Annotated in this window: 72 protein-coding genes, 1 tRNA gene and 1 riboswitch (1 of these 74 cut by a window edge); of the genes, 39 read left to right on the top strand and 34 right to left on the bottom strand. The window is 69.5% G+C overall.

All coding sequences use genetic code 11. The annotated features are described in order from the left end of the window. Window positions 1–121 precede the first annotated feature (121 nt). Window positions 122–928, bottom strand: a complete 807-nt coding sequence (locus tag KOI35_RS44225; protein WP_308121432.1) for an SDR family NAD(P)-dependent oxidoreductase — start codon at window positions 926–928, stop codon at window positions 122–124. A 53-nt stretch (window positions 929–981) separates the two neighbouring features. On the opposite strand from KOI35_RS44225, the gene KOI35_RS44220 reads away from it, so the two are divergent. The 3 genes from KOI35_RS44220 (at window position 982) to KOI35_RS44210 (ending at window position 2,892) form a co-directional block, all read left to right on the top strand. After that, on the top strand, window positions 982–1,770 hold the full coding sequence (locus KOI35_RS44220; protein ID WP_215795758.1) for a helix-turn-helix transcriptional regulator: 789 nt from the start codon (window positions 982–984) through the stop codon (window positions 1,768–1,770). Between the two features lie 151 nt (window positions 1,771–1,921). After that, window positions 1,922–2,242, top strand: coding sequence for a DMT family transporter (locus tag KOI35_RS44215; protein WP_215795757.1), 321 nt, complete (start codon window positions 1,922–1,924; stop codon window positions 2,240–2,242). Continuing rightward, on the top strand, window positions 2,239–2,892 hold the full coding sequence (locus KOI35_RS44210) for a TetR/AcrR family transcriptional regulator (protein WP_215795756.1): 654 nt from the start codon (window positions 2,239–2,241) through the stop codon (window positions 2,890–2,892). Before KOI35_RS44215 ends, KOI35_RS44210 begins: the two co-directional genes overlap by 4 nt. Before the next feature lie 48 nt (window positions 2,893–2,940). On the opposite strand, the gene ctaD is transcribed toward KOI35_RS44210, so the two are convergent. Together ctaD and KOI35_RS44200 are read right to left on the bottom strand one after the other, a co-directional pair. Further along, window positions 2,941–4,695 carry an aa3-type cytochrome oxidase subunit I gene (ctaD, locus tag KOI35_RS44205; RefSeq protein ID WP_215795755.1) on the bottom strand — a complete coding sequence of 585 codons (1,755 nt, stop codon included), beginning with the start codon at window positions 4,693–4,695 and terminating at the stop codon, window positions 2,941–2,943. A gap of 138 nt (window positions 4,696–4,833) precedes the next feature. After that, window positions 4,834–5,940, bottom strand: coding sequence for an FAD-dependent monooxygenase (locus tag KOI35_RS44200; RefSeq protein WP_215795754.1), 1,107 nt, complete (start codon window positions 5,938–5,940; stop codon window positions 4,834–4,836). Between the two features lie 179 nt (window positions 5,941–6,119). Here KOI35_RS44200 and KOI35_RS44195 point away from each other — a divergent pair, with 179 nt between their 5' ends. Further along, window positions 6,120–7,187 (top strand): DNA polymerase ligase N-terminal domain-containing protein, encoded by a 1,068-nt coding sequence (locus tag KOI35_RS44195; RefSeq protein ID WP_215795753.1) that lies wholly within the window; start codon window positions 6,120–6,122, stop codon window positions 7,185–7,187. Here the strand turns inward: KOI35_RS44195 and KOI35_RS44190 are convergent. Beyond that, entirely contained in the window at window positions 7,165–8,691 is a 1,527-nt protein-coding gene (locus tag KOI35_RS44190; RefSeq protein ID WP_215795752.1) for a COG1361 family protein, read from the bottom strand. The two genes, KOI35_RS44195 and KOI35_RS44190, sit on opposite strands and share 23 nt — an antisense overlap. A gap of 10 nt (window positions 8,692–8,701) precedes the next feature. Beyond that, window positions 8,702–10,267 carry a hypothetical protein gene (locus KOI35_RS44185; RefSeq protein ID WP_215795751.1) on the bottom strand — a complete coding sequence of 522 codons (1,566 nt, stop codon included), beginning with the start codon at window positions 10,265–10,267 and terminating at the stop codon, window positions 8,702–8,704. 279 nt (window positions 10,268–10,546) lie between these two features. Between KOI35_RS44185 and KOI35_RS44180 the strand changes: the two genes are divergently transcribed. Then, on the top strand, window positions 10,547–11,899 hold the full coding sequence (locus tag KOI35_RS44180) for an MGH1-like glycoside hydrolase domain-containing protein (RefSeq protein WP_215795750.1): 1,353 nt from the start codon (window positions 10,547–10,549) through the stop codon (window positions 11,897–11,899). Here KOI35_RS44180 and KOI35_RS44175 read toward each other — a convergent pair whose 3' ends face one another. The 3 genes from KOI35_RS44175 to KOI35_RS44165 all read right to left on the bottom strand — a co-directional run bounded on the left by KOI35_RS44175 (window position 11,900) and on the right by KOI35_RS44165 (window position 15,404). After that, complete coding sequence (locus KOI35_RS44175; protein ID WP_215795749.1) at window positions 11,900–12,985, bottom strand: S-(hydroxymethyl)mycothiol dehydrogenase; 1,086 nt, start codon at window positions 12,983–12,985, stop codon at window positions 11,900–11,902. A gap of 17 nt (window positions 12,986–13,002) precedes the next feature. Then, window positions 13,003–13,482, bottom strand: coding sequence for a MarR family winged helix-turn-helix transcriptional regulator (locus tag KOI35_RS44170; protein ID WP_215795748.1), 480 nt, complete (start codon window positions 13,480–13,482; stop codon window positions 13,003–13,005). A 239-nt stretch (window positions 13,483–13,721) separates the two neighbouring features. Beyond that, window positions 13,722–15,404 carry an EAL domain-containing protein gene (locus KOI35_RS44165; protein WP_215795747.1) on the bottom strand — a complete coding sequence of 561 codons (1,683 nt, stop codon included), beginning with the start codon at window positions 15,402–15,404 and terminating at the stop codon, window positions 13,722–13,724. A gap of 382 nt (window positions 15,405–15,786) precedes the next feature. On the opposite strand from KOI35_RS44165, the gene KOI35_RS44160 reads away from it, so the two are divergent. Beyond that, the gene (locus KOI35_RS44160) at window positions 15,787–17,385 is read left to right on the top strand and encodes a restriction endonuclease (RefSeq protein WP_215795746.1); all 1,599 of its coding nucleotides are present in this window, start codon (window positions 15,787–15,789) and stop codon (window positions 17,383–17,385) included. Here the strand turns inward: KOI35_RS44160 and KOI35_RS44155 are convergent. Then, complete coding sequence (locus tag KOI35_RS44155) at window positions 17,382–22,298, bottom strand: arginase family protein (protein ID WP_215795745.1); 4,917 nt, start codon at window positions 22,296–22,298, stop codon at window positions 17,382–17,384. The genes KOI35_RS44160 and KOI35_RS44155 overlap by 4 nt on opposite strands. 816 nt (window positions 22,299–23,114) lie before the next feature. Between KOI35_RS44155 and KOI35_RS44150 the strand changes: the two genes are divergently transcribed. Then, a complete protein-coding gene (locus KOI35_RS44150; protein WP_215795744.1) occupies window positions 23,115–23,969 on the top strand; it encodes a hypothetical protein in 855 nt (284 codons plus the stop codon). 65 nt (window positions 23,970–24,034) lie between these two features. Here KOI35_RS44150 and KOI35_RS44145 read toward each other — a convergent pair whose 3' ends face one another. The 7 genes from KOI35_RS44145 to KOI35_RS44115 all read right to left on the bottom strand — a co-directional run bounded on the left by KOI35_RS44145 (window position 24,035) and on the right by KOI35_RS44115 (window position 29,354). Beyond that, window positions 24,035–24,802 carry an SDR family NAD(P)-dependent oxidoreductase gene (locus tag KOI35_RS44145; RefSeq protein ID WP_215795743.1) on the bottom strand — a complete coding sequence of 256 codons (768 nt, stop codon included), beginning with the start codon at window positions 24,800–24,802 and terminating at the stop codon, window positions 24,035–24,037. 266 nt (window positions 24,803–25,068) lie between these two features. Continuing rightward, entirely contained in the window at window positions 25,069–25,422 is a 354-nt protein-coding gene (locus KOI35_RS44140) for a DUF2795 domain-containing protein (protein WP_215795742.1), read from the bottom strand. A 265-nt stretch (window positions 25,423–25,687) separates the two neighbouring features. Further along, window positions 25,688–26,356 (bottom strand): hypothetical protein, encoded by a 669-nt coding sequence (locus tag KOI35_RS44135; protein WP_215795741.1) that lies wholly within the window; start codon window positions 26,354–26,356, stop codon window positions 25,688–25,690. Between the two features lie 848 nt (window positions 26,357–27,204). Continuing rightward, entirely contained in the window at window positions 27,205–27,522 is a 318-nt protein-coding gene (locus tag KOI35_RS44130) for a hypothetical protein (protein ID WP_215795740.1), read from the bottom strand. Next, window positions 27,519–28,673: a WXG100-like domain-containing protein gene (locus KOI35_RS44125; RefSeq protein WP_215795739.1), complete on the bottom strand. Its 1,155-nt coding sequence runs from the start codon at window positions 28,671–28,673 to the stop codon at window positions 27,519–27,521. Before KOI35_RS44125 ends, KOI35_RS44130 begins: the two co-directional genes overlap by 4 nt. Beyond that, on the bottom strand, window positions 28,670–28,984 hold the full coding sequence (locus KOI35_RS44120; RefSeq protein WP_215795738.1) for a type VII secretion target: 315 nt from the start codon (window positions 28,982–28,984) through the stop codon (window positions 28,670–28,672). The genes KOI35_RS44125 and KOI35_RS44120 overlap by 4 nt, the downstream gene beginning before the upstream one ends. Next, window positions 28,977–29,354: a YbaB/EbfC family nucleoid-associated protein gene (locus tag KOI35_RS44115; RefSeq protein ID WP_215795737.1), complete on the bottom strand. Its 378-nt coding sequence runs from the start codon at window positions 29,352–29,354 to the stop codon at window positions 28,977–28,979. Before KOI35_RS44115 ends, KOI35_RS44120 begins: the two co-directional genes overlap by 8 nt. Before the next feature lie 147 nt (window positions 29,355–29,501). Here KOI35_RS44115 and KOI35_RS44110 point away from each other — a divergent pair, with 147 nt between their 5' ends. The 7 genes from KOI35_RS44110 to KOI35_RS44080 all read left to right on the top strand — a co-directional run bounded on the left by KOI35_RS44110 (window position 29,502) and on the right by KOI35_RS44080 (window position 36,714). Beyond that, window positions 29,502–30,836, top strand: coding sequence for an AAA family ATPase (locus KOI35_RS44110; RefSeq protein ID WP_215795736.1), 1,335 nt, complete (start codon window positions 29,502–29,504; stop codon window positions 30,834–30,836). A 4-nt stretch (window positions 30,837–30,840) separates the two neighbouring features. Next, window positions 30,841–31,881 carry a beta family protein gene (locus KOI35_RS44105; protein ID WP_215795735.1) on the top strand — a complete coding sequence of 347 codons (1,041 nt, stop codon included), beginning with the start codon at window positions 30,841–30,843 and terminating at the stop codon, window positions 31,879–31,881. A 23-nt stretch (window positions 31,882–31,904) separates the two neighbouring features. Further along, complete coding sequence (locus KOI35_RS44100) at window positions 31,905–32,777, top strand: bifunctional DNA primase/polymerase (RefSeq protein WP_215795734.1); 873 nt, start codon at window positions 31,905–31,907, stop codon at window positions 32,775–32,777. A gap of 112 nt (window positions 32,778–32,889) precedes the next feature. Beyond that, entirely contained in the window at window positions 32,890–33,564 is a 675-nt protein-coding gene (locus KOI35_RS44095; protein ID WP_215795733.1) for an activator of HSP90 ATPase, read from the top strand. 105 nt (window positions 33,565–33,669) lie between these two features. Further along, window positions 33,670–35,433 carry a SpoIIE family protein phosphatase gene (locus KOI35_RS44090; protein ID WP_246614772.1) on the top strand — a complete coding sequence of 588 codons (1,764 nt, stop codon included), beginning with the start codon at window positions 33,670–33,672 and terminating at the stop codon, window positions 35,431–35,433. A 143-nt stretch (window positions 35,434–35,576) separates the two neighbouring features. Next, window positions 35,577–36,434: a hypothetical protein gene (locus KOI35_RS44085; RefSeq protein ID WP_215795732.1), complete on the top strand. Its 858-nt coding sequence runs from the start codon at window positions 35,577–35,579 to the stop codon at window positions 36,432–36,434. Beyond that, window positions 36,382–36,714 (top strand): nucleoside triphosphate pyrophosphohydrolase family protein, encoded by a 333-nt coding sequence (locus KOI35_RS44080; RefSeq protein WP_215795731.1) that lies wholly within the window; start codon window positions 36,382–36,384, stop codon window positions 36,712–36,714. Before KOI35_RS44085 ends, KOI35_RS44080 begins: the two co-directional genes overlap by 53 nt. A 74-nt stretch (window positions 36,715–36,788) precedes the next feature. Here KOI35_RS44080 and KOI35_RS44075 read toward each other — a convergent pair whose 3' ends face one another. The 3 genes from KOI35_RS44075 to KOI35_RS44065 form a co-directional block, all read right to left on the bottom strand. Beyond that, a complete protein-coding gene (locus KOI35_RS44075; RefSeq protein WP_215795730.1) occupies window positions 36,789–38,228 on the bottom strand; it encodes a hypothetical protein in 1,440 nt (479 codons plus the stop codon). Continuing rightward, window positions 38,225–39,364: a hypothetical protein gene (locus KOI35_RS44070; RefSeq protein ID WP_308121431.1), complete on the bottom strand. Its 1,140-nt coding sequence runs from the start codon at window positions 39,362–39,364 to the stop codon at window positions 38,225–38,227. Before KOI35_RS44070 ends, KOI35_RS44075 begins: the two co-directional genes overlap by 4 nt. Window positions 39,365–39,659: 295 nt before the next feature. Continuing rightward, the gene (locus tag KOI35_RS44065) at window positions 39,660–40,226 is read right to left on the bottom strand and encodes a hypothetical protein (protein ID WP_215795729.1); all 567 of its coding nucleotides are present in this window, start codon (window positions 40,224–40,226) and stop codon (window positions 39,660–39,662) included. Window positions 40,227–40,424: 198 nt separating this feature from the next. Here KOI35_RS44065 and KOI35_RS44060 point away from each other — a divergent pair, with 198 nt between their 5' ends. Further along, the gene (locus KOI35_RS44060) at window positions 40,425–40,709 is read left to right on the top strand and encodes a DUF427 domain-containing protein (RefSeq protein WP_215795728.1); all 285 of its coding nucleotides are present in this window, start codon (window positions 40,425–40,427) and stop codon (window positions 40,707–40,709) included. 28 nt (window positions 40,710–40,737) lie between these two features. Here the strand turns inward: KOI35_RS44060 and KOI35_RS44055 are convergent, their stop codons facing one another. Together KOI35_RS44055 and KOI35_RS44050 are read right to left on the bottom strand one after the other, a co-directional pair. After that, the gene (locus tag KOI35_RS44055; RefSeq protein WP_308121430.1) at window positions 40,738–41,136 is read right to left on the bottom strand and encodes a hypothetical protein; all 399 of its coding nucleotides are present in this window, start codon (window positions 41,134–41,136) and stop codon (window positions 40,738–40,740) included. Continuing rightward, the gene (locus KOI35_RS44050) at window positions 41,117–41,449 is read right to left on the bottom strand and encodes a YbaB/EbfC family nucleoid-associated protein (protein ID WP_215795727.1); all 333 of its coding nucleotides are present in this window, start codon (window positions 41,447–41,449) and stop codon (window positions 41,117–41,119) included. The genes KOI35_RS44055 and KOI35_RS44050 overlap by 20 nt, the downstream gene beginning before the upstream one ends. A gap of 242 nt (window positions 41,450–41,691) precedes the next feature. On the opposite strand from KOI35_RS44050, the gene KOI35_RS44045 reads away from it, so the two are divergent. Continuing rightward, entirely contained in the window at window positions 41,692–43,362 is a 1,671-nt protein-coding gene (locus KOI35_RS44045; RefSeq protein ID WP_308121429.1) for a putative bifunctional diguanylate cyclase/phosphodiesterase, read from the top strand. Here the strand turns inward: KOI35_RS44045 and fxsT are convergent. Continuing rightward, on the bottom strand, window positions 43,348–45,768 hold the full coding sequence (fxsT, locus tag KOI35_RS44040; RefSeq protein WP_215795725.1) for an FxSxx-COOH system tetratricopeptide repeat protein: 2,421 nt from the start codon (window positions 45,766–45,768) through the stop codon (window positions 43,348–43,350). The two genes, KOI35_RS44045 and fxsT, sit on opposite strands and share 15 nt — an antisense overlap. A gap of 74 nt (window positions 45,769–45,842) precedes the next feature. On the opposite strand from fxsT, the gene KOI35_RS44035 reads away from it, so the two are divergent. Then, window positions 45,843–46,160, top strand: coding sequence for an STAS domain-containing protein (locus KOI35_RS44035; RefSeq protein WP_215795724.1), 318 nt, complete (start codon window positions 45,843–45,845; stop codon window positions 46,158–46,160). On the opposite strand, the gene KOI35_RS44030 is transcribed toward KOI35_RS44035, so the two are convergent. After that, window positions 46,150–47,442, bottom strand: a complete 1,293-nt coding sequence (locus KOI35_RS44030) for an MFS transporter (protein WP_215795723.1) — start codon at window positions 47,440–47,442, stop codon at window positions 46,150–46,152. The genes KOI35_RS44035 and KOI35_RS44030 overlap by 11 nt on opposite strands. Window positions 47,443–47,558: 116 nt before the next feature. Between KOI35_RS44030 and KOI35_RS44025 the strand changes: the two genes are divergently transcribed. The 13 genes from KOI35_RS44025 (at window position 47,559) to KOI35_RS43965 (ending at window position 60,305) form a co-directional block, all read left to right on the top strand. Then, window positions 47,559–48,530 (top strand): GlxA family transcriptional regulator, encoded by a 972-nt coding sequence (locus KOI35_RS44025; protein WP_215795722.1) that lies wholly within the window; start codon window positions 47,559–47,561, stop codon window positions 48,528–48,530. 74 nt (window positions 48,531–48,604) lie between these two features. Next, window positions 48,605–50,272 (top strand): GspE/PulE family protein, encoded by a 1,668-nt coding sequence (locus tag KOI35_RS44020; protein WP_215795721.1) that lies wholly within the window; start codon window positions 48,605–48,607, stop codon window positions 50,270–50,272. A gap of 126 nt (window positions 50,273–50,398) precedes the next feature. Beyond that, window positions 50,399–51,535, top strand: coding sequence for a type IV pilus twitching motility protein PilT (locus KOI35_RS44015; protein ID WP_246614792.1), 1,137 nt, complete (start codon window positions 50,399–50,401; stop codon window positions 51,533–51,535). Between the two features lie 4 nt (window positions 51,536–51,539). Then, window positions 51,540–52,772, top strand: coding sequence for a type II secretion system F family protein (locus tag KOI35_RS44010; RefSeq protein ID WP_215795720.1), 1,233 nt, complete (start codon window positions 51,540–51,542; stop codon window positions 52,770–52,772). 63 nt (window positions 52,773–52,835) lie between these two features. Then, window positions 52,836–53,336 carry a prepilin-type N-terminal cleavage/methylation domain-containing protein gene (locus KOI35_RS44005; protein ID WP_215795719.1) on the top strand — a complete coding sequence of 167 codons (501 nt, stop codon included), beginning with the start codon at window positions 52,836–52,838 and terminating at the stop codon, window positions 53,334–53,336. Window positions 53,337–53,407: 71 nt separating this feature from the next. Beyond that, window positions 53,408–54,193, top strand: a complete 786-nt coding sequence (locus KOI35_RS44000) for a prepilin peptidase (RefSeq protein WP_215795718.1) — start codon at window positions 53,408–53,410, stop codon at window positions 54,191–54,193. A 32-nt stretch (window positions 54,194–54,225) separates the two neighbouring features. Next, window positions 54,226–55,251 carry a type IV pilus assembly protein PilM gene (pilM, locus tag KOI35_RS43995; protein ID WP_215795717.1) on the top strand — a complete coding sequence of 342 codons (1,026 nt, stop codon included), beginning with the start codon at window positions 54,226–54,228 and terminating at the stop codon, window positions 55,249–55,251. Then, the gene (locus KOI35_RS43990; RefSeq protein WP_215795716.1) at window positions 55,251–55,946 is read left to right on the top strand and encodes a PilN domain-containing protein; all 696 of its coding nucleotides are present in this window, start codon (window positions 55,251–55,253) and stop codon (window positions 55,944–55,946) included. Before pilM ends, KOI35_RS43990 begins: the two co-directional genes overlap by 1 nt. Window positions 55,947–55,960: 14 nt before the next feature. Then, window positions 55,961–56,575 (top strand): type 4a pilus biogenesis protein PilO, encoded by a 615-nt coding sequence (locus KOI35_RS43985; protein ID WP_215795715.1) that lies wholly within the window; start codon window positions 55,961–55,963, stop codon window positions 56,573–56,575. Between the two features lie 56 nt (window positions 56,576–56,631). Continuing rightward, window positions 56,632–57,285 (top strand): GntR family transcriptional regulator, encoded by a 654-nt coding sequence (locus KOI35_RS43980; protein ID WP_215795714.1) that lies wholly within the window; start codon window positions 56,632–56,634, stop codon window positions 57,283–57,285. A gap of 115 nt (window positions 57,286–57,400) precedes the next feature. After that, the gene (locus KOI35_RS43975) at window positions 57,401–57,790 is read left to right on the top strand and encodes a response regulator transcription factor (protein ID WP_215795713.1); all 390 of its coding nucleotides are present in this window, start codon (window positions 57,401–57,403) and stop codon (window positions 57,788–57,790) included. 47 nt (window positions 57,791–57,837) lie between these two features. Further along, window positions 57,838–58,293 (top strand): response regulator, encoded by a 456-nt coding sequence (locus KOI35_RS43970; protein WP_215795712.1) that lies wholly within the window; start codon window positions 57,838–57,840, stop codon window positions 58,291–58,293. Between the two features lie 44 nt (window positions 58,294–58,337). Beyond that, window positions 58,338–60,305 carry a sensor histidine kinase gene (locus tag KOI35_RS43965; RefSeq protein ID WP_215795711.1) on the top strand — a complete coding sequence of 656 codons (1,968 nt, stop codon included), beginning with the start codon at window positions 58,338–58,340 and terminating at the stop codon, window positions 60,303–60,305. Here the strand turns inward: KOI35_RS43965 and KOI35_RS43960 are convergent. Beyond that, window positions 60,302–60,883, bottom strand: a complete 582-nt coding sequence (locus KOI35_RS43960) for a 3'-5' exonuclease (RefSeq protein WP_215795710.1) — start codon at window positions 60,881–60,883, stop codon at window positions 60,302–60,304. The genes KOI35_RS43965 and KOI35_RS43960 overlap by 4 nt on opposite strands. Window positions 60,884–60,914: 31 nt before the next feature. Then, window positions 60,915–61,646 carry a hypothetical protein gene (locus tag KOI35_RS43955; RefSeq protein ID WP_215795709.1) on the bottom strand — a complete coding sequence of 244 codons (732 nt, stop codon included), beginning with the start codon at window positions 61,644–61,646 and terminating at the stop codon, window positions 60,915–60,917. Window positions 61,647–61,829: 183 nt separating this feature from the next. Between KOI35_RS43955 and KOI35_RS43950 the strand changes: the two genes are divergently transcribed. Continuing rightward, window positions 61,830–62,123, top strand: a complete 294-nt coding sequence (locus KOI35_RS43950) for a hypothetical protein (protein ID WP_215795708.1) — start codon at window positions 61,830–61,832, stop codon at window positions 62,121–62,123. On the opposite strand, the gene KOI35_RS43945 is transcribed toward KOI35_RS43950, so the two are convergent. The 3 genes from KOI35_RS43945 to KOI35_RS43935 all read right to left on the bottom strand — a co-directional run bounded on the left by KOI35_RS43945 (window position 62,096) and on the right by KOI35_RS43935 (window position 64,797). Beyond that, a complete protein-coding gene (locus tag KOI35_RS43945) occupies window positions 62,096–63,256 on the bottom strand; it encodes a hypothetical protein (RefSeq protein ID WP_215795707.1) in 1,161 nt (386 codons plus the stop codon). The two genes, KOI35_RS43950 and KOI35_RS43945, sit on opposite strands and share 28 nt — an antisense overlap. Continuing rightward, window positions 63,253–64,416 carry an FAD-dependent monooxygenase gene (locus KOI35_RS43940; RefSeq protein ID WP_215795706.1) on the bottom strand — a complete coding sequence of 388 codons (1,164 nt, stop codon included), beginning with the start codon at window positions 64,414–64,416 and terminating at the stop codon, window positions 63,253–63,255. The genes KOI35_RS43945 and KOI35_RS43940 overlap by 4 nt, the downstream gene beginning before the upstream one ends. A gap of 63 nt (window positions 64,417–64,479) precedes the next feature. Beyond that, window positions 64,480–64,797, bottom strand: coding sequence for a winged helix-turn-helix transcriptional regulator (locus KOI35_RS43935; protein ID WP_215795705.1), 318 nt, complete (start codon window positions 64,795–64,797; stop codon window positions 64,480–64,482). Between the two features lie 81 nt (window positions 64,798–64,878). Between KOI35_RS43935 and KOI35_RS43930 the strand changes: the two genes are divergently transcribed. From KOI35_RS43930 to KOI35_RS43920, 4 genes are all read left to right on the top strand, one after another. Further along, window positions 64,879–65,724 (top strand): imine reductase family protein, encoded by an 846-nt coding sequence (locus tag KOI35_RS43930; protein ID WP_215795704.1) that lies wholly within the window; start codon window positions 64,879–64,881, stop codon window positions 65,722–65,724. 695 nt (window positions 65,725–66,419) lie between these two features. Continuing rightward, a riboswitch (cyclic di-AMP (ydaO/yuaA leader) is annotated at window positions 66,420–66,594 on the bottom strand. A gap of 743 nt (window positions 66,595–67,337) precedes the next feature. Beyond that, window positions 67,338–67,673 carry a hypothetical protein gene (locus KOI35_RS43925; protein ID WP_215795703.1) on the top strand — a complete coding sequence of 112 codons (336 nt, stop codon included), beginning with the start codon at window positions 67,338–67,340 and terminating at the stop codon, window positions 67,671–67,673. 531 nt (window positions 67,674–68,204) lie between these two features. After that, a complete protein-coding gene (locus tag KOI35_RS49430; RefSeq protein WP_498371310.1) occupies window positions 68,205–68,597 on the top strand; it encodes a DUF8370 family protein in 393 nt (130 codons plus the stop codon). After that, window positions 68,597–69,694, top strand: coding sequence for a DUF8370 family protein (locus tag KOI35_RS43920; RefSeq protein ID WP_498371311.1), 1,098 nt, complete (start codon window positions 68,597–68,599; stop codon window positions 69,692–69,694). Before KOI35_RS49430 ends, KOI35_RS43920 begins: the two co-directional genes overlap by 1 nt. Window positions 69,695–70,569: 875 nt before the next feature. Here KOI35_RS43920 and KOI35_RS43915 read toward each other — a convergent pair. Further along, a tRNA-Ala gene (locus KOI35_RS43915) sits at window positions 70,570–70,642 on the bottom strand. A gap of 71 nt (window positions 70,643–70,713) precedes the next feature. Continuing rightward, a complete protein-coding gene (locus KOI35_RS43910; protein WP_215795701.1) occupies window positions 70,714–71,307 on the bottom strand; it encodes a YqgE/AlgH family protein in 594 nt (197 codons plus the stop codon). Window positions 71,308–71,375: 68 nt separating this feature from the next. Here KOI35_RS43910 and KOI35_RS43905 point away from each other — a divergent pair, with 68 nt between their 5' ends. Both KOI35_RS43905 and KOI35_RS43900 read left to right on the top strand, forming a co-directional pair. Further along, window positions 71,376–72,173: an S-methyl-5'-thioadenosine phosphorylase gene (locus tag KOI35_RS43905; RefSeq protein WP_215795700.1), complete on the top strand. Its 798-nt coding sequence runs from the start codon at window positions 71,376–71,378 to the stop codon at window positions 72,171–72,173. Between the two features lie 86 nt (window positions 72,174–72,259). Next, the gene (locus KOI35_RS43900; RefSeq protein ID WP_215795699.1) at window positions 72,260–73,000 is read left to right on the top strand and encodes a class I SAM-dependent DNA methyltransferase; all 741 of its coding nucleotides are present in this window, start codon (window positions 72,260–72,262) and stop codon (window positions 72,998–73,000) included. Here KOI35_RS43900 and KOI35_RS43895 read toward each other — a convergent pair. Continuing rightward, window positions 72,990–73,547: a TetR/AcrR family transcriptional regulator gene (locus tag KOI35_RS43895; protein ID WP_215795698.1), complete on the bottom strand. Its 558-nt coding sequence runs from the start codon at window positions 73,545–73,547 to the stop codon at window positions 72,990–72,992. The two genes, KOI35_RS43900 and KOI35_RS43895, sit on opposite strands and share 11 nt — an antisense overlap. Window positions 73,548–73,613: 66 nt before the next feature. Here KOI35_RS43895 and KOI35_RS43890 point away from each other — a divergent pair, with 66 nt between their 5' ends. After that, window positions 73,614–74,171, top strand: a complete 558-nt coding sequence (locus KOI35_RS43890; protein ID WP_215795697.1) for a 2TM domain-containing protein — start codon at window positions 73,614–73,616, stop codon at window positions 74,169–74,171. On the opposite strand, the gene KOI35_RS43885 is transcribed toward KOI35_RS43890, so the two are convergent. Then, window positions 74,126–74,605, bottom strand: coding sequence for a VOC family protein (locus tag KOI35_RS43885; RefSeq protein ID WP_215795696.1), 480 nt, complete (start codon window positions 74,603–74,605; stop codon window positions 74,126–74,128). The genes KOI35_RS43890 and KOI35_RS43885 overlap by 46 nt on opposite strands. Window positions 74,606–74,716: 111 nt before the next feature. Between KOI35_RS43885 and KOI35_RS43880 the strand changes: the two genes are divergently transcribed. Continuing rightward, window positions 74,717–75,406, top strand: a complete 690-nt coding sequence (locus KOI35_RS43880) for an aggregation-promoting factor C-terminal-like domain-containing protein (RefSeq protein WP_215795695.1) — start codon at window positions 74,717–74,719, stop codon at window positions 75,404–75,406. A gap of 109 nt (window positions 75,407–75,515) precedes the next feature. Here the strand turns inward: KOI35_RS43880 and KOI35_RS43875 are convergent, their stop codons facing one another. Both KOI35_RS43875 and KOI35_RS49210 read right to left on the bottom strand, forming a co-directional pair. Continuing rightward, entirely contained in the window at window positions 75,516–76,022 is a 507-nt protein-coding gene (locus KOI35_RS43875) for a hypothetical protein (protein ID WP_215795694.1), read from the bottom strand. 25 nt (window positions 76,023–76,047) lie between these two features. After that, window positions 76,048–81,663 carry the 3' portion of an RHS repeat-associated core domain-containing protein gene (locus KOI35_RS49210; RefSeq protein WP_215795693.1) on the bottom strand. 1,188 nt of this gene lie beyond the right edge of the window, so only the last 5,616 of its 6,804 coding nucleotides appear in the window; the start codon falls outside the window, past its right edge — the gene reads right to left on this strand; it ends in the stop codon at window positions 76,048–76,050.

The following is an 81,663-nucleotide window of genomic DNA, read 5'->3' as shown; positions in this document are numbered from 1 at the left end:
CGGGCTGAGCCGGCAGCAAAGGTGCCAGCGCAGCCCACTCATCATTGCTCAGATCACCACGTGCCATACCGATTCAACGACCGTCATCCATGATCGCCACTCATGATCCGCGAGACAGAACCTAGGCGAGCAGCTTCTCGCTCAGGTCCCACAACCGCCGCGCGTCGCCGGGGTCGAGCATCGCCGAGTTGGCGTCCGAGGGGATGCTGCCCGCGGTCAGCGGGCGCACCTCGTCGTCGAGCACGGCGACGTCGCTGTCCTTGAGATAGGCGCCGCCGATCCCGTCGAGCAGCGGGCTCGCGGCCCCGAAGACGATCGTCGCCGCGCCCTGCTCGATGGTCTTCTTGCCCGCCGCCGGGTCGATGATCGTGACCCCGTGCTCGTCGACGAGTCCCTGCGCGCGCAGCGACTCCAGCCGAGCGCCGCTGTGCGGGCCGGGCCCGACGATGACCCCCGGGTGCGCGGCGAAGGCCCGGATGCCCTCGGGCGCGCAGCGGCGATCGAGTTCGACGGTGAACAGAACGTTCGCCCGCTTGGCCTGCCCGTAGGCGACGACCGGGTCGTACCCGGCCGCGAGATCGAGATCGTCCCAGTGGATCTCGCCGAACCGGGCCGCGCCGGAGGTCACCGAGAGCACGCGTGCACCGTGGGCCGCGCGGAGGGCCGGGAGCAGCGCGCGGGTGAGCTGGAAGTGACCGAGGTGCGAGGTCGAGAACGTCAGCTCGTGGCCGCGCCGATCGAGCCGCCTCTCCGGCCCGAACAGCACCCCCGCGTTGTTGACGAGCATGTGCAACGGCTGCCCGGCCCACCGGTCGGCGAACGCCTCGATCGAGGACGGGTCGGTGAGGTCGAGCGCCTCGACCCGGACGCCGGGGATGCTGTCGACCGCCGCGGCCGCCCGCTCGGGGTCACGGGCCGCAACCGTCACCGCGGCGCCGGCGGCCGCAAGCGCGCGGGTGGTCTCGCGACCGAGCCGGCTCGATGCGCCTCAGCGTGGACGGCCCTGGTGGTCCGCAGGGCCCGGTCGAGCTGGCACCGGGCGACGTCGTGCTGCTCAATCAGCGCACCTACCTGGAGGCGTACGGCGGACTGGGAGACGGACCGCCGACCGAGCTCATCCCCGAGACCAGCTTCGACTCGATGGCACTGGACGCGGCCGACCTGGCGACCGACGACGTGTTGATCGGCGGCTGGGTCCAGGTCAACCCGGCCGGGCACGAACTGCTCAGCACCGCTCTGCCCGGCCTGGTCCACGTCCGCGCCCGCACACCGGCGGCGTCCCGGCTGGCCGCTCTCGTGGCTCAGTTGTTCGCCGAGGCCTCGAGCGGGCGGCTCGGGTCCGCGTTCGCCATCCGGCAGAACGGCCAGCTGATCCTGCTCGAGGTGCTCCGCGCCTACCTCGAGCAGGACGAGCCGCCGACCGGGTGGCTGCGGCTGCTCGCCGACGAACCGCTCGCCCCGGCCCTGCGACTCCTGCACGAGCAGCCGGGCCGCACCTGGGAGCTGGTTGAGCTGGCCCGCGCGGCCGGCATGTCGCGGACCAGCTTCGCCGCACGGTTCCGGATGGTCGCGGGCACTCCCCCGCTGGCCTACCTGTCGCGCTGGCGGATGGTGCTCGCACAACGCGCCCTGCGCGATCCCGACGTCCGCGTCGGCGCGCTGGCGGCCGAGCTCGGCTACGGCTCGGAGAGCGCCTTCAGCACCGCGTTCAAACGCGAGATCGGCGAGTCCCCACTGCACTACCGCCGGCGACAGCACGCCGCGGGATAAGCCAAACCGCCGACGGCAGCACGCCGCGGGACAGGCGGGTGGCAGCGCAGCCGCGTTTCTGAGATCACGTGGCACGGATCACCATGGGCAGCTCGGAATGCTTCTTGTACGGTCGTACTAGTACGACCGTACAAGTTGAGAGAAGGTCGCCGTGCCGTACGTGTTCCTCCTGGTCGCCATCACGGCGGAAGTCCTGGCCACGAGCATGCTCAAGTTCACGGACGGCTTCACCCGGCTCTGGCCGACGCTCGGCTGCCTGGCCGGCTACGCGATCTCGTTCGCCGCGCTCTCCGTCGTGGTGAAGGATCTGCCGGTCGGCGTCGTCTACGCGATCTGGTCGGCCCTCGGCACGGCCGCGATCGTGGCCATCGGCGCGGTCTTCCTCGGCGAGCCCCTCACGACCATTAAGGTCGTCGGAGTCAGCCTCATCATCGCCGGAGTAGTGACCGTGAACCTGGGCGGTGCGCATTGAGTGAATCCACGGCCCGGCCCCGCCGCCGGCGCAGCGACCGCGACCCAGCCCACGACGACAGCCCGGCCCCGGGCCGCCCGGCCCGTCGCCAGGCCGACGGGGAACGCCGTCCGCAGCGGGCCCGCGACCCCGAGGCCCGCCGGCGTGATCTCGCCGCGGCCGCGCTCGAGGTGATCTCGGAGTCGGGCCTGGCGCGGACCTCACACCGGGCCGTCGCGGCCAAGGCGGGCCTGCCGCTCGGCGCCACCACCTATTACTTCCCGACGCTGGACGATCTGATCGCCGCCGGCCTGCAGCTCGCCGCGGCCGATCTCCAGTCCGATTTCGAGGTGTGGGCCGAGCGGCTGCGCACCGCCTCGGACGTCCCGGCTGCGGTGGCCGGGCTCATCGTGGAATACCTCACGGACCGTCAGCGCGCCCAGATCGAGTGCGAACTGTACGTGGCCGCCGCCCGCGATCCCGCCCTCCGCCCGCTGGCCATGGCCTGGCTGACCGGCATGCGCGACATCCTCGAGCCGCACCTCGGACGGGACGCCACCCGCGACGTGATGGCCCTGTTCGACGGCGTGACCCTGCAGGCCCTGATCACCGGCCACGACGTCGACCGCGAGGCCCTGACCGCCACGATCCGCCGCCTGACGACCGGATAACGAAAGCGGCCCGCCCCCACGAAGGGAGCGGGCCGTTCACGTGAGATCTCAGTCGCGGTTGGCGCCGGTGTCTTCCGGATAGGTCGCCCCACCGTCGGATTCCCGGGTCAGCGGTCGCGCCCCACCCTCGGGCGGGCCGGCGATGGACTGCTCACCAGCGGCAAGTTCGGGAAACTTGGCATCGAAGGCCGGGCGCTCCGAGCGGATCCGCGGCATGCGGTCGAAGTTGCGCAGCGGCGGCGGGGACGAGGTGGCCCACTCGAGCGAGTTGCCGTGACCCCACGGGTCGTCGACCGTGACGACCTGACCGACCTTGTACGACTTCCAGCAGTTGTAGATGAACGGCAGCGTCGACAGGCCGAGCACGAACGAACCGATGGTCGAGAACGTGTTCAGGAACGTGAACCCGTCGGAGGCCAGGTAGTCGACGTAGCGCCGCGGCATGCCCTTGGTGCCCAGCCAGTGCTGCACCAGGAAGGTGGCGTGGAAGCCGATGAACGTCAGCCAGAAGTGAATCTTGCCGAGACGTTCGTCGAGCATTCGCCCGAACATCTTGGGGAACCAGAAGTAGATGCCCGAGAACACCGCGAACACGATCGTGCCGAACAGCACGTAGTGGAAGTGCGCGATGACGAAGTACGAGTCCGAGACGTGGAAGTCGATCGGCGGGGAGGCCAGCAGCACGCCGGACAGACCACCGAAGAGGAACGTCACGAGGAAGCCGATGGCGAACATCATCGGTGTCTCGAAACTGATCTGGCCGCGCCACATCGTGCCGATCCACACGAAGAACTTCATGCCGGTCGGCACCGCGATGAGGAAGCTCAGGAAGCTGAAGAACGGCAGCAGCACCTGGCCGGTGACGAACATGTGGTGCGCCCACACCGACATCGACAGGGCGGCGATCAGCAGCGTCGCGGCGACCAGGCCCTTGTAGCCGAAGACCGGCTTGCGGCTGAAGACCGGGATGACCTCGGTGATGATGCCGAAGAACGGCAGCGCCACGATGTACACCTCGGGGTGGCCGAAGAACCAGAAGAGGTGCTGCCACAGCATCGGGCCGCCGGTCTCCACGTCGAAGACGTGGGCACCGAGCACACGGTCGGCGGCCAGGGCGAACAACGCGGCCGCGAAGAACGGGAAGACCATGATCACCAGGAGGCTGGTGACCAGGATGTTCCAGGTCATGATCGGCATGCGGAACATCGTCATGCCGGGGGCGCGCAGGGTCAGCACGGTGGTGATGATGTTGACGCCACCGAGGATCGTGCCCAGACCGGAGAGGGCCAGGCCGACCACCCACATGTTGCCGCCGACGCCCGGCGAGTGCAGCCCGTCGCTCAGCGGCGTGTAGGCGAACCAGCCGAAGTCGGCCGCGCCGCCCGGGGTGATGAACCCGCTGATGGTGATCGTGCCGCCGAACAGGTAGAGCCAGTAGGCGAACGCGTTCAGCCGCGGGAACGCCACGTCGGGCGCGCCGATCTGGATCGGCACCACGAAGTTGGCGAACGCGAACACGATCGGCGTCGCGAAGAACAGCAGCATGATCGTGCCGTGCATGGTGAACAGCTGGTTGTACTGCTCGGGCGAGAGCAACTGCATGCCCGGCCGCGCCAGCTCGGTGCGCATCAGCAGCGCCATCAGGCCGCCGAGCATGTAGAACACGAAGGCCGTGATCATGTACATGATCCCGATCTGCTTCGCGTCCGTCGTGCGCAGGATCCGGGCGAGTGCCGAACCCTTGACCTGCCGCCGGACCGGGTATGGCCGGGTCACGATCGGCTTAGGCGCAACGGTCGTCACGAATAGCCTCCGTTGTCTCGTTCGTCCCACTCAGTACGCGCAAGAGGAAAGGCGTACCTCGCAGGCAGAATAGTCCCCCGCCGACCCCCCGCGGGCGGGGGGTGACCAAAGAGGTCAACAACGGATTGTGCTGGGCGCTCAGGCGGGCTGGACCAGCGGACGGTAGTGCTCGGAGAAGATCCGCAGGCCACGCCGGCGCAGCATGGGATCACGCAGCGCGGGCGGCACGTCGCGGGTGCGGTCGCGCTCGCGGGTGCGGTCGCGCATCTCGGCGCAGCGCGGGCGACGGCGTTTCTCGTACGCCTCCAGCGCCGCCCGCACGTCTTGCGGCGCCCGCTTGAGCTCCTCGCCCAGCACCACGGCATCTTCGAACGACATGGCGGCGCCCTGGGCCAGCGTCGGAGCGGTGGCGTGGGCGGCGTCACCGACCAGCACCACCGGACCGCGCGACCACGTGTCGAGCACGACCTCGTCGGTGCGCGCGACCTGCACCTTCTCGATGGCCTTGAGAATCGCCGCCGCGGGACCGCCGAAGCCGCCGAACAGCTCGCGGACCCGGGCGATCGGATCTTCCGGGTTCGGGCTGTCGGGGGCCGTCTCGTCGGCGTGGAAGTAGAGCTTGCGCCCGCCCATCGGCATCGCCACGAACGACGACCGGCGCCCGAGCAGGGCCGTCCAGTCGCTCAGGGGCGGACCGCCGGTGACCACCGAGCGGTAGACGATCTGGCCGGTCGGCGCGGCGTCGCCGCCCAGCCCGGCCTTGGCCCGGATCGTCGAGCGGCGCCCGTCGGCCCCGACGACCAGGTCGTATTCGGCGACCGCGCCGTCGGCGAACTCGACCTTGGCCGCACCGTCGAAGATCTCGAGGTCGCGGACGGCGGTGTCGTAACGCACCTCGCCGCCGACCCCGGTGAGCAGGACCTGCTGGAGGTCGGCCCGGGACAGCGCGCGGGACTCGCCGACGCCGGCCCAGAGAGCGGCCACATCCATCTCGAAGAGCTCGCGACCACGGGCGTCGAGGAAGACCTGCCGGAAGATGAGATCGCCCAGCGGCCGCAGCGGCGCGTCGAGGCCGAGCTGGCGTAGCGCACGCGACGCGTTGCCGGGGAGGTAGATGCCCGCGCCGGGAATCATCGTGGCCGGGAGCTCCTCGACCACGTCGGGCCGGAAGCCCGCGAGGCGCAGGGCTCGCGCCGCGGCCAGCCCGGCGATTCCGGCGCCCACCACCAGGATGCGCAACGTCATCGCAGTCTTGCCTCCCACCCGTCGGACACGCGTCGGAGCCAAGACACTACCCCGAGCCACCGGGAGGGGAAACCCGTGATCATCGAAGAGTCCGAATTGTTCCGATCGTCAGCGTGAGTTCCCGCGCCGGGCGAACTACACCCGTGTATTTCCGCCCGTCCCGGGAGAATATGAGGGGCATGACCGACCGTCTTGCGGACTACCGGCGCAAACGGGACGCGTCCCGCACCCCGGAGCCGGTGCCGGAGAAGACACCCGGCGAGACCGGGAACCGCCGGTTCGTCATCCAGCAGCACCACGCGCGCAGCCTGCACTGGGACGTCCGGCTCGAGCGCGACGGCGTGCTCGTCTCGTTCGCCGTGCCGCGCGGGCTGCCCCGCGACCAGGGCCGCAACAACCTCGCCAAACACACCGAGGACCATCCGCTCGAATACCTCGAGTTCTCGGGCGAGATCCCGGCCGGCGAGTACGGCGGCGGCCGGATGGCGATCTTCGACAGCGGCACCTACGAGACCGGCAAGTGGCGCGACGACGAGATAGGTGTCACATTCCACGGCGACCGGGCGACCGGGCGCTACGTCTTCTTCCAGACCGGCGGCAACGACTGGATGGTCCGCCGGATGGACCCGCCCGAGCCCGGCTGGGAGTCGATGCCCGAGCTGGTGGCCCCGATGCAGGCAGTGCGCGCGACCGAGATCCCGGCTGAGGACGACGAGTGGGGCTACGAGATGGCCTGGGGCGGCCGGCGCACCACGGCGTACGTCGACGGCGGCCGCATACGCCTCCTCGATCCCGACGGTGCCGACGTGACGTCGTGGTATCCGGAGATCCGCCCGCTCGGCCCGGCCCTGGCCCCGATCGAGGCCGTGCTCGACGGCGAGATCGTCACCCTGCCCGACGTCACCCAGCTGGAGAAGCGGAGGCAACCCAAGGATTCGGGCGCGGCCAAGCGGGCGGCCGAGCGGACGCCGGTGCATTTCCTCGCGTACGACCTCCTGTGGCTGGAGGGCCACAGCACGGTCGAGGCGGTGCGCTACGCCGAGCGGCGCGAGCTGCTGGAAGGCCTGGCGATCAACGGCGACCACTGGCAGACCCCGCCGTACTTCCCCGGCGGCGGCGAGTTCGCGCTCGAGGCGGCCGCCGCCCAGGGCCTGACCGGAGTCGTGGCCAAGCGCCTCGACTCCCCCTACCTGCCCGGCCGCCGCAGCCGTCTGTGGCTGACGATCAGGACGTCCGGCGCCGGGTGATCAGCAGAGCAACCGCACCGGCCGCTACGAGCACGAGACCGGCCAGCGCGGACGGCCCGGTGATCGGGAGGCCGCCACCACCGCCGTTCCCGCCTGAGCCGCCGTCCGCGGGTGCGGCCGGGTTGAGCACGATCGTGGCCGAGTTGTTGGCCTGGTTGATCTCGTCGTCGGACGGCGCGACGGCCACCCCGCCACGGGCGCCGGTGATGACCTGGTCGATCCGGAACCCGAAGTCGAACGTCACCGTGCCGCCGACCTTGAGCAGGGAGTAGAAGTCGCAGCTGTAGCGCGCCTGGCCGGGCCGCCCGGGTTGTTCGTCCAGCACCCCGCCGCCGCTGGTCATCGGCTTGCAGTGGCTGGGCACGCGGACCGCGGTGGCGCCCTTGGGCACATAGACCCGGGTGGTCGGCCAGGTCGGCTTGCTCCCGAAGATCCGGGAGTGGTCGATCGAGGCGGGCCCGAGATCGCGCAGGCCGACCGAGACGGAGACGACCGAGCCCTTCCGGCCCGAGGCCCGGCCACCGACCGCGGCCAGGTCGGCCGACTGCTTGCCGGTGACCGTGAGCTTCAGGCCGTGCACGGTGTATTCCGGGAGGGCCTGCGGCGGACCGGCCTTGGCGGTGACCACCGGGGTCAGCCGCAGCACGCCGCCCCGCCCGGGCGTGCCGATCGGCCCGAATCCGCCCTTGAGCGCGTACTGCCGCAGGTCGGCGAACTCCTCGTCGGTCGCCCACTGCCAGCTGCCGTACTGCACGCTCGGCGCATAGGTGTCGGCCCGGACCCGCAGCGGCAGGGTGACCCGGTAGGTCTCACCGGGCGCGAGCGGCTGATCGAACGTGCACCCGCTCAGCGAGTCGGCGGTGTAGAAGCAGTTGCTGTACCGCGTACGGGTGTCGAAGGCGTACTGGCTGCCGGACAGGAGTGCGACGCCCTGGGCGGTCGCGGTGCCGGAGTTGGTGAGCGTGAGCGGGTGGTCGATCGGGGCGCCGGGCGCGGCCGACCGCTCCTGCTCGCCGTCGACCGGAGTGAGAGCGATGGCCTCGCCGACCGTGACCGTGGAGGTGCGGGTGATCGGTGCGTAGCCCTTCACGGTCATCGTCGCGGTGAGCGTGCCCCTTGTGCCGGGCACGGCGTCGGCGGCGATGTCGAGGAAGCCGACCACCCCGGAGTCGACGCCGGCCGGGGTCAGCGCGTCCACGGCCGCCCCGCAGTCGAGCACCAGCCGGTCGGGGATGGCCACGCTGCAGTTGTTCGGGTGGCCCGCCTCGTTCAGCTTGAAGGCCGGGTCCTGCCCGATGAAGCTGTACCGGATCGTCACCGCGTTCCGCGCCAGCGGCAGGTTCCGGTCGGCGAACAGCATCGTGTAGATCGTCGCGCCCGACCCGGGCGCGATCGTGTAGCTCTTCACGAAGAAGCCGACCTTGGGGGCCGCGGCCGAGGCCGGGGCCGCCCAGACGAGGACGAAGGCTAATGCGGCCAGCGCGGCGAGCGCACGACGATGCATCGGAAACCCCTCACGACCGGAAGGTGCGGCGGCGCCGCGTCATCAGGAACGCCGTCGCACCACCGATGACGAGCACCAGGCCGATCGCGCCGATCGAGAGCACGGCCGGCCCGGTGATCGGAAGACCGCCCCCACCGCCGCCCTGCCCACCGGATGCGACAGCCGGATTGATCACGATCGGCGCCGAGTCGTTGGTCTTGGTCAGGTCGTCCGGCGAGAACGACACGGCGGCACCGCGCGCCCCCGTGATGACCTGGTCGATCCGGAGCCCGAAGTCGACGGTGGTCGTCCCGCCCGGCTTGAGCAGCCCGTTGAGTTCGCAGCTGTAGCGGCGCTCACCGGGCGCACCACGCCGGTTCTCGTCGATCCCGGCGCGCTCGGTCATCGGGGAGCAGCTGGTCGGCACCCGGACCGCGGTCGTGCCCTTGGGGATGTAGACCCGGGTGGTGGGCCACTTCAGCTCGGACGTGGCGTGCTCGATGGCGGCCGGCCCGTTGTTGTGCAGCCCGACCGAGACGGTGACGACCGCGCCCTTCCGGCCCGAGGCCCGGTCACCCACGCCGGCCAGGTCGGCGATCTGCTTGCCGGTCACCGTGAGCTTGACGTGCTGCCCCGGAGACTCGGGATTGAGGGCCTGCGGCAGGTCGGCCTTGGCCCGGGCCGCGGCCACCTCGGTCAGGCGCAGCACGCCCCCACGCCCGGGGGTGCCGAGCGGCAGGTAGCCGACGCCGCCCTTGGCCGCGTACTGCTTCAGGTCGGCGAACTCCTCGTCGGTCATCCACGACGTCGAGCCGTACTGCACGCTCGGGGCGTACGTGTTCGCCCGTACGCGCAAAGGCAGTGCCAGCCGATAGCTGGCCCCCGGCGCGATCGTCTGGTCGAAGGTGCACGAGCGCATCACGCCGTCGACGTAGGTGCAGTTGCGATATTGCGTCCGGCTCTCGAACGCGTACTGCGAATTGCCCAGGGCCACCAGCCCGCGGGCCGCGACCGAACCGGAGTTGGTGATCGTCACCGGCAGGTCGAGGTTGCGGCCGGGCGACGACGTGACCTCCCGGTCGACGGCGTCCACGGAGAGCGCGACCGCCTCGCCGATGCGGAGCTTGGCGGTGCGGGTGACCGGGGCGTACCCCTTGATGGTCATCGTCGCGGTGATCGTGCCCGTGCTGCCGGGAACCGCGTCGCGCCCGGCCGAGATCCACCCGTACACGCCGGAGTCGACCCCGGCCGGGGTCAGCACCGGGGCGTCAGCGGCGCAGTCGAGCTCGAGGTTGTTGTCGGGCTGCACGTAGCTGCAGTTGTTCGGGGTGCCCGGCTCGGTGAAGTGGAACCCCGGACCCTGGTTGATGAACCGATATTTGATCTTGATGGCGCCACGGGGCAACGACACCCGCCGATCGGCGAACAGCTGCGTGTAGAGGAACGCACCGGTGCCGGGCGCCAGCGTGTAGCTCCGGACGAACAGGTCGACGCGCGCCTTGGCGGCGGGCGCGGCCGAGACCGGCATCGACCCGGCGAATATGAAAGTCAGAGCGGCCAGCACGGCGAGCACACGATGAAGAACAGATGGACGCATCGGGGCTCCTCGGTCTGACCCGCACATCAAGACGCGCGAAGCATAGAGATTCGGCGATCGGCGCGTGGGCCGGAAACCAAATCGTTATCTCGCGTTAACGTGGAATCAGGTTAGATCCCTCCACGCGGCGCACCGGCAGTCCGTGCTCCGAAGTCGGATTCCGGTTTCCTTCAGCCAGGCCCCGGCTTGGCGATGAGGGGCCTGTCGGCGACCGCAGCGGAAAGGTCCTAGGTTTAAATGCCCCCGGAACAACAGCCCCCCGCAGAACCCGTGATCGAGATGTCTGCTGAACTCTGGAACTCCGCCGCCCGCGTCCTCGAGACCAACTGGCAGGGCGACCACATGGTCCCGTCCCGCCGCCTCTACCCCCATCAGTGGAGCTGGGACGCCGCCTTCATCGCGGTCGGGCTGGCCTACGTGAACCCCACGCGCGCCTGGCGCGACCTGCGCAGCCTGTTCGAGGCCCAGTGGCCGGACGGCCGGGTGCCGCACATCGTCTTCGACCCGGCCACCGCCGAGGCCGACTACTTCCCGGGGCCGGCTTTCTGGAGCGTTCCCGCGTACGCGTCGAGGCCGCGGCACGGAAGCACCGGCATCGTCCAGCCTCCCCTGCATGCCGTGGCCGCCTACGAGGTCTACCGGCGCGCGGCGGCGCACGGGGCGGCCTGCGTCCAACAAGCGTACGGGGAACTCGAATGGCTTTATCCCCGTCTGGTGGCCCAGCAGACCTATCTGACCACCCGCCGCGACCTGGGCGGGAACGGGCTGGCCAGCATCGTGCACCCGTGGGAGTCGGGTCTGGACAACAGCCCGGCCTGGGACGCCGCGATGGCCAACGTGCCCGCCGACATGTCGCTGCTCACCACGTTCCGGCGGCGCGACCTCGACGTCTCGGACGCGTCGCACCGCCCGACCGACCGCGACTACGCGCGCTACGTGGGGCTGGTGCTGAGCTACCGCGCCGAGGACTACTCGGACACCGGCCTGCTGCAGCGGCACGCGTTCGCGGTCGAGTGCCCGTCCTACAACTCCATCCTGGGCGCGGCCGAGCTCTCGCTGGCCCAGATCGCCGCTGTCCTCGGGCTGACCGCCGAGGCCGACGCCCACCGCGACCGCGCCCAGCGGATCACCCAGGCGATCGTGAAGCGGCTGTGGAACCCGGAGACCGGCACGTTCCACGCCCGTGACGTCCGCACCGGCACGCTCAGCCCGGCCCACTGTGTCAGCGGCCTGATGCCGTTGATGCTGCCCGGCCTGCCCGCCGAGCAGGTCGCGGGCATCCTGGCCGAGGCGCGGTCGGAACGCTTCGGGCTGCCCGACGAGACCGGGCTGCCGGTGCCGAGCTACGACCGCACGGCGCCCGACTTCGACACGCAGCGCTACTGGCGTGGTCCGGTCTGGATCAACGTGAACTGGCTGCTGCGCCGGGGCCTGCTGGTGCACGGCCGGCGGGACGAGGCCGAAGACCTGCGAGCTGCCATGGTGCGGCTGGTGCACCGCAACGGGCACTTCGAGTACTTCCACCCGAAGAACGGCGAGGGCCTGGGCGCGCCCACCTTCAGCTGGACCGCCGCCCTGGCCCTCGACCTGCTCGCCGACCGATCGGTGCCGGCCTATGCGAAAGCCGGCTAGCTAGAACAGCACCACCGAACGCAGCACGCCGCCGGTGTGCATCTTCTTGAAGGCCTCCTCGACCTGGCCGAGCGCGATCTCCTCGGTCACGAACGCGTCCAGGTCGAGGCGGCCCTGCAGGTAGAGCTCGGTCAGCATCGGGAAGTCGCGGGTCGGCAGGCAGTCGCCGTACCAGCTCGACTTGAGCGCACCGCCCCGGCCGAAGATCTCCAGCAGCGGCAGCTCGATCTTCATGTCGGGGGTCGGCACCCCGACCAGGACGACCGTCCCGGCCAGGTCACGCATGTAGAAGGCCTGCTCGTACGTCTCGGGCCGGCCGACCGCCTCGACCACCACGTCGGCCCCGAAGCCGCCGGTGAGCTCCTTGACCTTCTCGACCACGTCGACGCCGCGCGCGTTGATCGTGTGGGTGGCGCCGAACCCGCGCGCCCACTCGAGCTTCTGGTCGTCGGTGTCGATCGCGATGATCGTGGTCGCCCCGGCCAGCGCCGCCCCGGCCACCGCACCGTCGCCGACCCCGCCGCAGCCGATCACCGCGACCGAGTCGCCCCGGGTCACGCCGCCGGTGTTGATCGCGGCGCCGATGCCCGCCATCACGCCGCAGCCGAGCAGGCCGACGGCGGCGGCCCGGGCCCGCGGGTCGACCTTGGTGCACTGACCCGCCGCGACCAGCGTCTTCTCGACGAAGGCGCCGATGCCCAGCGCGGGCGAGAGCTCGGTGCCGTCCTCGAGCGTCATCTTCTGCTTGGCGTTGTGGGTGTTGAAGCAGTACCACGGCTTGCCCTTGTTACAGGCCCGGCAGTTGCCGCAGACGGCCCGCCAGTTCAGCACCACGAAATCGCCGGGCGCGACGTCGGTGACACCGGCGCCGACCGACTCGACCACGCCGGCCGCCTCGTGGCCGAGCAGGAACGGGAAGTCGTCGTTGATGCCGCCCTCGCGATAGTGCAGGTCGGTGTGGCACACCCCGCACGCCTGGATCGCGACCACGGCCTCACCGGGCCCCGGGTCGGGCACCACGATGGTGGTGAGCTCGACGGGGGCACCCTTGCTGCGGGCGATAATGCCCTGCACTCGCTGACTCATGCGGCACAGCCTACGTGTCAGCGGAGCTCTAACGGCTGATCGAGGAGGGTCTCGGCCAGCTTGGCCAGCTGGCGCACCTGGGCCGGCGACAACCGGTCGAAGACGAGCTGCTGCACGGCCTCGACATGGCCCGGGGCGGACCCCTTGATCTTGTCGAACCCGGCGTCGGTGAGCACGGCGATCTGGACCCGGCCGTCCTCGGGATCGCGCTCGCGGCGCACCCAGCCGTGGCCCTCGAGCCGGGCCACCACATGCGAGAGGCGGGAGAGCGAGGCGCTGACCGTCTTGGCCAGCTTGCTCATCGAGAGCCGCCGGTCGGGCTGGTCGCTGAGGCGTACGAGAACGATGTAACCCATGTGGGTCAGGCCGGCATCGCGTTGCAACTGAGCCTCGAGCGCCGCGGGCACCTTGATCAGCACTTCGACGAAGCGGCGCCAGGTCTGCTGCTGCTCGTCGGTCAACCACCGGGGTTCGGCCGCGGAGGAGGGCTCGGTCATGCAGGAAGGTTAGTGGCGAGGGCTGCTCAGGTCACGATCCGGGTCCAGGTTGCCCCGGACGGGTGCGCAACCGATCGACGGGCGACATTGTCCCTTGTACGCTGCGCGAGGACTTCGACCGGGGGCCTCTCATGAGCGGCACGACGCCGGCACCGGTTCGGCTGGGGGGCCACGGCCGATGCCGGCGTCGTGCTTCATTCGCGTCTGGCCCGAGACGATGGCCTTGCCGGTCCCGCTACTTACCCGCTGAACGCGTGGACAACCGGGGCCGGGCGGCCGATCAGATAGCCCTGCACGTAGTCGACGCCGAGCTCGCGCAGCAGTCGCAGGGTGGGTTCGTCCTGCACGAACTCGGCCACGGTGTGGATCCCGTACGCCTGGCAGACCTGCACCAGGGCCCGCACGAGCACCTGGTCCTGCGGGCTGTTGACCAGGTCGACCACGTACTCCCCGTCGATCTTGACCAGGTCGATCGGGAAGATCCGCAGGTAGCGGAACGACGCGTAGCCCGACCCGAAGTCGTCCAGGGCCAGCTCGCAGCCGAGGTCGCGGACGCGGTCGGCGAACCGGCGGGCCTCGCTCAGGTTGCCGATCAGCGCGGTCTCGGTGATCTCGAAGGTGAGCTGCTCGGGCTTCACCCGGTACTGCTCGATCAGCCGCTCGACCTCGTCGGTGAGCCGCGGATCGCCGACCGAACGGCCGGACAGGTTGATCTGCAGGCAGGCGCCGGGCTGGTCGGCCGCCAGCTGCATGGCCCGCTCGACCACCCACAGGTCGATGTCGAAGACCGCGTCGAGGCGCTCGGCGATGTCGAGCACCTGGATCGGCGACTGCGGCCCGTCCGCCTCGTCGAGCACCCGCAGCAGCAGCTCGTGCCGGGTGACCTCGTTGGTCTGCAGCTCGAGGATGGGCTGGGCGTAGAGCGTGAACCGGTCGGTGTCGAGGGCGTCGGCGACCCGGCTGCGATAGGAGCCCTGCCGGTCGCGGGCGGGCACCGGGTGCGCGACCAGGGTCAGCGATCCGTCGCCGTCGCGGGACTGCCGCCAGGCGTGCTCGGCGTCGATCAGCAGTTCGTGGCTGCCGGCGTCACCGTCCGGAGTGAATCTGACCAGTCCGCCCCAGGCCCGGGCCCGCAGCCAGGTGTCGGGCAGCACGAACGTCTGCGCCCGCAGCGCCTCGACCAGCAGGTCGGCCTCGCGCCGGGCCATCGGCCAGGACGTGCCGGGCAGCAGGATGCCGATCTCGTTAGGTCCGACCCGGCCGAGCAGCGCCCCCTGCTGCATCACGCCCTCGAGCACCCGCGCGGCCCGGTGCAGCAGGTCGGCGTTGCGCTCGAGGCGCAGGTCGTCGAGGTCGGGACCGGCCGGTGCGGGCTGCACCCGGATGACCAGCACCGCTCCCCCGCCACGGCGCTGGGCCCGGTCGATCTCGTCGGCGAACCGGGCCCGGGTGAGCAGGCCGGTCGCCGGGTCGGGCTCGATCAGCGACGCCCGTACGGTCTCGCCCCGGCGGACGAGCCGGTCCATCTCGCGGCGGGCGCGTTCGCGGGCCGAGACATCGGTCACTGTGCCGCGGATGCCGCGCACCGTGCCGTCCGGACTCTTCATCGGGTCGAGGCGGCAGTCCACGTCGAACCATCCGCCGTCGTCGCGCATCAGGCGGATCGTCGTCCGCACCTGGGCCCGGGTCGCCCACAGCTTGGTGATCGCGGCCAGGGCGGCCGCGTGGTCGTCGCGGTGCACGTATCGGGCCAGCACCTTACGGCTGACCTCGTCTTGTGCGGGTGGGTGGCCGAGCATCGCCCGGAGCGCGGGCGACCATACGATCCGGTCGCCGGAGGCGGTGTAGGAGAACCAGGCGGGACGGTCGTCGATCGGCGCGCGCGGCGCCGGCACGCGCTGATGCTCCTCAGGTGCGGCCATGCGCCCGCCACCTCCCCCCACACTGCTCCCCAAGCCCCGCAACTATTACGACCCGTCACGGGGTCGATATAACAGTGAATACCTGCCCCAATGTTTTGCCGAGCTCGCCAACAAAACCCCGAGCAGCGCTTTCTCGCCTGATCAGAGTAGGGAATTACCTGATCGGTTGACCACTGCGCTCCGTGGTTCTGTCGGGCAATTAGCATCAACTCCATGACAGACAGTCACTGCTAGTGCCGAATGTGGAACCTTGAGCGACTGCTACCCGCCCACGGCCAACGTCATGCACGCCACGTCGCCGCGGTGACGCACCGCGTAACGAGATCCGCTTTTGGCTGGATATGGTGGCGGCTGGAGCCATGAAGCGGAGCGAGGACGAGGCATGGGCATCATTCGGGACATGCAGCGCGAGCGCGCCACCCAGGTGGCGGCCGACCAGCGGGCCGGCACCGCGGCCGCACAGCAGCGCGATCTGATCCGGCGGAACGCCGACCTGGCCATCGCCGCGGCCCAGCAGGCCGCGGTCGACGCCGACCGCAAGCGCGAACATCAGCGGCTGTATCTCGAGGCCAAGACGGCCGACGCGGCCGCGGCCAACGCGGAGATCCGGGCGCGGCTCAGCGACCTCGACGCGTTGCTGCTCTCCACCCTGGACGTCGACGACCACATCGACCTCCAGGTGTTCAAGAAGCCGGTGGTCGCGCCGCCGTTCGACCCGGGGCCGCTGGCCCGCCCGCTGCCCGAGCCGCGCTGGGAGAGCTATGTGCCGCCGCAGCCGCGCGGGGTCGGCAAGATCCTCGGCGGCGACCGGTTGCGCCAGCAGCAGGCCGACAGCGCCCAGCGGGCCTTCGACGACGCGCGCGCCCGCTGGGCCCAGGCCGAGGAGAGGCGACGCCGGCAGCTCGTGGTGCGCCAGCGGGCGTACGAGGAAAGCCTGCGCAAGCACGAGGCCAAGGTCGCGGCCTACAACGCCGAGGTCGACCGGTTCGCCCGCGCGGTGGCCGACGCCGATCCGGCCTCGGTGGTCGAATACTTCGCGATGGTGCTCGGCAACTCGGTCTACCCCGACGACTTCCCGCAGCACTTCCGGCTGGCCTACCTGCCCAAGCAGCACCACCTGCTGATCGAATATCACCTGCCGCCGATCGAGGTGGTGCCGCGGGTCAAGGAGTACCGCTACGACCGGTTCCGCGACGACCTCAACGCGGTGCCGCGCGACGACGCCGAGATCCGCCAGCGCTACGTCGAGGTGATCGCCCGGGTCACGCTGCGCACGATCCACGAGGTGATCGAGGCCGACCGCGGCGGGCTGGTGCGGCAGGTGTCGTTCAACGGCATCGTGGACACCATCGACCGGCGCACCGGCCGGTTCGTCCGGCCGTGCCTGGTCTCGCTCAAGACGGGCCGGGAGACGTTCGCCGCCATCAAGCTGCGCCGGGTCGACCCGGTGGCCTGCGTGAAACACCTGGAGGGCGCGCTGTCGACGACGCCCGACGAGCTGACCGCCGTACGGGAAAAGGTGGATTTCGACCGGGACGCCGACCGGGATTTCACCGAGGAGTTCAACGTGCTGGCCGACATCGACGAGCGGCCCAACCTGCACGCGCTGACCGACGCGGCCTGGGAGCAGCAGCTGGCCGACCTGTTCGGCGTGATGGGACTGCAGATGGGACCGGCCGCGCGCTCCGAGCGGGGCTCGCGGTGGGAGGCCGACGATCCACGACCGGTCTTCGGCGGACCCGTGGTGATCTTCGCGCGGCGCGGCGCACCGGCCGGAGCGGCCGAGGTGCACGCGCTGGCCGGCGCGGTCACGGCGGCCGGGGCGACCAAGGGCATCCTGGTCTCGCTGGGCGGCATCGAGCCCGAGGCGTACGAGGCGCTGGCCGGGCGGCCGCTCGAACTGATCGACGGGCCGGCGCTGGTCACGCTGCTCTCGAACTACTGCCGGGTGAAGGCCCGGATCGAGCTGACCGCTCTCTAGAAGATCTCCCTGATCAGAGCGGCCAGCACGTCACGGTCGCGGGGGTCGCCGGGTTCGTACTCGGTGATCCCCAGGCCGGCCAGCGGGAACCGGTCGGTCAGGGCGCGGACGGCGGCGGCCAGGCGCTCGGGGCGTACGCCGTCGGGTTCGGGCGCGCCGACCGAACTGAACCAGGCCGGGTCGAGGACGTCGAGATCGATGTGGATGTAGATCGCTTTCGCCCCATTTACGGCCGCCGCGACGTCGTCCACATCTACCATCACTATCGATTTATCCGAAATATACTCTTTTTCGGGCGGGTCGAGCGCCCGCACTCCGGCCAGCACCACTTGCGCGGGCTGCAACGCTCGCCGCGGTGTGAGCGACGCCGGTCCCTCACCGAGCAGCGTGCGCAACACCATGCCGTGGAAAGCTCCCGACTGCGACGACGACGGCGTGTTGAGATCGCCGTGCGCGTCGAACCAGACCACGACCAACCCGTCACCGTGCCGCTCGAGGGCGGCCTCGATCGGCGCCAGCTCGACCCCGCAGTCACCGCCGACCGTCACCATCGGCGGGTCGGTCACCGCGGCCCGGATCGCGGCCAGATTGTCCTCGAGCGTCTCCCCGATCGGCACCCGCACCCGGCGGTCGGCCGGGATCATCGCAGCCAGCGCGGCCGCCCCGTCGACCAGCCGGCGCGCGTTGACCGAGCCTGAGCCCTGCCACTGGCCGGCCTCGAGCACGGTGCGGCGTGGCGGCGGGGTGATGCCGAGCTCGTCGATCCGCTGCCAGACCGGGCTCATCGCGGCCTCGGGCTCACGGGCGAAGATGCTGCCCCGGATGCGGACGAAGACACAGTTCCCGACCCGCTCGAGCACGGCCTGGCGGCGCATGTCGCTCTCCCACTGCTCCGGACCGTGGTAGCTGTCGCCGTCGCACTCGATGGCGACCCGGCGCCCGTCCGGGGCGTTGAGCACGAAGTCGATCCGGTAGGCGCCGATCCGGAACTGCGGGATCGGGCGGAACCCTCGAGCCGACAGGCGCTTGAGCACGTCCCGTTCGAAGTCGCTCTCGCACCGGGCGGCCAGGTCGGCGACCTCTTCGGCCGGGGTGAGGTTGAGCGCGTACGAGAGAAGCAGTCCCCGCGCGTCGTCGGCGAGCAGCGATCCCGGTCGTACGGAATGAAAGATCCACAGTTGATCCCGGGCCCGCGAGGCGGCGACGTTGATCCGCCGGTGGTACTCGCGCTTGGTGAAGGCGGCCACCTTGGGGTCGTTGCCCGAGACCACCATGGACACCAGCACGATGTCGCGCTCGTCACCCTGGAACGTGTACGCGTCACCGACCCGCAGCCGCCGGGCCTGGATCTCGTCCTCGCCGATCTCTTCGCGCAACTGGTGCAGCAGGTAGTTCGCCTGGCCGCTGGTCGACAGCAGCGAGATCACGCCGAGCGTCCGGCCGTCGTAGCGGGGATCGCGCACGATCGTCGCGACCTGCTGGACCAGCGCCTCGGCCTCGGCCACGTTGACGTCGCCGAACCCGCCGAGCTGCTGCCGCACGCCGCCGGGCAGGAACACCGTACGGATCGGGGCGAAGGCCGGCCGGTCGGCCCGCAACGGCATGATCTTGCCGTCGTAGTAGTGCCGCGACGAGAACTCGATGATCTGCGGCACGCAGCGGAAATGCTCGGTCAGCAGGATCCGCTCGGGCGACCGGCGCACGGCGTGGTCGTAGAGCGACGACTCGGGATCGAAGTGCTCGGCCGACGGCACGTCGTCGAGGTGACTGTGGATCAGACCGGAGACCTGGCCGACAAAACCCAGCTGGGGGCCGATCTGCTGGTCGTCGCCGACCACCACGGCCCGTTCGGCCAGCGACAGCACGGGCAGGGCGAACAGGTCGGCCTGGGACGCCTCGTCCACGATCACCACGTCGAAGCGGGCGCCGCCGGCGAACTGCTCGATGGCCCGGTCGACCGACATGACCCAGACCGGCACGGCTTCGACGGCCGACTCCATCGCGCGTTGGGCGTGCGCCTGCCAGGCCGCGGCCGTACGGCCGGTGCCTTTTCCGATCTTGCGAAGCGCGGTGGTCCAGTCGGCCAGCGCGGCCCGGCGACGGTCGTCCAAGCTGCGCGACACCTCGAGCCAGGCCGAGGCGACGACGAGGTCGGCCGTGCGGCGGCGGATCTTGTCGCGAGCATTTTCCACCCGCTTGGCCAGCACGGCCGGGTCGACCGTGCCGATGACCTCGTCGAACCAGGTCTGGGCGCGTCGCCATTGCCAGGCCTCGAGGCAGGCCTGGCCGCTGACCGGTGGCACGTGGCCGGCCTCGATCTGGGCCGCCCAATAGGGGGCCGCCGTCTTCAGTATGTCCAACTTGTCGCGTAGGTCGCGGGCGCTCGGCGCTATGCCTTCCAGCCGTCTTACCTCGGCCAGCTCCTCGTCCCAGCCCTCCAGCATGGTCCAGGCCTTCGCGAGGCGCGGCCAATCTTGCAGGCGCTGTTCTATCCGTTTTTGCCGGTCACTTGCGGCATCGAGGTCATAGACCACGGGCGCCGCGTCGAGCAGGGCGGCCACCGTGGCCAGCCGGCCAGGATCAAGGTCAAGTTCGGTTTGCGGTACGAGGGCAGCCAGCCGCTCGGCCAGCGCCGGCCAGTGACGGACGTCCCAGTCGAGGGACTGACCGGCCTCGGCCAGCAGGGCACCGGCCCAGATCTCGGGGTCGCCCCAGCCGCCGGGCGGATCGGCGATGGCGAGCCGCTGCCGCCACTCCGACCAGTAGCCGCCCAGCCGTTGCCGGGCCTGGGCGCGGCGCACCCACGCGGCCACGGCGTCGACATCCTCGACGGTGCGCAGCGGTTCACCGTCCACCCGCACCTCTTCGGCCAGGCGGAACAGGCCCGACTGGAGCAGGCGACTGAGGCCGCGACCGGTCTCGAAACGCTGCCGGATCTCGGCCAGCTGGGTGAGGAGGCGTTTCGGTTCCGACGCGTACGGGCCGGGAACGGTGATCTGATGACCGGCGAGCGACCTGGTCAGGGCGGCGAGCTCGGTCAGGCGGGCCTCGGTGGCGGTGACGTGGTCGGTCCAGACCGTGCGCCAGTGCGGGTCGTTGAGCAGGCGGCCCAGGCGGTCGGTCCACGCGCCCTCGCGGCGGCGCAGCCAGGACAGAGCGTCGTGCAGGTCGTCCCGGACGGCGGCGACGTTCGTATTGCGTACGGCGTCGAGGTCGAGCCCTTGCGCAGCGAGCGCATCTACGTCTTGCTTTCGTTGGCCCTGCTCGTCCCGCACTTTCGTTTCCTGGGCGGCGCTGGGCAGGTCGTCCGTTTGCGGGAGCGGTTGGAGTGCTCGCGTTTTGTCCGTATTTTCTATGACATTGGCGAGCTTAAGGAGCGTATCGAACTCGGCGCTGTCCAGCGGCGGCGGGCCGTCGACCGGGTCGGGGATGCCGCTCCGGGTGGCCGCCCGCTCGCGCAGCCACGCGCCCACCTCGACCGGGGTGAGCGGGGCGCCGTCGATGACGTACGTGACCGCCTCGTTCTCGGCGATCGCCCGCAACCCGCCCAGCGCCGCGGCCAGTTCGCGCTCGGCCTCCTCCAGCAGCGAGGTGAGCCGCTCGACCCGCCGCGCCTCGGCCGCCTTGTCCAGAGTGGCGGCGCGGTCGGACAGCTCACGGGCGGCGAGCTGCAACTGGACCAGCTGATCGGTGGTGCGGCCGAGCACGGCCAGACAGAGCGAGCGGATCTCCTCGGGCAGCCCGTCCCGCAGGACCCGAAGCGGATCCTCCTTCTGCGCGACGACCAGCACCCGCTTGCCGTTCGCCATCAGATGACAGATCAGGTTGCGGATGGTGTGGGTCTTACCGGTGCCCGGCGGCCCCTGCACGGCCACGTTGCGGTGCTGGGCCAGACGGCGGGCGATCGACTCCTGCGCCTCGTTCGTCGGCAACGGCATGAGCAGCCGCTCGCCGACCCGCTGCCAGCTCTCCGGCTCGTCGCCGGGCATCCGCAGCTTGCTCGGCTCGTGCGCGACGATCGCGGCCAGCGCCCCGACCGCCTCGGTGTCGCCCGACAGCAGCCGGTCGCGCAGACTTTCCAGGAACCCGCGCAGCAGCCGCTGTTTGGGCCGCGCGAACAGCACGCCCACGTCCTGGACGTGCGGCTGCGAAGTCTCCTCGCTGGTGATCAGCCGGTCGTAGCCGAGCCGGCCCAGCGCCCGCTCGAACAGCTCCCGCCGGTCCAGGTCGCTCCACAGGTCGACCTCGAGCGTGCCGGCCGGCCCGGCGAGGGCCTTGAGCTGCCCCAGATAGCGGTCGTCGAGTCCGTTGAGGGCCTCGGTCTGCAGCCGGGACGGACCGGCCGGCGACACGGTGATCAGCGAGCGGTCGGGCTCGTACTCGATCAGCACCGGGGTCGCGACCAGCGGATAGCGGACACGTTCGCCGTTGACCAGGGTCGCGAGCAGGCCGTGACCCCAGACCAGCTCGGTGGTGGCGGCGGTCATGTCGATCTGGTGCATCAGGTCGAAGAGGCGGCGGTGCAGGACGCGGGTCTTCTCGGCCTCGGCGGTGGCGTGCGCCCAAGGCCGCCAGACCTCGTCCCGCCAGGTGGTGAACTCGTCCTCTTCCTCTTCTTCCTCGGCGGCCGGCTCGTCGGCCGCCGAAATCTCACCGCGCAGGCGGCGGCGCAGCGCCTCCGGGACCTTCACCGACGGCGGCAGATCGGGCAGACCGACCCGCAGCCAGGACGTGCCGTCGAGGGTCGGGCCCAGCTCACAAGCCGGATGATCGGGCAGATCGTCCAGACGGAGGGCATCGGTGGGCACGGTCCGTGCGGGGCGTTCCATCTGAGCCCGTACGGCCAGCAGATAGTCGGCGACCGCAACGGCCCGGTCCCGGATCGTTGTGGGCGACTCCAGCTGCTCGGCCATCCTCCGAAGTCTAGGACGGCCCGGCTCGTTCATCCGGCGTCCCCGCTCGCGCCGCTCCCCTACCGTGGTCAGCGGCTGGCGGCGGTTATGGTTGCGCCGCTGATCATTGATGGGAGCGGGGACGACGTGAGCGACAACGCATCGAGTACGCCGGACGAGAATCGCCCGGATTCCTCGGGCAGCACGCCACCCAGCGACCCGACCGCGGCGCCGTCTCCGCACCAGCCGCCGTCGCCCGCCGGCCCACCCTCGTCGCCGCCCTCGTCGCCGCCCTCGTCGCCGCCCTCGTCGCCGCCCTCGTCGCCGCACGATGATCCGCCGACACGGTGGGAGCCTGGGCAGGACCCCTGGTCGGGTTACCAAGACCCGAACCAGCCGCCGCCCGGCTTCGACACGCCGCTGCCCGGGTCCTCTTACAGCCCGCCTTCCGATCAGTCCGGCAGCTCCTCCTACGGGCCACCGACCGATCCCTCCCAGGGCGCGGCTTCTGGTTCGCCCTACGATCCGCCCTCGGATCCGTCCGGCGGCGCTTCCTACAACCCGCCCTCGGACCCGTCCACCGGTTCGTCCTACGGGCCGCCGCCCGGTTACGGTCAGCCTGATTACAGCCAGCCCGGTTACAGCCAGCCCGGGTACGGCCTGCCTGGGTATGGACAGCAACCTGGATACGGCGCACCTGGCTATGGCGTGCCGGGTCAGGGCCAACCGCCTGGCAACGGCGTGCCCGGGTACGGCCAGCAACCTGGTTACGGCGCGCCCGGGTACGGCCCGCAGCCGGGGTATGGCGTTCCTGGGTATGACCCCGCGGCCTACGGCATGCCGCCCGGTTATGGCACGCCGCCCGGCTACAGCCTGCCGTCCGGCTACTACGCCGGCCCCGACGACCCGCTGGTCAGCGCCGACTTCGCCGGTTGGTGGCGGCGCGGCTTCACGCTGCTGGGCGCGGTCTGGCAGCCGATGACGATGGTGCAACTGGTCTGGGCGATTCCCCTGCTGGCCGTCACGATCGGGTCCCTCTTCGTCGCACCCGACTACGAGGCGCTGAACTCGAACGCGAACACGATCACGTTCAACGACATCTTCGCGCCGTTCCTGCTGATCCTCCCGTTCAGCCTGGTCGCCGTCGTCCTCGGCATGGTCGCCCAACTGGCCACCCTCGACGTGCTGGTACAGCGCGCCACCGGGCAGCCGGTCTCGGTCGGCCTGGCCCTGCGCAACGGCCTGCGCCGCTTCTTCCCGCTGCTCGGCTGGCAGATCCTGGCCGGTCTGGTGGCCGTGGTCGGCTTCCTGTTCTGCATCCTGCCCGGCATCTACGTCGCGCTGGTCATCATGATCCTGCCGCCGATCATCCTCCTGGAACGCGGCGAGGGGATCAGCCGGGCCTTCCGCCTGTTCCACGCCAACTTCGGCGCCGCGCTCGGTCGCGCGGCCACCATCATCGGGCTCTACATCGCGATCGCCCTGGTGGAAAGCTTCTTCAGCTCGGCCGTCAACCCGACCGGCAGCTCCGGCGTCGCCGTCAACGTGTTCCTGGGCCTGGTCTCGACCGCCTTCACCATCGCCACCAGCATCGTGATCAGTCCCCTGATCCTGACCGCCTACGCCGACATGCGGGCCCGGCACGAACCCTTCTCCACCGCCTACCTGGTCCCCCAGCCCTACGGGAAGTAGGCGGGCTGTCGGATGCCGGGGCCGGGAAATTGCTCGAGTCGGGCTCGATGCCGGGCAAGAGCGGGTCAGACTTCCTCGGGGTCGCGGCCGACGGCGGAACGTCCTCCGTCGACGGGGATGATCGTGCCGTTGAGGAAGGACGAGCGGTCGGACAGCAGGAATGCGGCCGCCTCGGCCACCTCGCCGGTGCGTCCCATCCGGCCGAGTGGCTGGAGCAGCCGGATCTCCCGTTCGAACCCGTCCCGCGCCGCCGGATCGAGCGCGGCCAGGTGGGCGTCGGAGCGATCCGTGGCGATCGAGCCGAGGGCGAGGGCGTTGACCCGTACGGAAAAACGCCCGTAATCCACCGCAAGCGCCCGGGTCAGGCCCTCGATCGCGGCCTTGGCCGTCGCGTAGGCGAAGGCACCCCGAACCGCGCGCTGGGCCTGATGCGACGAGATGTTGACGATCGAACCCGGCCGGCCCGAGGCCAGGAAGGCCCGCACGGCCGCGCGACACCCGGCCAGCACCGGGTCGACATTGCGGGCGATCAGGGCGGAGGCCTCGGCGGGCGTCATCTCGTGCAGCCAGCCGTCGGGGAAGATCGCGGCGTTGTTGACCCAACCGCGCAGCTCACCGCCGGCCTCGACCGCCCGCGCCACCACCCGCTCGTCCGAGGCGTCACCGATCACCTGGACGAGCCGCCCGTCCGCGATGTGCTCACCGGCCCACTCCAGCGCCTTCTCGTCGAACTCGACGACGACCACCGACCCGTCGGATTCCGCCAGGAGTCGCTCGACGATCGCCCGCCCGACTCCGCGCCCGCCGCCGGTCACCACCACTGAAGAATCCACACCACCGTCTTACCCCGGCCCATCAGTCGGACGCACACGGAACAACGGCATCCGCCCGCGCCCATCCTGCGCGAAGCGCCGCCGAGCGCGCCTGGAACCACAGCGCCACTCCACCCGCGCCCATCCTGCGCAAAGCGCCGCCAAGCCCGCCCGGAACCACAGCGCCCGCTCCACCCGCGCCCGCCCTGCGCAAAGCGCCGCCAAGCCCGCCTGGAACGACAGCGCCCGCTCCGTCGGCGACGAAGCGGGCGCGGAAACGTCGGTGATCAGTGGCCGAGCGCCGCCCAGATCTCGGTGACGGTGGCGAACTCCCGGTCGGCCGGCAGGCGGTCGATCTCGGCCAGCACGTCGTCCGGGGCGAGCAGGGTTTCGGCGCTCTGCCGCAGCTTCTCGCGATCGCCCGGCAGCGCCGACCGTCCGATGTACCGGCCGAAGCGACTCAGTTCGTCCGTCTCCCCGTCGTCGAGGACGCCGCTGACCTCGGGCTCGCCGTCGGCCGGGGACTCCGGCACCCGCCCGTCGTCGGCCCGGGTGCCGCCCACGCCCTGCACGATGTCCCGCACCTCGCGGGCCAGCTCGTCGTCGACGCGAGCGCTGTGCTTGTCGCTTCCTCTATCCATCCACGCCGTTTGCCCGACCCCTCCCCGACTAAACCGCGCCACCACCCGACTTCACCCACGCGCGCCACCACCCGACTTCACCCACGCGCGCCACCACCCGACTTCACCCACGCGCGCCACCACCCGACTTCACCCGCGGGAGCCGCCGCCAAAGAGCCCGGGGCGCGCACCTGCCCAACGCCAGGACGCGTACCCCGGGCGGACGCAAGGACGCGCACCCTCCGAAGGGTCGGGAGGTGCGCGTCGACGCGTACGGGAAAATGGGTCAGTCGAACTGCATGCGGCGCGGGCGCGGGATCACCGGCGGGGGCAGCGGCAGGTCGTCGAGGTGACTCCAGTTGAGCGAACCGTTGTCGGAGGACTTGATCTCACCGAGGCAGGCGCGGAGCAGACCCAGGTTGGGCGCCCCGGCGAACCCGGCGATGACCACCTCGGGCTTCGGGTCGATCTGGGCGATCGCCGCGCAGATCTTGGCCACCTCACGCTCGTCGACGGCGTCGAGCGGCAGGGGGGCCTCGGCTTGCGACCGCCGCCACGACGGCCCGAACCGTCGCAGCAGTTCGCGGGCGAGCCGGCCGAACGAGCGCCCGACGGGTGCGTCGCGCATCGAGTCACGCGCGGACTGGCCGTAACACCACGGCACCACCACGTGCCCGTTGATCACCACCAGCTGGTACACCGACTTCGGCACGCTGATGATCTCGGCACCGGGGAGCGTGCCCAGGAACAGCACGAGTTCCTCGTAGGGAAGCGGCCATCGCGGATTCGCGATCACTCGTTCCGTGGTCTGCGTCATCGCGGGGTGGGCGTGAATCTCGCGTTCGATCGCGGTGTTCAGCGCTTCCGGCACCCGGGTCCACAGTTCGCCGGCAACCTTGTCGCCGAACTGCTCCACCACCCACTCGCTCGGACCGACCAGAACGTCTGGGCGCATTCGTTACCACCACCGTCCGTGTCGCTGGCGTTACTGCTGGCTAGAAGAGTTCCACTTCCGGTGATCGACTGGAAGGGTCCACTTCCTAGATCCCAAAAACGCCCGTGAATGAAATCGAGCGAAACGATCAAAAGCTAGCCACGACGATGGAGCAGCAGGTCGAACGCGAGCGAAACATGCAACTTGCACGGCGAACCGCACGTGCAAGTTGCATGTCGGTCTCGTTTTTCACCCCGTGGAACCAGTAAATCACCCAGATATTTCAGGGTGGTGACCACGACGCAAACATCCACTCACAGTGACGATCCACTGTGCCCTCACCAGCAGCTTTTCTACCCCAAAGCCCGTTTCCCCGTACGCGATCCCGCCCGCCCGGGTCGTCGGACACCACCCGCCACACCGCCACAACGTCTTCCGTCAACCCCTAGCCTGACCCAGCGCGAGCGCTCCGCCGACTACCCCGTTGTCAGATTTCCGTCAGTGCCACTCTTCCCATTGAGGATAAGTGCCATAGACCCGTTTCGCCCGTTCAGCGCGGCCGCGACCACGACCGTCCACAGCAGACTTCGCTCGTCGCCGGTAACCCAGAGGCAGCAAACACTTCCATCCCCCGGCGACACGAGAAGTAATCAAGCCACCACAGTGAGCAATGACACGCTGGCGCCATTCCCACGGTCCTTGCGCCGCCAATCAACCACTCACGAGTGCTTCGGCTTCTCCCCGTCCACTGAGCAAATTCATTCACTCCACCGACAGGACACAACAGCCCCACTCACCAAGCGATCATGACGGCGGCATCCGATAATCCCGCGCCGATCGGCGACCACTGTCATCGTTTCGAGGATTGCTTAAACAGGCTCGGCGGCTGCGGCCAACTCGCTCAAAAGGTCCAGTGCACTCCGGCGGCCATCCATGTCAGGCGGCAGAGAACCGTCGGCGGCAGCGAGCAGGTTCGTCCGGAGCAAGGTCCGCATCTCGCGCTCGGCCGACGGACCGAAGTCGCCCAGGCCCAGCCAGCCGAGATTCTCGGTCACGATCTCTTCCAGACCCGCCTTCAGGCCGGGCTCGGTGACGTTGGCAGCGAGAAACTCCACGGCCCAGTCGAAGAGCCAGCCACTGGCAGTCCATCGCTGCTCCGGTGAAAGGCTGATCGTGCCGGCCATCATTCCCCCACGATGAAGACACGAGGCTCGAGGCGGTGCGCCTCGATGAACTCGCGCACTGTCTGCTTCTGCTCGTCAGTGAAGCGTGCGACGTCGACCGGAACCCTATCCGCCTTCTCCACATGATCGAGTATCCGAGTCTGCAGGTTGGGCCACTGTCGATCGAAGAACCGGCCGTCGAAGTTTCCCACGGAGTCGTAGGTCTTCCCGTCCGAGCCGACCCAGTCGATGTCCCCGTCCGTAGCCCTACGCAGCTCGATGCCGAGTTGCTCCTCCACCCGCAGAGCGGTCTCCACCTCGGCCGCCCGATGCCGTTTCACCGCAGGATCCGCGCCGAGCTCCTGTCTCCTCCGCGTCTCCTCGTCGAGCTTCTTCGGAGATTCCGGCCCACCGCCGCCGTTGGTGGCTTCGGAGAACCAGCGCTTCAGGGTCTCGATCAGCTTGCCCAAGCGGCCGCTTTCGGAGAGGAGGCGGCGGAGGCTGGCCAGCAGTTCGCGGAGCCAGCGGGCGATCTTCGCGGCCCACGCAGCGCACAGCGTGCCGACCTGTTCGACCACCAGCGGTGTGGCCAGACCGGCCGTGGCCACCAGTTCGGCGGCATAGACGATCAGGCGTGAGACGACCGTGGCCACCGCGTCGCGGACCATCAGGCGGACCGTGCCGATCAACGCGCCCGCGCCCTCGGTCATCAGGCCCATCGTCTCGGCGGCCGTGGCCAGTGTGCGCAGCGACTGCTCGCGCCGGCCGGCCCACGTGCGGTAGGCGTCGGCCGCCGCGCCCGACCACTCCGTCAGCCCGGACCGCACCGACCGTGCCAGCTCGTCCGCCTCGCCGGCCAGCGAGGACGCAACGTTTCGCCAGGTCTGGGCGTGCGCGGCGATCTGGGCCGGGTCGCCGGCCAGCCAGTCGAGCGCCTCGGACAGCGGCTTGACGTGTTCGATCAGCCACGCGATGCCGTACTGCAGCAACGCCCCGACCGGATCGGACGCGAGCGCCAACCCGTCCAGCGCGCCGCCGACCACCCCGAGTGTGCCGTCGATCCAGCTGCCGCTGCGCACACCCGACGCGATCAGCTCGACGTCTTCGGCGATCCAGACGCCCGCCCACGGGCTCGGTGCGGTGTCGGCGACGGGCGCGACCAGGGGATTGGTCACCGCCTGCGCCTCAACCGGTCGAACTCGGCGGCCCGTTGCTCGTCTGTGTCCGCGTAGGCCTGGGCCGTCGTCTCGAGCCGCGCCGCCGTGTCATGCAGCGACTCGGCCGCCGCGTCGATGCCGTCGACCAGCGTGTCCTGCAGGGCGCCCAGCACCTGAGGGACGATCAGACACATTTTCCCGTACGCCTCCACGCCCGGCCGCACCACCCGCCCGGCCCCCGCCGCCCGGCTCACCCGCGCCCCGACCGCCGTCACCGCCGCGGCCTGCTTCTCCAGGTCGCCCGGCCGCACCCCGACCTGCTCACTCATCGGGCCCACGCAACCGCTCGTACGCCTCGATCACGGCTCGGCCGGTCTCGGACTCCGCGCCCACCGTCGCCGTCGTCACCTCGGTGATCTCGGCGGTCAGGGCCCGGCGGGCGGCTCGCAGCGTCGCCATGATGTCGCGCGCAGTCTCGGCCGCAGGCCGCCCGCGGATGCCCTCGCCCAGCTCGAGCCGCACCAGATCGCCCGTCGAGCCGACCGTGAGCTCGACCAGCCCGTCGTCGCTGCGCACCGTCGCGGTGACCGCCGCCAGCCTCGTGGACAGCTCGCGGGCCTGGGCCGCCCGCGCCTCTATCCCGGTCTGCCAGTCGTCGATCATCCGTTCCGCATCACCGAGATCACGACCGTCGAACATGGACGAACACCTCCCCGTGCCGACATCGGGACTCACCGTAGCGCCGTTCGACCAGCCCGCCGGGGCCTGTGGATAACTCCCGGACGCGACCAGTGGACCGCCGCATGATCAGCCGAAACTGTCGGCCGGTCGCGCTACCGTGCCCCGGTGAATGCGGAACAACTGCTGCCCCCGGCCGTCGAGGCGGGGCGGGTCGTCGACGCCGTCCTGCGCGATCTGCGCGCGGGTGACCATCGTGGCGTGGTGGTCGACTCGCCGCCCGGCGCCGGCAAGTCGACGCTGGTCGTGCGGGCCGCCGGCGAGCTGGCCGCGGCCGGTGAGCCGTTGATGATCGTGGCCCAGACCAACGAGCAGGTCGACGATCTCATCGCCCGGCTCGGGGCGCGTTCGCCCGAGGTCGGCGTGGGCCGGTTGTCGGCCGTCGACTACGAGGCGAGCGAGCGGGTCCGCGAGCATCCGAGGTGCCGGGTCGGTGCCAAGGTCGCCGATCTCGGCTCGCCCGCGGTCACCATCGGCACGGCCGCGAAGTGGGCCACCGTGACCGAGGGCTCGTGGCCGTGGGCGATCGTCGACGAGGCGTACCAGATGCGCTCCGACGCCCTGCTCCGCGTGGCGCCGCGGTTCGTCCGGGCGCTGTTCGTGGGCGATCCGGGTCAGCTCGACCCGTTCTCGACCGTCGAGGTCGAACGCTGGACCGGCCTGTCGTGGGATCCGATGCAGAGCGCGGTCGCCGTCCTGCTCCGGCACAATCCCGATCTGCCGGTGCACCGTCTGCCCGTGTCGTGGCGCCTGCCGCACACGGCCGCCCCGGTCGTGGCCGAGGCCTTCTATCCCTTCACCGGCTTCCGCTCGGGCACCGGGCCGGGCGAGCGCGACCTGCGTTTCGGCCGGCCCGCCGAGACGGCGCTCGACGAGGTGCTCGACGTCGCCGCCGAGACCGGCTGGGGTCTGCACGAGCTGCCTGGCCGATTTACGATCCGCACCGACGCCGAGGCCGCGGCCGCCTGCGCCGGGCTCGCCGTCCGGGCGCTCGCCCGCGAGGCGGTGACCTCGTCCGAGTCGGGTGGCGGCGCGCTGACCGCCGACCGCATCGCGATCGGCGCCGCCCATCGCGATCAGGCCGCGGCCATCCGGGCCCTGCTCCCGCCCGAGGCCCGGGGCGTGACCGTCGACACGGCAAACCGGCTCCAGGGCCGCGAATACGACCTGACCGTCGTGCTGCATCCGCTCTCCGGCCGGCAGGATGCGACCGCTTTCCACCTCGAGTCGGGCCGCCTGTGTGTGCTCACTTCTCGACACCGGCACGCCTGCGTGGTGGTGGCCCGTGCGGGCATCGCCGAGCTGCTCGACGCCCACCCCTCGACCGAGCCGGTGCACCTCAACGTGCCGGTGAAGTTCCCCGATGGCTGGGAGGCGAATCAGGCGATCCTGTCCTATTTGCGCAAGGGACTGTCACCTATGCGACACGAGCCGCTACTTTGAGTTAATGGCGGTCTTCACCACGGCGGGGTCCATGCAGGACGGTGTCTATCGGCCGATCCTGCGCCCCCGACGGGGCGAGCTGGCGGCACTGAGCCACCTGACCGCCGCCGAGGCGCCCTGGGTGATGCCGATCCTCGAGCTCGACGACGGCGCCGGCATCGTTCCGCTGATCCGCGAGCTGCCACCGCGCACGGGCGCGCTCGCGGTCGACTTCGGCGCGATCGCCGAACCGGCCGACCGCCTCGCCGCCCCCTCGCTCGACCTGGCCGAGGAACTCGCCGATCTCGGCGTGGCCATGTTGCCGGTGCTGCGGGCGTACGAAAGCCGTCGCCGCCTGGTCGCCCACGGCCTGGCCGCCCGCATGCACCTGCGCCGCGCGGTTCTGCGGTTTCAGCCGCACGTCGACGCGGCGAACCCGGGACAGGCCGACGCGCTCGTCGAGCACCTGCTGGCCGCCGCGGGCCTGGAGACCGAAGAGGTCGACCTGCTCGTCGACCTGGCCGAGACGGCCTGCGTGGCGCACGCCGAGCGGTTCGAGGAACAGCTGCGGCGAATTCTGCGCTGGGCCCGCGGCCGGCCGTGGCGCTCGATCAGCGTTGCCTCCGGCGCCATGCCGCCCAACCTCGACGAACTGCCCACCGACGAACCGGTGACGATCGAACGGCACGACGCGCGGGTCTGGGCCGCGATCGGCGAGCCCGGCATCGGCTATGCCGACTACGGAGTGACTTCCCCCGTACGCCGGCACGGCGTGCAACGGCATCGCCAGCTCCCCACCCTGCGCTACACCGGCGAGCACAACTGGTGGATCTACCGCTGGTCCCGGCGCGGCGGACGCAGCGACGACCGGTGCCACGACCTGTGCCGCACGCTGGTCACCTCGCCGCAGTGGCCGGCCGCGGGCGCCCGCTTCTCGTGGGGCGACGCCGAGATCGCCCGGCGGGCCCGCACCGCCCGGGGCGCCGGCAGCTCGGCCAGCTGGATGTCCTGGAGCACCTCGCACCACATCGCCCACGTCCTGCGGACGATCCGGATCGACCCCTGAGTTTTTGTCGTACGCTTGTTCTAATGTCGCTGACAGCCGCGTTGGCCTACGCCCGGCACGGGATTCCCGTCCTGCCGGTGCATGCGCCTGACCCGCGCGGCGGCTGCACCTGCGACAAGGGAGTCTCGTGCGAACGACCCGGCAAACATCCGCACCCGCGTCACGGCCTCCACGAGGCGACGACCGACCCCCGCCGGATCGACATGTGGTGGGCTCGCTGGCCCGAGGCGAACGTGGGTCTGCGCACCGGCGTCGCGATGGATGTCGCCGACGTCGATTCGGCCGAGGGCTGGCACGGCCTCTGCCATCTCCTGGGTGGCGAGTTCCCGGCCGGTCCCCGGGTTCGCACGGGCGGTGGCGGGTGGCACTTCTGGTTCAACCCGATGGGCTTCGGCAACCGCGTGGGTCTGCTGCCCGGCCTCGACTGGCGGGGCGTCGGCGGTTACGTGGTGGCGCCGCCCTCGAGGCACGCCTCCGGCGGCGACTATCGGTGGGTGCACCGCCCGGGCGAGCCACTGCCCGACGGCCCGGCATCGCTGCGGGCGCTGATCGAGGGCCCTCCCCCGGTTCACCGGCATGGCCCGATCGCACACCCCACGAGGTATGCGCGGGCAGCCCTGGCGGCCGAGGCCGACCGGGTCGCCCGCGCACCTGTGGGCACCCGCAACGACACCTTGAACCGGGCGGCGTATGCGCTGGGCCGCTTCGTCGGGGCCGGACTGCTCGACCTGGCCGACACGATGCGCGAGCTCGAAGACGCGGCCCGTTTCGCCGGCCTGGGCCGGGCCGAGATTCGCAGCACGATCCGGTCGGGCCTGACCGCGGGGCGCCGCGCCCCCTTCGCTCCAGATCCGTTCGGCTCCGGAGCGAACGGATCCGGACGCCACGTGGCATAACGAATGCATGTGCGCCTGCCCGCCACGTGGCGGGAAACGGCTCTTGCCCCAAAAATGGGGCCATGACCGAGTGGACCGAGATATGTGATGCGCGCGCGGCCGGAGGCCGGGCATGACCCAGGCACGACAGCTGAAGCCGTACGACGTCGAGATCGCCGTGGCAGCCGGACGGGACGAGATCTGGGACTCCGTGACGCAGCCGGCTGTCCTGCATCAGTGGTTCGGCTGGGACTACGACGGCCTCGCCGCCGAGATCAAGCAGATCTTCCTGGACGAGGCGACCCTGCTGGCGCCGGAACGGATGGGCTGGGCCGACGGGTCCTATCTGGAGGTGACCGGCGGCGACGACACGGCCCGGGTGCGGGTGGCTCGCGAGGGGAACACGCCGGGCGGCCCCGAGATCTACGACGCGATCGAGGAGGGCTGGCGGGCGTTCCTGATCCAGTTGCGGTTCCTGGTCGACCGGCGGCCACCGGGCCGGCGGCGCACTCTCTATCTGACCGGCGAGACCACCGGCCGTCAGGCGCTGACCCTCGCGGCCGGCCCATGGGAACATTTCGGCCCCCGTGTGGCGTGGACGGTCACCGCCGACGACCACCTGATCGTGGTGGCGAGCCGGATTCCGCTCGACGAGCACGCGGCCTCGCATTTCGAGGTGACCGTCTCGATGTTCGGCGCCGACGACGCCTCCTTCGAGACGACCCGCGAGACGTGGGCGAAGCAGTGGGCTCCCCTGGCGGCCGGCGCCGAGATCACCGCGGCCGGCGACCCGGCCCCCGGTTCCTGACCCGGCGGCAGAGATTGGCAGGGAATGCGTCTGTGGTCACTCGGGGGTCGATGATCGGGGTCTGAGCCCGGTAACCTGGCACCTCTGACCTGCCGGGGAGCGACTTTGCTGCGGGGTGACTTGGCTTCGGAGACGCCACCGAGCGTCCTTGCCGATGTCGCACGCCTGCGATCCGTCGCCCGGCTCAAGCTGGGGTCCCGGGCCGACCCGGCCTTCGACCGCATCGCCACCATCGTCGAGCGACTCGTCGACGTGCCGGTCGCGCTGGTCACGGTGCTTACCGCCGACCGGCAGCACCTGCCCGGCCAGGTCGGTCTGCCCGAGCCGATCGCGGGCACCCGCGAGATGGCGCTGACCCACTCGTTCAGCCGGCATGTCGTCGAGTCCGGCGAACCGATCATCGTCCCCGACGTGCGCGAGGACGCCCGGATGCGCGACAACCTGTCGATCCGCGATCTGGGCGCGATCGCGTTCGCCGGGGTGCCGCTCACCGATTCCGACGGGCTGGTCCTGGGCACGCTGGCCGTGATGGATCGTGAGCCCCGGGTCTGGACCAGGAGCGAGATCGTGCTGCTCCAGGAGCTCGGTGAGGTGTGCAGCTCGGAGCTGCGGCTGCGCATCGCCCGCGAGATCGCCGACGAGGCCCGCCTGGCCGCCGAGTCGGCCCATGGCCAGCTCACCCTGCTCGGCGAGCTGACCGACGCGCTGGCCACCACGATGGACATCGACGAGGCCATGAGGCGGCTCGGCGGCATGGTCGCGGGCCGCCTGGCCGACTGGTGCCTGATCATGCTGGCCGACCAGGGCGGCACGATCCGCCACGTGTCGGCCGCCCATCGTGACCCGGCCCAGGCCGACGCGGTGGACCGGCTGGTCCGGAGCTTCGACGCGAAGCCCCTGATCCGGGCGGTGCAGCGGACGAGCCGCCCGATCCGCCGGGAGGCGCGCGACCACCTCGCCGCCGGTGACGCCGACCGGCTGGGCTGCGAGTCGTCGCTCGTCGTGCCGATCACGTCGCCCGTCACCAACCGCGTGCAGGGTGCGGTGCTGCTGGTCAACGGCCCGGACCGGCCCGGCTTCGGCCTCGCCGAAGAGAGCACCGCGGCCGAGGTGGGCCGCCGCGCGGGCATGGCCGTCGACAACTCCCGCGTCTTCGACCGTCAGCGCCACGTGGCCGAGGTGCTCCAGCACAGCATGCTGCCCGAACTGCCCGAGGTGGACGGCGTCGACCTGCACGGCCGCTACCTGCCGGCGCAGGACGGCGCCTCGGTCGGCGGCGACTGGTACGACGCGTTCGCCCAGCCCGACGCCACCCTGATGCTGGCCGTGGGCGACGTCTCCGGCCACGACATCGAGGCCGCCGCGACGATGGGCCAGGTTCGCAACCTGGTGCGCGGTGACGCGTACGGCCGCGACGACGCCCCCGGCCCGTTGCTCGATCAGCTCGATCGGGCACTGCACGGCCTGCACGTCCCGGCCGCGGCGACCGCCGTGCTGGCCCGTCTGCGGCGCGGCGACGACGGCTATTCGGTCGCCTTCGCCAACGCCGGCCATCCACCTCCGGTGCTGCTGCGACCCGACGGCGAGGTGGAGATCTGGTGGGAGTCACCCGAGCCGTTGCTCGGCCTGCTCCCCCGTCAGCAGCGGACCACCCACCATCGGCGCGCGGCCCCCGGCAGCACGCTGCTGCTCTACACCGACGGCCTGGTCGAACACCCGGCCCATCTGATCGACGAGGGCATCGACCGCATCCGCTCGGTGCTGCGTGGCAACGCCGCTCTCCCGCCCGACGAGCTGTGCGACCGCCTGATCGAGGCCGCCCCGCGCCGAGCCGACGACATCGCCCTGCTGGTCGTCGGCCTGCACTGAACCGACCCGCCCGAGGCTGACACAACGAGTGGCGATCCGTGGGTTGTCCACAATCGCGAGTTGTCCACAGGCTCGGCGAAATGGGCCCGTGTTGATCCACGGATTCGGCCACACTCTGGGCGCCGAATCAGGGAGGTGCAGGCATGGGTGCGGATGCCGAGGTGTGGTTGTTCGACTACGAGCGCTACCGCGACGAAATCGTGCCGGCGCTGGTCGATCTGCTGCGTGGTGACGTGGCCGACTGGCTCGGGGAGATCTTCCGGCGGGCGGAGTCCCAGGGCGGATGGGGTTACGACGCGGGGTGGCTGCGAATGGCTCAACTCGCGCGCGAACGGCCGGCCGATCCCGGCCATCTCGGGGACGACCTGCGCTGTCTCGGCGAGACGCCGGCCCCGCAGCTGCCCCGGCGGTTCGTGGCCTGCTCGCACGGCGCGGGCTGCTTCTTCCACGACAACGACGCCGGCGGACCCGAGGGCTTCAACGCGCTGCACGAGGCCTTGGTGTCGACCCGCTGCCTAAGTTCGTCCCGGTTCGTCGGGCGCACGGTCTCGCCCGACTTCTATCGGCCTCTGCTCGAGCGGTGGGGAGTTCCCGACGACGATCCCGTACGCGGGTTGCTCGACGCCCTGGGTGCTCGGGGCGCGATCGTCGGCTATCAGTGGGAAGCGAGCTCGGGCACGCTCGGCTGGTTGACCGGCGCCGAGACGCGCGATCTGGCGGAACGTCTGGACCGGCTCGACCTGCCCCGCTACGAGCCGACATTCGCCGCGATGGCCGAGCTCCACACCCGATCCCTCAACTCGCACGGCACCGCCGAGGATTGGGAGGCATTGAGCCTGTCGTTCGTCCGCACCACCGCCGGCATCGCCGCCGAACGTGGGCTGGGTGTGCTGTGGGGCAACGACGTGACTCCCGGGCTCTGGGCCGATCAGGGCCTAGGGTTCCACTATGGATCTCCGTGGATTGCAGCAGCGCGCGCTCGAGACGGCGGCTCTCTATGACCGGCACAACGAGGCGGCCGGGCGGGGTGCGTGGAGTCCGGACGACTTCATGATGGGGTTCGTCGGGGATGTCGGTGACCTGGCCAAGCTGGTCATGGCGGTCGAGGGGCGGCGGGACATCCCCGACGCGCGCGCCTGGCTCGGGCACGAGCTCGCCGACTGCCTCTGGTCGGTGCTCGTGCTCGCGCATCGCTACGACGTCGATCTGGAGAGCGAGTTCGCCCGCATGACGGCCGACATCGAGCGCCACCTCGCCGACAACCCGCCCGACCACCGCTGAGCCCAGGTTGAGCGGGGTGTCAGCCGGGTGCGGCGACCCGCCCGACCAGCACTGAGCCCAGGATGAGCGGGGTGTCAGCCGGGTGCGGCGGCCGGATCCTCGTGGTGGGCGGAGGAGTGGGCGGGCGGCCCACCGTGGGTCCAGGGTGTGTCGGCGGGATCGGGGAAGGCGGCGCCGGGCCGGTAGGCCTCGCTCAACGTGGTCAGCAGCAGGTGTTCGCCGATGACGGGGACGCTTCCGGGTTCGGCCACCAGTTTGCGGCCCATGCCGCCGGAGAGTTCCAGCAGCACGTCCGAGCCGCTGCCGGTGGGCGTGACCGAGATGACCTTCGCCTTCTGGGACGGGCGGGCGGGCGAGGTGAGCGAGGCGCCGGGCTCCACCCGTACGGGCTCGGTCGTCGCCACCATGATCCGGGGGCGCAGCACCGGCCGTTTGCCCGTGTCGTCGATCCGGTCGGCCTTGGCCAGCGACACCACCCCGCCGAAAGCCGCCCCGGTCAGGCGATGCTCGGCCATCACCAGCGGATCGTCGAAGGCCCGCTGCACCGCGTAGCGCGCCGCCGCGTTCTCGAGCCGCTGCAGCCGGGCGGCCGCCGCCACCGCGCCGTCGCGGCGGGGCTGGGGCGTGCCGTCCTCCTCCAGGTGGGCGACGAAGGCCGAGTACACGTCGCGGTCGGTGTCCCAGCGCAGGCCGACCCGGGCTCCGGCCGGCAGGGCGCGCAGCAGGGCCAGCGACTGCCACATCCGTTCCCAGGTCGGCATCAGCAGATCCCGCAGGGCGGCGACCAGTTCGGCCGGAGCCGAGGACATCAGCGGCGCCAGCACCCGGTTGTCGAAATCGGGATCGGTGGCCGGGCCCGCGACCGGGCCCTGCTCGGCCGCCCGGGCCGCCTCCGGTCCCGAGGTGATCCAGGCGAACAGCGACCCGAGGTGGGCGTCCTCGGCCGCGCTCTGCCCGGTCGCCCAGTGCAGGCCGAGCGCCTGCACGGCGTTGACCAGCAGTGCCGAGCCGGGCACTTCGGCCGACGCGGCCAGGAAGGTGAGCCACTGGCCGAGCAGCGGCACCGCCGGCGGCACCGGGTGGTCACCGTCGGTGCGGCGGAAACGGGTCGACCGGCCGAGCAGCCGCAGGAAGTCGACCCCGCCGGGGTTGGGCACCCAGACCTGGGGTGCGTCCACAAATCGGTGGCGGACGTCGCGGCCACGGTCGACCGGCACGGCCTCGGTGGCGCCCTCGCCGAACGACGCCAGGTAGGGCACGACCGCCTCGGCCAGCGACGCGGTGAAGGCGAACCGTTCGTCGCGGTTGCGAGGCTGGCCGACCACGAGCAGCCGCGGCTCCGATTCGCTCGTGCCCAGCATCGCGGCCAGCGGCGCGTTGGCCTCGCCGGCCATCGCGAACGGGATGAGCACCAGCGGCCGGTCGTGCACGTGCAGGTGGCGCACGGTGGCGATCGGCTGGGCCCGCCCGGCCGCGAGCGCCTGCGCCCGGGCCAACGCGACAAGCGTGCTCAACGGGGTCCGGCCCCGGAGACCGAAGAAGACCCGGCGGAAGAAGGATCGCCGGAAGAAGGCGCGGAAGACTCGGCGGACGAAGGCCCGGAGAGAGCGGAAGAAGGCCCGGAGAGCAGGGCCTCGTCGCGCAGGCGAAGAGCGGCCCGCAGGAGAGCGGCCGCCTCGGTCTGGTCCGGCGCCGGGTCAGCGGCGCCGGAGGCCAGTGCGAGCGCCTCGTCGATCGTCTCGACGCCGCCGAGCGCCTCGCGGACCGGCCGGCCCAGCGTCGAAGTCCGCCCGCCCGCCTCGTGCCGGCAGAAGACCGAGAGTTCGCACGCCGACAGGCACTCGGGCGCATACCGGGCGTCGACCGTCTCGAGCGCCGTCACCAGGGCCGGCACCGGCTGGGCGAGGTCGAACGTGAGCCCGTCCGGCAGCGTTTCCAGCAGCACCGACACGGACTCGAGCCGGGACAGCTGGCGGCGCAGGGTGGAGAGTTGCTTGCGCACGTCGAGCACGACCGCGACCGGCTGGAGCGAGAAGTTCTCGGGGCAGACCAGCACGACCTCGTGGCTCACCTTGTCGTCGCCCAGCAGCCGGCGCAGCGCCAGCACATAGACGGCGGCCTGCACGGCGGCGGCCGACACGGCGGTCCCGTCGGCCTGGCCGTCGATGATCGCGAACGACTTGATCTCGACGACCTGGAGCTGGGTGCCGGTCTGGTAGGCGATCAGGTCGGGTTCGAGGAACACCGTCTGCCCGGCCACGTCGAGCGTCAGCAGTGGATGGTCGACCAGCCCCTCGGTGAAGCCCTCGAGCAGCGTCCGAGTGCGGGCGTGCCGGGCCGAGAGGGTTCCGTCCTCGTCGACTCCAAGATCTTCATACGTTCCCACGTACGCCCCGAGGGTGGCTCGAAGGAGCGCGCAGTCGTCCGCCTTGAGCATCGCCTCGAAGGCGTTCCCGCGGGCCAGCGCGAACCTCGACTGCCCGAACCCGCCCGGGAACCCGATCCGCTCGGCCAGGCCCACCTTGTCGACGCCGGCCGCGTCCAGCACCGCACGCCGCGTGCAGCCCGGATTGCCGGTGAGCGCCGCGACCGTCCGCGCGTTGTGCCGCTTGCCCGGCCCGGGCCCGCGCAACTGTTCCACCCGGTTCACGCGACGCACCCCACAGCCCGATTCACAAGACGCACCCTAGATCGGGCGGGAGGAAAACTCACGACGCGACGCCCACACGGGGGAAAGCCAGGGAAGCCGGAGCGCATCAGGTGCCGCCCGCACGGGGAAAGCCAGGCAAGGGAAAGCCAGGAAAGCCGGAGCACATCAGGCGCCGCCCGCACGAGGAAAGCCAGGCAAGGGAAAGCCAGGAAAGCCAGAGCACATCAGGCGCCGCCCGCACGAGGGAGGCCGGGGGAGCCGCACAGGGACAGTCGAGACGAACCCGGGGGAAGGGTCACCAGGATCCGCGCTGGTGGGGGACGGAGGGCAGCCCGAACAGCTGCTGCGACCGGGGCAGGGTCAGCGCCCGCGCCACCGCTTCGACCCGCGCCGGCTCCTCGGCGGCCAGCGCAGCCACCAGCGAAGGCGAGGCCAGCGCGTCACGCGCGGCGTCGGCCAGGTCGACCGCCTCGGGCCCGTGCGGCACCGTCTCGGCCAGCGAGCGCAGCAGCAGGTGGGCCGCCCGGGCCGCAGCCGGTCGCACCGCCGCGAAGCCGGCCACCCGGATCACGGTCGCCAGCGCGTCGGCGCGGCGACCGGCCGGGGTCACCAGGCGCCGCTCGATGCTCCAGTCACCGAGCGCGATCATCCCCCGTACGGAAAAAAGGTCTTGATCCAAGGCCGCGCACAGCCCGCTCGAGGGATCGCGCCGCAGGGCCGCGAGCGCCGGAACCGACAGGTCGCCGTCGAAGAACGCACCGTGCACGTCGGCCACGAGCCGGGGCGTGGCGGGCGCACCGATCAGCAGCAGGGCATGTCGCGCCTGCTCAGAGGTGGTGGGCAGCGTGCTCAGACCATTCACGGCGCACTCCGCGGGGGTCTCGACAGGATCGGCGGGGACACGACAAAGATCGGCGAGGGACACGGCAAGGAGCGAAAACCAACTCTAGATCTTCTTACATCACGACGACAATGTCGGGGCGAGTCACAACTTTCACTCCCGATAGCGATTAACCCTCGCATATCGGACTACCGGCTCGGAGCGCGCTACGTTCGAGCTATGCCGAAGGCCATCTGGAACGACGAAGTGATCGCCGAGAGCGACGACACCGTGGTTGTCGAGGGAAGGATCTACTTCCCCCGCGAGTCGCTGCGCGAAGACGTGCTGGCCCCCTCCGAGACGCACAGCATCTGCCCGTGGAAGGGCAAGGCCTCGTATTACACGCTGTCGTCGAACGGGCACACGACGGCCGACGCGGTCTGGTTCTACCCCGAGCCCAAGCCGGACGCCAAGATCGTGCGCGACCGGGTCGCCTTCTGGAAAGACGTCAAGGTCGAGGATTAAGAAAGACGTCAAGGTCGAGGATTAAGCCTCACACGATGCGCGGGTGAGCTTCCTCGATCGTCGTCACCTCGAGATAGTCCAGCATGTCGCGCTGCTCGTCGATGTCGAGCGCACCGAACGCCTCGTAGGCCACCGCCCGCGAGTGCTCGGTCTCGGCCGCGAGCAGCGCGATGATCCCCGACCAGGCCAGCGAGACCCGGTCGAACAGCCGGGCCCGCCGCAGCGAGGTCAGCCGGCTCAGCATCGCCACCTTGGTCGCCGCGTCGTTGTCGAGCGGAATCCGGTCGCTCAGCTCGAACAGGGCCTTCCCCCGGTACGGGTGCTCCGCCTCGACCATCCGCGCCAGTTCGGCGTTCGACATCCGATCGACGGCGGGCGCCGGTCCGCGGCTGGGCAGCGGGGGCTTGTCACCGGGCACGGCTGTCACGTCCGCTCTCATACCCGTTGCCGGGCGCCTGATGCGGCAGGGTCGGCGTGTTCGAGAAGCTGGGGAACGGCGGCGCGGCCGGCATGACCGGCAGTTCCGCTTCGTCCGACGACGAGGACGACGAAGCGAGCGCCTCCTGAGCCTGCCGCATGATCCGCAGGATCTCGGCCGAGAGCGTCGCCCCGCTCAGCAACTGCACCCGGTCGTCGAGGCGCAGGTCGGTGACGACTCCGCCGCGGCCCACGGTGACCGTGACCACGCCTTCCTCGTCCGTGGCCGACGCGCTCAGGGTCTCGAGATTTCCACTCGGCACTACTTGGTCCTCCGTTGCCGGCTTCGGGCCTTTTCCAGGCCTATGAGATCACGGTGAGCCCCGAGCGTGCCGCACACCCCGTCGCTCCGCACGCCGGTCACCCGACCTGACGACCACCGTAACGGGGACGCAACAAATCGGCTGTCCAGCAAGTGACCTACTTCCCTCATGTACCGGCAATGCCGACCGATCAAACGCGTCGGAGGTGCTTCATGGTGCGTTTCGGCAGGACCCTGGACCGCGTGCGACGCGGCGTGGACATCGCCATGATCTTCGCGTCGCTGATGGTGCTGGCCTGGCCCGCGCTGGTCGAGCCGCTGCGGCAGCGGAATGCCGGCTGGTGGGGCTGGACCCTGTCGCTGGCCGCGGTCGTGGTGATCGGCGCGCTGGTGGCCAAGGCGACCGAGCGCTGGCCGCTGGCCCAGTACGCCCCGGTCTCGGCCGCCGTCGTGGTGGCCGCCGTACGCACCTCGATGGGCGACTCCGGACCCGAGCTGATCTGGCTGACCCTGATCGTCACCGGCATCATCCTGATCCGCCAGTTCCTCGGCTCGCACACCAACCAGGGCCTGATGCGCGACCTCACCCGGCAGCGCGCGATCCTGGCCCGCCAGGCCTTCCGCGACCCGCTGACCGGGCTCGGCAACCGGGCGATGTTCATGGACCACGCCAAGGACGCCCTGGACGACGCCGACAGCACCAAGACCGCGGTCATCCTGTTCGACCTGGACGGGTTCAAGGGCATCAACGACACGTACGGGCACGCGGCCGGCGACGAGCTCCTCAAGATCACGGCCGAGCGCCTGAACGCCAACGTGCGCGCCAACGACACTGTCTCCCGGCTCGGCGGCGACGAGTTCGTGGTGCTGCTCCCCCGGCTGGCCGACGAGGAGATCGCCGACACCGTGGCCGCGCGGATCCTGCGTGACCTGCAGCAGCCGGTCACCGTCGACGATCTCGTGCTGACCGCCCGGGCCAGCGCCGGCATCTCGATCGCCGAGGGCACCGAGCACGATGTGGACTCGCTGCTGCGCGAGGCCGACGAGGCGCTTTACCACGCCAAGGACGACGGCAAGGGTGTGGTGCGCCGGTTCGACCCGTCCCGGTTCGCCGAGACCGCGCAGCGCCGCCGCGACGAGAACGACCTGCGCCGCGCGCTCGCCGAGTTCCAGTTCGAGGTGCACTACCAGCCCATCGTCGACCTCGACGGCGAGCTCACGGTCGGGGTCGAGGCGCTGGTGCGCTGGCGGCACCCGGTGCGCGGCCTGCTGGCGCCGGGCGAGTTCATCGACCTGACCGAGTCGCTCGGCCTGATGCACCGGCTCGGCCTGTGGGTGCTGCGGGAGGCGTGCGTCCAGGCCGTGCAGTGGCAGCGGCAGCACCCCGGTTTCAAGCTCAACGTCAACCTGTCGGCCACCCAGCTGGCCAGCCCCGAGCTGACCGACGAGATCCGCTCGGTGCTGACCGACACCGGTATGCCGGCCGATCTGCTGGTCCTCGAGCTGACCGAGTCGGCCGCGCTGACCGATCTGACCGAGTCGGCCCGGGTGCTCGACTCGCTCAAGAGCCTCGGCGTCCGGATCGCACTCGACGACTTCGGCACCGGCTTCTCGTCGCTCAGCCACCTGGGCGCGCTGCCGGTGGACGTAGTCAAGATCGACAAGTCCTTCGTGCAGGCCATGCAGGAGACGACGGCCAACGGCTCGGTGGCCGAGGCGGTGCTGCACATCGCCCGCACCTTCAACCTGTCCCCGGTCGCCGAAGGCGTCGAGGACGAGGCGCAGGTGGCCATGCTGCGCGACCTGGCCTGCACCCAGGCCCAGGGTTACCACTTCGCCAAGCCGATGCCGGCGTCGGAGCTGACCGGCCTGCTGCACCGCCAGGCGACCGGCGCGGTTCTAGAGCGGCGGTAGATCCAGGTCGGTCTCGAGCCGATCGCCCGCGGCCACCCGGGCCAGAATCGGATGACCTTCCCCGTACGCCTTCGTGAGCGCCGCCGACACCTGGTGATGAGCCTCGTCGTCACCGCCGTCGAGCACCGCGTTCCACGCACACGCGAGGGTGTCGGGGTGGTCGTGCCCGCGGATCATCCGGGACCGCTGCCAGGTGTCGCCGGCCAGCTGCTGGCCCTCCTGCCGCTCACCGAGTCCGAACAGGTCGGTCGCGTAGCCGTTGGCGCAGCTCATCGTGAACGGGTGATCGGGGCCGACACTGCGCCGCAGACCGCTCAGCGCTTCCTCGTCGATCCGCCGCGCCTCGGCATAGCGCCCGGTCGCCCGCACCACCCCGGCCAGCACGGCCGACGTGGCGAGCGTGAACGGATGATCGTCGCCGAGCACCGAGTGGTAGCGGATCACCGCCCGTTCCAGCAGCTCGTGGGCACGATCAAAATCTTCCTTCTCCCGTACGGCGTTAGCCAGCGAGACAATCGCAGCAAGCGTCTCGACGTGCAGGTCGCCGAAGCGCCGCCGGGTCAGCTCGACCACCGACTCGGCCAGCGGGACGGCGGCCGCCTGCCCCCGCCGGCGCGCCGCCATGGCCGCGAACCGGGCCGCCCACAGCGCGAACGGGTGATCCTCGCCGACCGTGCCCGGCCGCACCACGGCGACCTCGGCCGCGGCCGGGTAGTCGCCCAGCCCGAACAGGTCGAACGCCAGCTCGGCGCGCGACGACAGGATCTCGGGGTGGCCGTCGGTGAAGATGGCCTGCCGGTGCCGCAGGGTCTGCTCGTCGAGCGTGCGGGCACCCCGGAAGTCGCCCAGCAGCCGAAGGTCGGCGGCCAGGTTGTTGGCGCAGCGGAGCGCGGTCGGGAAGCTCTCGCCGAACAGCCTGCGGTAGCGCACCAGGTTGTCCGCGTCGAGTTGCCGGGCCTGCTCGAAGTGACCGCGGACGCGCAGGTCGGCGCCCACGCTGTTGGCCGTGGCCAGGGTCGTCTCGTGGTCGCCGCCGAGCACCTCGCGCTGGGCCCGCAGCGTCTGCGCGTTCAGTTCGCGCGCGGGCGCCGAGCGGCCCACCGCCCGCAGCGCGTTGCCCAGGTGGAACGACGCGAGCAGGGTCTGGGTGTCGGTCTCGCCGAGCGACTCGCGCCAGCGGGCCACGGCCGCGGCGGCCAGGTCGCGGCTGGAGTCGTAGTCGCCGCGGGCGAAGTGGTAGCGCACGCAGTTGATGACCAGCTGGCGGACCTCTTCGGCGTCGGCCCCGAGCACGTCGGAGTGGATCAGGTGCGGGGTCAGTTCGGCGTAGCGCGCCCGGGTGGCCGGGTCGTCCGGGTCGCCCGGGTCGGAGGCGGCCAGCATCGCCCGGACGGTGCCGAGCAGCGACGCGTGCCGCTCGGAGCTGAGTTCCTGGGCCAGCATGCCGCGCACCAGCGGGTGGACCAGCAGGTGCTCGCCGGGCGGATCGAGCTCGGCCAGCCCGTACCGTCCGATCAGGCGCAACGCCGCCTTGAGCCGCCGTTCGATGCGGACCGTGGGCGCCAGCTCGGGCGGCAGCGGGAGCGTGCGCGCGCCCCAGAGCAGCCGCCACGACACCGGCGCGCTGCCCAGGAAGGCGCACAGCTCGAGCAGTTCGAACGCGGCCGGGGAGACCGCCTTCAACTCGTCGGCGGCGAGACCCCAGGCCACCCGTACGGGCGTCGGGAAGGCCAGCTCGGCCGAGCGCGCCTCGTAGCGGGTCAGGTAGTCGTCGACGGACCGCCCGGTCGCGGCCCGCACGGCGGCGGCCAGCTCGAGCGCCATCGGTACGTCGTCGAGCCGCTCGGCCAGCCGCTCGGCCTCGCCCACCGGCAGCTCGGGGGCGCGCCGGCGCAGCAGATCGACGCTGTCGGCCCGGTCGAACACGCCGATCGGCATGGCCTGGGCCACCTCGGTCGACCAGCGTGGGTTGCGGCTGGTCACCAGCACGTGGCCGGCCCCGCTGGGCAGGTAGGGCTTGATGTCCTCGGGGCGGTTGGCGTCTTCGAAGACGACCAGCCAGTTGCGGAACGGCTCGCCCCGGCTCAGCGCGTCGCGTACGGCGGCCAGGGTGCGGTTGATGTCGCCCGACTCGGGCAGCCCGAGCCGGTGGGCCAGGCCGATCAGCGCCGAGCGGGTGCCCGCCGCCTGCTCGGCCGGGATCCACCAGACCAGGTCGTAGGTTTCCGCGTAGCGGTAGGCGTATTCCGTCGCCAGCTGGGTACGCCCCGTTCCGCCCAGCGGGTGTTCCTCGCCAGGCAGCAGCACGACCGGGCCCGTTCCGAGCATGGTGCGGAGCCGGGCGAGAAGGTCTTCGCGCCCTACGAAACGGGTATTGCGCGGGGGCAGACCGCCCAGGACCGGCACACCACGCTCCTCACGTGTTTGGTGATGCCGATTACCGTACGTGGAATCATCGCCACAGTGGAAGAAGGACCGCCTTGCCCGACGAGTTGGTGACGAGCCTGGCGCGTACCGGCGAGACCGCGACCGTCGCGTTGCGCGGCGAGGTCGACGTGCTCACCGTCGACCAGGTCCGGTCCGCGCTGGCCGACGCCCTGGCCACCGGGCCGCGCGAGATCGTCGTCGATCTGACCGATCTGGAGTTCATCGACTCGACCGGCCTGGGCGCGCTGATCTCCGGTTTCCAGCGCGCCCGCGACGCCTCGATCCGCTTCCGCCTGGCCCACGCCTCCGGCTCGGTCAAGCAGATCCTGGTCCTCAGCGGACTCCTCGAGGTCGTCGAGCTCACGCCTTGACGGCGGCGGGCGTCGCCAGCCCGATGCCCGGGGCGATCGGCTTGAGGCGCTTGCCCGCGAAGAGCATCAGGCTCAGCACGCTGGCGAAGACGGCCAGCGCCCCGGCGCCGTACCAGGCCCAGGTGTACGCCCCGAGCTGATCGCGGACCAGGCCGGCCGCCGTGGCCGCGGCCGCCGCGCCGAACTGGTGGGACGCGAAGACCCAGCCGAAGACGACCGCGCCGCGCTCGCCGAAGTACTCCCGGCACAGGGTGACCGTCGGCGGCACGGTGGCCACCCAGTCCAGGCCGTAGAACAGGATGAACACCAGCATGCTGGGGTGCGCGGTGGCGGCGAACAGCGACGGCAGCACGAGCAGGGACAGGCCGCGCAGGAAGTAGTAGGCCCCGAGCAGGATCCGGCTGTCGACCCGGTCGGTCAGCCAGCCGGAGAAGATCGTGCCGACGATGTCGAACAGGCCGACCAGGGCCAGCAGCGAGGCGGCGGTGGTCTCGGCCATGCCGTGGTCGTGCGCGGCCGGGATGAAGTGGGTGCCGACCAGCCCGTTGGTGGTCGCCCCGCAGATCGCGAACCCGCCCGCCAGCAGCCAGAACGGCCGGGTCTTGGCCGCGTCGCGCAACGCGACCAGCGCGGTACGGGCGGCCCCGGCGGGCGCGATCGGCTTGGGCTCCTCGTACTCGCCGCCGAACGCGCCCAGGCCCAGCTCGGACGGGTGGTCGCGGAGCCGCCACCAGACCAGCGGCACGACCAGCAGGGCGGCCCCGCTGACGGTCAGCGCCGCGGTCCGCCAGCCCGAGTGCTCGGTCAGCGTGGCCAGCACCGGCAGGAAGACCAGGTTGCCGGCCGCGCCGCCCGCGGTGAGCACGCCGGTGACCAGCCCCCGGTGCTTGACGAACCAGCGGCCGGTGATGGTGGCGACGAAGCCGAGGGCCATCGAGCCGGTGCCCAGGCCGACCAGCACGCCCCAGAGCAGGATCAGCTGCCAGCTGGTCCGCATCAGCACGGTCAGGCCGGACCCGGCCGCGACCAGCAGCAGCGCGGCCATGATCACGCGGCGGATGCCGAACCGTTCCATCAGGGCGGCCGCGAACGGCGCCGTCAGGCCATAGAGCAGCAGGTTGACCGAGACGGCGGCCGAGATCGTGCCGAGCGACCAGCCGAACTCGTCGTGCAGCGGCCGGATCATGACGGACGGGGTGGCCCGGAACCCGGCCGCGCCGACCAGCGCGACGAACGCGACGACGGCGACCAGCCAGGCGGGATGTATGCGGAGCTTGCTCACGGTACAGATTCTGCGAATCGCGAGCCGAACAAACGAGTGGCCCGAAGGCCATCATGCGCAAGAATCGGGCCATCCCTCCAACCGCCCCGCCTGCCACCCAGGAAAGGACTGAAGACATGCCCCATCAGGTCGCCGTCGTCGTGCTGGACGGGGTCGTGCCGTTCGACCTCGGCACCGCCTGCCAGGTGTTCCGGGCCGCGCGGGACGCCGACCGGCAGCGGCTCTACGAGGTCGTGGTCTGCGGACCGGGCCCGGTCCGCAGCACGGCCGGGTTCACGGTCACCCCCGACCACGACCTGAGCGCGGTCGACGACGCCGACACGGTGGTCGTCCCGGGAGTGGACGCCGGGAGCACAGTGACGGACGGGTCGCTGCGGGACGACGTACGGGAAAAGCTCCTGAACGCCGCCTCTCGCGGAGCCCGGATCGTCTCGATCTGCACGGGCGCATCCGTGCTGGCCGCCGCCGGCCTGCTCGACGACCGACCGGCCGCCACCCACTGGGCCTGGGGCAACCGGATCACCCGGCTCTACCCGCGGGTGCGGTGGAACCTCGACGTGCTCTTCGTGGACGACGGCGACATCCTCACCTCGGCCGGCGTGGGCGCCGGGGTCGACCTCTGCCTGCACATCGTGCGCGGTGATCACGGTGCCGAGGTGGCCAACCGGGCGGCCCGGCGCTGCGTGCTGCCGCCCTGGCGGGACGGCGGCCAGGCCCAGTTCATCGAGCGGCCGGTCCCGCACTCCGACGGCACCGGCACCGCACCGACCCGGGCCTGGACGCTCGACCGGCTGGCCGAGCCGGTGAGCCTGGAGGAGATGGCCGAGCACGCGCGGATGAGCGTGCGCACCTTCACCCGGCGCTTCCGCGAGGAGACCGGCACCAGCCCGCGGCAGTGGCTCCTGCGACAGCGCATCGCACACGCTCAGCTTCTGCTCGAATCGACCGATCTGGGGGTCGAGACCGTGGCCCGCCGCTCGGGCCTGGGCAGCGCGACGGCGCTGCGGCAGCACCTGCAGACGGCGATCGGCGTGGCGCCCACAGCGTACCGCCGGACGTTCCGTCAACCGGTGCAATCCGCCTCATAAGCCTGCAAATCTCAGCTTTGACCTCGGGCGTCCGATAGGCATAGGCGAGCACCTTTGCCGACGACAAGGACGTCATGGACCAGACCTTCCGCCCGCTGCTGGACGCGCTCAAGCAGATCGGGACCGATCCGCAGGCCGTCGACGCGGCCGCGGAGGAGGCTCAGCGCAGCGGACGGTCCGTACGCGCGGTTCTGATCAACGACCAGGTCGTCACCGAGGAGCAGCTGACCCAGGCGGCCGCGATCGCCTTCGGCATCAACACCGTCGACCTGGTCAGCTTCGCGCCCGACCCGGCCGCGCTCAAGAAGATCCCGCTGTCGGTGGTGCTGCGGCACCGGGTGCTCGGCATCTCGATGGCCGACGGCGAACTCGTCGTGGGCGTCACCGACCCCGGCGACGTGGTCGCGCTGGACGACGTGCGGGCCGCCACCGGCATGACCGTACGCCCGGTGGTGGTCGCCCGCAGCGAGGTCCGGCGGATCATCGAGCGGCTCCAGCGCGAGTCGAGCGACCTGGCCGACATCGCCGAGGACGACTCCGAGTCACAGGGGGACATGGCCGCCCAGGCCTCGGCCTCGGACGACGCCCCGATCGTGCGCTACGTCAACAGCCTGATCGAGCAGGCGGTCATGAACCGCGCCTCCGACCTGCACCTCGAGCCGACCGAGGACGACATGCGGGTGCGCTACCGCATCGACGGCGTGCTGCACGAGGTCGACCTGGTGCCGCGGGGCGTGATGAACGCGCTGACCTCGCGCATCAAGATCATGTCGGGCGTCGACATCACCGAGAAGCGGGTGCCGCAGAACGGCCGCATCACCGCCCTGATCCGCGACCGGACGGTCGACCTGCGAACCGCCACCCTGCCCACCGTGTGGGGCGAGAAGCTCGTGCTCCGCGTGCTCGACACCGGCGGCATCGACCTCGACATGGAGAAGCTCGGCTTCACCCGGCACAACCTCGACCGCTTCTCCGAGTCGTTCACCAAGCCGCACGGCATGGTGCTGGTGACCGGGCCGACCGGTTCCGGCAAGTCGACCACCCTCTATGCCACGCTGGGCCGGATCAGCAAGCCCGAGGTCAACGTAATCACCGTCGAGGACCCGGTCGAGTACCGGCTCCGCGGGGTCAACCAGGTGCAGGTCAACGCCAAGGCGGGCCTCACCTTCGCGGCCGTGCTGCCGGCCATCCTGCGCTCCGACCCGGACGTCGTGCTGATCGGTGAGATCCGGGACAGCCACACCGCCCAGATCGCCGTCGAGGCGTCGCTGACCGGTCACCTCGTGCTCTCCACGCTGCACACCAACGACGCGCCGGGCGCGGTCACCCGTCTCACCGAGATGGGCATCGAACCGTTCCTGGTCGGCTCGTCGCTCGACTGCGTACTGGCCCAGCGGCTGTCCCGCCGGCTCTGCGACTGGTGCAAGGAGGCGTACGCGCCGACCGAGGAGGAGCTGATCGGCGCGCGCTGGCCGTTCGAGGACCTGTCCGTGCCCGACGCGCTCTATCGGCCGGTGGGCTGCCGCAACTGCGCCAACACCGGCTACCGGGGCCGGATGGCGCTGCACGAGGTCATGCCGATCACGCCGGAGATCGAGGCGCTGACCATCCGGCGGGCGTCGGCCAACGAGATCCGCGAGGTGGCCCTCTATCAGGGCATGTACGAGCTGCGGGCGGACGGGCTGGCCAAGGCCGCGGGCGGGCTGACCTCGGTGCGAGAGGTGTCCCGGGTCGCCATCTGACGGCGGAAAGACCTTATTCCGTACGGGGAAATCGCGCTCGAATACGCCGGAAGTGCCCCTAAACCGGGTCTCCGCAGTGCCGAATTTAGGGGCGTCCCTGGAAGACGAGCAGATAGCCGGGTGGAGATGTACTCAACCGACCAGATGGTCCCCCAGCAGGCAGCGCCGCAGCAGCCGGCCGCGCCCGCCCCGGGCGACCTGGCCGTGCTCAACCAGATGCTCGTCACCCTGGTCGAGAACAAGGGCTCCGACCTGCACCTGACCGTCGGTACCCCGCCGATGATCCGGGTCAACGGCGAGCTGCGGGCGATCCCCGGCTACGGCAACCTGAACTCGTCGGACACCGCGCTGCTGGCCCGGGCCGCCGTCTCGGCCGAGCAGTGGCAGACCTACCAGGACACCCAGGAACTCGACTTCGCGCACAGCATCGTCGGCGTCTCGCGGTTCCGCGGCAACCTCTACGTGCAGCGCAACTCGAGCGGCGCGGTCTTCCGGGCCATCCCGCACGAGATCAAGCCGCTGGACGAGCTGGGCATGCCCGACTCGGTGTCCCGCTTCGCCCACCTGCCCCGCGGTCTGGTGCTGGTGACCGGCCCGACCGGTTCCGGCAAGACCACCACCCTGGCCTCGATCCTCGACCTGGCCAACCGCAGCCGGGCCGACCACATCATCACCATCGAGGACCCGATCGAGTTCCTGCACCCGCACAAGCGCAGCGTGGTCAACCAGCGTGAGGTCGGCACCGACACCGAGGACTTCGCCAGCGCCCTCAAGCACGCGCTGCGGCAGGACCCGGACATCATCCTGGTCGGCGAGCTGCGTGACCTCGAGACGACGGCGACCGCGCTGACCGCGGCCGAGACCGGTCACCTGGTGCTGGCCACGCTGCACACGCAGAGCGCCACGCAGACCATCGACCGCGTCATCGACATCTTCCCGCCGCACCAGCAGCTGCAGATCCGCGCGCAGCTGGCGGCGTCCCTGCAGGGCGTGATCACGCAGGCGCTGGCGCCCCGGGCCGACAACAAGGGCCGCGCCGTGATCTGCGAGATCCTCACGGCCACGCCGGCCATCCGGAGCCTGATCCGCGAGGGCAAGTCGCACCAGATCCCCTCGTTCATGCAGGCCGGTGCGGGCGACGGCATGCTCGCCTTCGACCAGCACCTGGCCGAGAAGGTGCGCGAGCAGATCGTGACGCTGCCGGCCGCCCTCGAGATCTGCCACTCGCAAGAGGAACTCAAGCGACTCGTGGGACGGATGTGATCCGATGCCGGCCACCAAGGTCTATCGCTACAGCAGCATCGACGGAGCCGGCCATCGGGCCAAGGGCACCGTCGAGGCGCCCAACGAGACCGCGGCCAGCCATCTGCTGAAGCAGCGCGGCGAGACGCCGCTCGAGCTCGTCGAGACCGGCAAGGGCCTCGACATGGAGATCAAGATCCCGGGCTTCGGCGGCCGGGTGAAACTCAAGGATCTCGCCGTCTTCGCACGCCAGTTCGCGACGATGACGGCCTCGGGCATGTCGCTGCTGCGGTCGCTGTCCATCCTGGAGGAGCAGACCAGCTCGGCGCCGCTCAAGAAGGCGATCGGCGAGGTCCGTACGGACGTGGCCGGCGGCGCCTCGCTGTCGGCGACCATGGCCAAGCACGACCGGATCTTCCCCCGGCTCATGATCGCCATGGTCCGGGCCGGTGAGACCGGCGGTATGATCGACCGCGCTCTCGAGCAGATCGCGGACAGCCTGGAGAAGGACACCGAGCTCCGCGGCAAGATCAAGAGCGCGATGACCTACCCGGCGATCGTGCTCTCGTTCACCTTCGTCCTCATCGCCGCGGTGCTCATCTTCATCGTGCCGATCTTCGAGGCGATGTTCAAAAATCTCGGCGGCCAGCTGCCGGCGATCACGCAGTTCCTGGTCGACGCGAGCCACAACATGTGGTGGATCGGCCCGCTCATCCTCGTCCTGGGCATCGGCGGCACGGTCAGCTACCGCCGGCAGATGCGGGCCAGCGAGGAATTCCGGTTCAAGGTCGACAAGATCAAGGTCCGCCTTCCGGTCTTCGGCTCGCTCTTCCGCAAGCTGGCCATGAGCCGTTTCTCCCGCAACCTGGGCCTGCTGCTCAACGTCGGCGTGCCGGTGATGCAGGCCCTGACCGTGGTCGGCGAGACCACGGGCAACGAGGTCATCAACGCGGCGATGAAGGACGTCCAGGCCGCCGTCCGCGACGGCCACACGATGTCCTCGGCCCTGCGCAACCACGCGATCTTCCCGGCCATGGTCACGCAGATGATCGAAGTCGGCGAAGAAAGCGGCCAAATCAGTCAGATGTTGGACAAGGTTGCCGATTTCTATGACAGGGAAGTCGACGCCGCCGCGGAATCACTGACGGCGTCGATCGAACCGATCATGGTGCTCGTCATGGGTGCCGTGGTCGGTGGAATGGTGATCTGTCTGTACCTACCGATGTTCACCATCTACCAGAACATCCAGAGCAACTGAAACCCGGGTCCCCCAGCCCGACACCAATCGCCCGCCCCACCTGACGCCATGGAGGCACCCCCAATGCACGACGTCATCAACCGGCTCCGCAACAAGAAGGACGACGAAGGCTTCACGCTCATCGAGCTGCTGGTCGTCGTGGTCATCATCGGCGTGCTCGTCGCGATCGCCGTGCCGGTCTACCTCAACTACCGCAAGGGCGCGGCGGACAAGTCGGCGCAGTCCGACCTGCGCGGCGCGGTCAGCACGATCGAGCAGTGGTACACCGACAACGGCAACTCGTACCCGACGGCCACCACCCTGAAGAACCAGGCGGCCAGCTTCAGCCTCAACACCTCCGGCGGCACCGCCGGCTCGGCCGGCTGGATCACGCTGTCGGACAAGTCGGTGCTCACCTACATCCCGACCGTGACCGGCACCGCCCCGAACCAGACCGCGTCCAGCTACCTGATCTGCTCCACCAACTCGGGTGGTAGCGGCAAGGTCTACGCCTACGACAGCTCGGTCGGCGGTTCGGTGAAGGCGCTCACCAGCGCCACCCCGAGCATGACCTCCTGCACCTGATCCTGATCTGACGACCGGGTGGCGCCGCTCGCGGCGCCACCCGGCTCCCACCGCCTGATTGGAGGACCACGATGCAGACCTTTCTGCTGATCGTGGTCGCCGTGCTGGGCCTGGCGGTGGGCTCGTTCCTCAACGTCGTGATCTATCGGGTGCCGCGCGACGAGTCGCTGGCCCACCCGTCGTCGCACTGCCCGGAATGCGGCAGCGCCGTCCGGCACCGGCACAACATCCCGGTGCTCGGCTGGCTGATGCTGCGGGGCCGGTGCGCCGACTGCGGAAGCCCGATCAGCGCCCGCTACCCGCTCGTCGAGGCCGGCACCGCCGTCCTGTTCGTGGCGGTGGCGGCCAAGTTCGGGTTCTCCTGGGAACTGCCGGCCTACCTCTATCTGGCCGCGATCTCGGTGGCCCTGGCCGTGATCGACCTCGACGTCATGCGGCTCCCCGACAAGATCGTCCTCCCCTCGTACGTGGTCGCCCTGGTCCTGCTCGCCCCCGCGGTGATCGTGGAGCGCAGCTGGGCGACCGCCGGCCGGGCCCTGGTCGCCGCGGCGGTGCTCTACGTCGGCTACTTCATCCTGGCCGCGATGCCGCGCGGGATGGGTGGCGGCGACCTCAAGCTGGCCCCGCTGATCGGCTTCTACCTCGGCTGGCTGGGCTGGAGCTCGGTCGTGATCGGAGCGTTCTCGGCGTTCCTGTTCGGCGGGCTCGTCGGCGCGGCGCTGATGCTGCTGCGCCGGGCCAACCGCAAGACCCGCATCCCCTTCGGTCCCTACATGCTCGCCGGCGCCTTCCTCGCGGTCTTCGCCGGAGCCCCGATCGCGCAGTGGTACACCTCGCTGCTCGTCCCCACCGCCTGAGCCCGCTCGCTCCCCTGCAGGAAGGAAACCCGATGGCTGGCGTCACCCCGATCGGCCTGGACATCGGCACGTCCTCCATCCGTGCCGTCGAGGTCCGCCGCGGCAAGGACGACTACGCGTTGTCCAACTTCGGCCAGGTGCCGCTGCCGCCCGGCGCGGTCACCGGCGGGGTGGTGCAGGACCAGGTGATGGTCACCTCGGCCCTCAAACAGCTGTGGGCGGCCTGCAAGTTCGGCACCAAGAACGTCAACATCGGCGTGACCAACCCGCAGCTGGTGGTGCGCGAGATGTCGATCAGCAACCTGCCCGCCAAGGAGATGCGCCAGGCCCTGCCGTTCCAGGTCAAGGACGCGCTGCCGCTGGCCGTGGAACGTTCGCTGCTCGACTTCTATCCGCTCGAGGACCCGGGCGACAACCCGACCGTCCGCGGCCTGCTCATCGCCATGCCCAAGGAGGCCGTGATGAGCTCGGTCGAGGCCGTCGAGAAGGCCGGCCTGCACGTCAAGTCGGTCGACCTGGCCTCGTTCGCGCTGCTGCGGGCCGCCTCCCGGCTCGACGCCCAGGTCGAGGCGATCGTCGACATCGGCCTCGACGTGACCAGCGTGGTCGTGCACGCCGACGGCGAGCCGCTGATCGTGCGTACCGTGCCGCGTGGCGGCCAGGAGATCACCGACGCCATCGCCTCCCGCCTCGGCATCCCCGTGCCCGAGGCCGAAGAGCTCAAATGCCGCTTCGGCCTGCACGGCGACGGCCGCGAGGACTCGGCCGGGGCCGCCGAGGAGGCGGTCCGCCCGCTGGTCAGCGAGCTGCGCAGCTCCTTCACCTACCTGGCCTCGGGCCAGCAGCAGAAGACGGTGACCCGGCTCGCGCTCTGCGGCGGCAGCGCACTCATGCCCGGGCTCGCCGAGCACCTGCAGAACGAACTGCGGATCACCGTGATGTACGCCGACGGCGCCAGCCGGCTGCGGGACACCCGCAAGGGCCGTGAGCGTGGCTTCGACAATTTCGTGCCCTCGGCCGCGGTGTCGATCGGCCTGACCCTGGGAGCGGCTGCCTGATGACGACTACCCAAACCACCTTGATGCCGGTTGACCCGGCGGTCTCCCCGGCGCAGGCGTCGCGCGTCCTGACGATCCGGGTCAACCTGCTGCCCGACGAGATCAAGGCCGGCCGCAGCGCCCGCCGCACCCGCGGCGCCCTGATCGTCGCCGTGGTCGTGGTCGTCGCGGTGATGGCCGGCTGGTACTTCCTCGCGTTCCAGGCGCTGAGCACCGCGCAGACCAACCTGGACAACGCCACCGGTCAGGTGCAGCAGGCCCAGGCCCAGAAGGCGCGATACAACAACGTCACCAAGACGATCGCCAACCGCGACGCCGTGGCCGGCGACATCAAGACCCTGATGGTGGACGACCTGCCCTGGGCCACCTACACCGACGCGATCCGCAGCAACGCCACGGCGGCCGGCGTGTCGGTCGGCCAGATCAGCACGGCCAGCGTGCCCGACACCGGGACCACCGCGGCCGGTGCGGCCCGGACGGTCGCGACGGTGACCCTCACCGGCAACGCGCCCGACAAGCCGCACATCGCCGCGTTCCTCGACAAGCTCGCCGCCATGAAGGGCTTCTCCGACCCCTATCTGACCACGGCCTCGAAGAACGACAAGATCTGGAACTACGCCCTCACCATCAAGGTCACCTCGGACGCCCTCTGCGGCCGCTTCACCGAGGCCTGCCCCGCGACCGGAGGCAAATGATGGACGCCCGTCGCATGGACCGGATCTGGCTGATCGGCGGGATCGTGGCCATCGTGGTCATCGTGGCCGCGGCCTGGCTGCTCGCCATCTCGCCCAAGTTCACCGAGGCCGACACGGTGCAGACCGGGGCCGACGACACCACCATCCAGCTGACCAAGCTCAAGAAGGACGTGGCCGCGCTCAAGGAGCAGGACGCCAAGAAGGCCACCTACCAGGCCGAGCTGGACAAGCTCCTGACCAACCTGCCCGAGACGTACGGGATGCCGGTCTTCCTGCGTTCCCTGCAGACCACGGGCGACGCGGTGAACGTCGACGTGACCGTCCTCTCGGCCGGCAGCGCGCTGCAGTCGCCCACGGTGCCGGCCGTGGCCGAGATGCCGCTCTCGGTGAACGCCTCGGGCACCGCCGCCAACGTCAGCAAGTTCCTCGTGCAGCTGCAGACCATCCAGCCCCGGGCCGTGCTGCTCGAGGCGATCAGTCTGGCCGAGGAGGGCAACGAGACCGCCACCACGTCGTCGCCGACCTCGAAGGTCACCGCGACCCTGACGATGACCGCCTTCTGCACCACGACGGACGTGTCCGGCAGCGCCAGCGCCGACCGCACCGACCGGTGCCAGATCGCTTCCTGAACGCTCCCTGAACGCCCCGGGCAGCGACCCATTGTCACCCTGAGTACTCTGCCCGTATGTCATACGCGGTCCCACCGACCCGTACCGCAGCGGTCGTCCGCCAGCTGCGCAACGAGATCGTCACCGGCGAGCTGCCCCCGGGCACGCTCATCAAGGATGCCGAGCTCGCGGCGCGCCTGGGGGTCAGCATCACTCCCGTACGCGAGGCCATCGCCCAGCTCAGCGTCGAGGGCCTGATCGACATCGCGCCCAACCGCACCCGGCACGTCACCAAAGTCACCCAGAAGAACGCGCTCGAGCTCATCGACGTCATGGGCGTGCTGGCCTGCGCCGGTTTCGAGTGGGGCGTCGACAACCTCACCGACACCCACATCCAGCTGCTGCGGCTGCGGCAGAAGGAGTTCGTCGAGGCGCTCGCGGCCGGCAACGTGCTCGCGGCCGGGGCGGCCGGCGCCGACTTCAGCACGACCATCATCCTGGCCAGCGGCAACCGCGAGCTCCAGTCCATGGTCGACCTGGTGGTCGCGCGCACGATGCGGATCCTGGCGATAACCGCCGAGAGCGACCTGTGGCGCAGCTGGATCGACGGCCACGACGCGATCATCCGCCTGCTCGAGGAGGGTGACCGCCAAGGGGCGCTGGCGCGCTACCGGCAGATATACGTCGACTACCGCGCCGACGTCGAGCAGGAGCTCTTCGTCGACCAGTAAATCTCCCCCGTAGGGCCGCCCTCATCCAGGGCGGCCCTTCGCGTTTGTGCATGGCAACCCGTTCGCAACCGTGATCTTCCTCGCGTCGCCACTCCGCGCGCCGATCAGGCGACACGTGACCCCCAATCTGGTTCTCGTCGCGGAGGATGACTCCGACATCCGCGACCTGCTCACCGTCACTCTGGAGTCGGCCGGCTTCCACGCCGTGGCCGCCAAGGACGGACACACCGCCGCGCGCATCCTGACCGTCGCCCGGCCCATCGGACTGATCACCGACGTCCGGATGCCGGCCCTCAACGGCATGGAGTTGTGCCAGCTCGCGCGCCGCGATCCGGCCAGCCGCGACGCCGCGATCCTGATGATCTCGTCGCATACGCACACGTTCGACATCGACGCCGGGCTGAGCTCGGGTGCGGACCGTTATCTGCCGAAACCGCTGTCCCCGCGGCGTCTCGTCACCGAACTGCGCGAGCTCATCTCTTCGCGCGGTTTGCCCGCGGCCTGAACCTCTTCGACCCCACAGCCGTTTTCCGAACCAGGAGGTAGACCCCCATGACCGCGCTTCTCGCTCCGCCGATGGACACCGACGCCTTCACCCGCGCGCTCTCCTCCGGGCCGATCACGGCACCGCTGTCGCCCAGCGTTCTGATCGCCGACGACGATGACGACGTGCGCGACGTCATCGAGTTCCGCCTGCAGGTCGCCGGCTACCGCACGATGACCGCGGACAACGGCCGCTCGGCGCTCAGCATGGCGATCGAGCGCCGTCCTCGGGTGATCATCCTGGACGTCACCATGCCCCAGATCGACGGCCTGACCGTCTGCAACCGCCTGCACGAGACCCCGGCCACGGCCGAGATCCCGGTCCTGATGATCAGCGGCAACGGCCGCCCGGCCGACCTCGATCTCGGCTTCGCCGCGGGCGCCGACGACTACCTGCCCAAGCCGTTCAGCCCGCACGAGATGATGCGCCGGGTCGGCTGGCTCCTGCTCTCCGCAGGGCGGTGACCCGAGAATCTCAGACCGGCGCGGCGGCTGCCGAAAGTCCTTTCGTGGTGCCCCTGCTGCGCCTGGCCGGTTTCGCCGCGCTGTACGTGCTCGCCACGTACGCGGGCCGGCTCACCGTGCTCGACCAGACGAACCTGAGCCTGGTCTGGCCGGCGGCCGGGGTGCTGGCGGTCTGGTTCGCCGGGCGGCCGCGTTCCCGGTGGCGCTGGGCCGACCCGGCGGCGCTGGTGGCGATCACCGTCGTGGTCAACCTCGCGACCGGTGCCCACCCGCTGATGGCCGGCTTCTTCGCGGCGGCCAACCTCGTCCAGGCGTACGCGCTGACGTGGCTCCTGAGGCGCTGGTTACCCACGTTGTGGATTCCGGACGGCACCACCGTGCGCCGGATGCCCGAGCTGTGGCGCCTGCTGCTGGCCGCGCTGCTCAGCAGTGCCGCCGGGACGAGCGTCGGCGCGATCGGACTGTGGCTGGTCAACGGCGTTCACACGCTCGACTCGACCGCGGTCTGGCTGGCCCGCAACACGGTCAGCGTGGTCGTCGTCGGCATCGCCCTGCCCCTGTTGATGCGACCGCGCCGGCTGTGGACGGCGTGGAAGAACATGGGCCCGTCCTGCCGCATCGAACACCTGGTGGTGAGCACCGCCTCGGTGCTGGGCTATCTGCTGGTCTTCGGCGCCACCGACGGGCTGCCGGTGGCGTTCACGCTGATCACGCTGAGCGTCTGGGCCGGCGTCCGGCTGCGCACCACCTACGTGGTCGTGCACGCCCTGGCCTTCGGCACCTTCGCCATCCTGTTCACGCTGGACGGCACCGGCCCGTTCGCGGCCATCGAGTCGCACCCGTTGCGCGCCCTGGTGGCGCAGCTGTTCGTGGCCACCATCGCGGTCGTCGGGCTCGTGCTGGCGCTGGGCCGCGACGAGCGGGACGCGCTGATGGCCCGGCTGCGCGCCTCCGAGGAGGAGGCGGTCGCCCAGGCCACCACGGTGACCACCATCATCGACTCGATGGAGGAGGGCCTGATCGTCATCGACGAGGAGGGCCGCTACCGGATGGCCAACGCGGCCGCGCGCCGGCTGATCGGCGTCTCCAGCGGCACCACCCGGGTGGCCGAGCCCGGCTTTTACGGGCTGTCCCGCGCCGACGGCTCGCCGCTGGCCGCCGAGGACATGCCGCACCGCCGGATCCTGGCCGGCACCTTCGAGCCCACCGACCTGCTGGTCCGCAACTCGGCGACGCCCGGCGGCCGGATGATCCACGTCAACGGCTCGGTGCTGCCGAACAGCCGCGAGGCCCTGCTCGTCTTCGTCGACGTGACGGCCGACCGGCGGCACCGCGACGAGCTGACCTCCTTCGCCGGCGTGGTCGCCCACGACCTGATGAACCCGCTGGCCACGATCGAGGGCTGGTCGGAGGTGCTGGCGGGCGAGGTCGACGAGAACAACGACTTCGCCGTGGACAGCGTGACCCGGATCCGGCGCGCGTCGGAGCGGATGCGCAGCCTGATCGACGGCCTGCTCGCGTACACGACCGCCCGGGACGCCGGCCTCGACCCGGCCCCGGTCGACCTCGACTCGATCGTGCGGGACATCGCCACCGGCCGCCTCGATCACGCGGCCAGCACCGGGGCGCCGATGCCGCGCTTCGATCTCGAAGACCTCACCCTCGTACGGGCGGATCCGGTGCTGACCCGTCAACTGCTGGAAAATCTGATCGGCAACGCGATCAAGTACACGGCGCCCGGGGTGGTGCCGGTGATCGCGATCCGGGCCAAGGTGGCGGGCGACGGCTTCGTGCGGATCTCGGTGTCGGACAACGGCATCGGCATCCCGCAGGGGCAGCACGAGGCGATCTTCCAGAACTTCCATCGCGCCCACGGCGACGCCGGCTATCTGGGCACCGGCCTGGGCCTGGCCATCTGCAAGCGGATCGTGGAGCGGCACGGCGGCACGATCACCGCCACGACGTCGGACGACGGCGGTTCGCGGATGACGTTCACCCTGCCGGTCACTTAACCCTCGACCGCGATGAGCGGGTGGCCGAGCGCGCGCAGGTGCCGCAGCGTCGCCACGATCGAGTAGCAGTCGGCCAGGGCGTTGTGCTCCCGGTCGACCGCACCGGTCAGCCCGGCCGCGAACGCGATCCGCCCCGCCGATTCGCCCCGGGTCATCGGGAGCAGCGAGTTCACGTACGGGCGGATGTTGACGAAGGGTGGCATGCCCCGCTTGGGGGCCCGACCCTCCGGCACCTGGAGCACGAGGTTCTCACCGACGACAACCATGTCATTCCCGTACGAGAGAACGTAGTGCCCGGCGCAGAAGTCGATGAACTGGTCGAGGGCGGTCAGGAACGGCAGCCCCCGAGCGTCCACGTCGGCCTGGCTGATCCCGGTCAGCTCCTGGAAGAACGGGGACAGCGACGGGTTGCGCACGGGCCGGACGAGCAGGTCCAGCTCGCCGGTGATCTCGAGGGTGGCGGAGTCGACCCGTACGGCACCGAACTGCACTATCTCGCGGAACTCGCCGGGGCCGGACCAACCGCGGTCCTGCGCTCCGTCCCAGGTGGTGAACTCCAGATCAAAGACGATGATCACGGGCCCGACGCTACTGGATCTTCGGTGAACGTCAGCCCAGACACTTCTGTACCGCGGTCGAATACGCGGGATCGGCGGTGGGGTCGGTCGCCTTGAACTTGGCGCCCGCGTAGCCCCAGCCGCTCTTCGCCCCGGTGGAGGAGTCGATCTGGAACAGCTTGCGGCCGTCCTTGCAGCCGAAGACCGGCACGAGCTGGACCTTGCCGCCGGCGTTGGCACAGGCACCGTCGAAGCCCTTGGCGATCACCTGCCCGGCCTTGAACACCGCCGCACAGGCCACCGGTGTCCCCGCGGACTTACGGACCGGCGCCCCGGTGGACTCGGGCGACTCGATCGGCAGGAAGACGCCCTGATCGGCGCAGGCCGACTCGAGCCCGAGCACCTGGGTGGCCAGCGGCTGGGCGTAGAGCAGGGCGCCGGCCTCGTCGTCCTTCATCTGCGAGATCCGCCAGACGATGTCCATGACCTGGGTGCCGTGATCGCGGATGTCGTCGTGCCGCGAATCGGCGAACACCTGGCGGGCGCGGCGGTATTCGTCCTCGGTCATCGGCTTGCCGTCGTCCGGGTCGGTCTTGAACGTGGTGGATCCGCCGCGCATCGCCTCACAGGCGGTGACCCCCGAGTCTTCGACGATCAGGCCCCGGTCGTACGCCGTCCACACCCCACCCACGAGCACGAGCACCGCCACCAGCAGCACGGCGTAGGGCCAGCCGGGTGACTTCTTCACCGGTTCCCGGCCGCCCTCGACCTGCGCATGACTCATCGTCGCCCCCAACGCCCAAAGCGCCGGAATTTCGGCCGCACCGAACACCCAACGACACTCTTCGGCGCCACGCAGTGGGCCGTTCGGCCATTCACCAACGCCGATCAGATGACGTTTCGGTGGGAGCCCGCGCTCCACCAGTTGATGGATTCGCACCACGGTCCGGGCGACCACGATGGACACATGCCTCGCAGCCGGAACATCCTGTCGTACAAGTCCAGCGGCTCGATCCTGAGCGTCTACTCGACCAACTCGGTGTTGTCCGTCGGCTCGTTCGGGTCGATCCTGTCGGTCTTCTCGGCCGGGTCGATCCTGTCGGTCTGTTCGGTCGGCTCGCTCGGATCGGTCCTCGCCTTCGGGGCGTTCGGGGCCGTCCTGGCCGGCGGCTCCACTTTGATCGCCGCCGTCGTCGTCCTCGCCTCCGCGGTCGCCCTCGGCCTGCAGCTCCGTCAGCGGCCGCTCAGCATCGTCCGATAGACGGTGTGCACCAGGATCGGGCGGCGGACACTGCGCAGCACAGGCAGGAAGAACTCCTGCTTGTGCTCCGCGTTGGTCATCGACGAGGTCGAGAAGGACACCCCGCCGAACGACGCGAGCAGGGCGGACAGCTTGAACAGGGCCACCGGCACCCCGAAGAAGCCGGACCGCTGCGGATCGTGCCCGATCCATGTGGCCGCTGTCTCGTACTGCACCGTGATCAGTCCCAGCGCCACGAAGAACAGGAACAGGCCGACCCCGATGATCAGGGCCTGCGCCAGCTGGCGGACGGTCAGCAGCACCAGCACGTTCAGCTCCTGCCGGTGCTCCAGCGGCTCCACCTTCGCGGGCGGACACTCGATCCCGGCCAGCGGCGTGTCCCGGCAGGCCTCGGCCAGATCGTCCGCGGTCGGCGGCGGGCCCACCGGATCCTCGTCGTAGCCCTTCACCACCCGCCACGTGGCCAGCCCGACAATCACCGCCAGCAGCACCAGGACCAGCCACACCCGCGGCCAGCTCAACCTGTCCAGCAGCTGCCACAGCTCGCCGGTGAAGAACAGGAACAGCGTGCCGAAAAGCACCACCGGCAGCGACCGGCCGAACGAGCGCGGGATGTCGGCCAGGCCCTTGGCCAGGTCACCGACCGCGTGGCGCAAGGCCGCGAAGACACCGTACGAGGTGGCCAGGAACCCGCCCGCGAACACGGCGACATAGATCACCAGCCCGATGAAGGCCACCAGAAGCGACGCGTTGCTGGTCGGCGCCACGACGTCGAGCCGGAACACGCCCGGCCGGAGCATGTGCACCAGCGCGCCGCCGACCGCGAACACCACCCCGAACACGACGGACACGACAACCGCCCCGACCCGTCCCAGCCGCAGCGGCCGGCGCCCGTTGAGCCCACCGGTGAACGGCCACACCACCGCGATCACCACCAGCGGAACGGCCAGCGACCAGAACGACGGGGACGCCCCCACCTGCAACAGCCAGTAGACCGTGGCGCCGCTCAGAAACGGCACCATCCGCGGCACCACCTGCCCGGTGGCCGAGAAGTCATCGATCAGCTGCGGCAGCGCCGACTGCACGAACCACCGCTCGGTCCGGTTGAGAGTCGCCGCGACAGATTCGCTCACGACCCATTCTCTTCGTAGTCGGGCAGTTCGACCCCGTTGATCGCCCGCTGGACCAGGTCGGTCAGCGCTTCCTCGTCCATCTCGGGCGCCGCGCCGTCCAGGCTGTCGGCGTGCATGCGGCCGATCTCCTGGTTGGCCTCGACGAAGGAGCGCATCTTCCGCTCGTACGCGGAAAACCCGGTCTCGGCGTCCCACCCGGCGGCGGCCAGCTCACCCGCCAGCAGGTAGGCGCCGACCAGCGCCAGCGACGTGCCCTGCCCCGACAGCGGCGACGAACTGAACGCCGCGTCCCCGAGCAGCGCGACCCGGCCGCTCGACCAGCGGTCCATCAGCACCTGGGCGACCTGGTCGAGATAGAAGTCCGGCGTGTCGTCCAGGTGCGTCAGGATTTGCGGGCTCAACCAGCCCAGCCCGGCCATCCGCTCGCCCAGCAGTTTCTTCTGGGCCGCAACGTCGCGGTAGTCGACGTCCAGGTCGTCGGCCTTGAAGGAGAACATGGCCATCGCCCGGGTCGCGTCCTGAATGGGCCGCAGGCCGGCCGAGCGCCCGGTGCCCGGCTCCTGATAGTCGATCAGCCAGCGGTCCAGCCCGAACTCGTTGGGCACGGTGTAGAAGGCCATCACCCGCCCGAGATGCCGGACGAACTTGTCGTGCGGCCCGAAGACCATCGCCCGCAGCGCCGAGTGCAGCCCGTCGGCCCCGATCACCAGGTCGAAGCGCCGCCGATCACCACTCGCGAAGGTGACGTCGACGCCGTCCTCAGCCTGGACGAGCTCGGCGATCCGGTCACCGAAGACATACTCGACGACCTCCCGGGTGTCGTCGTAGAGCACCTGGGACAGGTCACCACGCAGGATCTCGATCTCGGAGATGTAGCCGTCGCCGCCGTCGTCCTCCGCGCTGAACGTCTCGAGCACATTCCCGTCGACGTCCACGTTGTGCGCCCCCGCGGTGTCGGTGCGGGCCGCGCGTACGGGCGCATCCAGCCCCATCCGGCGGATCACTTCTTTGGCCACACCGCGCGCATCGACCGCCTGCCCGCCCGGCCGCAACTCGGGCGCCCGCTCCACCACGGTCACCTCGGCCCCATGCTTGTGCAGCCAGTGGGCCAGCGCCGGCCCCGCGATGCTCGCTCCCGAAACCAACACCTTGACGCTCATCGTGCCCCCAGCTCATCGTGTCGCTTGCTATTTCGCAACGTAGACAACCCGAGCCGGTGAAACTCATCGGCCACGCTGAAGTTGATGCCCCCACTCGGCCAGCGGCTCGAGCAGCCGGTCGAGCGTCACCCCGGCCGGGGTCAGCGAATACCGCACGTTCAGCGGAAAGCCCGCACCGGCTTCGCGGCACACGACACCGTCACGTTCGAGCTCCCGCAGTTGCGCCGCGAGCACCTTCTCGGAGATGCCCCCGACCGCACGGCGAAGCTCAGCGAACCGATGCGGCCGACCGGCCAGAACCCACAGAATCGTCGGCTTCCACTTGCTGCCCACCACCGCGAAGGCGATGTTCACGCCACAGATCTCGTCGGGCTCGGGCACCGGCCGCTCCTAACCTTCAGGTTCGTACGGGGGTGAAAGTGCGTAATGGTCACCCGCGCCAGCCCTTGCGAGGCTCGACGCATGACCACTCCAACTTATCCGTCCCGGGTCGCCGTGCTGGGGCAAGGCGCCATGGGCCGGGCGCTGGCCCGAACCCTCCAAGCGGCCAGAACGTGGAACCGCTCCCCCACCGGCGTAGACCCGGCCGACACCGTACGGAACGCCGACGTAGTCCTGATCTGCGTCCGCGACCACGAGGCCAGCCGCCCACTGATCGCCCAGATCGCCCCCGCGCTCACCCTCGGCACTCCAGTGATCAACATGTCGTCGGGCACATCCGACGACGCCGTCACCTCAGCCACAGCCGCCGCCGACTTGGGCGTCAGCTACGTAACAGGCGCCATCATGGTGCCGACCGCGCTAATCGGCACCGATCAAAACCTCATCCTGTACGCCGGCCGCCCCGAGACGATCAACTCGGCCCACCCGGTGCTGGCCGCACTGGGCGGCACGGTCGACGTGCTGGGCGAGGACCACGCCGTGCCGCCGGCCCTGGACATGGCAATGCTCGACGTCTTCTTCGCCGGCATGTACGCGTTTCTGCACTCGGCGGCCCTGGCGCGCTCCCGCGGCATCGAGCCGTCGGCCTACCTCCCGTACGCGCAGGGAATCATCAGCACACTGGCGGCCGAACTGCCGTCCCTGGCCCACACCTACGAGACCCACACCTACAACCGGGGCGAGGCCAACCTCGGGATGTGCCTGCAGTTCCAGAATCACATCCTCAGAACCACAAACCAGGCCGGCGTAGACCCGCGCCTACCCCAGCTACTACGCGACATCACGGCCGAGCAGGTCGCCCGTTCCGGCCCCACCCCCGACTGGGACGAGACAGCCGAGTCCCTGACCACACCAACGTCCAACTGACGTCCTGATCGCAGACCCCATCGACAACACGAACCCGACCGTCAGCACAGCGGGCCCAACGGCGGCAACGCCGCCTTTCCAGCCCATCCACCCACTGAGATCTCGTGGAGCTGAAGGGACTCGAACCCCTGACCCCCCCACGCCGCCAGGACGGTCCTCACCCAAAATCTCTGACCTCGTAGGCCACGACCAGCAACGATGCACGTCGAGATGCCGTAATTCCCCGTCACGCTCCGACAACGACCGACTCGTCTGGCATGGATCTGGCATGCAAATCGGGTTGTCGAGCGGAACGCTCGGCGACCCCGAGACTGATCCACCACCACCGCAGAATCAGCGGGGACGTGGACGCTCAGGACCTGTGCGAGTCACCGCTTCCGTGTCGAGGAACGATCGAGGTACCCGGCCCCGGCTGAGGGATCGCCTCACCGAGGCCGGGTGGTTCTCAGTTCTTTTAGTTCGGAGTTTGCCGGGGTGCCCGGCGAGACGTTCGACGAATGGCACTGAGTGATCGCATGTTGAGCGATCTGCCTTCGAACGACCGGACCAGGTCGCAGACCAAGGCTCGTGATTCTGGCTCAGTGACCTTCATGAACAGGCGGTACGCAAGTACCATGATCGCCAGCCGAAACGTAAGACGGCAGAGCGAGGCGACGACGGCAGCAGCCGCCAACTGTTCGTAGCGCACGGCGAAGAAGTCCTTCCGGCACGCCTGCGAGGTTAGCTGTCGGGTTCGGGCGGGAAGGTGTGCCCGGTCGCTTGCGCGACTTCACCCCGAGGTTCTCCACGTGATACCACCGGAGCGGGTGGCGCGGAGTGGACCGGTAATGGGTCCCCCGTCCCTGACCCCGGATGCCTCATCTACTAATTTCTTCCGCTTGGTCGCGACGGTAGGCCCGGGTCAGGGCTCGGCGTGAACCTGAACATCGCGAGCGGCTGGATGTGTGATCAACCGCGGATTTATTCTGCCGCAAGATCCGCATTAGACTCTCATCCGGGTAAGGCCGATCACATAGTCAACTTTCCGTTGTCGCAGCCTGCCAAAGAGTGACGTTGGCAGTACGCATGTACGGGTAACCCAAATCAGAGGACACTTCTGTGCCTCGAGGTGCCCTGAGCTGTCGGCCAACCCTCGGCTGTAAGCTCTGGGCGGCCCGTCCAGCGATGTCTCCGCGAGTCCGTGACCTCGGGATTCCGTCCAGCGCCGCTCTGCTGCGGTTGTGATCATCTCGGACGGTTGCTGTTACCGGTGCTGTCAGTGCTGGCAGCACCGCGCGCCGAGCCGCTTGGTGTTTGGGTGTGTCCAACCTGCTGCCGACATCGACTGGCTGCGAACCAGGATGGCCGAATCACGCCCCACCTAATCCGATCAGTGGAAGCTTATCGGCTGATCGAGAAAGCATATGGCTGAGTTCCCGACAAGTTTCTGTTGCGTACGCACGTTCGCGGACAAAATTGTTATCGGCTGCTGAACCCTGCCGAGCACCCAGTCGCCGTTACAAGCCCCCACATTGCCCCACCTGGAGTTCCCATTGCCGCCGCACACTCCGCCGCCAATTCAGTACGGGCCCTCACCGATGCCGCAGAGGAAAAGGCGAAATCCGCTCACGTTCGTGTTGGTCATTGCGGGGGTGATCGCTGGCGCCACCTTTGTCGCAACGATCTTCGCTGCGGAACCCGCAGAGGTGCGCGTGCTCTCTTGCACGTCGGACGACGCCGGCTTCTTCACTCCGGCAACAGCGCGCATGTCGGTGAAGAATACGTCTAGTTCGACAAAGAGCTTCACGATCAGCATCGAGTACCGAGACAGCACCGGCGACCGTATCGACATTGATCGAACCAGAGTTCGCGACGTGCGCCCCGGCGACACGGTCAAGGTGGAGGAGTCGACAATGCTGGACTCAGCACCGGTGGGTGCGCTGTCTTGCACCGCCACCCTTGTCGACTAGGGTCGCCCTTCGCGTAACTGGTCCAACAGCACCATGCGAGCCCAACTGGTCCAGGCCGCTAACCCTTCACACTCATGGTCGGGTGCGGCCGGGGCTATGCACGTCTCCGCTAACCCGGCACCCGGCTGCGTCGACCTCTTCCGCGTCAAGGAACGATCATGGGCGTCCGTCAGCATCAACATGGTCCTCAAGCTGGGATAACAGTCCACCGAAGTCCGTAGACGTCCGGGTGCGGACACCTCCATTGTCACTCGGTTAGTCACTCACCGACCCGTGACCCGGGGGAGTCTCGGCGACTTGGTTCGATCAAGCCTCGTTCACGGTAAGACGGCATCCGCAAGTCCGGTCGGGTTCGGTCGGGTGCGTTGCTGTGTCTCATTGCTGTGCAGCACCCTCGAAGGCCAACCTCCCGCTCCAGCCCAGGTCAGCCGTTAGTCCATGTCGACGTCCCGGCTGCCAGCGCAGTGACCAGCGCGCCAACTCTCATAACCGGCTTTCAAGCGTTGTGACATAGCCACCTGTCACTGTAGCGTGACTCTGAGTCAGTGGCTGACGAAGGGTGGCCTGGTGCGCGTTTCCGAGTTCTACGATCTTGGTGTCTCGCAAAGCGCTCTGGACTTTGTTGACGTGCACATTGATAGAGACACGCCGCTCTTTATCGATCCGCGGTCGTTGTCGCAACTCGAAACTCCTTGGTCCAATAGGTGCGTCTCAAGCATACAATCATTCTTTCAAGCAGTCCTTGACGAAGTTTACGCAGGAGACGATAGCGGCGCTCTAAGCCTCTTATCAAACCTGCGCGAACCCAACGAGACTCACCTCGGACTCTCGGAGAAGAAGTCGCGAGGTAGCGGACTCGGAGATGAGCTAGCAGAAGATCTCTGGCGGGCCTTGACCAGGAGCGCAGCCGCTAGAGCGGCTTAATCAGCGATCTAGAGGATACTGCGCTACTAGTCGAGGGAATCGGCCGGGACAGGATATCGGACATCACTACAAATATTATCCGCGACCAGCTTGTCGAATACACTAAAGGAATATGTCAATTCTATGGCATTCCGCTATCACCTCACGTCGCGGCCGGGTATACGTGGAATAGCAGACAAGCAAGTTGGGTCTCGTTGCATACAGACATGCCAACACCCAACGACGAACTACTTCTATTGGTGCCGAAAGCCATCGTCCGCCTAGAGCTTCATATGAACGCAGAAGATTTCTTTCGTCACGACATCCTCAACTTCTTAGTAAGCCGGGAGAATCCATCCTCTTCCATGAATGCTGCAGTGAAAAAGAAGCCGGTCACCAAGTATTCCGTAGAGCGAAAATATAGGGAGAAGTTTTATACCGGGAAGCCTGGCGTGGCTAAGCGAATTAACACCGCGATAAGCGCGGAGAATCCCGAGCTGCTTCAAACGTACAAAGACAAAAAGACTTCCACGCGCACTTTCTCTTTGAGCCATAGCGATATAGCGAGCATCACGGGGAGCCCTCCGCCTGACTATGAACAGCTACTCCAGGAAGTCCTCGACACGCCAGCCGGGAAGCCCGATGCGAAAGCTTACGAGCGCAGAATCAAAGCTCTCTTGACGGAGCTCTTTTATCCTCACCTGGTATGCCCCGTTGAGCAGGCTAGCCTGCACGAGGGCCGGGAGATCGTTGATTTGAGTTATACGAACGACTCACCACACGGCTTTTTCCGCTGGCTTGCAGATAATTACCCAGCACCTCAGGTGTTTATTGAATGCAAAAATTACTCCGCACCAATCAGCAATCCAGAGATTCATCAGCTTCGGTCGCGGCTTGCGCCGTCAAGAGGCATGTTCGGTATGTTGATATACCGCGGCAACGCAGATAAGAATCGGATTTGGAGCGGCTGCCTCGACGCATTTCACGATGATACGAAGTTCATGATACCTCTGGATGACGAAGACCTGGAAATCTTAGTGCAGGAACAGTTACGCCCAACGGGGCCTGAGGCATTCGGCTACCTTCACAAGTTATTTCTCCGGATTATCAATAGCTGATCTCGCTCAGAGCGGCTATAGCCATCCCGTCACCCTCGACCCGCCCACTGTGGGAGCGGGGTGCCGCCGGCGCCCGCCGCGTCAAGACGGCCTTGACACGAGCCACCCAGGCCGGTGGGCGCCGGCGGCGGTCTGCTCGGCTTGCCCCGGGGCGAGGGTGACGGGGTGCGCGGCCATCCCGGAGCCGGAGCGCCCCCCGCCGGAGGCGCAGTAACCGTAACGACGTCTGAGCTTGATTCGCACAACGGCCAGGCGTGGCTCCTCGGCCGCGCCGCCCTGGCCGTGTCGGTCGGCTGCCAAGGCACACTCACCGAATCGCTTCGATGTTGTAGCTGCGGCCCGACTCCGCTGTTGCACGCCAGCCGACGGGCTGCCTGCGAGCTCGGCCCAAGCGGCAGCGGCGGGACGAGTTCGCGCCCTGATGGCGGCGTGAGCGGCCCGTTTCGGGCCGCCTTGAAAACGTACAGAAAGTTTGAAGAAGATCGACAGCCGACCGGTAGCCGTCCAGCACTTCGCTCGATAGGTCACCTCCTGGGAGACGTCCGTAGACGTCCCGACGACGGTAGAGCCGTCCAGTTGATCTATGTCAGGCTTGGCTGGTGGGCGACTGACAGAGAGGGGCAGCGAGATTAGCCGAGTCCTACCTCGCCGATGCGCTTCCGAGTCGCTGGCAACATATAAAGGCGATAGCAGCCAAAGCAGCCCGACTTGCGAAGCACATGACTCCCGACGGACATTCGAGCCGCGAACGCGACCAAGCCATCGCGCTCTCGATGTGTTGATCGGCGAGGCTCGGAAGCAGGCCGAGCGGTTATCTGGCACGGATCTGGCAAAGACAAAAACACCCGGGCATCTGCCCGGGTGTTTTGTAAGGGTGGAGCTGAGGGGACTCGAACCCCTGACCCCCACACTGCCAGTGTGGTGCGCTACCAGCTGCGCCACAGCCCCTTACCGTCCCCGGTTCACCCGGGCACGGAGGAAATACTACACACCTCTGAACGCGAGGTGCCGGGACCCCCTCAGTTCAAGGCGGGATCGGGCGGGAAGTGGGCCACCGCGGCCAGGATGTCGCCTTGGCGGCGCAGCACCATGGCCCACAGGTCGTCGGGGCGGCTCATGAACGGGTCGCCGGGTAGCGCGTCGAGCAGGAACCACGAGCCGGAGGAGATCTCGTCTTCCAGCTGGCCCGCGGACCAGCCCGAGTAGCCCGCGAAGACCCGGATGCCGGCCACGCTCTCGCGCAGACGCTCGGGGTCGGCCGACAGGTCGACCGTGCCGAGGGCGCCCGACACCTGGTGGAAGCCGGACACCCGCTTCTTCACCTCGGGGCGGGTGCGGGCCAGGCAGATGGCGGACTCGGGCTGCACGGGACCGCCCTCGAAGAGCACGGCGGGATCGCCGGCCAGCTCGCCCCAGCCGCCGAGCACGTCGGCGACGGGCACCTCGGTGGCGCGGTTCAGCACCACGCCGAGGGCCCCGCCCGTCTCGTGGGCGACCAGCAGCACGACCGTACGGTCGAAATTTGGATCTTTGAGCGTGGGTGTCGCCACCAGAAGCCGACCGGTCATCGACTCCATCGACCGGCCTCCGATCCGCTGGCCCTCGCTATACATACGCCGTCCCCAGCAACGCCATGCATCGCACATTAGCCCGAGATTCCGGCCCCCGATAAGGTCTGCCCATGAACCCAGCGGCCGAGATCGGCGTCATCGGCGGATCGGGGCTCTACGCCCTCCTGGACGGCGCCTCCGAGCACGAGGTGTCCACGCCCTACGGTGCGCCCTCCGATCCGATCACTGTCGCCCAGGTGGGTGACCGTCGTGTCGCGTTCCTGCCGCGGCACGGACGCGACCACCGCTTCCCACCCCACAAGATTCCTTACCAGGCCAATCTGTGGGCGTTGCGGGCTCTGGGCGTACGGCAGATCGTCGCCCCGTGTGCCGTCGGTGGGCTGCGTCCCGAGTTCGGTCCGGGCACGTTCGTGGTGCCTGACCAGCTGATCGACCGGACGAGCGGGCGCGCGCAGACCTACTACGACACCGGCGCCGTGCACCTGAATTTCGCCGATCCGTATTGCCCGGACGGCCGCCGTGCCGTGCTGGCCGCGGCTGTGCCGGTCGCTCCGGTCGACGGCGGCACGATGGTCGTGGTCGAGGGGCCGCGCTTTTCGACGCGGGCCGAGTCGCGCTGGTTCACCGCGATCGGCGGCACGATCGTGAACATGACCGGTCACCCGGAAGCCGTACTGGCTCGTGAACTGGGGCTCTGTTACACCTCCATCGCCCTGGTCACCGATCTCGACGCAGGGGTCGAGGGCGACCACGGTGTCACCCAGGAGGAGGTCTTCCGGGTGTTCGCCGACAACACCGCGCGGCTGCGGTCGGTTCTGCTCGACGCGGTGACCCGGCTCCCGGCCGAGCGGACGTGCCCGTGCGCGTCGATGCTCGACGGCCTGAAGCTACCGATCGAGCTGCCCTGAGTCGGGGGCGATGACGGCCTGAAGCTACCGATCGAGCTGCCGTAATTCGGGGGCGATCATGAAGGGCCGCCGGTACGGTCCGGGCCATGGATGATCCGGACGGTCACTTCGGCGAGAGCGTCGCCCAGACGTATGACGGCGTCGGCGCGCCCGGCTCCGAGTTCGACCCGGCCGTGATCGCCCGGACGGCCGACGTCCTGGCCGAGCTGGCGGGCAAGGCGGGAAACGCGCTGGAGTTCGCGATCGGCACCGGCCGGATAGCCGTGCCGCTGGCCGAGCGTGGCGTCGACGTGCACGGCATCGACATGTCCCGGGCCATGGTCGCGCGCCTCGCGAGCAAGAACGACACCATCCCGGTCACCATCGGCGACTTCTCGCAGACGCGGGTCGACGGCGAGTTCGACCTGGTCTACCTCGTCTTCAACACGGTCATGAACCTGACCACGCAGGAAGCACAGGTCGACTGTTTCGCGAACGCCGCCGCCCACCTGCGTCCCGGCGGCCGGTTCTTGATCGAGGTCATGATTCCCGAGTTGCGGAAGCTGCCGGCCGGGCAGACCGTGGTGCCGTTCACGGTGACGCCGTCGCACTGGGGCTTCGACTCCTACGAGGTGGCCACGCAGGCGATGGCGTCGAACTACGTCACGCTGCACGAGGACGGCCGCGGCGAGTTCTCGGCGGTGCCGTTCCGCTATCTGTGGCCGAGCGAGATGGATCTGATGGCGCGGATCGCGGGTCTGCGGCCGGAGCATCGCTGGGAGTCGTGGGAGCGGGACCCGTTCACGAACGAGAGCAGCAAGATCATCGCCACCTGGGTCAAGCCTTGAGGTAGTCCTCGAGCTGCCGCATCATCTCGTCGACGGTGAGGTGCCCGGCCAGCACGTGCACTGTGAGCCCGTCGACGACCGCGTGCAGCCGGCGCCCGGCCGATTCGCCATCGCGATCGGGCCACACCTGCGTGGCCAACTGCCGGCACAGGTCGTACATCTGAGCGAAGTGTCTTTTCTGCACCGCGGCCAGCGCCGGATCACCGAGCCCGAGCGCGAGGAAAGAAAAGGCGATCTCCGCCTCGGCCCGTCGCGGCGGGTCCACCGGCATCGTCTCCAGCAAGATCAAAAACGCTGCTTCCCGTACGTCTCCACGCGGCGACATCGCAGTGATCCGCTCGGTGACCTGGTCGATCACCTGCTCGCAGGCGAAGGCGAGGAGCTCGCCGCGGGTGGCGAAGTAGTGCCGCATCGACCCGGACGACCAGCCCGACTCGGCCGCGACCGAGCGGATCGACACCTCAGCCACACCGTCCCGCGCGATGACGCGCCCGACGGCGGCGGCCAGCTCCTGCCGGCGTACGGCGTGATCCACGATCTTGGGCATGCTCGATTCTCGCACGCCTGTGTTACAAAAGATATGACACGACTGTGCGAAAACGGGGAGCTGGTCATGATCGTGGCGATCGTCGCTTGTGAGATCGGATTCTGGGTGCTGCTCGTGGCCGGGCTGGCCGCGCGCTACCTGCTGAAGGCGCGGGCCCTGAGCACCGCGCTGCTCGTCTCGGTGCCGCTGGTCGACGTGGCGCTGCTGGCGTTCTCGGTCGTCGACCTGCGGCGTGGCGGCGAGCCGACCACCGCGCACGCGCTGGCCGCCGTCTATCTGGGCGTCTCGGTCGCGTTCGGTCATCAGATGATCCGCTGGGCCGACCAGCGGTTCGCGCACCGCTTCGCGGGCGGCCCGCCACCGGTCAAGCCCCCGAAGGGCGGTCCGGAACACGCGGCCTACGAGCGCCGCATGTGGCTCCGGCACCTGATGGCGTACGGGATCGCGGCCTTGATCCTGGGTCTTTTCACGCTGCTCATCGGCGCCGACCTGAGCGAGCCGGGGCGGGCTCCGGCGCTGTGGAACGTGATGCGGATCTGGGGCCTCGTGCTGATCATCGACGGCATCGTCGCGTTCAGTTACACGTTCAAGCGCCGGCCCATCTCGTCGGCGAAGGACCGCTGAGCCGATTCCATGATCACCCGCTCGGCCGGGTCGTCGAACGCGCCGAGGTCGGGCTCGGCGAGGTGGGTCTGGATCCACCAGATGTTGCCGACCGGGTCGCGCAGACGGCCGCCCCGGTCGCCGACGATCCGCGACGTGAAGACCTCGGTGACCACCGTCGCGCCCGCCTCGACGGCCCGCCGGAACGTGTCGTCGACGTCTTCGACATAGACGCACAACAATGCGGGCATGTCCGGCCAGCCGGGATCGGCATCGAAGGCCATCACGACGGAATCGCCGATAGTGACTTCGGAGTGACCGATCGTGCCGTCTGGGTTGAACACCTTCCGCGCCGGCTCGGTGCCAAACGCCGCCTCGACGAACGCGAGAAATCGTGCGGCACCCTTCGCGGCCACATAGGGAGTGACCGTGCGCTTACCGTCAGGAATCTTCATGCGACCATCATCGCTGGAATAGCGGCCATTTTCCGTCCTCTTACAGCGGGCTGTTGCCTTCCCGCGCCGGGTACGCCAGGGTGTTGCGAGCAACTGACGAAAGGGACGCTCGTGAATCGGCTCTGGAGCCGCGTCTCCGTACGCGCGGTGTCGGTCGGACTACTCGTGGCGGGCCTGATCGGCGGCATTTATCTGGGCCGTGACTGGCAGCAGTCGGGCACCTCCGAACCCCCCATCGCGAGCGCCGTCCAGGCCGACCTCGACATGCAGTTGCTCAAGCAGCACCAGAGTCAGAACGCCGCCGCCCGCGCCTGGCAGCGTGAGGCCGAGGGCAACGCCGCCGCCAAGGCCGCCGCCGCCGCGAAGGCCGCCGCCGCCCGGGCCGGCAAACTCGAGACCAAGGTGATCGCCGACAAGAAGGCGGCCGCCGAGCGCAAGAAAGAGGCCGAGAGCGGCCCGGTCCCGTACGACGGCCCGATTCCCGCCTCGTGCGACGAATACTCCGGAAGCCGCAAGATCGGCTGCGCGCTGATGCTCGACAAGGGTTTCCCGATCGCCGAGTTCCCGTGCCTCGACCAGCTGTGGAAACACGAGAGCGGCTGGAACTACCGGGCCGAGAACAAGAACTCCGGGGCGTACGGGATTCCGCAGGCCCTGCCCGGCAAGAAAATGGCCTCGGCCGGCGCCGACTGGAAGACCAATCCGGCGACCCAGATCAAATGGGGCCTGGGCTATGTGAAGGGCCGATACGACTCCCCGTGCGGAGCGTGGGGCTACTTCCAGAACAACGGGCATTACTGATCCGGCTGTACGCCCGAGGCCGTGACCAGCGCGGACTGGATCATAGAAACGGCCCGAGGATGCCGAAACAGCCCCGCCGAGCGGCGGGGCTGTTTCGTTCGGTGCGGGTTCAGAAGGCGGCGTTCGTGTACTCCGTGGCGTAGCCGCGCGGGGCGATCAGCAGCGACTGGATGAAGCGGGACGGACCGGGGTCGTCGTCCTCCTCCTCGCCGTCGTCGCCGCCCTCGAGCGAGACGCCGAGATAGCCGTCCTCGACGACGGGGTGGAACTCGTCCTCGTCATCGACCTCGTAGCCACCGGCTCGGAGGGCCTGCAGCACCTCGTCGACCGGGCTGCCGAACGCGGGCACGCCGGCCAGCTCGAGATCGACCGCGCTGGAGTCGTCCGGCCGGAAGATCTCCAGCGTGAACAGCCGGCCGTCGGGCACGAAGTTCGCATACACCGAGAACGAGGGGTCCGCACCCTCGGTGTAGAGCGTCAGCGATCCGCCCGGCGCCGTACCGTCCTTGATCTCGCCGAACGCCGCCAGCGCGGCCCTCGCCCGCGTCTCGTCCATGCCGAAACGCAGATCGCCGAGCCCGGTTCCGAGCGTGATCGGCACTGTCAGTTCTGCCATACCCTCTCCTTCGAAAACGTGCTGGTCAGGGGCACGAGGTGCCGGTAGCGTACTGCGCCCGGTGCGCGTCGATCTCGACCGTGTACTTGCCCGGGAAGCGCCGCTCGATGTCGCGGTACTCCATCTCCATGGCCTCGGCGTGCCGGCCCTGCTGGATCAGCTCGCGCTGCCACTGCTGCCAGGCCTGCGACTCGCGCGAATAGCCGGTCGAGTAGAGCGCCCGGTGATCCGCCTTGTCCATCCGGATCGACGGCCCGCTGCCCATCGACTTGCCCTTGGGCCGGGTCGACTTGGGCGGGATGTGGTGCCGTTCCTTGCCCGGACCGGAGGGCGCGAGGCGGTCGTACGTGCCGACGTTGCGGCTGACCCGGTCCTCGATCGGCGGCATGTTGTGCACCAGCACCGGCATGCCACCGGCCATCACGTAGTAGGTCCGCAGCCGGTTGACGCCGGCGTTCCACATGGTCCGGGCACCGGTGAGCGCCTCCACCGAGACCACTCGGCCGCTGGTCAGCCGGTCGCCGGGCGACAGCGCGAGCGCGACCGTCCAGGTGCGGGTGGTGGCGTTCCAGAACGGGTGGTCCTGAGTGGTGTTGATGACCGCCGTACGGCCCTGGTCGTCGACCACGGTGATGTCCGCGAGCAGCAGGTCACGGCTCTGGTAGAGGGCGATGACCGGCTCGCCGGCGGTGACCCCGGATACCGGGTCGGTGGCGAGCACCCGGTCACCCAGCTGGATCTGGCCGATCGGTTTGGTGGTGCCGTCGGCGAGCAGCACCGGCGTCGCCGCCGTGAAGCTCATCCACGGCACCGGGCAGCCGCCGCCGACATCCGCGTCCTCGGTGCGGCGACCGGCCGCGGCGGCGTCCTCGGCGATGTCGTCGGCCTGTTTCGCGCCGCCGGACAACGTTCTTCGGGCACCGTTGGCGAGCTTCTTGGCCCCGACGCCGAGCCCGGCGGTGGCTCCGCCGATCACGCCGCCGATCGCCATCTCCTTGCCGAGGTCGGTGACCGAGAACTCGCGGTCACCCTGGGCCACGTCGGTGCCGTACTCGGCACCGGCCGCGGCCGCACCGGCCACCACGCCGGCCAGGATCACGCAGCCCACGCCGGTGGCACAGACCGCGGCGACCGCGGCCGTGGCGACGATGCCGGCGGCCAGCCCGACCGCGAACTTGACCGGGTCCTCCTTGATCGACTCGACCGTGCTGACCGCGGTCTTGGCGATGAAGTTGCCGGCCGTGGTGGCCGCCGAGGCGACCACGGAGGCGGCCTTCTTCAGCGCGCCGAAGAACTCGCCGTTCGGGTCGGAGTTGGTGATCGGGCTGTTGTTGCCGTACGCGTACGCATTGAGCTGCTGCGGATCCTTCGGGTCGATCACCGGGTCGACCGAGAGGAACCGGCCGATGATCGGGTCGTACAGCCGTGCCCCGAGATGGGTCAGGCCGGTCGGATCCTTGGTGCCGCCGACGAATCCCTTGTCCATGACCGCCGGCCAGGTGGTCGGGTTGACCCGGGTGTCGCCGTACGGCAAGGTACGCCGCTTGCTCACGGCCAGCGTGCTCGCGTTGACGGTCAGGGCGGCGGTGCCCTGGTGGTCGTTGATGATCCAGTTCAGCCCGGCCGTCGACCGGACCGCGATGACGGCGTCCTTGTGCGAGTAGTAGCGGGTCGCCGTAGCCGCGCTGGAGCCGGTGGCCAGCGTTACCTCGGTGCCGTCGGGCAGATAGAGGGTCCTGCCGGTGGCCGTGGTACGGATCAGCCGTTTGCCGTCAGCGTCGTACAGGAAGGACGTTGTCTTCGAGCTCTCGACGATCGACTCGATGTTGCCTTCCTTGTCCCAGGTCAGCGTCTGCTGGGCGCCGGCCGCGGACAGGCGGGTCTTCATGTTGCCGGCGTTGTCGTAGGTGAATCCGCGCGTCACCGACTGGCCGGGCGCCGCCTCACTGACCTGGGTCACCGCGTGCGGCCGGATCGACGTGGCCCCGGAGGCCGGGTACGTGTAGTCGGCCACCGTGTTACCCGCGGCGGCGTACCTGGTCTCCTTCTTGCGGTTGCCGATCGCGTCGAACTCCCACGACTGCCAGTACGGCGCCGAGGTGCCGAGATTGCCCGTGCTGGGCGCGGCCGCACAGCTGTCCACGTTGGAAGTGCGTGCGGTGGCCAGCCGCGCGAGGTAGTCGTAGGCGAAGCACTGGACGTCCGAGGCCTGTCCCTCGGGCGTGTCCGAGATCTTGATGATGTTGCCGGCCTCGTCGTGCTCGTACCCGAAGTCGGCTGCCTCCGCCTTGAGCTCGGGCACCACGTTGAGCGTCTTCAGGCGCCGGGTCGGCTCGTCGAACCCGAAGGTGGTCGCCACCCGCGAGCCGGTGTTGCCGAGGACCCGCCCGGTCAGCATGCCGAGCTTGTCGTAGGTGACGCTCTGCACGTAGATCTGGCTGGGTGAGATCAGCGTGGTCTGCTCGCCGATGTCGTTGTAGCCGAGGGTGAGCTTCTCCTTGGCCAGCCCGGCCGCCTTGGGCACGGTGGAGGTCGCGGTGGCGCCGTTCGGCTTGTAGGTGACCGCGGTGCTGTAGGTGCAGGGCGCGGCCGATTCACTGGCGCACAGGCCGCCCGCTCCCGACGGCAGCACCAGGGAGGTGCCGGTCGGGTGGCCGGTGACGTCGTAGCCGTCGACCCGGCTCTCGTAGGCGACTCCCCCGGCGTACCGGATGGACTTCGTCTGTTTGCCGATGCCGTTGGTCAGCGTGTCGTAGACCCATTCGGCTCGCTTGGTGCCGGTGACCGAGCCTTCCCGGATGCTGGTCTTCCGGCCGAGCTTGTCGTACGTGTAGGCGATGACGGAGTTGTTCGCGTCCTTCACCGTTTCGACGTTCCCGGCGGCGTCGTACGTCGTGGTGGTGCTGCCCTTGTCCGGGTCCTTCGCGGTGATCTGGCGGCCGCGCAGGTCGTAGGTGTAGGACCAGACGTTGCCGAGGGCGTCGGTCAGCGTCTTCAGGTTGCTGTCGGCGTCGTAGGCGTACGTGGTCTTGTCGAACAGCGCGGCGGTGTCACTGCCCGCGTCGGCCGGGTTCTTGTACTGACGCAGCGTGGTGGTCCGGTCGTACGCGTCGATCAGCGCCGTCGTGGCGACCCCGCCCTTGGGCGGAATGATCGTCTGCCGGTCACCGCCGTAGACGGTCGTGGTCCGCCACTTCTCCGCGCCGAGCGCCTTGAAGATCTTGGCGGTCTCCCGGCCGACGCCGTCGTACAGCGTCTGGGTGATCGCCGGGATCTGCCCCTGCGGCCGCCCGAGGTCGGTGCCGACCGGAGCATTGGTGGTGTCGTAGTACGCCTCCGAGGTCCAGTCGACGTTGCCCCGGGTGTCATAGAAGGTGTCGGTGAGGAGCCGGCCGCCCCCGGTGGCCTGCGACTGCTGTTGCCGCTGCCGCAGGAAGCCGTCGTACAGGTTGATCGATTTCTTGTACGACGTGCCGTTCGTCAGCAGGCTCTGCGTCGTGACCGAGGTCGGGCCTCCGCTGTTGCGCAGGTCGTAGCCGAAGATCATGTCCGCGGCGGCACTGGTCGGCCGTCCGGACAACCACACCGTGGTGAGCCGCCCGAGAGCGTCGTACCGCAGGGTGGTGACCTGCTCGTTGGCGTCGGTGATGGTGGACGGCAGGTCCCAGGCCGGCTCCTTGACCGTGGTGACCTTCTGCTGCTGCGGGTTGGTCACACTGCTCGAGGTGACCAGGCCGCCGTTCTCGGTGCCGTAGTCGGTGCTGGTCGTGTAGCCCCGGGCGTCGGTGACCGACTTGATCCGGCCGACCGTGTCGTAGGTGCTGGACTCGCTCCGGACGTACTTGGGGGTGGTGCCCGACCAGGAGTCGAGCATCTCCTCGCGCACCACGTTGCCGCGGGTCGGCAGCTTGCCGAACGACGAGTCGTCGACGTAGCTGTCGTAGAAGTTGCGCGTACGGGAGATGACCGTGGCCGGCACCGCGGTGGCCGGAGCCCCGGCGCACGCCACCGACAGCTTCTCGGTCAGGACGACCTTGTCCAGGATCCAGGCGTCCTCGTTGCGGGCGTACGTGTTCCGTACGCAGGTGTCGTCGCCGGTGACCGCCTCGTCCCCACTGTCCCCCTCGGAGGTCACCTGGTTGTCGTCGTTGTAGGTGGTGGTCTGGGTCCGATAACGGAACCCGCCGCCGGTCAGCGCGGTCCGGGTGCGTTCCTTCCCGACCTGCACGATGTAGGCGTTGGTGGTGACCTCGTTACGCGTACGGGTGGCCGTGGGGCCCTTGCGCCACGGGTCACTGACCGTCGCGCTCAGCTCCCGGCCGACGCTCGTCGAGGTCGCGCCGTCGTAGCTGATCTCCTGACGCAGGAAGCCGTTGAGGGCCTCGTGGTCGACGACCGTGCCACCCCAGTCGGTGACCGAGACGCTGCGCTTGCCGTCCTTGGTCTTGTCGCCGTCCATGCCGCGCAGGTAGTGGTAGTCGACGGCGGTCTGCTCGCCGCCGTCGAGGCCCTCGCGGACCCGCACCTTGCCGTATCCGCGCCAGTCACCCCAGGTCTTGTACTTGTCCTTGGTGATCTCGTCGTCCAGGTAGTGCCAGGCCGGCTCGTCGAGATAGTCGAAGAAACGGGTCTTCGACCGTTGGTCGGTGACCAGGTCGTTCTCGTCCAGCCGGGTGACGACGTACTTGTGGAACCAGTCGATGGTCGGGTCACCGGTGCCCGGCCACGAGTAGTAGGCGGGCATGCACCGGGTGGTGTTGGTCTCCGGTTTGGGCAGATGATCGCGGTCACAGTCGCTCTCCGGCGAGTACGAGACGATCAACTCGCCGCCGGACTCGTTGCGGACCTGCTTGATCCGCCATCGGGCCAGACCGCTCCGGCTGTCACCGACCGCGTCGACTCGGTTGTTCAGCGGCTCGGCGCCGGTGCCGAACTGGATCTCGGGATCGGTCACCGCGTCGCGCGTGCCCGGGTCGCCGTTCACGGTGCGCAGCAGCCCGGCGTGGGTCACACCGCTGAGCCACATCGGCGTCGTCTCGCCGGTGCCGGCGTTGAGGAAGTCCTGCCGGAGCGTCCACGACTCGATGTCCGCGTAGGACGTCGGGCCGGAGCGCTTCTGCGTCGTGACCTTGGTCAGCCGGCGGGCCGACCAGAAGGTGGGAGCCAGCTGCTCGGTGCACTTGGCACCCTCCTCGCAGTACTGGTCCCACGGGGTGTCCGGCCACGCCGACTTGTTGGCCTTGGAGTTCCACGCCTCGCCCGCCCAGCAGCCCGACTTGCAGCGCTCGGCCGTGTCGAAGGCGACCCGCAGCGGGGCGGCCTGGTCGTACTCGGCGCCGGCCCGCATGCCGTACTCGACCCGCTTGAGATAGCCACCACGGTCGTACGTGGTCCGCTTGTCCTTGTCGTTGTCGGTGCCGTAGGCGCCGGTCTCCGAGCCGTAGTAGTAGGCCATCGAGTTGCCCTGCGGGTCCACGACGTAGTCGAGGTTCCACCGCCAGGCCTGCTTACAGTGGCTGTCGGAGAACTTGTCGGCGTGACAGGGGTCCTTGTCGCCGTTGCCGTAGACCGGGACCGTCCACACCGAGTCGGTGACCGGCTTCCCGCTGACCCAGCCGGGCAGACGGTGGTAGCCGAAGTA

The organism is Paractinoplanes bogorensis (assembly GCF_018829635.1).
In the GTDB taxonomy this organism is placed as follows: domain Bacteria; phylum Actinomycetota; class Actinomycetes; order Mycobacteriales; family Micromonosporaceae; genus Actinoplanes; species Actinoplanes bogorensis.
The sequence above is the reverse complement of the archived record's forward strand: the minus strand, read 5'-3'. Positions and strand labels throughout refer to the sequence as shown.

Coding starts and splice junctions, on each gene's coding strand:
- KOI35_RS44220 (WP_215795758.1), top strand. CDS start 982: ATGCGCCTCAGCGTGGACGGCCCTGGTGGTCCGCAGGGCCCGGTCGAG.
- KOI35_RS44200 (WP_215795754.1), bottom strand. CDS start 5,940: ATGACGTTGCGCATCCTGGTGGTGGGCGCCGGAATCGCCGGGCTGGCC.
- KOI35_RS44195 (WP_215795753.1), top strand. CDS start 6,120: ATGACCGACCGTCTTGCGGACTACCGGCGCAAACGGGACGCGTCCCGC.
- KOI35_RS44190 (WP_215795752.1), bottom strand. CDS start 8,691: ATGCATCGTCGTGCGCTCGCCGCGCTGGCCGCATTAGCCTTCGTCCTC.
- KOI35_RS44185 (WP_215795751.1), bottom strand. CDS start 10,267: ATGCGTCCATCTGTTCTTCATCGTGTGCTCGCCGTGCTGGCCGCTCTG.
- KOI35_RS44180 (WP_215795750.1), top strand. CDS start 10,547: ATGTCTGCTGAACTCTGGAACTCCGCCGCCCGCGTCCTCGAGACCAAC.
- KOI35_RS44175 (WP_215795749.1), bottom strand. CDS start 12,985: ATGAGTCAGCGAGTGCAGGGCATTATCGCCCGCAGCAAGGGTGCCCCC.
- KOI35_RS44170 (WP_215795748.1), bottom strand. CDS start 13,482: ATGACCGAGCCCTCCTCCGCGGCCGAACCCCGGTGGTTGACCGACGAG.
- KOI35_RS44165 (WP_215795747.1), bottom strand. CDS start 15,404: ATGGCCGCACCTGAGGAGCATCAGCGCGTGCCGGCGCCGCGCGCGCCG.
- KOI35_RS44160 (WP_215795746.1), top strand. CDS start 15,787: ATGGGCATCATTCGGGACATGCAGCGCGAGCGCGCCACCCAGGTGGCG.
- KOI35_RS44155 (WP_215795745.1), bottom strand. CDS start 22,298: ATGGCCGAGCAGCTGGAGTCGCCCACAACGATCCGGGACCGGGCCGTT.
- KOI35_RS44150 (WP_215795744.1), top strand. CDS start 23,115: ATGCCGCCCGGTTATGGCACGCCGCCCGGCTACAGCCTGCCGTCCGGC.
- KOI35_RS44140 (WP_215795742.1), bottom strand. CDS start 25,422: ATGGATAGAGGAAGCGACAAGCACAGCGCTCGCGTCGACGACGAGCTG.
- KOI35_RS44135 (WP_215795741.1), bottom strand. CDS start 26,356: ATGCGCCCAGACGTTCTGGTCGGTCCGAGCGAGTGGGTGGTGGAGCAG.
- KOI35_RS44130 (WP_215795740.1), bottom strand. CDS start 27,522: ATGATGGCCGGCACGATCAGCCTTTCACCGGAGCAGCGATGGACTGCC.
- KOI35_RS44120 (WP_215795738.1), bottom strand. CDS start 28,984: ATGAGTGAGCAGGTCGGGGTGCGGCCGGGCGACCTGGAGAAGCAGGCC.
- KOI35_RS44115 (WP_215795737.1), bottom strand. CDS start 29,354: ATGTTCGACGGTCGTGATCTCGGTGATGCGGAACGGATGATCGACGAC.
- KOI35_RS44105 (WP_215795735.1), top strand. CDS start 30,841: ATGGCGGTCTTCACCACGGCGGGGTCCATGCAGGACGGTGTCTATCGG.
- KOI35_RS44100 (WP_215795734.1), top strand. CDS start 31,905: ATGTCGCTGACAGCCGCGTTGGCCTACGCCCGGCACGGGATTCCCGTC.
- KOI35_RS44095 (WP_215795733.1), top strand. CDS start 32,890: ATGACCCAGGCACGACAGCTGAAGCCGTACGACGTCGAGATCGCCGTG.
- KOI35_RS44085 (WP_215795732.1), top strand. CDS start 35,577: ATGGGTGCGGATGCCGAGGTGTGGTTGTTCGACTACGAGCGCTACCGC.
- KOI35_RS44080 (WP_215795731.1), top strand. CDS start 36,382: ATGGATCTCCGTGGATTGCAGCAGCGCGCGCTCGAGACGGCGGCTCTC.
- KOI35_RS44060 (WP_215795728.1), top strand. CDS start 40,425: ATGCCGAAGGCCATCTGGAACGACGAAGTGATCGCCGAGAGCGACGAC.
- KOI35_RS44025 (WP_215795722.1), top strand. CDS start 47,559: ATGCCCCATCAGGTCGCCGTCGTCGTGCTGGACGGGGTCGTGCCGTTC.
- KOI35_RS44020 (WP_215795721.1), top strand. CDS start 48,605: ATGGACCAGACCTTCCGCCCGCTGCTGGACGCGCTCAAGCAGATCGGG.
- KOI35_RS44015 (WP_246614792.1), top strand. CDS start 50,399: ATGTACTCAACCGACCAGATGGTCCCCCAGCAGGCAGCGCCGCAGCAG.
- KOI35_RS44010 (WP_215795720.1), top strand. CDS start 51,540: ATGCCGGCCACCAAGGTCTATCGCTACAGCAGCATCGACGGAGCCGGC.
- KOI35_RS44005 (WP_215795719.1), top strand. CDS start 52,836: ATGCACGACGTCATCAACCGGCTCCGCAACAAGAAGGACGACGAAGGC.
- KOI35_RS44000 (WP_215795718.1), top strand. CDS start 53,408: ATGCAGACCTTTCTGCTGATCGTGGTCGCCGTGCTGGGCCTGGCGGTG.
- pilM (WP_215795717.1), top strand. CDS start 54,226: ATGGCTGGCGTCACCCCGATCGGCCTGGACATCGGCACGTCCTCCATC.
- KOI35_RS43990 (WP_215795716.1), top strand. CDS start 55,251: ATGACGACTACCCAAACCACCTTGATGCCGGTTGACCCGGCGGTCTCC.
- KOI35_RS43985 (WP_215795715.1), top strand. CDS start 55,961: ATGGACCGGATCTGGCTGATCGGCGGGATCGTGGCCATCGTGGTCATC.
- KOI35_RS43980 (WP_215795714.1), top strand. CDS start 56,632: ATGTCATACGCGGTCCCACCGACCCGTACCGCAGCGGTCGTCCGCCAG.
- KOI35_RS43970 (WP_215795712.1), top strand. CDS start 57,838: ATGACCGCGCTTCTCGCTCCGCCGATGGACACCGACGCCTTCACCCGC.
- KOI35_RS43955 (WP_215795709.1), bottom strand. CDS start 61,646: ATGAGTCATGCGCAGGTCGAGGGCGGCCGGGAACCGGTGAAGAAGTCA.
- KOI35_RS43950 (WP_215795708.1), top strand. CDS start 61,830: ATGCCTCGCAGCCGGAACATCCTGTCGTACAAGTCCAGCGGCTCGATC.
- KOI35_RS43940 (WP_215795706.1), bottom strand. CDS start 64,416: ATGAGCGTCAAGGTGTTGGTTTCGGGAGCGAGCATCGCGGGGCCGGCG.
- KOI35_RS43930 (WP_215795704.1), top strand. CDS start 64,879: ATGACCACTCCAACTTATCCGTCCCGGGTCGCCGTGCTGGGGCAAGGC.
- KOI35_RS43910 (WP_215795701.1), bottom strand. CDS start 71,307: ATGTATAGCGAGGGCCAGCGGATCGGAGGCCGGTCGATGGAGTCGATG.
- KOI35_RS43905 (WP_215795700.1), top strand. CDS start 71,376: ATGAACCCAGCGGCCGAGATCGGCGTCATCGGCGGATCGGGGCTCTAC.
- KOI35_RS43900 (WP_215795699.1), top strand. CDS start 72,260: ATGGATGATCCGGACGGTCACTTCGGCGAGAGCGTCGCCCAGACGTAT.
- KOI35_RS43895 (WP_215795698.1), bottom strand. CDS start 73,547: ATGCCCAAGATCGTGGATCACGCCGTACGCCGGCAGGAGCTGGCCGCC.
- KOI35_RS43890 (WP_215795697.1), top strand. CDS start 73,614: ATGATCGTGGCGATCGTCGCTTGTGAGATCGGATTCTGGGTGCTGCTC.
- KOI35_RS43885 (WP_215795696.1), bottom strand. CDS start 74,605: ATGAAGATTCCTGACGGTAAGCGCACGGTCACTCCCTATGTGGCCGCG.
- KOI35_RS43875 (WP_215795694.1), bottom strand. CDS start 76,022: ATGGCAGAACTGACAGTGCCGATCACGCTCGGAACCGGGCTCGGCGAT.